105 protein-coding genes and 3 pseudogenes (1 of these 108 running past the window's edge) are annotated in these 115,343 nt (G+C 52.5%); 55 read left to right on the top strand and 53 right to left on the bottom strand.

Translation table 11 applies throughout. The features are described 5' to 3' along the window. Nucleotides 1-1,235 carry the 3' portion of an FAD-binding oxidoreductase gene (locus VI01_RS13760; RefSeq protein WP_045815620.1) on the top strand. 85 nt of this gene lie to the left of the window's left edge, so 1,235 of the gene's 1,320 nt are visible here — the last part of the coding sequence; its start codon lies beyond the left edge, outside the window; its stop codon occupies nt 1,233-1,235. A gap of 47 nt (nt 1,236-1,282) precedes the next feature. On the opposite strand, the gene VI01_RS13755 is transcribed toward VI01_RS13760, so the two are convergent. Beyond that, nucleotides 1,283-2,134, bottom strand: a complete 852-nt coding sequence (locus tag VI01_RS13755) for a Vmh family MBL fold metallo-hydrolase (RefSeq protein WP_045815619.1) — start codon at nt 2,132-2,134, stop codon at nt 1,283-1,285. Between the two features lie 120 nt (nt 2,135-2,254). On the opposite strand from VI01_RS13755, the gene VI01_RS13750 reads away from it, so the two are divergent. The 3 genes from VI01_RS13750 (at nt 2,255) to VI01_RS13740 (ending at nt 5,102) form a co-directional block, all read left to right on the top strand. Beyond that, nucleotides 2,255-3,133, top strand: a complete 879-nt coding sequence (locus VI01_RS13750; protein ID WP_045815618.1) for a LysR family transcriptional regulator — start codon at nt 2,255-2,257, stop codon at nt 3,131-3,133. A gap of 68 nt (nt 3,134-3,201) precedes the next feature. Beyond that, nucleotides 3,202-3,885, top strand: coding sequence for an O-methyltransferase (locus VI01_RS13745; RefSeq protein WP_045815617.1), 684 nt, complete (start codon nt 3,202-3,204; stop codon nt 3,883-3,885). Nucleotides 3,886-3,950: 65 nt separating this feature from the next. Beyond that, the gene (locus VI01_RS13740; RefSeq protein ID WP_045815616.1) at nt 3,951-5,102 is read left to right on the top strand and encodes a dienelactone hydrolase family protein; all 1,152 of its coding nucleotides are present in this window, start codon (nt 3,951-3,953) and stop codon (nt 5,100-5,102) included. A gap of 4 nt (nt 5,103-5,106) precedes the next feature. Here the strand turns inward: VI01_RS13740 and VI01_RS13735 are convergent, their stop codons facing one another. Continuing rightward, a complete protein-coding gene (locus tag VI01_RS13735) occupies nt 5,107-6,081 on the bottom strand; it encodes an AEC family transporter (RefSeq protein WP_045815615.1) in 975 nt (324 codons plus the stop codon). Nucleotides 6,082-6,172: 91 nt separating this feature from the next. Between VI01_RS13735 and VI01_RS13730 the strand changes: the two genes are divergently transcribed. Next, nucleotides 6,173-7,060 (top strand): LysR substrate-binding domain-containing protein, encoded by an 888-nt coding sequence (locus VI01_RS13730; RefSeq protein ID WP_045815614.1) that lies wholly within the window; start codon nt 6,173-6,175, stop codon nt 7,058-7,060. Nucleotides 7,061-7,376: 316 nt separating this feature from the next. Continuing rightward, nucleotides 7,377-8,714 carry a DUF4105 domain-containing protein gene (locus VI01_RS13725; RefSeq protein ID WP_045815613.1) on the top strand — a complete coding sequence of 446 codons (1,338 nt, stop codon included), beginning with the start codon at nt 7,377-7,379 and terminating at the stop codon, nt 8,712-8,714. Nucleotides 8,715-8,731: 17 nt separating this feature from the next. Here VI01_RS13725 and VI01_RS13720 read toward each other — a convergent pair whose 3' ends face one another. Both VI01_RS13720 and VI01_RS13715 read right to left on the bottom strand, forming a co-directional pair. Beyond that, entirely contained in the window at nt 8,732-9,445 is a 714-nt protein-coding gene (locus VI01_RS13720; RefSeq protein ID WP_045815612.1) for a substrate-binding domain-containing protein, read from the bottom strand. Next, a complete protein-coding gene (locus VI01_RS13715) occupies nt 9,414-10,484 on the bottom strand; it encodes an ABC transporter substrate-binding protein (RefSeq protein WP_045815611.1) in 1,071 nt (356 codons plus the stop codon). The genes VI01_RS13720 and VI01_RS13715 overlap by 32 nt, the downstream gene beginning before the upstream one ends. Before the next feature lie 219 nt (nt 10,485-10,703). Between VI01_RS13715 and leuE the strand changes: the two genes are divergently transcribed. Then, nucleotides 10,704-11,342 (top strand): leucine efflux protein LeuE, encoded by a 639-nt coding sequence (gene leuE, locus VI01_RS13710; RefSeq protein WP_045815610.1) that lies wholly within the window; start codon nt 10,704-10,706, stop codon nt 11,340-11,342. 99 nt (nt 11,343-11,441) lie between these two features. Continuing rightward, on the top strand, nt 11,442-12,050 hold the full coding sequence (locus VI01_RS13705; RefSeq protein ID WP_052697009.1) for an SDR family NAD(P)-dependent oxidoreductase: 609 nt from the start codon (nt 11,442-11,444) through the stop codon (nt 12,048-12,050). Nucleotides 12,051-12,312: 262 nt separating this feature from the next. Here VI01_RS13705 and VI01_RS13700 read toward each other — a convergent pair whose 3' ends face one another. After that, nucleotides 12,313-13,149 (bottom strand): undecaprenyl-diphosphate phosphatase, encoded by an 837-nt coding sequence (locus VI01_RS13700; protein WP_045815609.1) that lies wholly within the window; start codon nt 13,147-13,149, stop codon nt 12,313-12,315. A 438-nt stretch (nt 13,150-13,587) separates the two neighbouring features. Here VI01_RS13700 and VI01_RS13695 point away from each other — a divergent pair, with 438 nt between their 5' ends. From VI01_RS13695 to VI01_RS13685, 3 genes are read left to right on the top strand one after another with little or no spacing between them, the layout of a single operon-like run. Further along, complete coding sequence (locus VI01_RS13695) at nt 13,588-15,036, top strand: amidase (protein ID WP_045815608.1); 1,449 nt, start codon at nt 13,588-13,590, stop codon at nt 15,034-15,036. Continuing rightward, nucleotides 15,029-16,339, top strand: coding sequence for a cytosine permease (locus VI01_RS13690; protein ID WP_045815607.1), 1,311 nt, complete (start codon nt 15,029-15,031; stop codon nt 16,337-16,339). Before VI01_RS13695 ends, VI01_RS13690 begins: the two co-directional genes overlap by 8 nt. After that, the gene (locus VI01_RS13685; protein WP_045815606.1) at nt 16,332-17,039 is read left to right on the top strand and encodes a cysteine hydrolase family protein; all 708 of its coding nucleotides are present in this window, start codon (nt 16,332-16,334) and stop codon (nt 17,037-17,039) included. The genes VI01_RS13690 and VI01_RS13685 overlap by 8 nt, the downstream gene beginning before the upstream one ends. Here the strand turns inward: VI01_RS13685 and VI01_RS13680 are convergent. Both VI01_RS13680 and VI01_RS13675 read right to left on the bottom strand, forming a co-directional pair. Beyond that, entirely contained in the window at nt 17,028-17,930 is a 903-nt protein-coding gene (locus VI01_RS13680) for an alpha/beta hydrolase (protein WP_045815605.1), read from the bottom strand. The two genes, VI01_RS13685 and VI01_RS13680, sit on opposite strands and share 12 nt — an antisense overlap. A 99-nt stretch (nt 17,931-18,029) precedes the next feature. Beyond that, nucleotides 18,030-19,361: an aspartate aminotransferase family protein gene (locus tag VI01_RS13675; protein WP_045815604.1), complete on the bottom strand. Its 1,332-nt coding sequence runs from the start codon at nt 19,359-19,361 to the stop codon at nt 18,030-18,032. A gap of 98 nt (nt 19,362-19,459) precedes the next feature. On the opposite strand from VI01_RS13675, the gene VI01_RS13670 reads away from it, so the two are divergent. Then, nucleotides 19,460-20,359 (top strand): LysR family transcriptional regulator, encoded by a 900-nt coding sequence (locus VI01_RS13670; RefSeq protein WP_045815603.1) that lies wholly within the window; start codon nt 19,460-19,462, stop codon nt 20,357-20,359. Between the two features lie 225 nt (nt 20,360-20,584). Then, a complete protein-coding gene (locus VI01_RS13665; RefSeq protein WP_231638531.1) occupies nt 20,585-21,169 on the top strand; it encodes a TetR/AcrR family transcriptional regulator in 585 nt (194 codons plus the stop codon). Between the two features lie 66 nt (nt 21,170-21,235). Here VI01_RS13665 and betA read toward each other — a convergent pair whose 3' ends face one another. The 3 genes from betA to betI are packed head-to-tail and all read right to left on the bottom strand — an operon-like array spanning nt 21,236 to nt 25,024. Next, entirely contained in the window at nt 21,236-22,915 is a 1,680-nt protein-coding gene (betA, locus tag VI01_RS13660; RefSeq protein ID WP_045815602.1) for a choline dehydrogenase, read from the bottom strand. A 26-nt stretch (nt 22,916-22,941) separates the two neighbouring features. After that, nucleotides 22,942-24,414: a betaine-aldehyde dehydrogenase gene (gene betB, locus VI01_RS13655; protein WP_045815601.1), complete on the bottom strand. Its 1,473-nt coding sequence runs from the start codon at nt 24,412-24,414 to the stop codon at nt 22,942-22,944. 13 nt (nt 24,415-24,427) lie between these two features. Next, nucleotides 24,428-25,024, bottom strand: coding sequence for a transcriptional regulator BetI (gene betI, locus VI01_RS13650; protein ID WP_034824050.1), 597 nt, complete (start codon nt 25,022-25,024; stop codon nt 24,428-24,430). Between the two features lie 253 nt (nt 25,025-25,277). On the opposite strand from betI, the gene VI01_RS13645 reads away from it, so the two are divergent. Together VI01_RS13645 and uvsE are read left to right on the top strand one after the other, a co-directional pair. Then, complete coding sequence (locus VI01_RS13645; RefSeq protein WP_045815600.1) at nt 25,278-27,308, top strand: choline transporter; 2,031 nt, start codon at nt 25,278-25,280, stop codon at nt 27,306-27,308. An 87-nt stretch (nt 27,309-27,395) separates the two neighbouring features. Beyond that, nucleotides 27,396-28,370, top strand: coding sequence for a UV DNA damage repair endonuclease UvsE (uvsE, locus tag VI01_RS13640; RefSeq protein ID WP_045815599.1), 975 nt, complete (start codon nt 27,396-27,398; stop codon nt 28,368-28,370). Here uvsE and VI01_RS13635 read toward each other — a convergent pair. The 5 genes from VI01_RS13635 to ascF form a co-directional block, all read right to left on the bottom strand. After that, nucleotides 28,357-28,830 (bottom strand): OmpA family protein, encoded by a 474-nt coding sequence (locus VI01_RS13635; RefSeq protein WP_045815598.1) that lies wholly within the window; start codon nt 28,828-28,830, stop codon nt 28,357-28,359. The two genes, uvsE and VI01_RS13635, sit on opposite strands and share 14 nt — an antisense overlap. Beyond that, entirely contained in the window at nt 28,827-30,041 is a 1,215-nt protein-coding gene (locus VI01_RS13630; RefSeq protein WP_045815597.1) for a diguanylate cyclase domain-containing protein, read from the bottom strand. Before VI01_RS13630 ends, VI01_RS13635 begins: the two co-directional genes overlap by 4 nt. 1 nt (nt 30,042) lies before the next feature. Next, entirely contained in the window at nt 30,043-30,627 is a 585-nt protein-coding gene (locus tag VI01_RS13625) for a YfiR family protein (protein ID WP_082082060.1), read from the bottom strand. Between the two features lie 195 nt (nt 30,628-30,822). Beyond that, complete coding sequence (locus VI01_RS13620) at nt 30,823-32,256, bottom strand: 6-phospho-beta-glucosidase (protein ID WP_045815596.1); 1,434 nt, start codon at nt 32,254-32,256, stop codon at nt 30,823-30,825. A 16-nt stretch (nt 32,257-32,272) separates the two neighbouring features. Next, nucleotides 32,273-33,712 carry a PTS cellobiose/arbutin/salicin transporter subunit IIBC gene (ascF, locus tag VI01_RS13615; protein ID WP_045815595.1) on the bottom strand — a complete coding sequence of 480 codons (1,440 nt, stop codon included), beginning with the start codon at nt 33,710-33,712 and terminating at the stop codon, nt 32,273-32,275. Nucleotides 33,713-33,966: 254 nt separating this feature from the next. Between ascF and VI01_RS13610 the strand changes: the two genes are divergently transcribed. Together VI01_RS13610 and VI01_RS13605 are read left to right on the top strand one after the other, a co-directional pair. After that, a complete protein-coding gene (locus tag VI01_RS13610) occupies nt 33,967-34,995 on the top strand; it encodes a LacI family DNA-binding transcriptional regulator (protein ID WP_045815594.1) in 1,029 nt (342 codons plus the stop codon). Between the two features lie 467 nt (nt 34,996-35,462). Next, the gene (locus VI01_RS13605; RefSeq protein WP_045815593.1) at nt 35,463-36,521 is read left to right on the top strand and encodes an acyltransferase; all 1,059 of its coding nucleotides are present in this window, start codon (nt 35,463-35,465) and stop codon (nt 36,519-36,521) included. Between the two features lie 40 nt (nt 36,522-36,561). Here the strand turns inward: VI01_RS13605 and VI01_RS13600 are convergent, their stop codons facing one another. Together VI01_RS13600 and VI01_RS13595 are read right to left on the bottom strand one after the other, a co-directional pair. Then, on the bottom strand, nt 36,562-36,885 hold the full coding sequence (locus tag VI01_RS13600; RefSeq protein WP_045815592.1) for an AzlD domain-containing protein: 324 nt from the start codon (nt 36,883-36,885) through the stop codon (nt 36,562-36,564). Between the two features lies 1 nt (nt 36,886). Continuing rightward, on the bottom strand, nt 36,887-37,627 hold the full coding sequence (locus tag VI01_RS13595) for an AzlC family ABC transporter permease (protein ID WP_045815591.1): 741 nt from the start codon (nt 37,625-37,627) through the stop codon (nt 36,887-36,889). Nucleotides 37,628-37,731: 104 nt separating this feature from the next. Between VI01_RS13595 and VI01_RS13590 the strand changes: the two genes are divergently transcribed. The 11 genes from VI01_RS13590 (at nt 37,732) to VI01_RS13545 (ending at nt 46,647) form a co-directional block, all read left to right on the top strand. Continuing rightward, nucleotides 37,732-38,565, top strand: coding sequence for an AraC family transcriptional regulator (locus VI01_RS13590; protein ID WP_045815590.1), 834 nt, complete (start codon nt 37,732-37,734; stop codon nt 38,563-38,565). 18 nt (nt 38,566-38,583) lie between these two features. Continuing rightward, nucleotides 38,584-38,769, top strand: coding sequence for a hypothetical protein (locus VI01_RS24960; protein WP_075564106.1), 186 nt, complete (start codon nt 38,584-38,586; stop codon nt 38,767-38,769). Between the two features lie 10 nt (nt 38,770-38,779). Then, nucleotides 38,780-39,850, top strand: a complete 1,071-nt coding sequence (locus VI01_RS13585) for a nitronate monooxygenase family protein (protein WP_045815589.1) — start codon at nt 38,780-38,782, stop codon at nt 39,848-39,850. A gap of 143 nt (nt 39,851-39,993) precedes the next feature. After that, entirely contained in the window at nt 39,994-40,428 is a 435-nt protein-coding gene (locus VI01_RS13580; protein ID WP_045815588.1) for a RidA family protein, read from the top strand. 2 nt (nt 40,429-40,430) lie between these two features. Then, nucleotides 40,431-41,105: a DUF1028 domain-containing protein gene (locus VI01_RS13575; protein ID WP_045815587.1), complete on the top strand. Its 675-nt coding sequence runs from the start codon at nt 40,431-40,433 to the stop codon at nt 41,103-41,105. A 14-nt stretch (nt 41,106-41,119) separates the two neighbouring features. Further along, nucleotides 41,120-42,271, top strand: coding sequence for an acetylornithine deacetylase (argE, locus tag VI01_RS13570; protein ID WP_156149363.1), 1,152 nt, complete (start codon nt 41,120-41,122; stop codon nt 42,269-42,271). A 229-nt stretch (nt 42,272-42,500) separates the two neighbouring features. Then, the gene (locus VI01_RS13565) at nt 42,501-43,649 is read left to right on the top strand and encodes an ABC transporter ATP-binding protein (RefSeq protein WP_045815585.1); all 1,149 of its coding nucleotides are present in this window, start codon (nt 42,501-42,503) and stop codon (nt 43,647-43,649) included. A 3-nt stretch (nt 43,650-43,652) separates the two neighbouring features. Further along, nucleotides 43,653-44,648 carry an NAD(P)H-quinone oxidoreductase gene (locus VI01_RS13560; RefSeq protein WP_045815584.1) on the top strand — a complete coding sequence of 332 codons (996 nt, stop codon included), beginning with the start codon at nt 43,653-43,655 and terminating at the stop codon, nt 44,646-44,648. After that, the gene (locus VI01_RS13555) at nt 44,645-45,259 is read left to right on the top strand and encodes a glutathione S-transferase N-terminal domain-containing protein (protein WP_045815583.1); all 615 of its coding nucleotides are present in this window, start codon (nt 44,645-44,647) and stop codon (nt 45,257-45,259) included. Before VI01_RS13560 ends, VI01_RS13555 begins: the two co-directional genes overlap by 4 nt. A 12-nt stretch (nt 45,260-45,271) precedes the next feature. Next, nucleotides 45,272-45,721, top strand: a complete 450-nt coding sequence (locus VI01_RS13550; protein ID WP_045815582.1) for a type II 3-dehydroquinate dehydratase — start codon at nt 45,272-45,274, stop codon at nt 45,719-45,721. Next, nucleotides 45,718-46,647: a glyoxylate/hydroxypyruvate reductase A gene (locus VI01_RS13545; protein WP_045815581.1), complete on the top strand. Its 930-nt coding sequence runs from the start codon at nt 45,718-45,720 to the stop codon at nt 46,645-46,647. Before VI01_RS13550 ends, VI01_RS13545 begins: the two co-directional genes overlap by 4 nt. 6 nt (nt 46,648-46,653) lie before the next feature. Here the strand turns inward: VI01_RS13545 and VI01_RS13540 are convergent, their stop codons facing one another. After that, complete coding sequence (locus tag VI01_RS13540) at nt 46,654-47,616, bottom strand: LysR family transcriptional regulator (RefSeq protein ID WP_045815580.1); 963 nt, start codon at nt 47,614-47,616, stop codon at nt 46,654-46,656. A gap of 344 nt (nt 47,617-47,960) precedes the next feature. Between VI01_RS13540 and VI01_RS13535 the strand changes: the two genes are divergently transcribed. From VI01_RS13535 to VI01_RS13515, 5 genes are all read left to right on the top strand, one after another. Continuing rightward, entirely contained in the window at nt 47,961-48,992 is a 1,032-nt protein-coding gene (locus tag VI01_RS13535; protein WP_045815579.1) for a polyamine ABC transporter substrate-binding protein, read from the top strand. A 64-nt stretch (nt 48,993-49,056) separates the two neighbouring features. Then, nucleotides 49,057-49,911: an ABC transporter permease gene (locus VI01_RS13530; RefSeq protein WP_045815578.1), complete on the top strand. Its 855-nt coding sequence runs from the start codon at nt 49,057-49,059 to the stop codon at nt 49,909-49,911. A gap of 1 nt (nt 49,912) precedes the next feature. Further along, complete coding sequence (locus VI01_RS13525; protein ID WP_045815577.1) at nt 49,913-50,731, top strand: ABC transporter permease; 819 nt, start codon at nt 49,913-49,915, stop codon at nt 50,729-50,731. Between the two features lie 123 nt (nt 50,732-50,854). Continuing rightward, nucleotides 50,855-52,105, top strand: coding sequence for an NAD(P)/FAD-dependent oxidoreductase (locus VI01_RS13520; protein WP_045815576.1), 1,251 nt, complete (start codon nt 50,855-50,857; stop codon nt 52,103-52,105). A 78-nt stretch (nt 52,106-52,183) separates the two neighbouring features. Next, nucleotides 52,184-53,323, top strand: coding sequence for an alpha-hydroxy acid oxidase (locus VI01_RS13515; protein WP_045815680.1), 1,140 nt, complete (start codon nt 52,184-52,186; stop codon nt 53,321-53,323). 45 nt (nt 53,324-53,368) lie between these two features. Here VI01_RS13515 and VI01_RS13510 read toward each other — a convergent pair whose 3' ends face one another. From VI01_RS13510 to VI01_RS13495, 4 genes are all read right to left on the bottom strand, one after another. Beyond that, nucleotides 53,369-54,088 carry a dienelactone hydrolase family protein gene (locus VI01_RS13510; protein ID WP_045815575.1) on the bottom strand — a complete coding sequence of 240 codons (720 nt, stop codon included), beginning with the start codon at nt 54,086-54,088 and terminating at the stop codon, nt 53,369-53,371. A 128-nt stretch (nt 54,089-54,216) separates the two neighbouring features. Next, the gene (locus VI01_RS13505; protein ID WP_045815574.1) at nt 54,217-55,431 is read right to left on the bottom strand and encodes a multidrug effflux MFS transporter; all 1,215 of its coding nucleotides are present in this window, start codon (nt 55,429-55,431) and stop codon (nt 54,217-54,219) included. Between the two features lie 202 nt (nt 55,432-55,633). After that, nucleotides 55,634-56,323 (bottom strand): type 1 glutamine amidotransferase domain-containing protein, encoded by a 690-nt coding sequence (locus VI01_RS13500; protein WP_045815573.1) that lies wholly within the window; start codon nt 56,321-56,323, stop codon nt 55,634-55,636. Between the two features lie 13 nt (nt 56,324-56,336). Continuing rightward, nucleotides 56,337-57,755, bottom strand: coding sequence for a coniferyl aldehyde dehydrogenase (locus VI01_RS13495; RefSeq protein WP_045815572.1), 1,419 nt, complete (start codon nt 57,753-57,755; stop codon nt 56,337-56,339). A 103-nt stretch (nt 57,756-57,858) separates the two neighbouring features. Here VI01_RS13495 and VI01_RS13490 point away from each other — a divergent pair, with 103 nt between their 5' ends. Further along, a complete protein-coding gene (locus VI01_RS13490) occupies nt 57,859-58,749 on the top strand; it encodes a LysR family transcriptional regulator (protein WP_045815571.1) in 891 nt (296 codons plus the stop codon). Here VI01_RS13490 and VI01_RS13485 read toward each other — a convergent pair. From VI01_RS13485 to VI01_RS13465, 6 genes are all read right to left on the bottom strand, one after another. Beyond that, entirely contained in the window at nt 58,746-59,324 is a 579-nt protein-coding gene (locus tag VI01_RS13485) for a Fic family protein (protein WP_369801878.1), read from the bottom strand. The two genes, VI01_RS13490 and VI01_RS13485, sit on opposite strands and share 4 nt — an antisense overlap. An 11-nt stretch (nt 59,325-59,335) precedes the next feature. Further along, entirely contained in the window at nt 59,336-59,491 is a 156-nt protein-coding gene (locus VI01_RS25950; RefSeq protein ID WP_369801877.1) for a hypothetical protein, read from the bottom strand. Beyond that, nucleotides 59,488-59,751 carry a hypothetical protein gene (locus tag VI01_RS13480; protein WP_045815570.1) on the bottom strand — a complete coding sequence of 88 codons (264 nt, stop codon included), beginning with the start codon at nt 59,749-59,751 and terminating at the stop codon, nt 59,488-59,490. The genes VI01_RS25950 and VI01_RS13480 overlap by 4 nt, the downstream gene beginning before the upstream one ends. 130 nt (nt 59,752-59,881) lie before the next feature. Beyond that, nucleotides 59,882-61,528, bottom strand: coding sequence for a malate dehydrogenase (quinone) (gene mqo / locus VI01_RS13475; RefSeq protein ID WP_045815569.1), 1,647 nt, complete (start codon nt 61,526-61,528; stop codon nt 59,882-59,884). 303 nt (nt 61,529-61,831) lie between these two features. After that, entirely contained in the window at nt 61,832-63,223 is a 1,392-nt protein-coding gene (locus VI01_RS13470) for an APC family permease (RefSeq protein WP_045815568.1), read from the bottom strand. A gap of 149 nt (nt 63,224-63,372) precedes the next feature. Then, nucleotides 63,373-64,203: a helix-turn-helix domain-containing protein gene (locus tag VI01_RS13465; protein ID WP_045815567.1), complete on the bottom strand. Its 831-nt coding sequence runs from the start codon at nt 64,201-64,203 to the stop codon at nt 63,373-63,375. Nucleotides 64,204-64,433: 230 nt separating this feature from the next. On the opposite strand from VI01_RS13465, the gene VI01_RS13460 reads away from it, so the two are divergent. The 7 genes from VI01_RS13460 (at nt 64,434) to VI01_RS13430 (ending at nt 71,428) form a co-directional block, all read left to right on the top strand. Continuing rightward, on the top strand, nt 64,434-65,573 hold the full coding sequence (locus VI01_RS13460) for a tyramine oxidase subunit B (protein WP_045815566.1): 1,140 nt from the start codon (nt 64,434-64,436) through the stop codon (nt 65,571-65,573). A 24-nt stretch (nt 65,574-65,597) separates the two neighbouring features. Continuing rightward, complete coding sequence (locus tag VI01_RS13455; protein ID WP_045815565.1) at nt 65,598-66,020, top strand: RidA family protein; 423 nt, start codon at nt 65,598-65,600, stop codon at nt 66,018-66,020. Between the two features lie 16 nt (nt 66,021-66,036). Beyond that, complete coding sequence (locus VI01_RS13450; protein WP_045815564.1) at nt 66,037-67,341, top strand: FAD-binding oxidoreductase; 1,305 nt, start codon at nt 66,037-66,039, stop codon at nt 67,339-67,341. A gap of 137 nt (nt 67,342-67,478) precedes the next feature. After that, nucleotides 67,479-68,900: a 3-isopropylmalate dehydratase large subunit gene (gene leuC, locus VI01_RS13445; RefSeq protein WP_045815563.1), complete on the top strand. Its 1,422-nt coding sequence runs from the start codon at nt 67,479-67,481 to the stop codon at nt 68,898-68,900. A gap of 1 nt (nt 68,901) precedes the next feature. Beyond that, entirely contained in the window at nt 68,902-69,531 is a 630-nt protein-coding gene (gene leuD, locus VI01_RS13440; RefSeq protein WP_045815562.1) for a 3-isopropylmalate dehydratase small subunit, read from the top strand. After that, entirely contained in the window at nt 69,524-70,438 is a 915-nt protein-coding gene (locus VI01_RS13435; protein ID WP_045815561.1) for an alpha/beta fold hydrolase, read from the top strand. Before leuD ends, VI01_RS13435 begins: the two co-directional genes overlap by 8 nt. Nucleotides 70,439-70,468: 30 nt before the next feature. Beyond that, nucleotides 70,469-71,428 (top strand): LysR family transcriptional regulator, encoded by a 960-nt coding sequence (locus tag VI01_RS13430; RefSeq protein WP_045815560.1) that lies wholly within the window; start codon nt 70,469-70,471, stop codon nt 71,426-71,428. 26 nt (nt 71,429-71,454) lie between these two features. Here VI01_RS13430 and VI01_RS13425 read toward each other — a convergent pair whose 3' ends face one another. Both VI01_RS13425 and kup read right to left on the bottom strand, forming a co-directional pair. Continuing rightward, nucleotides 71,455-71,760 carry a DUF1471 domain-containing protein gene (locus VI01_RS13425; RefSeq protein WP_045815559.1) on the bottom strand — a complete coding sequence of 102 codons (306 nt, stop codon included), beginning with the start codon at nt 71,758-71,760 and terminating at the stop codon, nt 71,455-71,457. Between the two features lie 279 nt (nt 71,761-72,039). Further along, a complete protein-coding gene (gene kup / locus VI01_RS13420) occupies nt 72,040-73,908 on the bottom strand; it encodes a low affinity potassium transporter Kup (RefSeq protein WP_045815558.1) in 1,869 nt (622 codons plus the stop codon). A 351-nt stretch (nt 73,909-74,259) separates the two neighbouring features. Here kup and VI01_RS13415 point away from each other — a divergent pair, with 351 nt between their 5' ends. After that, on the top strand, nt 74,260-75,369 hold the full coding sequence (locus tag VI01_RS13415) for an SDR family oxidoreductase (RefSeq protein ID WP_045815557.1): 1,110 nt from the start codon (nt 74,260-74,262) through the stop codon (nt 75,367-75,369). Between the two features lie 115 nt (nt 75,370-75,484). On the opposite strand, the gene VI01_RS13410 is transcribed toward VI01_RS13415, so the two are convergent. Further along, complete coding sequence (locus tag VI01_RS13410) at nt 75,485-76,285, bottom strand: MetQ/NlpA family ABC transporter substrate-binding protein (RefSeq protein WP_045815556.1); 801 nt, start codon at nt 76,283-76,285, stop codon at nt 75,485-75,487. A 403-nt stretch (nt 76,286-76,688) separates the two neighbouring features. On the opposite strand from VI01_RS13410, the gene VI01_RS13405 reads away from it, so the two are divergent. Continuing rightward, nucleotides 76,689-76,895, top strand: coding sequence for a hypothetical protein (locus tag VI01_RS13405; RefSeq protein ID WP_156149360.1), 207 nt, complete (start codon nt 76,689-76,691; stop codon nt 76,893-76,895). An 18-nt stretch (nt 76,896-76,913) separates the two neighbouring features. Here VI01_RS13405 and VI01_RS13400 read toward each other — a convergent pair whose 3' ends face one another. Then, the gene (locus VI01_RS13400) at nt 76,914-77,486 is read right to left on the bottom strand and encodes a TetR/AcrR family transcriptional regulator (protein WP_045815554.1); all 573 of its coding nucleotides are present in this window, start codon (nt 77,484-77,486) and stop codon (nt 76,914-76,916) included. Between the two features lie 89 nt (nt 77,487-77,575). On the opposite strand from VI01_RS13400, the gene VI01_RS13395 reads away from it, so the two are divergent. Then, a complete protein-coding gene (locus tag VI01_RS13395; protein WP_045815553.1) occupies nt 77,576-78,472 on the top strand; it encodes an ABC transporter six-transmembrane domain-containing protein in 897 nt (298 codons plus the stop codon). 3 nt (nt 78,473-78,475) lie between these two features. Here VI01_RS13395 and VI01_RS13390 read toward each other — a convergent pair whose 3' ends face one another. Continuing rightward, nucleotides 78,476-79,264 carry an MBL fold metallo-hydrolase gene (locus VI01_RS13390; protein WP_045815552.1) on the bottom strand — a complete coding sequence of 263 codons (789 nt, stop codon included), beginning with the start codon at nt 79,262-79,264 and terminating at the stop codon, nt 78,476-78,478. A 73-nt stretch (nt 79,265-79,337) separates the two neighbouring features. Here VI01_RS13390 and VI01_RS13385 point away from each other — a divergent pair. Together VI01_RS13385 and VI01_RS13380 are read left to right on the top strand one after the other, a co-directional pair. Continuing rightward, nucleotides 79,338-79,532 (top strand): annotated as a pseudogene (locus tag VI01_RS13385) (DUF2157 domain-containing protein); the annotation flags it as partial. A 62-nt stretch (nt 79,533-79,594) separates the two neighbouring features. Then, a complete protein-coding gene (locus tag VI01_RS13380; RefSeq protein ID WP_231638529.1) occupies nt 79,595-80,506 on the top strand; it encodes an LLM class flavin-dependent oxidoreductase in 912 nt (303 codons plus the stop codon). Between the two features lie 141 nt (nt 80,507-80,647). Here the strand turns inward: VI01_RS13380 and VI01_RS13375 are convergent, their stop codons facing one another. Then, nucleotides 80,648-80,980 carry a gamma-glutamylcyclotransferase family protein gene (locus VI01_RS13375; protein WP_045815550.1) on the bottom strand — a complete coding sequence of 111 codons (333 nt, stop codon included), beginning with the start codon at nt 80,978-80,980 and terminating at the stop codon, nt 80,648-80,650. Nucleotides 80,981-81,137: 157 nt separating this feature from the next. Here VI01_RS13375 and VI01_RS13370 point away from each other — a divergent pair, with 157 nt between their 5' ends. Then, nucleotides 81,138-82,157, top strand: coding sequence for an MBL fold metallo-hydrolase (locus VI01_RS13370; protein ID WP_045815549.1), 1,020 nt, complete (start codon nt 81,138-81,140; stop codon nt 82,155-82,157). 70 nt (nt 82,158-82,227) lie between these two features. On the opposite strand, the gene VI01_RS13365 is transcribed toward VI01_RS13370, so the two are convergent. The 10 genes from VI01_RS13365 to VI01_RS13320 form a co-directional block, all read right to left on the bottom strand. Continuing rightward, nucleotides 82,228-82,776: an RNA polymerase sigma factor gene (locus VI01_RS13365; protein WP_045815548.1), complete on the bottom strand. Its 549-nt coding sequence runs from the start codon at nt 82,774-82,776 to the stop codon at nt 82,228-82,230. Nucleotides 82,777-82,781: 5 nt separating this feature from the next. Then, a complete protein-coding gene (locus VI01_RS13360) occupies nt 82,782-83,216 on the bottom strand; it encodes a hypothetical protein (RefSeq protein ID WP_045815547.1) in 435 nt (144 codons plus the stop codon). A gap of 219 nt (nt 83,217-83,435) precedes the next feature. Next, a complete protein-coding gene (locus VI01_RS13355) occupies nt 83,436-84,722 on the bottom strand; it encodes an MmgE/PrpD family protein (protein WP_045815546.1) in 1,287 nt (428 codons plus the stop codon). A gap of 78 nt (nt 84,723-84,800) precedes the next feature. Beyond that, a complete protein-coding gene (locus tag VI01_RS13350) occupies nt 84,801-85,565 on the bottom strand; it encodes an ABC transporter ATP-binding protein (protein WP_045815545.1) in 765 nt (254 codons plus the stop codon). Further along, entirely contained in the window at nt 85,562-86,425 is an 864-nt protein-coding gene (locus tag VI01_RS13345; protein WP_045815544.1) for an ABC transporter ATP-binding protein, read from the bottom strand. The genes VI01_RS13350 and VI01_RS13345 overlap by 4 nt, the downstream gene beginning before the upstream one ends. Beyond that, nucleotides 86,418-87,353, bottom strand: coding sequence for an ABC transporter permease (locus tag VI01_RS13340; RefSeq protein ID WP_045815543.1), 936 nt, complete (start codon nt 87,351-87,353; stop codon nt 86,418-86,420). Before VI01_RS13340 ends, VI01_RS13345 begins: the two co-directional genes overlap by 8 nt. Beyond that, complete coding sequence (locus VI01_RS13335; RefSeq protein WP_045815542.1) at nt 87,350-88,420, bottom strand: ABC transporter permease; 1,071 nt, start codon at nt 88,418-88,420, stop codon at nt 87,350-87,352. The genes VI01_RS13340 and VI01_RS13335 overlap by 4 nt, the downstream gene beginning before the upstream one ends. A 12-nt stretch (nt 88,421-88,432) precedes the next feature. After that, nucleotides 88,433-90,025 carry an ABC transporter substrate-binding protein gene (locus tag VI01_RS13330; protein ID WP_045815541.1) on the bottom strand — a complete coding sequence of 531 codons (1,593 nt, stop codon included), beginning with the start codon at nt 90,023-90,025 and terminating at the stop codon, nt 88,433-88,435. Nucleotides 90,026-90,042: 17 nt separating this feature from the next. Continuing rightward, nucleotides 90,043-91,470 carry a M20 family metallopeptidase gene (locus tag VI01_RS13325; RefSeq protein WP_045815540.1) on the bottom strand — a complete coding sequence of 476 codons (1,428 nt, stop codon included), beginning with the start codon at nt 91,468-91,470 and terminating at the stop codon, nt 90,043-90,045. Between the two features lie 121 nt (nt 91,471-91,591). Then, nucleotides 91,592-92,506, bottom strand: a complete 915-nt coding sequence (locus VI01_RS13320; protein ID WP_045815679.1) for a LysR family transcriptional regulator — start codon at nt 92,504-92,506, stop codon at nt 91,592-91,594. 259 nt (nt 92,507-92,765) lie between these two features. Between VI01_RS13320 and VI01_RS13315 the strand changes: the two genes are divergently transcribed. Then, nucleotides 92,766-93,338, top strand: a complete 573-nt coding sequence (locus tag VI01_RS13315) for a flavin reductase family protein (protein ID WP_045815539.1) — start codon at nt 92,766-92,768, stop codon at nt 93,336-93,338. Between the two features lie 14 nt (nt 93,339-93,352). Here the strand turns inward: VI01_RS13315 and VI01_RS13310 are convergent, their stop codons facing one another. Beyond that, a complete protein-coding gene (locus VI01_RS13310) occupies nt 93,353-93,796 on the bottom strand; it encodes a DUF4174 domain-containing protein (RefSeq protein ID WP_052697008.1) in 444 nt (147 codons plus the stop codon). Between the two features lie 307 nt (nt 93,797-94,103). Between VI01_RS13310 and vapB the strand changes: the two genes are divergently transcribed. Continuing rightward, nucleotides 94,104-94,334 (top strand): type II toxin-antitoxin system VapB family antitoxin, encoded by a 231-nt coding sequence (gene vapB / locus VI01_RS13305; RefSeq protein ID WP_045815538.1) that lies wholly within the window; start codon nt 94,104-94,106, stop codon nt 94,332-94,334. Beyond that, nucleotides 94,331-94,747 carry a type II toxin-antitoxin system VapC family toxin gene (locus VI01_RS13300; RefSeq protein ID WP_045815537.1) on the top strand — a complete coding sequence of 139 codons (417 nt, stop codon included), beginning with the start codon at nt 94,331-94,333 and terminating at the stop codon, nt 94,745-94,747. Before vapB ends, VI01_RS13300 begins: the two co-directional genes overlap by 4 nt. A gap of 54 nt (nt 94,748-94,801) precedes the next feature. On the opposite strand, the pseudogene VI01_RS13295 reads toward VI01_RS13300, so the two are convergent. Further along, nucleotides 94,802-95,060, bottom strand: a pseudogene (locus VI01_RS13295) (helix-turn-helix domain-containing protein); the annotation flags it as partial. 361 nt (nt 95,061-95,421) lie between these two features. On the opposite strand from VI01_RS13295, the gene VI01_RS13290 reads away from it, so the two are divergent. After that, nucleotides 95,422-96,906, top strand: a complete 1,485-nt coding sequence (locus VI01_RS13290) for a sensor domain-containing diguanylate cyclase (protein ID WP_045815535.1) — start codon at nt 95,422-95,424, stop codon at nt 96,904-96,906. A gap of 17 nt (nt 96,907-96,923) precedes the next feature. Here VI01_RS13290 and VI01_RS13285 read toward each other — a convergent pair whose 3' ends face one another. Beyond that, nucleotides 96,924-98,318, bottom strand: a complete 1,395-nt coding sequence (locus tag VI01_RS13285) for a Xaa-Pro peptidase family protein (protein ID WP_045815534.1) — start codon at nt 98,316-98,318, stop codon at nt 96,924-96,926. Between the two features lie 293 nt (nt 98,319-98,611). Here VI01_RS13285 and VI01_RS13280 point away from each other — a divergent pair, with 293 nt between their 5' ends. From VI01_RS13280 to VI01_RS25945, 3 genes and pseudogenes are all read left to right on the top strand, one after another. Continuing rightward, nucleotides 98,612-99,604, top strand: a complete 993-nt coding sequence (locus VI01_RS13280) for a sugar phosphate isomerase/epimerase (RefSeq protein ID WP_045815533.1) — start codon at nt 98,612-98,614, stop codon at nt 99,602-99,604. A gap of 625 nt (nt 99,605-100,229) precedes the next feature. Further along, complete coding sequence (locus tag VI01_RS13275) at nt 100,230-101,153, top strand: substrate-binding domain-containing protein (protein WP_045815532.1); 924 nt, start codon at nt 100,230-100,232, stop codon at nt 101,151-101,153. A gap of 287 nt (nt 101,154-101,440) precedes the next feature. Beyond that, nucleotides 101,441-101,632: pseudogene (locus VI01_RS25945) on the top strand (creatininase family protein); the annotation flags it as partial. 96 nt (nt 101,633-101,728) lie between these two features. On the opposite strand, the gene VI01_RS13265 reads toward VI01_RS25945, so the two are convergent. From VI01_RS13265 to VI01_RS13235, 6 genes are all read right to left on the bottom strand, one after another. Then, a complete protein-coding gene (locus VI01_RS13265) occupies nt 101,729-102,967 on the bottom strand; it encodes an aromatic amino acid transporter (RefSeq protein WP_045815530.1) in 1,239 nt (412 codons plus the stop codon). 533 nt (nt 102,968-103,500) lie between these two features. Beyond that, nucleotides 103,501-103,695 (bottom strand): hypothetical protein, encoded by a 195-nt coding sequence (locus VI01_RS13255; RefSeq protein ID WP_045815529.1) that lies wholly within the window; start codon nt 103,693-103,695, stop codon nt 103,501-103,503. Nucleotides 103,696-103,987: 292 nt separating this feature from the next. Beyond that, nucleotides 103,988-104,998 (bottom strand): Gfo/Idh/MocA family protein, encoded by a 1,011-nt coding sequence (locus VI01_RS13250; RefSeq protein ID WP_045815528.1) that lies wholly within the window; start codon nt 104,996-104,998, stop codon nt 103,988-103,990. A 33-nt stretch (nt 104,999-105,031) separates the two neighbouring features. Continuing rightward, the gene (locus tag VI01_RS13245) at nt 105,032-105,853 is read right to left on the bottom strand and encodes a TIM barrel protein (protein WP_045815527.1); all 822 of its coding nucleotides are present in this window, start codon (nt 105,851-105,853) and stop codon (nt 105,032-105,034) included. A 145-nt stretch (nt 105,854-105,998) separates the two neighbouring features. Next, entirely contained in the window at nt 105,999-107,444 is a 1,446-nt protein-coding gene (locus tag VI01_RS13240) for a sugar porter family MFS transporter (protein WP_045815526.1), read from the bottom strand. A 321-nt stretch (nt 107,445-107,765) separates the two neighbouring features. Beyond that, nucleotides 107,766-113,315 (bottom strand): autotransporter outer membrane beta-barrel domain-containing protein, encoded by a 5,550-nt coding sequence (locus VI01_RS13235; protein WP_045815525.1) that lies wholly within the window; start codon nt 113,313-113,315, stop codon nt 107,766-107,768. 575 nt (nt 113,316-113,890) lie between these two features. Here VI01_RS13235 and VI01_RS13230 point away from each other — a divergent pair. After that, nucleotides 113,891-115,234, top strand: coding sequence for an MFS transporter (locus VI01_RS13230; protein ID WP_045815524.1), 1,344 nt, complete (start codon nt 113,891-113,893; stop codon nt 115,232-115,234). The last annotated feature ends 109 nt before the right edge of the window (nt 115,235-115,343 follow it).

The raw sequence follows: 115,343 nt of genomic DNA, 5'->3' as shown, positions 1-115,343 counted from the left end.
ATATTGGTCAGAAAAAAGTGCGCTTCGCCATTGTGGGTGCAGGCTTAACTGGCCTGGCGGCAGCGCGACAATTGGCGCTGAATTTTCCCCACGATGAAGTGGTGCTGATTGAGGCACAGGAGGTGGGATATGGATCGGCAGGGCGAAATGCCGGTTTTGCCATTGATGTACCGCATGATATCGGCGCGAAGGATTATATCGGTGACGTCACCATTGCGAATAAAGTCCTGAAGCTGAACACATTAGGGCAAAACTATCTGCGTCAGATTGTGCAGGGACACGGCATCGAATGTCAGATGACCGAATCCGGTAAATACCAGGCTTCAGTCGGTGAACAGGGCACAGCGATTCTTGAAGCTTATCGCAGCGGATTGGCAAAGATTGGGCGTGAATCCGAAATGATTGCGGGGAAAGATCTGCCCGAACATATTGGCACTTCTTACTACAAGCAGGCGCTGTTTATTCCCGGCACGATCTTGTTGCAACCCTCAGCATTGGTTAAAGGTCTGGCGGATAATCTGCCCGCGAACGTCACGTTGTACGAGTACACACCGATCACATCGATCGATTACGGGGACAAAGTGACACTGGTGCATGACAAAGGCAGCATCACCGCGGAAACATTGATTCTCGCGAATAACGGTTTTGCGTCGCATTTTGGCTTCCTGCAACGCCGTCTGCTGCCAACGTTCCTCTACGGCAGCCTGTCGCGTCAGTTGACGGAAGAGGAGCAGGCTCGATTGGGGGGTAAAGCGGTGTGGGGAGTGATTCCGGCGCATCCGTTTGGCAGCACCATTCGTCGTACGGTGGATAATCGTATTCTGGTGCGCAACAGTTTCAGTTTTCATCCGGACGGACGACCGCGCGAGAAATACCTCAAGCAGTATCTGGAAAACCATCGCAAATCCTTTGAACGCCGTTTCCCGATGCTGCCGCAGGTGGATTTTGAATACACCTGGAGCGGGGCGATTTGCCTGTCAGAAAACCACGAAGGCTTCTTTGGCAAACTGGCACCGAATGTTTATGGTGCGCTGTGTTGCAACGGATTGGGCATTACGCGCGGCACGGCAACCGGCAAATTAATTGCGGATATGATCGCAGGCGAGAAAAACGAACTGATCGATTTCCTCACCCAATCGCCGGGTCCAAACCGCACGCCAGCGGAGCCTTTCCTGTCGATTGGTGTTAATTCGGTGCTGAAGTGGGGTCAATACCGCGCAGGCATGGAAGTATAAGAAGACAATAGCCGCCAGTCATCATGGCGGCTTTCACCTTTGACCGTTTACCACTTCATCTCGCCGGTATTCACTTTGCCACTGAGTTCCAGCGAGCTTTCATCCGGCAAATTCGGATAGGCTTTTTTCATCGCCTCAATCACTTCTGCCGAACCTTTGTGTTGCTGAAGTGCCTGTTCAAAAGTTTGCAGATAGTTAAGGGTAAATGTCACCGCACTATCACCCGCCGGACGTGCGCCGATGTAATGCCCTGGAATGACCACCTTCGGCTTGAGTTGCTGTATTTCTTTGAGCACGCTGCGCCATTGCTCACGGCTGGCGGGTGTTTGCGTATCCGCTGTCCAGACGTGGATGCCTGCCGCCACGGCGGTGCCACCCAGTACGGCTTTGTTGCCGGGGATCCACAGATAGGCTGATTTATCACCCGCATGGCGCAACTCTACACGCTCTCCATCCACGCTGAACGACGTCTGATGGGTAATCTGCGGGACATATAGCTGGTTTGGCGCGCCGCCCGGCATTTTCGGGCCCCAATAGGCTAATTTCGCCGTTTTGGTGGCCTCGATGTGTTCAACCACTGTTGGTGACGCAACAATTTTTACCTGTGGGAAGGCCTTCACAATCGGCTCGAGGCCAAAGTAGAAGTCAGGGTCGCCTGAGGTAATCACGATCTGCGTGAGTTTTTTACCGCTCGCTTTGATCATCTCCACCAGTTTTTCGCCATCTTTCGGGCTGAATTGTGCATCGACCAGCAGCGCTTCGTGTGGCCCGGTAATCAGTGTTGACGATACCGGAAACACCCCTTGTTCCTGTGGGTTGTAAACCGCCAGCTGCAGCGGGGTAGCAAATGCTGGGCTGGCTGCCAGTGTCAGCACCAACGTCAGTGACTTCATCTTCATCTCATTTTCCTTTCAGTGCCAACATGGCCGGTAAGCGCACCATTGTAAGGATTTTGCTGTCTGCTAGAATTCCCGCAAATAGAGATGGTCAGTTTCGTAAAACGATCAGATGGAGAGCAGATGGACAGAGTGACAGCGGCATCGGTATTTAATCGCATCTGCGAACTTGGCAGCCTAAGTGCTGCGGCGCGAGCGCTGGCAATCTCGCGGCCGATGGTGAGTCGTTATCTGGATGAAATGGAAAAATGGGCGGGTGCACGTTTGCTGCACCGTTCATCACGTCGCCTGACCATCACCCCAGCCGGGGAAAAAGTGCTGGAGAAAACTCGCATGCTGGCACGCCTGGCTGATGAGATCACCGGACAGGGTGAGCCGGGGGAACCACAAGGGACATTGCGCGTAGCCTGTGCGCATTCCACCGCGACCCATATTCTGGGGCCGATGATCCCGGCATTTTTGGCTCGCTATCCACTGTTGCGCATTGAGTTAGAAATCAACAACCAGCCGGTCAGCCTGGTGGGTGAGCGCATTGATGTGGCGGTCAGGATTACCGACAATCCAGAACCGGGCGCGATTGCCCGCCGTCTTGGCGAGTGCGTTTCCGTGGTGTGCGCGGCACCCGATTATTTGCGCAAGCATGGCATCCCAGAAACGCCGCAGGATTTGGGTCAGCATAACTGCCTGCACTACAGTCGCTTTGCCGGGCAGAGCTGGCAGTTCAACGATGCCAATGGCGATGCGCTGACGACCGCTGTGAGCGGCAACTTCAGTGCCGGTATCTCATCAGTATTGTGTGATGCTGCCATCGCCGGATGCGGCCTGGCCATGGTGCCAGAAATGGAAGCGCGTATCGGAATAGCCAACGGTCAGTTGCAGTGCGTGCTGCCAGACTATACGCCGAAAACCCTGGGTATTTATGGGTTGTATATGTCGCGCGAGCGCCAACCCGCTGCACTGCGACTGTTTCTTGATGCGGTGCAGCAACAGCTGGTTTCATAAATACATCACGCATAACGTCATAGAGTTGTGTTATGTCTTGGGTATCTGACAAGCAAGGAGGACTCAAGATGCGCATTCCCGATTACCCTTCGCAACATAACGAACAGTGGGCACAAGTCGATAGTTACTTTGCGGACGCATTGGCAGCCGAGGATGTGGTGCTGAAAGCGGCATTAGCGCATAACACTGCTCAGGGCTTACCGGTGCACGATGTTTCGGCGTTACAGGGCAAATGGCTGGCATTGATGGTGTCGATAACAGGTGCAAAGCGCGTACTGGAAATCGGCACGTTGGGGGGATACAGCACCATCTGGATGGCCAGGGCGCTGCCGGAAAACGGCCAAATCATCACCCTCGAATTCAATCCACATCATGCCGAAGTCGCCCGTCACAATCTCGCTCTGGCGCGTGTACACGACCGTGCAGAAGTGATTGTGGGTGCTGCGCTGGATACCTTGCCAATGTTGACTGCGCCGTTTGACCTTATCTTCATTGATGCCGATAAGGTCAATAATCCTCATTACCTTAGCTGGGCAATGAAACTCGCCCGTGTTGGGACGGTGATCATCGCGGATAACGTGGTACGCGGAGGGGCGGTAGTCGCTACTGATAGTGAGGATCCTCATGCCTGCGGCCTGCGTGAGTTCGTCGATATGATCAACCAGGATCATCGATTGGAAGCCACTGCACTGCAAACGGTTGGCGAAAAAGGCTGGGATGGACTGATCATGGCGGTGGTGAAAAGCTTATAAGCACTTAATTGGTGATAGTATCCGTTTGCGAATATCACTAATCGTTAATAAGGGAGTATTAACTGATGCGCCACTGGGCTACTTACTTTGTTCTCATCTCTGGTTTGATGGGGGGCAGCCACTTCAGCGCAGCCACACAGACAATCGTCGCTACGCAACTCGCGGGATTGATACGTGCGCCCCTCGCCTTAACGATAACCTTGCCTGACGGGCAACGTGCTGTGTTGGACGCGTATGTCACAAGACCCGATACACCCGGTGTGTTTCCCATCGCGCTCATCACCCACGGCACCGATGGCACCGAGCAAAGCGATCGCCAACAGCTCACGCCAAACCGATTCTCAGCAGCCGCCATCACCTTTGCCCGACACGGTTATGCCGCGGTGGTGGTGATGCGTCAGGGCTATGGTCAATCGACCGGCCACAACGATTATCAAGGCAACAGCTGCGCCCAGCCGCAACATGCGTTAGCAGGGAAAATGGCGCGAGAGGATCTCCTTGGGGCATTGGTGGCGATTCGTGAACAGCCATGGGCAGCACAACATCAAGCGGTGCTTGTCGGTCAGTCATCCGGTGGATTTAGCGTGCTCGCCGCCAGTGCCCTGAATCCGCCCGGCGTACAGGCTATTATCAGCTTTTCAGGGGGGCGCGGTGCCATGGGAGAAGGTCAGATTTGTGATAAAACCTCACTGCTGGCGGCGCTGAAAACGTATGGTCAAACCGCACGCATCCCAACGCTCTGGCTTTACTCCGCCAATGATCAGTCGTTTTCACCCCAGCTTGGCAAGGAGATGATTAAGGCTTACCGTCACGCAGACGCTAAGGGGAAGCTGGTCACTCTGCCGGCCTTCGGTGACGATGGACACGATTTACTGATATCTGCACCAGAGGAATTCTGGTGGCGCAGCGTCTCGTCGTTTCTGAGCCAGCAACGTTTGCCGAACCATGAAGTGGTGTCGATTTCTGAAGTCGTGCTTGCTGCACCTGCAGGATTGACCACTTCAGGTCAACAGGCGTTCAAACACTACCTGTCAGATCGCGGCTATGAAAAAGCGTTCGCCAGCAATGGTGAAGGTGTATGGGGAAGCGCCCACTGGGCTCGCACCCAGCAGGATGCGAACCATGAAGCGCTGGCGTATTGCGAGCAGTACCGTGAGAAAGGAGAGGCGGCTTGCACAGTCTACGCCGCTGGAGATCAGCGCTCAGCGGCGAAATGAAACACTATGCGATCGGCGTCACCTGCATAAAGTGCATGATCGCCACCAAGGTGACAATCGACAGCACCGTGGAGATCAGGATTGCGCCTGAAGTGATTTGTGCATCGCGCCGGTAATATTCTGCCAGCATAAAGGGTCCGGTGCCGGTGGGCAGTGCTGCCAGCAGTATCGCCATGTTGGTCAGATCCTGCGGCAGATGGAACAGCCAAACGGCTAAAATCCATGTCAGCAGTGGCTGCATCACTAACTTGGCAACGACCACCAGGCCCACCGTGGTGAGGCTCATTTTGGCCGCAGTGGGCAATTCGCTCACCCTGGCTTTTTGTCGGCTGGCAAGAAACACCCCTAAACACACTAGCGCGCAAGGACTGGCCGCGCCGCCGAGCAATTTCAGGAAAGTTTCAACGCTGCCTGGCATGGTCAAATTCAAGCTGGAACAAGCTGCGCCCAACAGCGGCGAGATGATCAGGGGATTTTTCAGAATGGCGCGGAGTACTTTGATCGCCAGGCGATGAAATTCACGTTCACTCTGCAAACCAATCTCGATCATCGCGATGGCAATTGCGAACAGGATACACGCCACCACAATGGTGGCCGTGGTGGTCGGGATCAGGCTGCTTTTACCAAAAATCAGTAACAACAACGGGAAACCCAGATAGCCGGTGTTGGGATAGGCGGCGGCAACGCCATCGACGCTGGCATCGGCAGTGGATTTGCCTTTGAATTTTTGGCAGGCAAACACGATAACAAATGACGCGGCGCAGGAAAGGGCAAACGCCCAGAAGAATCCCGGTTGATAAATGGTATGCCATGGCGTGTGTGCCATGATGTCAAACAGCAGCGCGGGCAGCGCCAGCCAGACCACAAATTTATTCAGTTCCGTCGCCGAGGTCGGCCCTAATACACCCAGCATGCGGCAAGCATATCCCGCCACAATCAAGCCGAAAACCGGCAAAAGAATCAGAAACGTAGCTATCATTGTGTCCTCCCAGTAAGCTGAAGGACTCTAGTGCCTTTAGTGATGCAGATCCAATAGCAAATTTGGCCGGGATTGATACGGAAAATGAATCATGCTTGATATGAAGCCGCTGCGGTATTTTATCGCGCTGGCAGAAGTGAAAAATTTCCACCGTGCCGCGGAACGTCTGCATCTGTCACAGCCGTCCTTAAGTCGCCATATCGCTGCACTGGAAAAAGCGGTGGGTACACAGCTGGTGGAACGCAATACGCGCCAGCTCATGCTGACGCCCGCCGGTGAGAGCTTCTACCAGGATGCACGTAAGATCCTCGAATCACTCCAGCAGGCGCAACAACTGGCGCGTGACACCGCAGCGGGCAAATCGGGTTTATTGCGCGTGGGTTTCACTATGTACTCTGCACACAGCGTGATCCCGGAATATGTGCGATTGATCCGCCATCACTTCCCCAATATTGCTCTGGAGTTGGAAGAGGCCGTCACTGAAGACCTGCCGGATAAAGTGCTGGCTGGTGAAGTCGATTTAGCGGTATTGGTGGAAGGAAGTGCACGCGTGGGCATGCAGACATTAACCGTGTTGACCGAGCCTTTATGTGTGGCCATGTCGCGCACACATCCTAAAGCGAGAAGTCGGAAGTTGCAGATCGAAGATCTGCGCGAGGATCCTTTTGTGATGACTTCCGCCAGCGCGGGGAGCCGGTTAACCGCAGTGATCATGGATTATTGCCGGGCTCATGGTTTTGAACCTATGGTCAGTCTGCAGGTTCGTCTGCAACACACCATGCTTAGCCTGGTCAATGACGCCAGTTATGTGGCATTGGTGCCTTCGTCTGTCCAGCAACTCAAAATGGATGGCATCGTCTTCAAACCGTTGGCGGATGCGCCACAGGTCAATCTCGCCGTTGCCTGGAGCAGTGATAACCGCAATCCCTGCCTCAACAGTTTTATAAAACTGCTCATTCAGCGACATGCAACGTTGTGAAATCGACGCCAGCCGCATGATGTTCTGCGTTACAGCCACTATCAACAATTAAATCAGATAATTAGAAATTTAAACTTCCAGCAACCAGTGGCGGTTTCAGCCTGAAATCGCCACAAATATGGCATCACACTGTGCAAAAAATGAGCCGATATTTACTTTATCATTAAGCCAATTTTAATCTTCACCACGTAGAGTGCCCTCACAGTCACAACCATCAGTAAACGAAGTCAGAATTGCCGAGGCCCGACAGAACTCCTGTTATTTGCCCGCGTCTACAGAGCGTACTGAGCTGTGTGTTATCCGCTGGAGAGTAGCTTTGCTGCGACTATTATTTCTGCTGATGGGTGGACCGGCACTAAGAGCGGGTTGGCCTTATCTCGCCGGGCTTGGCCTGCTGTGCACGAGTGCCAGCGCCGGGATCGCCATGGATTTGTTGCAACATGGAAGTTTATCGTTACCTTTGCATATTTTAGGGGTATTGCTGGCGGTAGAAGGGTTAGCCGAAGCGATGGGGGCAATCTATTCACCCGCCGGTATTGCCTGGCCACTCCTGATGAAATCTGCTGGGTTGATGTTGTTTGGTGTCCTGGTATTCATTGCACCGCATGACAGCAGCATCTGTTTCTCGCTGGGCTATGCGTTGATTTTTCTTCTGGATGGCGGTTTTCGTGTTATCTCATGCAGCCTGATGCGCTGCCGACGCTGGACGCGAAAGTTCGGACTGGGATGCGCGGAAATCCTGTTCAGTGTCCTGATTGCCACACATTGGCCGCTGGCACCGCATGTGATTGTGCCACTGTGTTTTGCACTTTTGCTGGCAGGATGGGGCATCAATCTATTGTTTATGGGAGCGCAAATTCATGCGCTGCCAGAGAACACCAGTGTCACCGCACTGCCTCTCTTTACCCGCAAAGGGCTGCGTGCGCCGCATGGATTGAATTATGAACATCCGCCGCTGCAGGCTGCGCATGCCAGTGTGCCGCTCAATGTCTACATCTGGACGCCGCTGGGTTCGGGCGATGTCGCCGGACGCCGTCCATGGTTTGACCGTTGGGTAGCGGCGATTGACCATCGCGGTGAAGTGTCAACCGGTCATACGTTTTTAGAGATGGGTGAAGAACTCTATATCAGTCTTTATCCGGTTGATGACGTCTCGCGCAGCTTGCGCGGTTTCCTGCAAACGTTATGCGCAAAAGAGGAGTTTGACGTTGAGGGCTGCTTGCTGCCATCACTGGAAAGTGAGATCAAAAGGTGGTGTCGTCCGGATAAACGTCTGGTTCTCACGCACTACAATCAGGCAGCATTGCGCCATTACTGGCGAGCGAATGCAACGGATACCCGCTATAACCTCACATCACGCAACTGTTCGACCAGCGTAATACAGGCACTGGACGTTGCCACTGAAGGCTTGTTAGGTGAACAGGGTTTAAAAGGTCTTTGGGTTCTCCTCAATCCCGATTTTTGGTTGTTGAGTCTGGTACGCAGCCGGGCTGAGGGTATGACCTGGACGCCGGGACTGGTGATGGACTACTGCATTTTGCTGCGCCGGGTGCTGGCAGCCAATGAGCAAACCAGCCGATATCGCAAAATCCTTAACCGTTTGAGAGTCGAACTGCTGGGCGCACGGATGGTCGTGCGCAGTTTGTTACGCTAACTGTTTGAACGCAGTACTCAGGTAAATCCATGTTGTTGCAGAATGGTTTTGGCCGCTGCGGTACTGAGAAAGGTGGCGAGGGGGACGGCTGAGCGTGTGAGCATTGCCCAGGCATATTCCGCCTGAATGTTGAACGGTTTAGGGATGAGAAATACCTGCAAATGTGAATGATGAATTAGGCGTGGGGCATAGCTGGCGTAGCCAATGAAGAGATCTGCGTGCTGTTGGTCGATTAACCATTGTGCTGCCAGTTCGCCCGTAGGGATAGCCAGACTATCGATGCCACCCACCAGCTGACGCGCGCGCTGCTTCAAACGTTCCCCCCAGCCCGGATAAGCCTGTTCGATATTGCCAAATAACTGCCAGGTGTAATCACCGGAAGGGTCGCTTAACGGCGTAGATGTCCCCAGCCGCAGATCGTCACGTTGTAAAAGTGACAGCCAGGTGTCGTTTTTAGTGACAACGTCACGCCTGGCGGTCAAACATAAGCTGTTTGCGGTAAACTTATCGGTGTCGGTTGCCAGGCCGCGCTGTAAAAGCGTGGCCGGATGGTGAAGATTGGCGGAGGCAAACAGATCGCAGCGTTCACCTTGCTCAATCCTCTGCCGAAGCAGGCCAGCCGGTCCAAATTGGGTGTCGGTCGTCAAGCCGGTCTGTTGATGAAAGGCTGCCATCAGATCGGGCCAGACACCCCGCAAACTACCTGCTGCCAGAATGTGCAGTGTTGTCATGATAGGCGGTCCGATAGAAATGCTGATACCAGCGATCAGCCTGCTGTTGCATATCAATATCGCGGAATTTTTCCGGGTAGAGTTTCTTCGCCATCCAAAGTTCGCCTAAGCCGATGGCTTCTGGCATCGGATAGCCCCAGGCTTTGGCATATTCTGGCATCAACCAGACCCGATGATGCTTCACCGCGTCAATGGTGCGCCAGCGTGGGTCCTGTTGAATTTCATCCACCACCTGCGGATACCGATCCTGGACAAAAATCACCTGAGGGTTCCACGCCACAACTTGTTCCATACTCACTTGTTTGAAACCTTGCACGGTCGATGCCGCAACGTTGTAGGCGCCCGCGTGCGACATCATCAATCCGGTATATTTGCCAGAACCATAAGTGGTGAGATCCGGATTGGCCATGTAAGCGCGAACACGCTGTTGCTCAGTTAACCCTTGCAGACGATCGCTCACCTGTTTGCGTCCAGCAAACGCCGCCGCAATCAGCTCTTTGGCCTGTTGCTGCTTATTCACCACCTCGCCAATCAAGGTAATGCCTTCTGTGATACCCAGATCGTAGGCTTGATCCTCATTCTGCATGCTGGGGTTAATCTTGCCTTGTTGTCCCGCATCGTCATGGCGTAAAGAAATCGCCAATACCGGAATGCCCAGCGCCGAAATCTGGTCAATCATCTCTTTTGGCGCGTAGTTGGTGACAAACACCACCTGCGGATGCAGCGCCACCAATTTTTCTAAATCGACGTGGGTCAGATCGCCCAGCATGGCTTTCTGCGTCAGCTCTGGCACCAGTTGCGCGTAGCCATCACCTAACTGTTGCTTCCAGTTCGCGAGGATGCCGACGATCTTATCGGTCGCATTGAGTTGCACCAGCAGATTCAGTGTTTGGTGCTGAAGTACCACCACGCGATCAACCTGATCAGGGATCGTCACCTGACGGCCAATCTGATCGGTCACCACCCGGCTGGCGAAGGTGTTCAAAGAGGTAAACGTGAGTAAGCCCGCCAGAATCAGGCGGTTAAGCGTTGTGTTCATGAGTTATCCCTGCAGCGTAATACAGAGGATTATATAGCGCTAGAATGCAGACGCCTATGACTGATTATGCGGCACGCAGTCGTCGGAGGACATGGCACAGCGTCATCTGCTACTATATCGGCCCAATTGCAGCGTGATCCGCTGTCAATTTTCACCTCTCAAATCAAAACAAAAGTCATCGGGCGAATCAACCTGCATGGCGGTGGAGTAGTGGTTGTTATGTTGCACGATGTAGGAATTATTAATGTCTGGACGTTTCTGGCGGGTGCGCTGGTGATTATTCTGCTGCCCGGCCCGAACAGTTTATACGTGCTGCGTACCGGGATGAGCCGCGGTGCTAAAGCGGCGTTTAAGGCGATAGCAGGGGTGATGATGGGTGATCTGATTCTGATCTTCCTTGCCTGGGCCGGTGTCGCCACGCTGATTCGCACCAGTCCGCACATTTTTATGGTGGTGAAGTATTTAGGCGCAATGTTCCTGCTCTATCTGGGTGTAAAGATTATTCTGGGTGCATTGCGCAAACGTGAAGGTCATCAGCCCGCTGATGCCGTCAAAGTCGAGAACTATTTCCTGCGTGCGCTGTTGCTGGGCGTGACAAATCCGAAAGCCATACTGTTCTATGTCTCTTTTTTCATTCAGTTTATTGATCCGGCTGTCACGCATACTGCGCCCGCCTTTGCGGTGCTGGGTTCAATGATTCAAGTGATCAGCCTGAGCTATTACCTGATTTTACTGATGGCAGGCAGTGTGATGGTTCGCTTCCTGAAGAATCGCACGCGTCTGGTCAAGCTGGGCAATATGCTGACGGGCATGCTGTTCTTTGGTTTTGCTGTGCGCTTGATGAGTGCACAAGGTTAATTTTATTCCCACCGCTCCTCTTCAGGAAACAGCAGGAAAACCTGCTGTTTCCCTTTTCGTGTAGCATTTAAATCATTCCTGGCTTTTCTACAAGCGGCGGTGGGGCCGTTACGCGACGCTGGCGTTGAGGCCCATGGCCTGATTCTGGATGTCACGCAGGCTGCGAGCATTCAACAGGCGGTTGCCGCTGCGGGGCGAGTGGACATTCTGATCAACAATGCCGGCACCGAACAGATTCGGCCCTCGCTCGAAGTGGATGAAGCGTTGTGGGATACCATTATCGGGACTAACCTCAAGGGCGCATTTTTTTGTGCTCAGGCAGTGGCGAAAAACATGGTTTCCGCTGCATCCGGCGGCGCGATCATTAATGTGTGCTCGCTGACCACCTGTGTGGGCGTACCCGGCGCCGCAGCGTATGCCAGTTCAAAGTCAGGCCTGGCGGGGATGACGCGCACGTTGAGCGCAGAATGGGCTGCGCATAACATTCGCGTGAATGGCATCGGTCCCGGCTATTTCGCAACGGAAATGACGCAGGTTTTCTATCAGGATGACGCATGGCGCGATGCAATGCAGAAAAAAATCCCACTGGGTCGTTTTGGCGAACTCGACGATCTGGCCGGCAGTGTGGTTTTTCTCAGCTCAGAGGCTGCCCGATATATTACCGGGCAGATTCTGTATATCGATGGGGGATATCTGGCGTCTATTTAGCCTGCAACACCTCTGGCTGCAGGTCGGAAAGGGTATCGCAGTCACCAGGCCAGTGTGCGGTCAATTTCCCCCTCTGCGCCACCATCAATACAGTCGAAAGCAAAACTGAGCAATATGCGTTTGGCTTCTACGCGCAGTTGTTCAGGATTGAGCTTCATCTTTATCTCTGTCTGTCATTCGAGATTGTGTGCCTGTATAGATAACTTGCAGGCAGCATGCCAATGATTTCACTGCTAAAGTTCAGAGAAGCTCAATCCGCGAGTCAGCCTAACCAACCAATCAGTGCCGCAGCGCACAGACAATAACCGCCAAACAGATGCCAGCGATCATGCTCCAGCCAGCGGGAAAGCCAGCGTAGCGCCAGAAGTCCGGCGACAAAACTGAGTAGCATGCCCACCAGGCTGGGCAAAAGCACGCCGCTGCTCACGGCGACCGTGCCAGCAGATCCTGAACTGAAAGCACGAAGACCCTCTTTGACGATCACAGCCGGTGTCAGCACCACGGCTAACGCAAAGCTAAATTCTTCCGCACGTTGCCGGGCCACGCCCAGGGAAAGACCGGTAGAAATGGTGGCGCCAGAACGAGAAAAACCACGAAAGGGCAGACACAACCCCTGAACGAAACCAATGCCTGCGGCGCTTAAAGGTGAAAGTTCGCCGCGATCTTTTTCTTTCAGGCGTGAAGAGAGGATAATTAATAAGCCTGCGGCAGCGAGACCACTGGCGATTATTTTGCTGTTACTGAACAACGATTCTATTTCAAACGTATCGGCATTCGCGGCGAAGAAATATTTAATCAGCTTCATTAGCGTCAAACCCACTACGCCGGTCACTGCGGTGGCGAGAATAATCAAAAATACATTCTTCTTAAATGCACGGCCTGAACTGAAATAGGTCTCCTGCCAGTTATTCCAGAAGTAAACAATCACCGCGAACATCGTGCCGGTATGCAGCATCACCAGCAGCAGTGTCATATCGGGGGCCGCAGGGTCCAGCCCCAGGAGTTTCTCCGTCATAATGACGTGTGCAGAGCTGGAAACCGGCAGTAATTCTGCCAGCCCCTGAATTACGGCCAGAATGGATACATCGAAATAATTCACCCGTTCGCCCTCAGATAAAATAGTGGAAATTGAGTCGTGACTTAACCTCGCACACCCTGACACATTTCTCATTTTCGCCGTGATAAGTATTATCCTATTCGCGTTGTCGTTTATGAAATGTTTACTGAATTAAAAATCGAATAATACGCAGGTGACAACTGTATGACGTGGCGCTGCATTTTTCGATGATGTTTTACCCAGCCGGGCACGTTAAACGACGCTGAAAATAGCCAGCATCGGTGCTGACCAAAATGGCGCATCGCTGCGCTATTTTTGTGCTTCCTGTCAAACCGAATGCATGACAGCGAAACATAAGTATTCGATCTTGTATCCAAGTCCGTATCCCATCAGGCGTTATCTCCTCGTCGCCAATTGTTGGCATCTTCTGGCACGCAAACTGCATTAATCCCGTTAAGTGACCAAATCGGGAGATGAATCATGTTTGAGGCTTTACTGGATGAGGATGCTACTGCACTGGCAGCGCTGATCCGCAATGGCGAGGTGTCTGCCCGTGAATTGACGCAAGCTGCGTTGGATCGCATGGAAAAACGCGAGCCATTGATTCAGGCTTTTTGTACGGCGTCACCCGAGTTGGCGTTACAGCAGGCATCAGCGGTGGATGCGAAGCGTGCACGCGGTGAAGCGCTGGGTGCTTTTGCGGGTGTCCCATTGGCGGTTAAGGATCTCATTTGCACGGCGGGTGTGAAAACAACCTCCGGTTCAGCAGCCTATGCCGATTTCATTCCTGAAGATGACGACATCACCGTCGAGCGCCTATTGGCTGCTGATGCGGTGCTGTTGGGGAAAACCACTGCGCCCGAGTTTGGTTATAGCGGCGTTGGGCACAATCCGCTGTTTCCTTCACCGCGCAATCCCTGGGATTTGAGCAAAACGCCCGGCGGTTCCAGTGCCGGATCCGGCGCGGCGCTCGCCGCTCGCCTTTGCCCGATTGCATTGGGCAGTGACGGCGGCGGATCGGTGCGTATTCCAGCGGCGCACTGCGGCGTTTATGGATTCAAGGCCTCGATGGGGCGGGTGCCGTTATGGCCCGGTTGCCGGGATGAACGCTTTCCCGGCGTCTCGAGTTGGGAATCACTGGAGCATATTGGACCGATGACGCGCACTGTGCGTGACAGCGCACTCATGATGTCAGTGATGGCAGGGCCGGATATGCGCGATCGTCACTCCATTCCCTGTAGTGACGTTGACTGGATGCTCACCCTGAATAAACCCTTAAACGGACTGCGCATTGCCTTCAGTGCCGATTTTGGCTATATCGCCGTCGATAAGGAAGTTCGTGAAGTTGTCACTAAGGCGGCGCGCCATTTTGCGAGTGAACTGGGGGCTGAATTAGAAGAGGTGGATCCCGGCATTGCCGATGAGGGTGCCACTTTTGCTGCGCTGGTGGCCTTTGAAAGCGATCTTACCGGCATGCGAAAGATGCAAAACGATTTGGGCTCACGCATGTCGCCTCATCTGAGCGCCATGCTGCAACGCGAATGGCGCGCTGAACACTTTACCGACGCCAATACCGCACGTAAGAAGATCTGCAATCAGCTGTGGCGATTTATGCAGCGTTACGACTTGCTATTGACGCCAACGCTGGCAGTACCGCCGTTCCCGCTCAACATGCAGGGACCAGAAATCATCGATGGGCGCATGGTGCGCAGCGATCACTGGTTGTCGTTCTGTTATCCCTTCAATTTCACTGGCCAACCGGCGGCCTCAATCCCTGCGGGCTTCACCGCCAGTGGCTTGCCGATTGGTCTGCAAATCGTGGGTCGTCATCTGGACGATGGCCTGGTGCTGGCGGCAAGTGCCGCTTTCGAGCGCATCCAACCGTGGAATCACCTTTATCCTGACTTAATCGGAGTTGCCCATGAGTAACAAATCCTCCCCTGCGCTGGAGCAGGAATTTGAACACGAGCCGGTTCCTTTAAGTCACCGCCACTCGACGCGGTCGGTATCAGCTGTCTGGTTCGGTTTCCCGATGATCCTCACTAACGCGTTGTTTGGCGGCATTATCACCTGGCATTTGGGTTTCTGGCCCGCGCTGATTGCCATACTGCTCGGCAATCTGGTGCTGTTCGCTTATGTTGGAGCACTGAGCTGGTTTGCAGGTAACACCGGGATGAACTTCGCCCTGCAGGCAAAGCGTACCTTTGGCACCAAAGGCTATATCCTCGTTTCCGGTTTTCTCTCAACTGTCGTGATTGGCTGGTATGCGTTTCAAACGGGATTAACCGGTACAGTGATTAACCAAACCTTTGGCTGGAACGCACTCGCGGTGACCGCTATCGCCATGGTGTTGTATACCGGCGTCACCTTCCTCGGCGTACGGGCGTTGTCGATCCTGGGAATGATTGCTGCACCGCTGTTTGTGGTGCTCGGTTTGGTCGCACTGTGGTTGATTGGACAGGATCACGATTTCAGCACCATCACTCAGTTCAAAGGCAGTACTGGCGCAGTCGGCGCCATGAGCATGGGAACGGCGGTGACGATGGTGGTGGCGGGATTCGCCGATTCGGGCACCATGACCGCGGATTTCACCCGCTGGTCGAAGGACGGCAAATCAGCGGTGATCGCGGCGTTTTCCGCCTTTCCTATGGCTAATGTGATCTCTTATCTGTTCGGTGTAGTGATTGTTGCGGTGGGCGCGGCGGTTGATCCGGTCAATAATGGCGGTAATTTCCTGCCAATGCTGATGAACCACGGCACGTTACTCTCCATCATCGCTTTCTTGTTTGTTTTCATTAACCTCGGCTCTGTTTGCACGCATTGTTTGTACAACGGTGCCGTTGGTTTTAGCCATCTGTTCAGCAGCAAGATGCGAGTCTGGACGTTGATCCTCGGCGCCATCGGCGGGGCGCTGGCGCTGGCGGGCGTGTGGTCCTACTTCCTCGAATGGCTGAGTTTGCTGGGCATTGTGGTGCCACCCTTCGGCGCGGTAATGATCGTCGATTTAATCTTCATGGCCAAAATCAGTGAGCAGCGCAAAACGCGTCGCCTGCGCGGCAGCGCTTTCGCGGCCTGGGCGATTGGTAGCTTGTGTGCGGTGCTTGCCCACATTGCCTTCCCGCAGTTTGGTGAAGCGGTGATTGGTCTGGTGACGGCAGCAGCCAGTTACACCCTGATAGTCAAACTGAAGCGCGAAAACACCGCCAGCCTGATGGAGCAGAAAAATGCCTGAGTTCACTATTGATTCAACACCTTATCCCTGGCCTTTTGATGGGCGGTGTACGCCTGCGGATACCGCACTGATCGTCATCGATATGCAGACCGATTTCTGTGGCAAGGGCGGTTATGTCGATAGCATGGGGTATGACATCGAACTGACCCGCGCTCCGATAGCGCCTTTGCAGCGCGTACTGGCACGCATGCGGGAGTTGGGCTTCCCGATCATCCATACGCGTGAAGGCCATCGTCCCGACTTGAGTGATTTGCCGGCCAATAAACGCTGGCGTTCAAAGCGGATGCAGGCGGAAATCGGTGCCCCCGGTCCCTGTGGCCGTATTCTGGTGCGCGGTGAGCCGGGTTGGGAAATTATCCCGGAGCTGGCGCCACTGGCGGGTGAAACCATCATTGATAAGCCAGGCAAAGGCTCTTTTTATGCCACCGACCTTGAATTGATCCTACGTAGTCGGGGCATACGCAATCTGCTTATCTCGGGCATCACTACTGATGTTTGTGTGCATACCACGCTGCGCGAAGCCAATGATCGTGGCTTCGAATGCCTGGTGCTGTCCGATTGCTGCGCCGCGACTGAGCTTAAACATCACGAAGCGGCACTAAGTATGATTCATATGCAGGGCGGCATTTTTGGCGCGGTGGCCAGTTCGGAGACCTTGCTGACGGGCCTGGCACAATCTTCCGTCGCGTTAAGCGTTTAACCATTGCAGATAATGTCCCGGCCACTCAGTCGTTTGTGTGCCGGGCTTACCCAATCCAAAACCATGACCCCCGCTGGGATAGCGATGCATCTCAACCGGCACGTGCTGTTGCTTACACGCGGCAGCCATGATCAAAGTATTGTGCGGATCGGAAACAGGATCGTCTTCGGCCTGAACCAGGAAAAACGGCGGTGATTGCGGATTAACGTAGGATTGCACCGACCAGGCGGTATCCGCGCTGAGTGATGCGTCTTTCCCCACCAACACTTTATGCGTGGAGGTGTGCGTGTAAGGTGGCTCTAACGTGATAATCGGATAGATCAGCGCGGCACGATCGGCCGTCGCGGGGAGATTGTCCAACGCATCACTGGCCTGATAAGCATGAAAATCCGCGCGGTTCGCCGCCATTCCCAGCAGATGCCCGCCAGCCGAAAAACCTAATACGCTGACATTATTCTCACGGTGACGCACGATACGCAGTGCGCGCTGTGCATCCTGAAGTGACACCAACGCGCCATCTTTCCAGCCTTCCTGCGGCAGGCGATAACTCAGCACATACGCTGTGTAGCCTTGATCCGCCAGCCACGCTGCAGCGGGCCAGGCTTCTTTGCCCATTTCGATACGCGTATAGCCGCCGCCAGCCGCAATCAGTACGGCGCGTCCCTTTGGCTGAACCGGCTTGAAGACGGTGAGCGTCGGCATGGCAATATTGCGCTGTGCGCCTTTGGCACTAAACGTCATCGCCCCTAAAGGTCCACCGCCACCCGGCGGTTGTTTTGGCCACAAGGGCAAGACCTGCGCGGGTTTTGGCGCAGAAGCGGCCAGGCTAAAGCCGCTGTGCGCAGCAAACGGGGAGAGCAGTAAACCGGTAAGAAAGTGGCGACGAAGCATGGCCGATCCAGACTGAATACAAAAAAGGTATTGAATCAGAAGAATCGGCAGAGAGTATGAAGAAGATGTTGTTAAGTATGACCAATCACCTCATTTTCCTTATGCGATCTGCTGCAACGTCTCACCCACAGCGTCAAACAAACGATCTAATTCGGCAGGCTGTGTATTGAACATCGGGCCAAACTGCAGCGTATCGGCACCGAAGCGCACATAAAAACCGGCTTTCCACAGCGCCATACCCGCTTCAAACGGCCGAAGTGTGGCATCGCCGTCGCGTGGCGCAAGCTGGATGGCACCCACCAGACCGCAGTTGCGGATATCGAAGACGTTTGGGCAATCACGCAGCGCATGTAGGCCGTGAGCAAAGTGTGGTGCCAGCTCGGCGGATTGCGTAATTAGCGCGTCATTATCCAATAACGCCAGCGTCGCCAGGCCCGCTGCGCAAGCCACCGGATGGGCAGAATAGGTGTAGCCGTGGGCGAATTCCACCGCGTGTTCTGGCAACTTTTGCGCCATAAAGGTGCTGTAAATTTCGCTGCTGGCGACCACACCACCCAGCGGAACCGCACCATTAGTGATTTGTTTGGCGAAATTGAGGATATCAGGCGTGACGCCAAAATATTCAGCACCGCTCCAGCGGCCCATACGGCCAAAACCCGTGATCACCTCGTCAAAAATCAGCAAGATATCGTGCTGCGTACAGATTTCGCGCAGGCGTTGTAGATAGCCTAGCGGCGGAATAATGGCGCCCGCAGAGCCAGAGAGAGGTTCAACAATCAAGGCGGCGATGTTGGACGCATCATGCAGCTCAATCAGTTTCAACATCTCATTGGCCAATGCCACGCCGCCGGTTTCGGCCTGACCAGCAGTGAAGGGCAGATCGGTTTGTAGCGTGTGCGGAATATGGTCAACGTCCATGAACTGACCGAACATCTTGCGGTTGCCGCCAATGCCGCCCAGGCTGGTTCCGGCGATATTCACGCCGTGGTAACCTCGCGCGCGTCCGATAAATTTGGTTTTCGCCGGCTGGCCTTTGATGCGCCAGTAAGCGCGTGCCATCTTCACCGCTGTGTCTGCTGATTCCGACCCCGATCCGGTAAAGAACACATGGTTCAGTTCTCCCGGCATATGTTGGGCAATCTTGTCTGCCAGCTGAAATGACAGCGGATGGCCGTACTGGAAGCCGGGTGAATAATCGAGTGTGCCCAGTTGTTTCGCCACCGCCTGCTGGATTTCACTGCGGCAGTGGCCCGCGCCACAGGTCCATAAACCGGAAAGGCTATCAAAAATCTGCCGTCCTTTATCATCAGTCAGCCAGCGGTCCTGTGCGCCGACGATGATACGAGGATCGCGCTGGAAATTACGGTTGGCAGTAAACGGCATCCAGTGCGCTTGCAGATTGAGATCGGTAGTGTTGACAGCATCAGACATGATGTTTCTCCAGACAGGTGTATGAAGAGTTTGCATTTAACGGTTAGTTAAGTTAAATCCCTATTAATTCATCTTCAGTTATTGATTTACTCACCTATATGAAAAGCAAATCGCTCGCGCAGGTCACCGACTTTGATCTCAAATTATTGCGCCTGTTCAAAACCGTGAATGAGAGCGGCAGCTTCTCTGCAGCAGAAAGTTTGTTGGGCATGACGCGATCGGCCATTAGCTTGCATATGGCCGATCTGGAAAAGCGGCTTGGCATGAGATTGTGTCAGCGCGGGCGCGCGGGTTTTGCCTTGACCGAAGAAGGGCGTGAGATCCTGCGTCATAGCGACAGCATGATGGCGGCTATCGAGCAGTTTCGCTTACAGGTCAACCAGATGCACAAGCAGCTGCGCGGGGATTTGAATATCGGGATTATTAATAATCTGGTGACCCAGCCGCGCATGAAAATCACTCATGCGCTGGAAAAACTGCATGAGATAGGTCCTGACATCAGACTGAATATCAGCATGATGACGGCTGCAGAGATTGAAAGAGGGTTGATGGATGGCCGATTGCACGTCGGTGCACTGCCGGTGACTTCGCCGATATCTGGCCTGGATTACATGCCGTTGTATGATGAGCGATCGCAGCTTTACTGTAGCGACACCCATGCTTTGTTTTCCCACGAACCTGACGATGCGCAACTAAAAGGGTGCGATGCGATTGCGCCTGCTTTTCGCATGACGGCGGAAGCCATTGCCATGCATCAGAAACTCAATTGCAATGCCACGGCAACCGACCGCGAAGGCATAGCCTTTTTAATTCTTACCGGGCGCTTTATCGGTTTTCTGCCCGACCACTATGCCGCACAGTGGGTGGAGAAAAAGATTATGCGCGCCATCGCACCGGAACGTTTCCACTTCACCAGTAAGATCGCTGTGGTGACGCGCAAAGGGCGCAGCCAGAATGCCATTCTTGAACGATTTTTGCAGGCGATTGAGTGGGAATGAGTTTACCACAAAGCGTAAAACGAACACGTTACTAGTTACAACATACTTTTGTCCTCTGATTCGAATACCAAAATGCTGGCTTGCGTGCGTTATCGTTTTCGCCAGTCGGCATCCCCTGGCTGCGCTGTGCAAGACGAATTTCTCTGTTGCGTATAATTTCAGGTAACATCACGGTTTTCCTCGATATGTGAGTGAATACTCGTATTATCGGGCGGAGGGTCCTTAATGAATACTCGTGTTACTGACGCATCACGTTCGATGCGCAAAGCGCCACGCCAACGGCGTTCGCAGGTGATGGTGGATGTGATATTGCAGGCGGCGGCTCGCGTCCTGGCGAAGAGTGGTTGGGCAAAATTCAATACTAATGAAGTGGCGCGCATTGCAGGCGTGAGTATCGGTTCGTTGTATCAGTATTTTCCCAACAAACTGGCGTTGGCTGAGGCGATTCGCCAGCAGCACCTAACCGCGATTCTGCAAGTCCTTGCCGGGGCGGTGTCAGAAGAAGATTTATTCGCGTTACGTGTTGAGCGCCTGATTGAGGGCATCATTGCGGCGCACTTAATCAATCCCAGCTTACATCGTGTGCTGCTGGATGAAGTGCCGCTCTCTGAACGCAGCGCTCATGAAGAGTTTGAGCAGCAGTACGCGGAGTTTTATCGACAGTTCGTCGTCAAAACAATGAATACGGATTCAGATCGTGTATCGGTGGTCGCTATTGTTTTGGCTTCTGCGGTTGAGGGGTGGTGCATTATGCCGCCAGGCGTGATCAACTGGGCGCAGATGACATCAAGGTCGAATTACAGCGGCTGATTATGGCCTATCTGCAAAGCTAGCGAGAAAAGAGCAGGGTGACGCGATCGTCACCCTGAGAGGCGCTTAGGCCCGTTTCGGTTCACCACGCACCGGTAAATCTCCGGCGACGAAGTAATCTGCTTCGCTACGCGGCAACGGCTGACGACCACGAATGTTATCCGCGATCTTTTCACCGATCATAATGGTGGTGGCATTCAGATTGCCGGTGATGATCAGCGGCATAATTGACGCATCTACCACGCGTAAGGCCTGCAATCCATGCACACGGCCTTCGCCATCAACCACCGCCATGTCATCACTGCCCATTTTACAGGTGCCGCAAGGGTGATAGGCGGTTTCCGCATGGTTACGCACAAATTCATCCAGCTGTTCATCGGTCTGGCAATCGAGGCCCGGGCTGATTTCTGCGCCGCGATACTTATCCAGCGCGGGCTGATTGATGATCTGGCGCGTAATACGAATCGCATCACGAAATTCCTGCCAGTCCTGCTCATGTGCCATGTAGTTGAACAAAATAGCCGGATCACGACGCGGGTCGCGCGATTTAATCTGTACATGCCCACGACTCGGTGAACGCATTGACCCCACGTGACATTGGAAACCGTGTGCTTCAACGGCGTTGGAACCGTTGTAATTAATCGCCACCGGCAGGAAGTGATACTGAATGTTTGGCCAGGTAAACTCCTCGCGGCTGCGGATAAAACCACCGCCTTCGAAATGGTTGCTGGCACCGACGCCAGTGCCGTTGAACAGCCACTCTGCACCGATTTTCGGCTGGTTCCACCATTTCAGTGCGGGGTAAAGTGAAACGGGTTCTTTACACTCATACTGCAGATACATTTCAAGGTGATCCTGCAGGTTTTCGCCGACGCCGGGTAAATCATGTACCACTGGAATATCGAATTTATTCAGCAGCGCCGCAGCGCCTACACCGGAACGCTGCAGAATCTGCGGCGAGGCAATGGCACCGGCGCACAGTAACACTTCACGGCGCGCCTGCACCTGATGTGAAGTATTGCTTGAGCCTTGCAGGTATTGCACGCCCACCGCGCGCTTGCCTTCAAACAAGATGCGATCGGTGGTGGCATGGGTGATGATCTTCAGGTTCGGACGCACTTTGGCGGTATCGAGATAGCCACGCGCGGTGCTGGATCGACGACCTTTTGGCGTGACGAAGCGATCCATCGGACCAAAGCCTTCCTGCTGATAGCCGTTCAAATCTTCCGTGCGCGGATAGCCAGCCTCAACTCCGGCTTCAATCATCGCGGCAAACAGCGGATTATTACCGGGCTTACAGGTGGTGATGCTCACCGGACCTTCGCCGCCGTGATAATCGTTGGCACCGATATCGCGGGTTTCTGATTTGCGATAGTAGGGCAGACAGTTCAGATAGCTCCAGCTTTCCAGGCCAGGCTGCTGCGCCCAGTTATCGAGGTCCATGGCGTTACCACGGATATAGCACATGCCATTAATCAGTGATGATCCGCCCAGTCCTTTACCGCGCCCGCACTCCATGCGGCGATTATTCATATGCGGTTCTGGCTCGGTTTCATACGCCCAGTTATAGCGTTTGCCCTGCAACGGATAAGCCAGCGCGGCTGGCATCTGTGTACGGAAATCGAAGCGGTAGTCAGGGCCACCGGCTTCTAAAAGCAGCACATTCACACTGCTGTCTTCGGTCAGTCTTGTTGCCAAAACGTTCCCTGCGGATCCGGCTCCGATAATGATGTAATCAAATTCCATTAGTCGCTCCTCAGGTTAAAGCTGAATTAAAATACGGACTGAAAACGGGATAGCTCGACCTGCACCGACTTCACCTGGGTGTAATTTTGCAAGGTCATCAGGCCATTCTCACGCCCAATACCGGAGTGCTTGTAGCCACCCACCGGCATTTCGGCGGCAGATTCACCCCAGGTATTGATCCAGCAGATACCCGCTTCGATCTGATGGATCACACGGTGCGCGCGGTTCAGGTCTTGCGTGACCACGCCCGCAGCCAGACCGAAATCGGTGGCATTGGCGCGGCGCACCACTTCGTATTCGCTCTCGTAGGTGAGAATCGACATTACCGGCCCGAAGATCTCTTCACGCACGATGGTCATCTCATCGCGGCAATCGGTGAACACCGTGGGTTCAACCCAGGCTCCATTGTCGAAATCGGCGCCGCTCAGGCGTTTGCCGCCACACAGCAGACGCGCACCTTCGTTGATACCGGTTTCGATAAAGCGCATCACGTTATCGCGGTGGGGGAAGCTCACCAGCGGGCCAAAGTTGGTAGCAGGATCGTTCAGATCGCCTGCCTTGATACGCGCCACACGTTCAGCAATCTTCGCTTCAAAGGTGGTCTGGAATTTAGCCGGGATAAACACGCGCGTGCCGTTGGTGCATACCTGACCCGAGCTGTAGAAGTTGGCCATCATGGCGATGTCAGCGGCCAGATCGAGATCCGCATCATCAAAAATGATCAGCGGTGACTTGCCGCCCAATTCCATGGTGACTTCTTTCAGGGTGGAGCCTGCGGCATTCGCCATCACTTTTTTGCCGCTGGCCACGCCGCCGGTAAAGGAGACTTTATCGATGCCCGGATGGTCAGTCAGCAGTTGGCCAGTGACCGCGCCACGGCCGTTCAGCACATTGAATACGCCGGCAGGCACGCCCGCTTCGGTGTAAATTTCTGCCAGCTTCAGGGCAGTCAGTGGAGTCACTTCACTCGGTTTAAAGATCATCGCGTTACCCGCTGCCAGCGCAGGGGCTGATTTCCACAAAGCGATCTGAATCGGGTAGTTCCACGCACCAATACCAGCGACAACGCCGAGCGGTTCACGACGGGTATAAACAAACGCCGTGTCGCGCAGCGGGATCTGTTGGCCTTCCAGCGTCGGGATCAGACCGGCGTAATACTCCAGCACGTCAGCACCGGTCACGATGTCAACATATTGGGTTTCGCTCAGCGGTTTACCTGTGTCGAGGGTTTCCAGCGCGGCTAACTCGTCGTTGCGCTCACGCAGAATATCGACGGCACGGCGCAGAATGCGTGAGCGCTCCATGGCGGTCATCGCAGCCCAGACTTTCTGGCCTTTTTGGGCGGCAGCAACAGCACGATCAACATCGGCCTGTTCCGCCTCATGTACCTCGGCCAGTACTTCGCCATTGGCCGGGTTGATGGTCTGGAATGTATTACCTGCGCTCGCCGCAACGAACTGACCATCGATATATAGCTGCTGTTCGGTGAATCGGGACATGATTTCTCCTTCCTCAGTGATTCAGTGCGCCAGCAAGTTGCTGACGGATAAATTGGGTGGTGAGCGTTTTCGCGACATCGATATTGAAGGGCAGGCCGCTTAACGCAGCTCGCAGCCAAAGGCCATCGATCAGCGATGCCAATCCGTGAGCCGCCAGTCGCGCCTGTTCACGCGGCAATTCACGGTGAAACTCGGCGGCGAGGGTCGAAAACAGGCGACGGCTGCTGACCCGTTCCAGACGACCCAACTGTGGCTGATGCATGCTGCTGGCCCAGAAATCCAGCCAGGCTTTCATCGCCGCGCTGTGCACCTGCGTGTCATCGAAGTTACCTTCGACAATCGCCAGTAAGCGTGCTTCCGTCTTCGCGCCCGCCAACGGTTTCAGACGGGCAGCCACGGCATCACGTAACTGACGTGTGATATCGCGCATGGTGGCTTCCAGCAAACCGTTCTTGTCTTTGAAGTAGTGGCTGATGATGCCGGTCGAAACCCCTGCACGGCGCGCAATCTGCGCAATGGTTGCGTCGTTAATTCCTACCTCGTTAATCGTATCGAGGGTTGCATCAATCAGTTGCCGACGACGAATCGGCTGCATTCCCACCTTTGGCATGACTCCAGCTCCACCACAATGTCAGAGGACTATTTAAACTTTTTTTGATTGCACGTTCAATATAAAAAAGAATTTTGTTAGGATACTGTGCTTCGATTGTTACAAAAGCGCAGCGGTGAACCGGGCTATGCGGCTCATCGTCAGAAGAAAGCACTGCATGGAGGGATAACAGGGGTACTGATAACAACAAGGCCTGGCAGACAGGTCACGCTAATCCATTGAGTCATTACAGGAAATTAACCAGAGGTCATCGATGATTAATCCACCTGCCAGTGAAAAAGACAGAATCAATCCTGTGGTGTTTTACACCTCAGCCGGACTGATTCTGACATTTTCACTTGTCACCATTTTTTACAGCGAGCTGGCTGCGAGTTTGATTCAGACAGCAGTTAACTGGGTTACCGCTACGTTTGGCTGGTACTACATGCTGGCCGCGACGCTGTATATCGTGTTCGTTATCTACATGGCCTGCTCACGTTACGGCGCCATCAAGCTCGGGCCAGAGCAATCCAAACCAGAATTCAGCTTATTAAGCTGGTCAGCGATGCTTTTTGCTGCCGGCATCGGTATTGATCTGATGTTCTTCTCGGTGGCTGAACCGGTCACGCAGTACATGCAACCGCCTGAGGGTGCCGGACAAACCATGGAAGCCGCCCGGCAAGCCATGGTGTGGACGTTGTTCCACTACGGCGTAACTGGCTGGTCAATGTATGCGCTGATGGGGATCGCGCTGGGTTACTTTAGCTACCGCTACAATTTGCCGCTCACCATCCGTTCTGCGCTGTATCCAATCTTTGGCAAACGTATTAATGGGCCGATAGGCCATACCGTGGATATTGCGGCGGTGGTAGGAACCATCTTCGGCATTGCGACCACCTTAGGGATTGGCGTGGTACAGCTCAATTATGGCCTGAACGTGCTGTTCGATATCCCGGAAGGCTTTACCGCGCAGGCGGCGTTGATTGTGCTGTCGGTGATTATCGCCACCATTTCCGTGACCTCCGGCGTGGATAAAGGCATCCGCATTCTGTCGGAACTCAACGTTGCGCTGGCATTGGGGCTGATTCTGTTTGTGCTGTTTATGGGCAAAACCGACTTCCTGCTAAATGCGCTGGTGCTCAATGTCGGTGATTACATCAACCGCTTTATGGGCATGACGCTGAACACCTTTGCGTTTGATCAGCCAAGAGAGTGGATGAACAGCTGGACGCTCTTCTTCTGGGCATGGTGGGTCGCCTGGTCACCGTTTGTCGGCTTGTTCCTGGCGCGTATTTCTCGTGGTCGCACCATCCGTGAGTTCGTGCTCGGCACGTTGATTATCCCCTTTACCTTCACGCTGTTGTGGCTATCGGTATTTGGTAACGCAGCGCTGTATGAAATCATCCACGGTGATGCTGGCTTTGCACAGGAAGTGATGGCGCATGCGGAGCGCGGTTTCTACAGCCTGTTGGCGCAGTATCCGGCCTTTAAATTCAGCGCTTCGGTTGCCACCATCACTGGCATGCTGTTCTACGTCACCTCAGCGGATTCCGGTTCACTGGTGCTAGGTAACTTTACGTCGAAGCTGAAAGACATCAACAGTGATGCACCCAACTGGCTGCGTATCTTCTGGTCAGTGGCGATTGGTGTTCTGACCATGGGTATGCTGATGACTAACGGCATCTCTGCGTTGCAGAACGCTACGGTGATTATGGGACTGCCGTTCAGCTTTGTGATCTTCTTTGTGATGGCCGGTTTGTATAAGTCTCTCAAAGTGGAAGACCATCGTCGCGCCAGCGCCAGTCGTGAAACGGCACCGTACATTCCAGCCAGCAACGATCGCCTGAGCTGGAAGAAACGTCTGTCGCGTCTGATGAACTATCCGGGCACACGCTACACCCAGCAGATGATGGAGAACGTCTTGTTCCCGGCAATGCAGGATGTGGCGAAAGAACTGGAGTTGCGCGGCGGTCGGGTTTCACTGGACCGCGTCGAGCCGGAAGAGGGCCATCCGTTAGGTTATCTGGATTTGCGCGTGCTGCTGGGTGAAGAGCAGGACTTCGTGTATCAGATCTGGCCGCAGCAGTATTCGGTTCCAGGCTTTACCTATCGGGCGCGCAGCGGTAAATCGACCTATTACCGTCTGGAGACATTCCTGCTGGAAGGTAGCCAGGGCAACGATCTGATGGATTACAACAAAGAGCAGGTGATTATCGATATTCTCGATCAGTACGAACGCCACCTGAACTTTATCCATCTGCATCGTGAAGCACCCGGCAGCAACATCACTTTCCCGAGTGTCTAAACCCACGGACAGCGGCAGCCGTGCCGCTGTCCGTGCACTTTCCTCATGGCAGGCTACACTTTCAGGCTGCTCTAAAAGGGGAATGAGATGAAATTGGGTTTCGCGTGTAAATACTTTGATGCACAGGCTAAGCAGCCGTTTCCGTTTAAAATCACCACGCGTACGCGTTTCCTGAGTCTTGATCGCGCCGAACAAGCGCGTTTACTGGCGCAATTGGCAACCAACAACCTTGAAAACCAAATTCTTACGTTGCAGCAGTTGGCAAAACTGCCGGATGCGATGCGTATGATGCGAATTGGCAGTGATTTGTTGCCGTTGTACACCGTGCCTGAAGCCACCGCTATCTACACCGAATTAATGCCCGACTTACAACCGCTGTTCGTGAAGTGTGGTGAGATGGCGCGTGCGCACAACATTCGTCTCTCATTCCATCCCGGACAATATTCCGTACTCGCTTCGGATAATGAAGGGGTAGTGGATCGGGCGATTGAGGATGTGGAGTATCATGCGCTGTGTGCGCTATTCATGGGCTATGGGCGCCAGTTTCAGGATTTCAAAATCAATATCCATATGAACGGCAAAAAAGGTATTGAGGGATTCCGTGCTGCTTTTCAGCGTCTTTCACCCGAAGCGCGCAATATGCTGACGGTTGAAAATGATGAAATTTCCTGTTCGCTGGATGATGTATTACAAGCGCGCGATCTTTGTCCGGTTGTATTAGATATTCACCATCATTGGGTGAAAGAGAATCAATTTATTAAGGCGGATGATGCGCGTATTCCGCTGATTATCGAATCCTGGCGCGGTGTGCGGCCGGTATTACATTATTCGATTGCGCAGGAGGGATTAATCGCAGAACAGGGCTTTCCGGATCAACGCGATTTAACGGTGGCGAAAACCAAACTGCGTGCCCACTCTGACTACTACTTTAATCAGGATTTAAATGACTGGGCGCTGTCATTTAAGGATTTCGACATTATGTGTGAAGTCAAAATGAAAAATCTGGCGGTCGAGCGCTTATACCGTTATGCGCTCGACCAGGGGGCGATTAAGGCGAGGTAATCACAATCGCCACGCGGCGATTCTGGGCGCGGCCTTGTGCACTGTTATTGCTGGCAATGGGGGCGCTCATGCCCAGACCTCGGGTAGTGATGTTGGTTCGCGGTACTTCAGCCCCCAACGCCCATTGTGTAGCCACAGCATCAGCACGTTTCAGTGACAACTGCTGATTATAATCCGCTTTGCCGTAATTATCCGTATGACCGTCAATGCGGACATGTTGAATTCCGGTGGCTGAGAGATTCTTCGCCATAGTGGCGATGTTGGTTTTACTGGCAGCAGTCAGCTCGGACTCGTTCACGCCAAACAGGATTTTGTCCGATAAACCCAATCCCCAGCCTTCCATGTTTTCGGTAAATCCCGCACTTTGCATGGCGGCAATCTGCGCGGCGGTGAAACGACCTTTTGACTGACATCCCGCGCAAACCAAAATACACATCAGCAGAAAAAGTTTAATTCTCATACGCGTACCTTACTTATCCCTTTGTTTTTGTACATGTGCATATCCGCACGTTCCAGAATCGATTGCACCGTATCGCCATGCTGCGACCAGGCATAGCCAATGGTGACCGAGGTGGTAATCGGCGTGCCTTCCGCGATCATAATCTTCTGTGCAATGGCTTCCCTGATCTCCTCTGTCAGCTGCAGCAGCTGTTTCTCAGTCGCGCGGCTGGTGATTAACATCGCAAACTCATCACCGCCGAGTCGCGCAACCATATCCTGCTTGTAGGCCAGCGCCACAAGGCGTGAGCCAATGGCTTTCAGCACCTCATCGCCTGCCGCATGTCCCCAGTTATCGTTGATGCTCTTAAAGCGATCGCCATCCAGAAACAGCAGAACAAAGCGCTCTTGCGCAAATTGGCCGTCGAGTAATCGGGTGAGTTGGGTCACAAAGGCGGCGCGGTTAGCCAGTCCAGTCAGTGGATCTTCCAACGCTTTCGCCGCTAACGAACGGTTATCCCGCAGCAGCGAAGCCTGTAATGACTGCATCTCTGCGAGCAATGAGTTGAGATCGTCCGAAAACAACTGAAACTCTTTGGTCGGGCTTTCAGGAATGCGCAGCGAAAAGTCACCCGAGCTGATGACGTAATGAATCGAGCTGGTGATATTGCGCAGCGTTTGCAAAATGCCCCGATGCAGAAAAGCGCTCAGCATAAAGGCAACAATCAGTACGCAGAGCATGCCGCTGGATAAAATCATCACTGAGTAGCGAATAAAATCCGCCGCTCCTTTGACCGTGCCCGCCAGCGTCAACGTCCCGACGACATTCTCCGCGTGATTGATATTCACACTCAGCGGTCGGGCATAGATCCATTCGCGCAGGAAGTTCTCATACCAGCCATCCTGCTGCTGTTGGTCTTGCCAGTTAACCAACACGGTTTGATCGTCCGTTACCAGTTTCGCCGAGGCAAACATGCCTTCATTGCCTAACATGGCAATTTTTTTATGCGCGTCATAGCTGTCTTCAAATACCGTGGCGGCGGTCAGGCTATTACTCAACGTCGCGGCAATCAGTTCAAGATTTCGTTTTTCATAACGTTTGATGAACAGTAACGAAGTGGATGTCAGCAGTAGCCAGCACAGCAACAAAATAACCGCAGAGTTAATGATGCTAATCTTGCGCAGCCTGATGCGGATAGATGATTTTTCATTTTTAATTTTTTCAAATTTCATCTTATTGGCTTCCTTTGCGCGACAGCAATAACACATCCGGGCTCACGCGCACGCCACTGCGCGCCAGTGAATCTAGGTTTACGGCAAACATCGGATGATCGGTATTAAAAATAAGACAGAAAGCGGCTCCGATGGCGCAATCGGTATTATTTTCAGCCAAAGAGAGAACAGCGTGGCCTTTCTCCAGGCTGAGCAGTTCGGTCTGCTGCTGCGGTGACTGATCACCGAAATAGAGGGCATCACAGCGATTGCTGGCTAACTCGCTGTCACTGTTGAGATAAACCACACTGAATGGCAGCGACGTCGCCGTGGTGCTGGCAGGGAAATTGACGTGGCGCGCTGAACTGAACACACATAACTGTGGAGCATCGTGCAGCGCGGGCCAGCGGGTGAAGCTGATAATGCCGCTGACAATACGATTGGCTTTGTCATCTTTGATCGCGGGGTTTTGTGCCGCCGCTGCGGGAAATGAGAGCGGCAATATCAACAGTGTCAGTGTGATAATGCAGGTCAGTGCGGCTTTAAGCTGAGCCAAAAGCAGAAATAAGAGTTCACGAGGGTGAAGACGAGGTTCAATACGTAACATGCCGCCATTCCGCTGGGTTCAACGCGCAAATAGTACCATCGGCATTTATAAAAGAGTACAGGTGTTCAATGGCGGAAAACGCGGACTTTTAACGCTGGCAGGATAATCAGATCCAATAATTAATAGAAAATTCAGTGCGGTATTTTAATAAACATGCCGGGCGAACTGACATCGCCCGGCAGAGAATCGCAAAGATTATTCGCTTAAATCGCGGCCATTGCTGGCAATCACTTTTTTATACCACCAGAAGGATTTTTTGCGGGTGCGCGCCAGTGAGCCTTTACCCTGATCATCACGATCAACGTAAACAAAGCCGTAGCGTTTACTCATCTCGCCTGTTGAGGCCGCGACCAGATCAATGCATCCCCAGGTGGTGTAGCCAATGACCGGAATGCCATCAGCAATCGTTTCGCCCATTGCCTGGATATGCTGCTTCAGATAGCTAATGCGGTAATCGTCATGAATCTCGCCGTTGGCATCGATTTCGTCGCGCGCACCCAGGCCGTTTTCCACCAAAAATAGGGGCTTTTGGTAGCGGTCGTACATCATGTTCATGGTGATGCGCAGGCCTAAGGGATCGATACCCCAGCCCCAGGCACTCCGGGAGATATGCGGGTTAGTTAGCGATTTCACCACATTGGCCGCACTGCTGTTTTTCTCGTTCATATCGGCCGAGGCACAGCGTGAGGCGTAATAGCTGAAGGAAACAAAATCCACCGTATGTCGCAGGATCTCTGCATCACCATCCTGCCACTGGATCTCAATGCCTTTCTCACGAAATACGCGAGCGGCGTAAGAGGGATAAGCACCGCGTGCCTGCACATCGATAAAGAACAGATTCTCGCGATCTTTCTCCAACGCCGCCCAGACATCTTCAGGATTGCATGACCATGGATAGAAATTGCCGCCTGCCAGCATGCAGCCCACCTGGTTTTCAGGGTTAATCTCGTGGGCAATTTTCGTGACCAGCGCACTGGCGACCAGCTCATGATGCGCCGCCTGGTATTTCACCTGCTCTGGATTATCCTCTGGTCCGAATACCAAACCCGCGCCAGAGAATGGGCTGTGCAGCAGAATGTTGATCTCGTTAAACGTCAGCCAGTATTTCACCAGTCCGTTGAAAGCGTCAAAGCAGGTACGGGCATAGCGGGCGAAGAATTCAATCATCTTACGATTGCGCCATGAACCGTACTCGGTGACCAAATGCATCGGCACGTCAAAGTGGCATAACGTCACCAGCGGGGTGATACCGTACTTCTGGCACTCTTCGAACAGGCTACGGTAAAAAGCGATACCCTCAGGATTTGGCGTTAACTCATCGCCTTTCGGGTAGATGCGGCTCCAGGCAATCGACGTACGAAACACGGTAAAGCCCATTTCCGCCATTAACGCGATATCTTCTTTGTAGCGACGATAAAAATCGATGGCATCGTGGCTAGGATAGTATTCATCGTCACGCAGGGTAAAACGCGGTTCCAGCCCCAGTTTGACTGGCATGCGGTGTTCGCCATGAGGAATCATGTCCACCGTGGTTAACCCTTTACCGCCCGCCAGATAGCTCCCCTCTGACTGATTGGCGGCTAACGCGCCGCCCCATAAAAATCCCTCAGGAAATGTCACTTCAGACATAAAAAACCTCAGTTAATCAATTCACATTGATGGCTTTAGCAGGATCCGCAACCGGTTTAGGCTGCGCTGTTTCACTCACCGGAATATCTTCAAAGCCAAGAATCAGCGTCAAAACAAATGAAAGCACTACCGACAACACCATGACGCCACCCACCCACACAATGCTCATCGGGTTGGCCGGATCAAAAAACTGTACGCTGGTAAACAAGCCGGGTGAGGCCATGGAGTGACTGGCCAGCCCGCCGATACCGGCTACCGCGCCACAGATAAATCCGCTGATCAGGCTGGCAATCAGCGGTCGCTTAAGCCGCACCGCCACACCATACAAAGCAGGTTCCGAAATTCCGGCCACAATCGCCGAGGCAGCGGCAGCAAAAGCGGTCTGACGCAGTTCCGGGTTTTTAGTTTTAAAGGCTACCGCCAGCGATGAGCCGCCAAGTGACAGATTGGCGCCGATTTCAGAGGGCATCACCATGCCTTCTTTGCCGGTTTCCGCAATGGTCTGAATGATGGTGGGGGTGAAGACGCGGTGCATGCCCGTCATCACCAGCAGCGGCCACAGCGCACCCATGATCGCCACAGACAACCAGCCCAGATAGCCATGAATGGTGTAAACCAGGGCTGAAATGCCGCTACCAATCCAGATGCCGAGTGGACCAATCAGCACAATGGCAATCGGTGCGGCAATCAACACAATCAGCATCGGTTTGAGGAAGTTTTTGGTGACCGCAGGGGTAAAGCGTTCGACCCAATATTCGATATGCGACAGGATCCACGTCATCACCAACGCCGGGATGACGGTGTAGGTGTATTTCACCGCCGTCACCGGGATGTAGGCAAACTCAACGGCCTGGCCTTGCGCCGCTTTGGCCATTAAATCAATGAAGTTGGGATGAACCAGCACGCCCGCAATCGCAATGGCCAATGACATATTGGTTTTAAATTTCAGGGCTGCCGAGGCCGCCACCATTACCGGCAGGAAGAAAAAGGCGCCGTCACCGATGACATTCAGGATCACCAGCGTAGACGAACCTTTCTCCAGTACACCGCTCATCTCCAGCACCATTGCCAGCAGTTTCACCATCGATCCCCCGATGATCGCGGGGATCAGTGGCGACATGGTGCCCACCAGCGCATCGAGAATGCCTGCGCCAATCGTGCGCAGGGTGATTTTTCGTTTTATCGGGGCGCTGTTGTCGCTATTGGGTGTGCCGAGTTTAAGCACTTCCTGATACGCGAGATTAACGTTATTGCCAATGATCACCTGGCATTGGGTGTCGGTATGCACCACGCCCATCACGCCCGGAATCGTTTTCAGCGTAGCGTTATCGATCAGGGCAGTGTCCCGCAAAATGAAGCGCAGGCGCGTCATGCAGTGCGTGACAGCTTCAATATTGGTTAAGCCGCCGAGCGAAGCCACGATGGCGCGTGAAACGTCAGCATAATTTTTAGCCATGAGTTGTAGGTCTCTGATTTTTTTGAGTAGGGGTACGATCGCCCGCTTATCATTAGCGAGTCATGAGAAACCGGTTTCACAAAATCATGAATATGAAATCAATGGCAGGCAAGAATTTTAAATTTAGATATTTGAAAGTGTGATGTTGATCGATTATGTGGTGAGAGACATGCGCTCGATACTGTGAAAAAAATCTCCGCATAATTCGCGACTTAGTTACACTTCAGCGATACAAGCGTAAATCAGAGTGAAAAATGGCAACCATAGTTGAGGTGGCAAAGGTCGCAGGTGTTTCAAAAGCCACGGTGTCACGTGTGCTCTCTGGCAAGGGTTATGTCAGTGAAGAGAAGCGCGAGAAGGTGTTTCAGGCCATCGCGGAAACCGGCTTTCGCCCCAATTTACTGGCGCGAAACCTGGCAACGAAGTCGAGCCAGACTATTGGCCTGGTGATCACTAACACCCTCTATTCCGGCAGCTATTTTACCGAGCTGATGCAGCATTCCGCCCGATTGATGGAGCAGCAAGGGCGGCAGTTGCTGTTGGTGGATGGCAAACACAGCGCGGAAGAAGAACGCGCCGCCATCCAATTTCTGCTCGATTTGCGCTGTGATGGCGTCATCATCTATCCGCGCTTTCTCACTCCCGATGAAATGGACGCCATCATTGATCAGCACCCGCATCCGATTTTGGTGATCAATCGCCGTCTGCGGCAACACGACAGTTACTGCATTTACGCCGACCAACAGCGCAGCAGTGCCGACGCTGTGGAAGCGTTAATCAAACGGGGTCATCGTGACATTGCCTTTATCACCGGTTCGCTCGATTCACCCACCGGACGGGAGCGCCTGGCGGGTTACCACTCGGCGCTGGCAAAACATCAGATTCCCGTGCAGCAAGCGTTAATTATTGAAGGGAAGTGGCAGGCGCAAAACGGCGTGGCGGCGGTGGACACGTTGTTGAAACAGGGCAGTCGCTTTAGCGCGTTGGTGGCCAGTAATGACGATATGGCCGTCGGGGCGTTAAAAGCACTGGCCTCACACAACATTGCGGTTCCGGCACAGGTATCCGTGCTGGGATTTGATGATATTCCACTGGCCCCGTTTACCGTTCCGTCGCTCTCCAGCGTGAAAATGCCGGTAACGGATATGATTCAGGAAACGCTCTCACGACTGGTCTCCATGCTCGACGGGGGCGAAATGCGCAATCGCCAGCGCTTTTCTGGTGAAGTGGTGATGCGAGAATCCATCGGCCCCGGGCCTTATGCCAGTGAAAACATTGTTTGAATGACCCAGGTTGGTGTCGCAGGTGTTGACGCGGACTGACGGCGTTTTGGCTGCGTCAATGTTGATGCAGGCTGCCGGGGCAGGTGTTCACGCCGTCTGGGGCCGCAGCCTGCTCCTTATCAAGGTGCGTGCTGCTGGGAAAACCGCGCGATACTCTGGAAGTCCTTATCAAGCATTCATTAACGGCACTACTTGAAATCCGTTATCAAGCCACAATGCCTTTGCTAATCGTTGGTATATTAACATCCAAAATCAGAGGCGTTAAAAAGGGGAGGGATTGTATTTAGTGCATTTAATAGCATTCGATTTTGAATTGGAAAGTCCAATTTAAAGTGAGGTTTAATTATATATTCTATTAGTTAAATGCGTTCAGCGTATGACTTTAATCAGACTAAGTCTTATTATGAGTAAAGAACTGTCAGTGCTAAGTTGAGTTTACACATCCGGACATCTTTCCTGAGGGAATTATGCACGCACGCATCAAGCATCTTGACGGAATGCGTGGTTTAGCCATCTTAATGGTCATTGGTTACCACGCCTATGCACGCTGGCCAGAACTCTTGCCCTATACCAACCTTACACAACATATTCCTGTATTTTCATTCGGCTGGCTTGGTGTAGAGTTATTTTTCATGATGTCTGGCTTTGTCATTTTTATGACGCTGGATAAGTCAGACGGCTATATCAGTTTCCTAAAAAAACGCTGGCTACGACTGTTTCCTGCCATGTTGATTGCCAGTTTATTACTTTATGCTGTGGGCGGACTTTTCCCTGAGTGGTCTGTGATGACGCCTTATGTCAGGAATCTGCTGCCTGGGCTGATCTTCACCAATCCTGAAACGCTGACACAAATAACCGGTATTGAATTTAAATCGATGGCTGGCTCATTTTGGTCGCTGTACGTGGAAGCCGTATTCTATCTGATCATTGGCGCCATCTATTTTACTCTGGGACGGAAATATTGCTTGCCGGGCTTGCTGGTGCCCATGCTGCTGTTATCGGCTTCGTCGGTATTAAAATCGTTAGGCCATCCCATTTTTATCGATGTTATCGCTAAATTTGGTTTTATCCACTACGCGTGGTTTATGATCGGTTGTCTGGTGTATGAAAGAATGCATGGCCGTGACAAAGGCTTTCATTATGCGGTTGTGGTTGTCGCGATGCTCATTAACTTCAGCTACTACGTTAAAAATGCGGGTGCCTTAACGGTCATTCCCTTACTGCTGGTCATGCTTTTCTTTATTGCCAGTTTTTATTCAAAACAACTGGAACGTTTGTTATCCGTTCGATTTTTCACTGCAATAGGTTTTGCCAGTTACGCTTACTATCTGATACATGAAAACCTCATGATTGCCATACTGATTAAAATGAATGTGCATATCAGAAGTGAAACAGTCATGCTGCTGATGCCGATTGTGGTCGCCGCAGGACTCTATTATTTGGCCTGGTTTATCACCAAATATCTCGAACCGGCGTTGAGAAATATGTTGAAGGGTAAACGGGCACCTGCACCAGAGGTGGGTTGATATCACGGTGCGGAATGCATTCCGCACCCATTGTTTCACGTTATAAACCAAAACCATAACGCAGTGCAGTATACGCCACCATGCCTGCCAGGACGGTGGCAAACAAACCGCGCGTGACAATGCCGGTGATCGCCGCAATCAGCGCCGCCAGTAATGATAAACTCAAGCCAGAAGTCGTTAATGCCGGTTTTTCGATTAATTCGGCCGTGACAATGGCCGCCATGATGCCCGCCGGAATAAAACTCAGCCACTGTTGCGCCAGCGGAGCGAGTCGGAAGCGGGAAAGCAGCAGAATCGGGGCGACACGCATCACGGCCGTAATCAACGCGGCGACCACAATGGTCATCAGGACATTCCGTTCCATATCAGTTTCCTTCCTTGTGCTGCATACGTAACAGCAGCGTGGCTAAACTTGCGGCAATCGAGGCGGCGATGATGACGACCACGCTGAGATCGAGATGTCCCGCAGAGAAAAAGGTCACCAGCACGGCGACCACAATCGCCAGCGTCTCCAGCCATTTACGGCGACTGGCGAACCACGTCATTAAAATTAGTCCAATGAACATCGAAACCAGACTGAAACTTAACCCAGCCATCAGTGATTCGGGGACGGCAGAAGCGGCATAAGCGCCAATCACACAGGCAATAATCCAGTTCAGCCAGGCGGGCAGGTTGAGACCGAACATCCAGGCGAAGGCGATTTTGCCGTGTTGACTGCCGTGCTGTACTGCGACACCGAAGGTTTCATCGGTGAGCAGCAGGCCGCTGACGACTTTTTGCCAACCGCTTTGGCCCCGGAAAAACACGCTAATCGCCGAACTCATCAACAAATAACGCAGGTTAACCAGCATGACGCTCAACACCACCGAGGTCATTTCTGCCCCCGCTGCCCACAGCGAATAAAATAAGAACTGCGCCGATCCGGTGTAAAGTAGCGTGGCCAGCAGCGCAGTTTGTAATACGGTAAAACCGGCCAGCGTACCAATGGCACCCGCAGCAAAACCGATACTCAGATAACCTGGCACGGTAGGTAAACAGGCGATAAAACCCGCGCGAAAACTCAGCGGATCGCTGTGTTTCGGCAGGGTCTGACTATTCGACGACATAACAATTTTCCAAAACCTTCTCAACAGATGCACCCATTTTAAGCCACTCTCTTCAAGGCTATAGTAAAATCCTGCTCCCGGAGTACATCAGCGAAGGATTTGTGATGCAGGAAAAACGTGATGACATCAAATTGTGGCGTGACCGTGCGATGCACGGCGGTATGGAAATCCTGCGTGCGCGTTGTTACGAGCACAGTTATCCGCCACATTTTCATAATGAATTTGTGATTGCGGCATTTGCCCGAGGGGCACAACGTACCCGCATTTGCCGTCAACAGGGCATTGCCGCCGCTGGCACGGTGATGGTGATTCTGCCTGGAGAAGTGCACACCGGAGAAGCGGTGCAGCGTGAGGAAGGCTGGGATTACTGCGCATTCTATCCTTCAGCCGCTATGGTCAATGAGATTGCGGAGTCACAGATCGCGGGCAAAGGCGAACTCAATTTTGGTGCGGAAGGGATGCGTTATGATCCGCTGCTGGCGCAGCAGATGCTGCAAGCTTCCTCCGTGATGCAAGAAAGTCCGGACGCTGTGGAAAAAGAGTGTGCGTTGTTTCAGGTGCTGAGCTCGCTGATCCGTCAACACGGCGAACGCACGCTCAAGGGCGGCGAGCGGCACGCGTTACGTGCCGACATTCGGCAGGCGATCGATTTCCTGCACAGTGATTACCATCAGCCGCTGGCGGTCAGTGAAATCGCTACCGTTGCCGGGTTAAGCGAATACCATTTTATGCGCACCTTCCAGAAGCTGACCGGCTTATCGGTGCATCAATACCTCACGCAGATTCGCCTGATGCGGGCAAAACGACTGTTGTCACAAGGCTTCGATGCCGCGCACACTGCCAGTGAAGTGGGCTTCTTTGACCAAAGCCACTTCATCAAGAAGTTCCGCGCCCATTTTGGCATCACGCCAGGTGCATTTGCAGCGGCATCGCAGTAATGGATTAAGGACATTGCCATGATTTCCCGCCATAAACCCAATGAACAGGCGACGCCGCTGTCGGTCGGTTTCGTCTTGCTGAACCGCTTTACGCTCCTGCCGTTCGCGGCTTTTGTTGATTGCCTGCGTATGACTGCGCAATCAGATAAATCATGTTTAGCAAATGCTCCGTCGTCCTGGTGCTGCTTAAGGCTGAATCATTAAAGGAGTAACGATGAATAACAATACGATTAACGCTCTGTGTCAGGCGCTTCAGTTGCAATACCCGCTTATTCAGGCGCCGATGGCGGGCGTCTCCACACCTGAAATGGCTGCTGCCGTCACCAATGCCGGTGCGCTCGGTTCAATCGGCGTGGGGGCATCCACTCCCGAACAGGCGGCAGTGATGATCGCGCAAACCCAGGCGCTCACCCATGGCCCTATCAACGTTAATCTGTTTTGCCATGCACCCGCTGAAGGGAATGTTGCGCGTGAGCAGGCGTGGATCGATCGCTTTGCGCCGTTGTTTGCGCGTTATGACGCCGCGATACCTGAGGCGCTCACCGAGATCTATCAAACCTTCCTGAATAATGACGCGATGCTCAGCGTCATTGAGCAGTCGGCACCGGCAGCGGTGAGCTTTCATTTTGGTCTCCCTTCAGCGGCAACCATTCAGCGACTCAAGGCGCGAGGGATCGTCTTACTGGCCACGGCGACCAGTGTGGCGGAAGCCTTGACTATCGCGCGCAGCGGCATTGATTTCATCGTGGCACAGGGGATTGAGGCAGGCGGGCATCGCGGGCATTTTGATCCTGAGGCTTTCGACCATCAAATGTCGACGTTCACGCTGGTGCAGGCAATCCGCCAGCACACTGCGCATCCACTCATCGCAGCGGGGGGCATCATGGATAGCACGGGTATCGCTGCCATGTTGCAACTGGGCGCAACCGGTGTGCAGTTGGGCACCGCCTTCGTGTTATGCCCGGAATCAGCAGCGAACGCGGCTTATCGCGCGGCAATGAAGCAGGCCAGTGCAACCGGCACCGAACTTACCGCTGCGATTTCTGGTCGTCAGGCGCGCTGTTTACGCAATGATTTCTGCGATTTCAGCCGTGATTTCGCAGCCAGTGATGTGCCGGATTATCCGTTGACCTATTCGCTAGGCAAAGCGCTGGCTGCTGCCGCTGCGGCGAAACAGCACCACGGCTATGGCGCGCAGTGGGCTGGGCAGGGAGCGGCGCTGGCGCGAGAAATGCCTGCAGGGGAACTGGTGTCATGGTTGATGAATGCGTGCCAGGGCGAATAAAAGTCTATCTGCCTTTCGTGGCAGATAGCATCTGATTCACCGGATTAGGATTTTCAAAACCAACACCTCGGTTAATGCTGTTTTGTCTGCCGCGCGCCGCGCGGTATACCTTGCGGGACATCCACACATCTTCGCAGGCAGACATGAGCACACATACACGCATCCGCAAATTCAACACCAAAGAAACGTATCCTAATCAAAACCTCGACAACGATCTTTGCCAGGCTGTGCGTGCCGGCAATACCGTTTACGTACGCGGTCAAATCGGTACTGACTTCGAGGGCAATCTGATTGGGCTTGGCGATCCGGCGGCACAGGCCGATCAGGCGATGAAAAACGTGAAGCAACTGCTGGAAGAGGCGGGCAGCGATCTGTCACACATCGTCAAAACCACCACCTATATTATTGACCCACGTTACCGCGAGCCGGTTTATCAGGTCGTGGGTAAATGGCTGAAGGGCGTGTATCCGATCTCAACCGGGCTGGTGATTTCAGGACTGGGTCAGCCGCAGTGGCTAATGGAAATTGATGTGATCGCCGTGATCCCGGACGACTGGCAGCCACAAGCAGGAGCCTGATCATGACGTTATCGATTGTAGGACGCTGTACCCAGACCGGCCAGATGGGTATCGCCATTAGTTCATCCAGTATTGCCGTCGGCGCGCGCTGCCCTTGGCTGCGCACGCAAGTTGGCGCCGTTTCCACGCAAAACATCACCTTGCCGGCGCTGGGCCCACGCATTCTGGATCAGCTGCAGCAGGGGCAGTCTCCTCAGGCTGCATTAGCCGCCGGGTTAGCGTCGGATGATTATCATCAATACCGCCAGATCACCGTGCTGGCGGCTGATGGGCAAAGTGCCTGCTTTAGCGGAGATAAAACCTTAGGCATAAACCATATGCTGAGTGGCGTGGATTGCGTGGCGGCAGGGAATTTACTGGCCAATCCCGAGGTGATCGTTGAGATGGTTAACGCCTTTGAGCGCAGCGAGGGGCACCTTGCCGATCGCCTTCTGTGTGCCATGCAGGCCGGTATGACGGCGGGAGGCGAAGCCGGGCCGGTGCACTCGGCAGCACTGTCGATTGTGGCTGAACCTGTCTGGCCGATCGTTGACCTGCGCATTGACTGGACGGAGGCCGATCCCATCGATGAACTCAGCACACTGTGGCAGGCCTATCAGCCACAAATGCAGGATTACGTGATCCGCGCGTTGGATCCGACAAAAGCCCCCAGCTATGGCGTGCCGGGCGACGAGTGATGCAAGGAACTTCTATGGTGACCAGCCGTACGTTACTGGCTCAGCTGGTGGCATTTGATACCACCAGCCGGGAGTCCAATCTGGCGCTGATCGATTTTGTCTGGCGCTATCTGACCGATCTGGGTGTGAACTGCGAACTGATTCATAACGCTGAGCGCAGTAAAGCCAATCTTTATGCCAGGCTTGGTCCTGCTGGCAAGGGCGGTGTGATGCTCTCAGGGCACAGCGATGTGGTACCCGTGGATGGGCAAACATGGAGCGTTCCGCCTTTTGCGCTGACCGAGCGTGACGGCAAGCTCTACGGGCGCGGCACCGCGGATATGAAGGGCTTTATCGCCTGCATGCTGGCGGCCGTGCCGCATTTTCTGGCACAACCTCTTACTCAGCCGCTGCATTTGGCGATCTCTTATGACGAAGAAGTGGGTTGTCTCGGCGTCCGAACCTTACTGGAGGCTTTAGCGCAGCGCCCGGAAAAGCCGGATATTTGCCTGATCGGCGAACCCACCGAGCTGCAACCGGTTTTAGGCCACAAAGGCAAGCTGGGCATGCGATGTGAAGTGCAGGGTGCGGCGTGCCACTCCGCATATGCACCGCAAGGCGTGAATGCTATCGAGTACGCGGCAAAATTGATTCATCGTCTAACCGAGATCGGTGAGCGGCTGGCCGCCCCGGAAAATCAGGATGCGCGATTTGATCCGCCTTACACCACGGTGCAAACCGGCGTGATTCAGGGGGGGCGGGCGCTGAACATTGTGCCGGCAGAGTGTTGTTTTGATTTTGAAGTCCGCACCTTACCCAAAGATGATGCGCAGCAGGTGGCAGATGAACTGGAACATTACGCGCAGCACGACCTGTTGCCTCGCATGCAGGCAGTGAATCGCGACACTTCAGTTCGTTTCACTCCTATAAGTGGTTATCCCGGTTTATATACTGACGTGCACAGTCCCGCCGCGCGTTTGGTTGCGCACCTGACCGGCTCCGATCGCTTTAGCACGGTGGCTTTTGGCACAGAGGGCGGCTTATTCCATCAGGCTGGTATCCCGAGTGTGATCTGCGGTCCTGGCAGTATGGCGCAAGGGCATAAACCCGATGAATTTATCAGCCTTGAACAGCTGAGCGCTTGCGATGCCATGTTGCGGCGGTTAGCGGAATGGATGTGTCTTTAGAGTGACGTTGTCACTCATTGTAATTCCCTTTTAAGTCGCCCCTTCAGTCAATTCGTCCAGATTCTTGTTATTCGCACACCTGACTGAAGGGCGCGGCGCCAGAGCCGCGCGCGCATACTTTCCCTGCTTTAACTTTTCCAAACACCAGCTTCAGGAAGCACTAACCGCATGATGCGCGCATTCACCGTATGCTGGTGACAAGCAAAGTTAGCCCGTTTCTGGAGAGTCCATGGTCAGTGCAGAAGTCACCTCGTTCCCGCAGCCCGACGTGCTGCATCCTGTCGCGAATAAAGCCAACGTTGCCGTGCAACTGGATGGCGTACTCAAACGCTTTGGCGATGCCATTGCGCTACACAAAATTTCATTAACCATCGAAGAAGGTGAATTTATCACGCTGCTCGGCCCATCAGGCTGCGGTAAAACCACGCTGCTGAACCTGATGGCAGGCTTCGCCGAAGCAGATGGCGGTGAAATTTTTATTGATGGCGATCTGGTCACCGAGATCCCACCTTATCAGCGTGAAATCGGTATTGTTTTCCAGAACTACGCACTGTTCCCGCACATGACCGTCGAGAAGAATGTCGGTTATGGTTTGCGCATGCGCGGTGTGCCCAAAGCGGAAATCGCTGAACGCGTAGAACAGGCATTAGCGCTGGTTAAACTGGCGGGCTACGGTCAGCGCAAGCCGCGTGAACTTTCTGGTGGGCAGCAACAGCGTGTCGCGCTGGCGCGTGCGCTGGTGATTCGCCCGAAAGTGCTGCTGCTGGATGAGCCGTTCTCCGCGCTGGATAAAAATCTGCGTCTATCGATGCAGGTCGAGTTAAAAGCGATTCAGCGCAAACTCGGCGTCACCACGGTATTTGTCACCCACGATCAGGGCGAAGCGCTGAGCATGAGTGACCGAGTCGTCGTGATGTCTGCTGGACACGTTCGCCAGATTGGTACCCCGGATGACATCTATCGCCGTCCGCAGGATCCTTTTGTCGCGGGATTTGTCGGCGATGTGAATATCCTGCCAGGCCACTACGCTGGCCGCGATAGCACCGCCGTTATAGAGCTGGGCGGCAATAAATTGCGTCTTCCGGCTGAGCGTGTGAATGCCCATGTGGGGGAACGCCTTGATGTCTACATGCGCCCAGAAAACCTGCAACTGGCCCCGCTAAGCCCGCACTCCCTGTTCAGTGCCACGGTGATTACCCATGTCTTCCAGGGCGACCATGTGGATGTGCATCTTGATGCGCCGGCATTGGGCAGCGCGGCGTTATTTGCGCGCCAATCGGGACTCGATTCCCTGACACGCTGGCCGGTGGGCAGTGTGGTGGGCGTGAGCGTTGATGATGAAGGTGTTTGTGCGTTTAGCGCGGCGAAGCAAGGATAATCGATGTTACCTGAAATGATGAACGCTGTGATAGCACGCCAGCCCGGCGGCCCTGACGTGTTGGCCTGTGTCAGCCGTCCTGTGCCGCAACCGGCTGCTGGAGAAGTATTAATTCGCGTCACCTGCGCCGGCGTTAATCGCCCGGATATTATGCAACGTAACGGTATGCCGCTTCCGCCAGGCACCACTGACATTCTCGGGCTGGAAGTCTCAGGCACCGTGGCCGCCCTCGGCGCGGGTGTCGAATACCCGGCTATCGGGAGCGCTGTTATGGCGTTACTGAGTGGCGGCGGCTATGCAGACTATTGTGTCGCGCGTGCCGAACTCTGCCTGAACGTCCCACATACCCTGCCGCTGGGTCAGGCAGCAGGCGTGCCGGAAGCCGCATTTACCGTCTGGCATAACCTGTTTGAGCTGGGCCGTCTGCAACCGGGTGAAACGGTATTGATCCATGGCGCAGCCAGCGGAGTGGGCACCTTTGCGATCCAATGCGCCCAGGCATGCGGTGCTCAGGTGTTCGCGACTGCAGGCGGTGCCGACAAAATCGCAGCACTGCAACAGCTTGGCGTTTGCCGTGCCATTGACCGACATGGCGAAGATTTTGTTTCCGTCATTGAGGATGAAACCCAGGGCCGCGGTGTGGATGTGGTGCTGGATAACGTGGGCGGCGATTACGTGGCGCGTAACCTCAGCGTCCTGGCCCCCGGCGGACGCCACGTGAGCTTGTCGTTTATGCAAGGGGCGAAAGTTGAGATCGACTTGCAAATGGTCATGCGCAAAGGGTTAAGCCTGACGTCATCCACCTTGCGTCCTAAAAGTGCCGCTGAAAAAGCGCGGCTGGCGCAACGTATCAGCAAGCATCTGCTGCCTTTGCTGGCGAGCGAAAAAATTGTGCCGATCATTCATACGACGCTCCCGCTGGCGCAGGCCGCCGACGCCCATCGCATTCTTGAAGCTAACGCCAACATTGGCAAAGTTCTGCTGCAGGTGGCGTCATGATGCAACTCTTTTACGCCAGCACCTCGGCGTATGTGCGTAAAGTTATGGTCTGTGCGCAGGTATTGGGTCTGGCCGACGCGATCGCGTGGCTGGATTCGGCGGCACATCCTGTCGAACGGGATGAACGGATCGCCGCGTTTAATCCTCTGGCGAAAGTACCGGCCTTGCGAACCCATCATGGGCTGTGTCTGTATGACAGCCGCGTCATTTGTGAATATCTGAACGCGCTGTCACAAGGCACGCTGTTCCCCGCTACCGGGGATGCACGCTGGCAATGTCTGACAAGACAGTCATTGGGCGATGGCTTAATCGATGCCGCCTTATTGGCCCGCTATGAATTTAGCGCGCGCCCGGAAGAGAAACAGTGGCAGAACTGGGCCGACGCGCAGTTGAAAAAAGTCTCCGCTGCACTGGGCGAAATCGAACGACAAGTTTCGCAATTCAGCCAGCAGCCTGATGATATTGGTCTGATCGCGATTGGCTGTGCATTGGGCTATCTCGATTTCCGTTTCGCGACGCTTAACTGGCGTGATAGCTATCCGCTGACTGCCGCCTGGTTCGCGCATTTTGATGCTCATCCGGCGATGCTCGCAACGCGTCCGCACGTTTAATCAGGAGTTTTCATGTCACAGCAAATCTATTTTCTGAATGGACCCAACGCCAATTTGTACGGCCTGGACAAGAATGGCACTTATGGAAGCGAGAGTTTTGTCAGCATCGGTGAACGCTGCCAGCGCCGCGCGGCGTCACATGGCGTGGTATTGCACTTTCGTCAGAGCAACCATGAGGGTGTGCTGGTCGACTGGATTCAGGAAGCGCGACAAAATGCCGCAGGGCTGATCATCAATGCAGCCGGTTTGACCTACAGCTCCGTGCCGATTCTGGATGCGCTGCTGATGTTCGATGGCCCGATCATCGAGGCACACATGAGTAACATCTGGAAGCGCGAGCCGTTCCGCCATCACTCCATGGTGTCGAAAGCGGCAACCGGTGTGATCGCGGGGCTCGGTGTGCTGGGCTATGAACTGGCGATTGATGCGGTCGTCACGCTCATCAAGGCGGATGTGGCATGACAACATTGGTGTTTTACAGCGAATTTGACAGTTTTTCCGAGTGGTCAGCATTACTGGCGCCGCATCTGCCCGGTGTGACAATTTGTCGTGCCGAGGAGGTTCAGGACGTCAATGACGTGCACTTCGCGCTGGCGTGGAAACCGCCACACGGTTTCTTTGCCCCGTACGGTAATCTTAAGCTGTTGGTGAATCTTGGTGCCGGTGTCGATTCGCTGGTGGGGCGCGATGATCTACCGTATATTCCGATTATCCGCCTGTCCGATCCTGATATGGCCAGGATGATGGCCGGCTATGTGCTGTTTGCGGTGTTGCGCTATGCACGCGATATTCCGGTATTTGAACGGGCGCAGCGTGAGCAGCGCTGGCACTATCTCCACCCTCGGGTGCCCTCAAGAGTGCGGGTTGGCGTGATGGGTTTGGGAGAGTTAGGAGCCTTTGCGGCGCAGGAATTAGCACGACAGGGGTTTACTGTACGCGGCTGGTCACGCTCGCAAAAAAACATTGACGGCATTCAATGCAGCAGCGGGTTGGCCTCACTGAATGACTTCCTCAGCCAAAGCGACATTCTGGTCGTGATGCTGCCCCTCACGCCAGAGACTTCCGGTTTACTGAGTCAACAACGGCTGGCGCAGCTGCCAAAGGGGGCGGCCTTTATTAATGTGTCACGCGGCGCGATTGTTGATCAGGCTGCGCTGACCTGTGCGCTGCAATCGGGAGATATCGCTGAAGCCACGCTGGATGTGTTTGACCGCGAACCGTTGCCGCCGGAAGATCCGCTGTGGCGTATGGAGAATGTGTTAATTACCCCTCATCTGGCCTCGGTCGCCATTCCCGCCAGCGCAGCGTTACAGGTTGCTGAAAATATCCAGCGGGCCGCGCGCGGGGAAGCGGTCTCCAATCAGGTGTTCCCGGATCGCGGATACTAAGCGTCTTCAGGCGACGCGCACCACTTGTGGGTCGAAATAGCTCGGTGCTGCCATGCCTGGTATGTACTGATCGGAAATGAACATCTGGCAGCGTTCGGCAAAGGCGTTCACCACCATCGATTGCTGGGTGTTGGCCATCGTGGCATAGCCGAGCTGCATCGGCTTGTTCACTCCCGCAAGGCGCACCCGGATCAGCCGTTTACCATCCTGTGAGAGGTGCGCCTTCGGGCGCACGTTGGCAATGCCAAATCCCACGCCGTTGGCCACCATGGCGCGCACCACTTCCATGTTGCTCGAACGCATGACCACATTCGGCGCCACGCCCGCTTCACTGAACAGGCCGAGAAAATATTCGCGGCTCCAGGGCATATCCAGCAGCACCATCGGCATCGTCGCCAGATCCTGAATGGTCACCGCCGATTGTGTCGCCAATGGATGATGTTCGCCCACCATCACATACGGCGGCAACTGCGCCAGGGATTTAAACGCCACGTCATTAGCGGGCACTAAATCATAAGTGAGGGCGATGTCGATATCTGCCGAGCGTAATTGCTTCAGCAATTGCTCGTGGTTGCCTTCGACCAGGGTGATACGTACGCCAGGAAAGGCGCGACCAAAGCCAAACACCAGTTCCGGCGTCAGCATCGGTGCCAGCGTATCCAGACAGCCCACGCGCAGCGGGCCGCGTACGTTGTTGAGTGACTCAGAGGCGATGGTATAGAGGTTGTTCATCTGATCCAGAATCAGCTTGGCTTCTTTTAACACCTGATGACCAATAGCGGTTAGGGAGACGCCCTGCGCATGGTGACGCACAAACAGCTGCACCCCCAGTTCAGATTCGATGTGTGTAATTGCTGCGGAAATCGACGGTGATGAAACGTGAATACGTTCCGAGGCACCAATAATGCTTCCGGCCTCACCGGATGCGACAAAGTATTCCAGCTGGCGCTGGGTGATGCGACTGAGCATGCAGATTCTCCTGGGATCGCCGACGCGATCGTGTCGCGCCAGTCATTCTAATAGTGCCGATTACCCTGCATTAATCATGCCAGAGGCCGGTTAACAGCATGATCGCCTGACCGTACCATCACGCCCATTCGCTTCTGCCTCATCACTGGTTAAGAAAATCCGTTGTAAAGCAGCGTCCTTTTTAGCCTCAGAAATCCTGATGCAAGGGCGAGGAAAAGGCTGTTTTACCGAATCCCATCGCAACGGCATTATCCCAGCAACACCAGAAGAGTCCGATAGCACTGTTTTGGTGCATCGCGTTTCACCTTGCTGTTACAGCCATTTCATTCATTGGGGACGAGAATATGTTGCGTAAGATTTGTGCCTTAACATTGCTGACGACGAGTGTATTAACTGCAGGTAATGCAATGGCCGCCGACAAGCTGATTGTCAGCACCTGGGGCGGCAGCTTTAAAGACCTGATTGATGAAACCATCGCCAAAGAATTCACCAAAGAAACCGGCGTTGAGGTGCAGTTTGTGACCGGCGGTACGATTGACCGTCTCAACAAAGCCAAACTGGCGGGTGGCATACCGGAGACAGATGTGACCTTCACCACTGCGCACGTCGGCTACCTGTATGCCAATAGCGGCCTGTTTGAAAAGCTCGATATGAGCAAAATTCCTAACGCGGTCAATCTGGTTGAGCAGGCGAAGGTCAGCCCGTATCACCTCGGGGTGTGGGGCTACGTGTATACCATTGGCTATCGCCCGGATCTGGTACCAAAAGGTGAAACTTTTACCAGCTGGAATGACCTGTGGAAACCCGAACTGAAAGGCACGCTGGCCCTGCCAGATTGGGATCCAAGCCATATCATTGCCGTTTCCGCCAAGCTCTCAGGTGCTGATGCCGCACATTGGCAGCAGGGCGAAGCGAAGATGAAAGCACTGATCCCGAACATCAAATCCTTCTATACCGATGACGCCAACAGCCAGCAGTTGATCTCCACCGGCGAAACGCCTGTGCAGGTCATGCTGTCCATGAACGCCTACAGCATGATGGCCGAAGGGGTGAACATCAAACTGGCGATCCCGAAAGAGGGTGCCATTTTGGGTGTGGATACCGTCGGCATCAACAAAGGGACCAAACACGCCGATCTGGCTTACAAGTTTATGAATATTGCCTTGAAACCGGAAATTCAGGAGCAGGTAGCGAAGATCTATCGCGGCAGCCCAACGGTGACCAACGCGCATATCGATCCGGAACTGGCGAAACTGCCTGGCATGTTGACCACACCTGCGCAGTGGAATGCCACCATCAACACCGATCCACAACTGCGTGCCGAGAAAACGGCCGAATGGCGCCAGTGGTTCTCTAAAAACATCATGTCTCATTGATTCATTCATCACGGGCGGCCTCCGGGTCGCCCACAAGCAACACTTTATTCAGGCAGAAACGTCTATGACGAGAAAACCGACATTTTTACCCTGGTTCATTATCCCCGCCACACTGACAGCACTCGGACTGGTTATCGCCATGTTCGCGGTGATGCAGTTTAGCGTGCGGGCTTATATTCCCGGTTCGCTCGACGTGGGCGGATTTACCCTGGCAAACTTTAACGGACTGCTGAAAAGCATTTACGCCGATGCTTTTATTAACACGGTGATGTTAAGTGCCAAAACTGCCATCTTTGGCTTGTTGATGAGTTATCCGCTGGCCTATGCGCTGGTGCGCACGCGCACCACTTGGATCAAATCGACGATTTTGATCATAGCGATTACGCCGTTGTTCCTTGGTGAAGTGGTGCGGACCTATTCGTGGATTATCGTGTTGGGAAACAGTGGCTTCCTGAATAGTCTGCTGCTGGCCACTGGCGTCATTTCAAAACCGATTCAGTTTATGTTTACCCAGAGCGGCGTGGTGGTGGCGCTGGTGCACGTCACCATGCCGATTATGGTTCTGATGCTGGCCACGGCACTGTCACATATCAATCCTGACTATGAAAAAGCCGCGACCAGTCTTGGTGCCGGCCCCGTCCGTACTTTGTTGACGGTGACGATTCCCTTATCGATCCCGGGCATCGTGGCCAGCCTGACCACGGCATTTGCCTGGACCTTCAGCGCCTTCGCCACGCCTCAGCTGATTGGTGGCGGACGAGTCAGCACCGTGGCAACCATGGTTTATCAGCTTGGTTTCTCGTCAATGAACTTCCCGTTTGCCGCTGCACTCAGTATTGCCGGTTTGATTCTGACCATCCTGTTACTGATGGCATTGAAACGGTTGACCCGCTTCCTGCACGTCATGGGAGAACATTAATATGACCCGTTCGATGAACGATAAACTGGTGACGCTGGCCGGACGTTTGCTGGTTGCCGCCATCCTGATTTTTGTCATGCTGCCCACCATCGTGGTGTTTATCTCCTCATTCAGCAGCACTGCGGTATTGTTCTTCCCACCGAAAGGCTGGTCGCTGCGCTGGTTTGAGCGTGCGGTGAATTACGATGATTTTCGTCACGGTTTCTATTCCGGGCTGATTGTCACTGCCTGGGCATCCTCGCTGGCTGTGATCATTGGTGCGACGCTAGCGATTGCCATTGAGCGTTACGCCTTCCCGTGTAAGCGAGTGCTGGAAGGTATTCTGTTATCGCCACTGTTTATCCCGCATTTCACCATTGGTTTAGGGCTGCTGATGTTGGTGTCACAGCTGGGGATTGGGCGTGGATACCCACTGGTCATTTTCTGCCACATCGTGCTGGTGTTGCCGTTTGTATTACGCAGCGTCTACGTTTCGCTGAAAAACCTCGAACAGCGTATTGAGATGGCAGCAGCCAGTCTCGGCGCCTCACCGCTGCGGGTCGTGTGGACCATTACGGTGCCGTTAATTTTACCCGGCCTATTTGGTGGCTGGATGTTTGCTGCAATTCTCTCCTTTAATGAATTTACTGCATCGCTATTTATTACCACCCAGGCCACACAAACTTTGCCGGTCGCCATGTACAACTATGTGCGTGAATTTGCCGACCCAACGCTCGCCGCGTTGTCAGTGATTTATATTGCGGTAACGGCTGCCATGCTGATCATCGCGAATAAGTTCCTGGGGCTCGGAAAGATATTAAACGTTGAAGCCCGTCATTAACTATTCACCAGACGCTTAGGTTTTACCGAAGCGCTGAATTAAAAAAGCTTGCTTAGTATTAACACGAACAATGATTACGATGATAAATAACCCATCGCGTTCAAATCTATTTAGGGATTTCACATGTCAGTAGAAAAAATTAATACCGTAATCGTCGGTGCTGGTCAGGCGGGCATTGCTATGAGTGAACATCTTTCATTGATGGGTGTCCCGCATATTGTATTTGAACGTCATCGTATTGCAGAGCGCTGGCGTTCAGAGCGCTGGGACTCACTGGTTGCTAATGGTCCCGCCTGGCACGATCGCTTTCCTTCAATGAAATTCGATAATATTTCTCAGGAAGCATTTCCGCCTAAAGAACGCATGGCTCAATATTTCGAAGATTATGCCAAAATGCTGAATGCGCCGGTTCACACGGGCGTTGAAGTGCATCAGGTTGAACGTCTGACGGGACGCAGCGGTTTTAAAGTGCTGACCTCGATGGGGGAATTTGAAGCGGATAATGTGGTGGCGGCAACCGGGCCCTTCCAGAAGCCTTCCTTCCCGCAGATCGTACCGGAAAGTACCCATCTGCATCAGATTCACTCCTCATCTTATAAGAACCCGCAACAGCTGCCAGAAGGCGGGGTGCTGGTGGTGGGTGCCGGCGCATCAGGCTCACAAATTGCTGAAGAGCTGGGTAAAACAGGCCGTAAAGTCTATCTGTCGGTCGGCGAGCACTACCGGCCACCGCGCTCTTATCGTGACCGCGATTATTGCTGGTGGCTGGGCGCATTGGGCTTGTGGGATGAAGTGAAAATCAAGCCGAAAAAAGAGCATGTTGCCTTTGCCGTGAGCGGCTATGAAGGCGGTAAAACCGTTGATTTCCGTCGTCTTGCGCATATGGGCATTACCCTGGTCGGGATTACGCAGCAATGGAATAACGGGGTATTGAGCTTTGCGGATGGTCTGGCAGAGAATATTGCTGAAGGTGATAAAGCGTATTTCGACGTGCTGCGTGATGCCGATGCTTATATTGAGCGTAACGGTCTGGATTTACCGCTGGAGCCTCAAGCCTGGGAGTTATTGTCCGACCCAGACTGCCTGATAAATCCTTTAACGCAATTAAACCTGGCTGAGGCCGGCATCACCTCTATTATCTGGGCGACAGGGTTTAAATTTGATTTTAGCTGGTTGCAGGCCGACGCATTTGATGAGAAAGGTGTGCCTTTCCATAAGCGTGGTATTTCTGCAGAGCGTGGCATTTACTTCCTTGGCTTGCCAAATCTGGTGAATCGCGCCTCATCCTTTATTTACGGTGTGTGGCATGATGCAAAATATATTGCCGATCATATCGTGCTACAGAATGCCTATACCGACTACGAGAAGTCGTAAGTTATCTGTGTGTGTATTTGCGTGATCGCAGGCGGCTAAATGTTATTTTATTTGGCCGCTTTTTTTATCAGGTGGAAAATGACGATTACCTGTATTGAAGAATTACGGCAGCTGGCGAAAAAACGTGTGCCGAAGATGTTTTATGACTATGTCGATGCAGGTTCCTGGACGGAATACAGCTATCGTGCCAACGAATCTGATTTACGTCGCATCGAATTTCGTCAACGTGTCGCGGTGGATATTGCTGAACGCAGTACTATGGGCCGAATGATCGGGCAAGAGGTCGCTATGCCGGTGGCGATCGCCCCCACCGGGCTGACCGGCATGATCCATCCCGATGGCGAAATTCATGCGGCACGCGCAGCGAAAAAATTCGGGATTCCTTTTACGCTCTCTTCCATGAGTATCTGTTCGCTGGAAGCCGTGTCACAGGCCACAGAGGGACACCCATTTTGGTTCCAGCTATATGTATTGCGTGACCGACAGTTCGTGGCAAACCTGATCGATCGCGCTAAAGCGGCCAACTGCAACGCGTTGGTCGTCACCATGGATTTACAGGTCTTTGGCCAGCGCCATAAAGACATCAAGAATGGCCTCTCCACGCCGCCGAAAATGACGCTGCGCAATGTGCTGAATATTGCCAGTAAACCGCGCTGGTGCTGGCAGATGCTGAATACGAAGCATCGTAATTTTGGCAATATCATCGGGCATGTGAGCGGTGTGGACAATATTGACTCGATGGTTGAGTGGACGGCACAACAGTATGACCCACGGCTCTCCTGGCAAGATATCGAATGGATAAAGCGGCATTGGGGCGGCAAGCTGATTGTGAAGGGCATCATGGATGTGGCCGATGCGCAACGGGCCGTTGAAGCGGGGGCCGATGCGTTGATTGTTTCCAACCATGGCGGGCGTCAACTGGACGGCGTGTCTTCGTCAATTACATTGCTGCCGGAAATTGTGGCGGCGGTCGGCGATCGGATTGAAGTGCATTTTGATGGCGGCATTCGCTCCGGCCAGGATGTATTAAAGGCAGTAGCGTTGGGTGCCAGGGGCACCTATATCGGACGCAGTATGCTGTACGGTTTGGGGGCGATGGGTGAAGAAGGGGTGACCACAGCGCTCAGCATCATCCGTAACGAGTTTGATCTGTCGATGGCGTTTTGCGGCAAAACCGGTGTAGCGGGCATTGATAGCGGGATTTTGCGCGTGCGCTGAAAGACAGGGAAATAGCGGGAGGCTAGTCAGCCTCCCGTCGCATTATTAAAACACTTCATCCAGCAATTGATACAGGCGTTTGAAGGCACGCTGCGTCACTTCCGGGTGATACTGCGACACGCCAGCATTGTCGGCATTCGGATCGGTAAATGAATGCACCGCACCCGCAAAGCTCACCAGCTGCCAGTCAACGCCCTTGCTATTCATCTCATTCGCGAAGGCAGCTAATTGCTCACGCGGCACCAGGGGATCGGCCGCGCCGTCCAGTACCAGCAGTGAAGCCTGAATAATATGACTGTCATAAGCGCCTTGGGTATCCAGTGTGCCATGGAAAGAGGCGGCCGCTTTGATATCCGCGCCGCTGCGTGCCAGCTCCAGCGCACAGTGGCCGCCGAAGCAGAAACCGATAGCCGCCACCTTATCCGCGTTCACGGGAGCCGTCGTTTGCGTGCGCAATGCGCTGAGAGCGGCCTGCATGCGCGCCACTTCGGCGGGAGTGTCTTTCACTGCCATCATCATCGCACCCGCTTCTTCGCCGTTAGTGGGGCGTTGACCCTGACCGTACAGGTCAGCCACCAGCACCACATAGCCGTGGGCAGCAATGGTTTTAGCTTGTTCAGCAGCATCCGCGGTGGCACCCATCCAGTTGGGCGCAATCACAATGCCTGGTTGAGCGAGGTTATTATCAGCCTGGTAAACTAAGTAACCTTCAAATGTATCGTTGTCCACGGTGTAAGAAAGGAATGAAGACTGGATGTTGCTCATTAATTAAGCTCGCTTATTTTTATTAGCAGATGAAGCCCCGACGTTACCGACTATTTTAGATTAAGCAATTGCATGCTGGACTCACCGCACCAAATGTTTAATGTTATATTTAACATTTCACTTCAGCGTTAAATTTCTGCCATTTTAGGCTGGGCTTTTCCTCCGCCAAGCGTGCTAAGAAAACTGAGCAGGGTGAATACCGTCATAATGCTCACCATAATCCAGGGCGTGCCATTGTTAAGCCCTGCCAGCAGCAGTGAGGAAACAATGCCACTGCCGTATTGCAGAGAACCTATCAGCGCCGATGCTGAACCGGTGGCATTCGGCACGGCATCCAGCGCGGCAGCAGTGGCTGAGGCTGCAATAATTCCGTTCATCGAGAAGAAGATAAAAATACAGATAACCAATCCCGCCAATGCTGCTGGATGCGTTTCCAGTACAAAACACATCACGAATGTCATCAGTGCGGCGATAAAAGAGGCAGATTTCAGCAGCGTCTCCAGCCTGGCCTTTTGTACTAAACGTTTATTGAGGGTGCTGACCGTCACCAGACCCAGGATATTAATGGCGAACAGCCAGCCATAATGTTGCGGATCGATACCGAAATAGCTGATATACACCGCAGGCGATCCGACAATAAAGGCGTAAGCGGCAACGTAATAAAAAGTGACACACAGGGTAAAGCGCATAAAGGTTTTATTCTGCAGCAGCGTGCGATAATTACGCACTATTTGCCGAGGTGACGCCTTTACCCGTTTTTCCGCGGGCAGTGTTTCAGGAAGCCAGAGCAGTGAAATGAACATCAATGCGCCGACCACCGCCAGAAACCAGAAAATCACCGGCCATTGCGAGTATCGAATGATTTGCCCACCCATTAAGGGGCCCGCGATTGGGGCGATAGCCATGACAATGATCAACGTCGATAGCATCTGCGCGGCACGTGTGCGGGTAAACAGATCGCGAATCATTGCACGTGCCAGCATGGGGCCGGTGCAGGCGCCAGCCGCCTGAATGACGCGCCAGAAGACGATTTGAGACATATCGGTGGAGAGTGCGCATCCCGCTGAACCGATAGCAAAGATAATCATGCCGATGTACAGCGGTGTTTTGCGTCCGAGTTGATCGCTAATCGGGCCCCAGATTAACTGCGCGATAGCAAAGCCAATCAGAAATCCAGTGACCGTCAGTTCCGAATCACCGTGTAACGCGGCTGACATCGCAGGCATGGCCGGAAGATAGATATCGGTAGAGAGTGAAGTAAATGCCATCAGCGCACTGAGAATAATAATAAAGGCGATACCGGTTTTCATATCCGGAGGATGCGTTGCAGTTTTGATATCCATAATGTCTTTTATGAGAGAAAGGAAGGTGCAGTGCCAGGGCTTGAACACAGTATTGGAAACGGGTTGGAGCCTAGCTTAACAAAGGCGAGCGGGATTGATTAGGTGCGTCAGTCTACTAACACCTATGAGAAAGTTTCATTAATGGAATGGTTAACAAGACAAAAGCACATCACCGCCCGAGCAGTGATGTGCTTCAATGCGATTAAGGCTGCTGCGATGCCAGTTGCAGCAGTAGCGCTTTCGCCACATCTTCTGAGCTGGCCGGATTTTGCCCGGTGATCAGATGACCGTCTTCTACGACAAACGGTGCCCAGTCAGCGCCCTTTTGATAATGCGCACCCAGTTTGATGAACTCATCCTCAATCAGGAAAGGCACCACATCGGTGAGTTCAACGGCCGCTTCTTCACTATTCGTAAAGCCGGTGACCTGCTTACCCTGAATGAGCGGGGCACCGCTGGCGGCTTTCACATGACGCAACGCGCCAGGCGCATGGCAGACAAAACCTATCGGCTTATTCGCACGATCAAAAGATTCAATCAACTGGATGGAGTCTGCTGACTCCGCGAGATCCCACAGTGGACCGTGGCCGCCAGGATAAAAGACGGTATCGAAATCCTGCTGATCGATGCCTGCCAGCTTCACGGTATTGGCGAGTGCCTGTTGTGCCGCGACATCAGATTTGAAACGTGCGGTCATTGCGGTCTGAAATTCAGGTAAATCACTTTTTGGATCCAGCGGCGGTTGTCCACCCGCCGGGGAAGCCAACACCACTTCGGCGCCCGCATCTTTAAACACGAAGTAGGGCGCGGCGAACTCTTCCAGCCAGAAGCCGGTCTTTTTGCCGGTGTTGCCCAGTTCGTCATGGGATGTCAAAACCATCAAAATTTTCATATTCTGTCCTCGATTAATGTTGGTTATTCAGTAATGCAGTCAATGCTGCGCTGTTGTCCTGATAGGGGGCGCGCAGCCGTAAACTCGTGGTGCCGGCCTCATCCTGGATCACAATCGGCTTAGCATGGCTAAAGCGACGGAATCCATGAATCCCGTGATACGCGCCAATCCCGGATGCGCCCACGCCGCCAAATGGCAGGCTGTCGAGAGAAGCATGGGTCATGACATCATTTATCACCAGTGCGCCAGATGTCGTGTGCTGCGCCATTAACTGTTGGCGCTGTTCGTTGTGGCCAAAGTAGTAGGCGGCCAGTGGTCGCGGATGTGCATTGATATAGCGAATCGCTTCCTTCACCTCTCCGCTGTAGCTTTTAATGGGCAGCAACGGGCCAAAAATCTCTTCCTGCATGACCGCCATCTCCTCGGTGACATCGAGGATCAAATGCGGCGCGATTTTGCGGCTTTGCGCATCAAAGTCGGGCTCGCCGACAGGGGCCAGGCTGACAATGCGCGCCCCTTTGCTATGTGCATCTTCGATTAGATCGACCAGCCGTTGGTAATGACGATCGCTGATAATCGCGGTGTAATCTTCGTTGTTTTGCAACGCTGGGAAAGCCTGCTGCATGAACTGCCGCGACGCGGTGATGAATGCTGCTTCAGCCCCATGCGGAAGCAACAGGTAATCCGGTGAGATACAAATTTGTCCGGCGTTAAAGGTTTTAATGGTCAGGGTTCTGGCGGCGGCTATCGCCACATCCGCATCCGCATCGATCACCACCGGCGATTTTCCACCCAGCTCCAGCGTGACGGGCACCAGATTTTCCGCCGCTGCACGCATCACATGCTTGCCGACCGCGGTGCTGCCGGTGAACACCAGATGGTCGAATGGCAGGGCGCTAAAGGCTTGTCCCACGCTGGCGTCACCCAGAACCACGCTGAGCTCATCAGCGGCGAAATAACGCGGTACTAATTCCGCTAATAATGCGGAGGTGTGAGGTGTCAGCTCCGAGGGTTTCAACATCGCCGTGTTGCCTGCGGCAAACACACCGGCCAGTGGGCCAAATGCCAGGTTAATGGGAAAATTCCACGGGCTGATAATGCCGACTACGCCTAAGGGTTGCGGTTCGATGCGCGCCTGCATACCCGCAACCGGGACTTCGGCGACCTCCGGCTGCATCCACTGCGCCAGATGCTCAGCGGAGTGCTGCAGCATATTGATGGTGGTCATCAGGTCGGCTGCCTGGGTTTGATAGGCACTGCGATGACCGAAATCGGCGCTGATAGCCGCAGTGAGTGCGGCATGATTGTCGCGAATTAACGCCACGCTGCGCATTAAGCGGTCGCGGCGAAGTGCGGCGTTTGCCGGTACTGTTTGCAGGTGAGCCTGTTTCATGGTTTGCAGTACATGCAGTAATTCTTGTTGAAGTGACATGATTTTTCCCGTGCGTTTCAAGATGCAGGCAGCTTACTCGCGCTGGTGTTTGACGGCTAACAAGGCTATTTTGGTAGGGGTATAAAATATTTTATGGGTCACTATGTCACTGGTTCGCTTACGAACGTTTATGGAAGTGTATCGACAGCGGTCGATTTCCGGCGCGGCGCGCGCATTGAATCTGACGCAGCCAGCGGTTTCGCAACACATTAGTGGACTGGAAGTCGCAGTGGGTCGGCCGCTGTTTGAACGTCAGGCCCATGGTGTGATGCCAACGGCTGCTGCCGACGATTTGGCGGCTGATATTGGCAATTCACTGGATACCGCAGAGTCCGCTCTGTCATCGGCACGAGCCCGATCGATGGATGTGAGTGGGACCTTGCAGATCATTGGACATGCAGATTTTATGGCGGAGAAATTATCGGCTGAATTGCTGCCTCTGCTTAAAAGCGGTATTCGCGTGCATATGCACAGCGGTGATGGTCCGTTAGTCGCACAGATGGTGATTGAGGGGCATTGTGATCTCGGCATTACGGCGCATCCGGTGACCGATCCACGTTTAAAGGGCGAAGTGATTTTTCAGGACCGCGTAGTCGCAGTGGCTGCACCTGCCGTGGCGGCTCGCTTAAATAACAGCGCAGATTTTTCCTCGGATTTAATTAAAGAACCGCTGCTGGCTTATGATTTAAAACTGTCACTGATTGATCACTGGTTGGATAAGAACCGCATTAAATACCAGACGCTGTTACCTGCGGTGGTTGGGCAGGATTTACGTGGCTTGCGAAGTTTACTCTGCGGGGGATTTGGCTGGTCGGTGATGCCGGCATTTTTATGTCAGACGCAAATTGCGCAAGGAGACTTAGTGGTGCTGGATGCGCCAGTAGGAGACACGGAGATTCGCTATCACCTTATCTGGCTCCCCAGCGCGCTGCGTCAACCGCGGATTGCCCATGCAAGGCAGGCACTGGTTTGGGGGATGAATAACAGCCATTAAGTTTTATTATCTAAATGTTGTGATTGATAGCTTTTATAGTGTTTGGTAACTAGCGGATCGTTAATGTCGCTATAATTCATTTGTCCTTTATCCAGCCCATCCAAACCTTTGATACTACCGATGGTTAATGGCCATTCTTCTCTGCTATGAATCTCAATAATGAACGGTTGAAGATAACGGTCCAGATGTCCTTTTCCAGGTTCACGAATCTCTCTGCTCAATGTGCGAAGGTAATCATCTTTATTTGTTTTAGACCAGTCGACAGAAAAACCTGCACGGAAGCTTAATTCCATGAAAATAAGCAAAATAGTGCGACCGTTACCATCCAGGAAAGGGTGAGCAAAAGCCAACTGTCCCATCACTTCTCCTGGCTTTTTACGAAATTTATCCCTGTCGCTGGCAAGCTTTAACGCATACTCCACAGCAAGCTGAATAAGATGTGGATATTCAAACACGGTAAAGTGTTCGTCTTCACGCGCGCCTTTGAATATCGATAGGTGAGGGACTAACTCGTTTCGGTCTTTTCCCGCCCAGTGGTAGAAATCGCCGAACAGAATTTCGTGAACTTTAAGCACGGAAAAATAATTTAAGTGTTTTGTGCTGAGAGAAAAATTAGCGCGTCTTCCAGACTGAGTTCGAATGAGAAATGCTCAGAGGCTTTAACCTCATCGGGATCTTTTAAACGCAAGGCATTCTGTAAATAACCCGCTGTTTCAAAATCACCAAAAGGATCAAAAATCATGCAGAAAAATTCTGTTTGATTTGTCTTTTCTCACGCAGATAGTCGCCTTGCATCTCAAGCGTTTCTGCCTTGGTTAAAATGCCTTTTTTCTTGAGATTAACCAGAAGTTGTTCGATGGCATCCAGTTCTACGATGTCGTCGGCGAGGCGAGTAATGGCAACAGCCATGCGACTCATACCGTCACGGTCAGCCGTTACGTGGTGAACTTTAGCCAGTTCACGTACCTGATGAGCAACACTTAATGATGCAGATTTAGTCATGTCTTTGCCTCATTCAATGATAACCAATTTTAGCACGCGGAAGGTTGAGTGTCTGCTCTGCTATTTGACCTTCTACGAGGCATAAAAAAGCCGGACATTGTCCGGCTTTCTTCATTAGTGCGAGGGAAAATTACAGCGCCATATCCTGCTTAGCGGATTCTGCGCGCGGCTTAGCCTGCGTAGGGGCAACTGACTGGTCACCCATGTTGATGACCGGTGGTTTGGTCAACTGCAACGTGGCTGCGGTGTTGTCCCAGACCTGCTGAGTCAGTGCGGTATTGCCGTTCAGTTTCTGACCGAAGCTTGGAATGATACCGCGGATCTTCTCTTGCCATTCAGGAGAAGCGAACTGCTCCGGGAACAATTTCTTCATCACGTCCAGGGTGATTGGCGCAGCAGTTGAGGCACCTGGTGATGCACCCAACAGGGCAGCAACGGTTTTCTGCTGATCGGTCACGATTTCGGTACCCAGCTTCAGCACGCCGCCTTTATCCGCATCCTTCTTGATGATCTGTACGCGTTGACCCGCCTGGATCAGTTTCCAGTCTTCTTTGCGTGCGTTCGGATAGTACTCTTTCAGCGCGGCAAAACGATCGTCGTCGTTCAGCATTACCTGACCAATCAGGTATTTCACCAGGTCAAAGTTATCAATACCAACGTGAGTCATCGGCATGATATTGCTGGTGGTCGTGGCACTTAACAGATCGAACAATGAGCCGTTTTTCAGATACTTGGTAGAGAAGGTCGCGAACGGTCCGAACAGCACCACGCGTTTACCGTCCAGGTTCCGGGCATCGATGTGTGGAACAGACATCGGTGGCGCACCGACTGAAGCCTGGCCGTACACTTTTTCCAGGTGACGGCTGGTCACTTCTGGATTCTCGGTCATCAGGAACGAACCCCCTACCGGGAAGCCGCCGTAGTTATCCGCTTCAGGAATACCGGTTTTCTGCAGCAGTTTGATGGCTGCGCCGCCTGCACCGATAAACACGTATTTCGCGTCAACCGAACGGTTCTCGCCGCTCTTCACATCTTTGATAGTGACGTGCCATGAGTTATCGCTGTTGCGTTTGAAATCGGTGACTTCTGAAGAGGTTTCTAATTTGAAATTCTGATCTTTCTTCAGGCTGCCAATCAACTGGCGGGTGATTTCACCGTAGTTAACGTCAGTACCCACTGGCGTCCAGGTGGCCGCCACTTTCTGATTAGGATCGCGACCTTCCATCACCAGCGGAGCCCACTGCTCAATTTGCTTGTGATCGGTTGAGAACTTCATGCCCTGGAACAGGGTGGTTTTTTGCAGTGCATCGTAACGTTTGGTCAGATACTCAACGTTTTGATCGCCCCAAACAAAGCTCATATGCGGCGTAGAGTTGATAAATGAACGCGGATCATGCATCACACCACGCTGAACCTGAGAGGTCCAGAACTGGCGGGAAATCATGAAGGCTTCGTTGATTTCCAGCGCCTTGCTCACGTCAATTGAACCGTCTGCACGCTCTGGCGTGTAGTTCAGCTCCATGTTCGCCGAGTGGCCCGTGCCTGCGTTGTTCCAGCCGTTAGAGGATTCCAGCGCTACGCCATCCAGACGCTCAACCATCAGCTGCTTCCAGCCTGGTTGCAGTTCCTGTAGCCAGGTCCCCAGTGAGGCGCTCATGACGCCGCCGCCAATCAACAGGACATCGGTTTTTTCTGGTGCGTTTTCAGCGTGGACCACTGAAGAAACAAGCAGCGCTGCCAGTGAAAGGGCAGACACGATTTTTTTAGAGTGAGTCATTCTGATCCTGATCTTTGTACTTTGCAGGTGAACGTTAAATTTTCGGTTTGCAAATTAAAAGATTGTTACGAAAAGATTAACTTGTTTTTAGTTAATAAAGTATTGGTGTTAATTACTTAACTTACATAAAACCATTGAGGTGGGAATTTAAGCAATCAATGCGAAAGGTAGGGCGATATATCCGTTGCTACTGCGCGGTTATTCTTTATAACGAGCATCGCGACTTAGGTCAAATAAAACACGATGACAGTGGGTTAAATAATGACTTCCAAAGTAGGTGCGCATTTCTGCGCACCACGCCAACTACTGCGCGCGAACTTTAACACGGCGTTTTAGCGACATCCCGTATCCCAGCACTGCGCAGCCAGCTATGAACCACGGAATCATCTTCACCACGCTGGAATCACTACCGCTTAAGGATTGCAGATTGTTGACGACCAAAATAATCGTCACGCTCATGCACACCATTGATAGCAACGGTGCCCAGAACACAGTGAATTGATTTTCATCATGGTCTATCCGACGAAAGAACAGCACCACGGCAGCGGAGACGCCGAGTTGTAAAATGAGAATACACAGTGTGGCGACGGCAGAACCAATGGCAAAGATGTGCACCATCGGGTCCAGACCCGCGCTGCCCATACCTGCCAGTAGCATCAGCATGATCACGCTGTGAACGTGGCTGGCGTTGTGCGGCGTGCCGTTGGTGGGATGGGTTTTACATAACTCTTTCCAGATCAAACCATCGCGGCTAATACTGAACAAATAACGTGAAATATTGTTATGAAACGCTAGCGCTGCCGCAAATAAGCTGGTGATAAGCAGTACCGACATGGTTTCTACGGCCCACTCTCCAACATATTGCCGTGTAATGTTAAACACGAAATTACCCGGATCTTTGCTGGCAATTGCGACAATTTGATCAAAACCGTATGCCTGCACCAGAGACCAACTGGTAAAACAGAAAAATGCCGTGATCAGTAACAAGGCACATACCGTGGCACGTGGCACGGTTTTATGTGGGTCACGGCACTCTTCCGCATAAATGGCGGTGGATTCAAAACCGATAAAGGCCGCGATGGTGAAAATAAACGCGATACCCAGGTTGCCTTGCATAAATAATGAGGGTTCAAAAGATTGGAAATTATATGGCCCCACTTTTTTGATCAGCAGCATTACGTCGGTGAGCAACACAATGGCCACTTCCGCCAGCATTAATAGTCCAAGTAACTTTCCACCCACTTCGACACGTTTAATGCTCAATACCCAACACACCAGCACAAATAGCATGCTCAATGCCCACCAGGGAATATGGGCTGAAAAGTGTTCTTCAATAAACAATTGCGTAAAGAATCCCAGCATCGCCACGATGGCAATCTGGATGGAGATATAAGCCATCAACGCTAATACTGATGCGGAAGCGCCCGTGTTTTCGCCCATCCCTTTAGAGATATAGGTATAAAAGGCCCCCGCATTATTCACATGACGGCTCATGGCAATAAAGCCCACGGCAAATAACATCAAAATAATACACGAGAGAATATAAAACACCGGAATGCCACCGCCGTTGCCGGAAATAATCGCCACCGGCAAGCCGCCCACCACACCTGTCAGCGGCGAGGCTGCCGCGACGACAAAAAAGACCAAAGAAAACAAACCCAACGTATTTTTGCGTAAGCCGGAATCCGTATTCATCGCCAAAGCCCTCAACCACTAAGATAAAGTTCTCAGGCAGTCTGTGCCGCCTGAGGCAGGTAACATAGCGGCATCATTTCTCAGCTGAGCTTGTGGCGGATAGAAAAAATCGGACAGCCTCACAGTGCAACGCTGCACCCTTTTAGTGCTCAGTGGAAACGCAAACGATGGAAATAAGCATCATGCAAAATACGCCGCTGATAATCACAGGGCGTAGTGCTGACAAACTTTTTAAATTCGCGCAGGAAGTGCGACTGATCGCTAAATCCAAGATCAAAGGCCAGATCGCTAAAGGACACTTCCTGCTGCAAGTGAATGCTGCCCAGCGCCGACTGGCAACGCAAAATGCGACTGAAAGCCTTGGGAGACATCCCTGTATCCTGGCGAAACTGACGCTGAATAGTGCGGCAGGTGTAACCGGTCAATGCTTCCAGTTGGTCAATGCGGATATTGCCTTTCTGCTGACGCATCGTCTGGATAATCAATGATGTTACGGCTGATGCTTTGCGCACCAACCGTGGTGTGAAAAAGGCGTTGAATAAAGCAATCTGCCGCGAAAAATCGCGTGTCTGAACGATCTGCTCAAAGGCCAGCCGTGCATCCGGTACCACATCAAGGAAATTGAACTCGCGATCGGGAATCTCTTCTGCCATCACATCCAGGAAATCAGGAATGATGCCTGGCGCGAAGCGCACACCAAAATAGTGATGATTATGTTGCATATCTGCACCGCGCGCTTCCAGCGTGGTGCCACAGACACGAGCAGCAGGACGCTGTGCATCGCAATCAAATACGATATCCACGCAACCATCCGGTATCGCCAGCGTCATGCTGGCACTCTGCGCCACATCAAAACTGTAGAAATGGGAAATAGCCGGATTGTCTGAAGCAATCAGCGAATAATGCTGCGCGGCGTTCAGCACAAACCACGGCTGCTCGGGTTGGAATCCACTGTGGCGATAGAAAGGCAATTGTGTCATGGCGAGCTCCGCTGCGGGCTAAATACCCTCTGAGTGATGCAAGGGCTGTGCCACGCACGAATGCCGCCATGTCGCAAATATTCAATACAGCTCGACAACTGACGCGCTATTTCTATTTCACGCAGCGAAGACCATCGACACCTAAGACGGTTTAGCCCGTGAAATCGCTAATGATGGCAATGCTCGCCACGGCGGGAAATAGACCAAAAGACTGATTGAAGAGGCGACTTATGAGTGATTCAACCCGGATTGATTTTATATACCTGTCGGAGCAAGACATGATTCGTGCCGGTGTGACCGATATGGCCGCCTGTGTCGATACCATGGAAGAGATGTTTGGCCTGTTATATCACGGTGATTATCGTATGGCCGGTTCCAACAATGACTCACACGGCGCAATGGTGACATTCCCGGAAAACTCACCGTTTCCAGCGATGCCGAAACCCACAGCCGACCGCCGCATGATGGCGATGCCCGCTTATCTTGGCGGCAATTTCGGCACGGCTGGCGTGAAGTGGTATGGATCTAACATCGCCAACCGCGAGAAAGGCCTGCCACGCTCAATTCTGATGTTTACCCTCAATGATGCCGATACCGGCGCGCCGCTGGCGCATATGTCAGCCAATTTGCTGTCGGCATACCGTACAGGCGCGGTGCCAGGCGTCGGTGCACGTCACCTGGCACGTAAGGATTCCCGAGTAATCGGTTTGCTAGGACCGGGCGTGATGGGAAAAACCGCGGTAGCGGCATTTATTGCTGTTTGCCCACACATCGACACCATCAAAGTGAAAGGGCGCGGCCAGCGCAGCCTCGATAACTTCATCACCTGGGTGCAGGAGACCTATCCACAAATTAAGCAGGTAGAGATTGTCGATTCGCTGGAAGCAGTAGTTCGCGGAAGTGACATTGTCACTTATTGCAGCTCAGGTGAAGTTGGTGATCCCTCCACTTATCCGCTGGTGAAACGTGAATGGGTGAAAGCTGGCGCATTCCTCGCCATGCCTGCGCTGTGCAATATCGATGAAGGCATGGAGCAGCCGGATGTGCGCAAAGTGCTGGATAACACCGGACTCTATCATGCATGGTTTGATGAAGTTCCCAAGCCTGCGCATCGCTGCGTGCCGATTATCGGTGTGCGCTTTATGGATATGGTCGCTGAAGGACAACTGCAGGCGGAGCAACTGGAGGATATTGGCAAAATTGTCGCCGGCGAGGCGCCTGGCCGCCAAAACGATAGCGAGATCATCATCATGTCTGTTGGTGGCATGCCGGTAGAAGATGTGGCCTGGGGCACGGTGCTGTATCGCAATGCACTGGAAAAAGGCATTGGCGTCAAACTCAACCTGTGGGAATCACCGGTTTTAAGCTAATCCACTGAATAACGGGGAAACATCATGACCAACATTATTAAAGTCACAACCGGTTCGAAATTTGAAGAGCAGGCGAGCTATTCGCGCATCGTGGCCGTGGATAACTGGATTTATGTTTCCAATACCGCCGGTCGTAACCCGCAGACCAAACAAATTCCTGAAGACCTGCGCGAGCAAACATTGCAGGTATTTGCCAATATCGAAGCGGCCTTAGCGGCAATTGATGCTTCACTGCAAGATGTGGTGTGTTCGCGCGTCTTTATTCAGAACCCGGATGATGTTCCAACCGTGATGGCGATCATTGGCGAAAAGTTCCGCGGTATTAACCCGGCGTCAACCGTGACCTGTCCTCCGCTGGGCTCGACCGTCTACAAAGTCGAACTGGAAGTCACAGCATACCGCGGCGCAGGTAAAGCCGAGGTTCAGGATATTACCGTGGCCCTGTAAGGGCGGGAGATACGCTATGGCACCTGTTATTACGCCCGTGGTCACCTCACCAATAATGCCGGACACCAGCACTGTGGTGATCATTGGCGGTGGCATTGTAGGGTTAACGGCCGCGCTGACGCTCGCGGAGCGCAACATTCCGGTGGTGGTGCTGGAAAAAGGGCGTATCGCGGGTGAGCAGTCATCACGCAATCTGGGCTGGATCCGTAAAACCAGCCGTGCGCTGGAGGATATCCCTCTGGCCCAGGCCGCTGACCGTTTATGGGCGCAGATGGCTACGCGTGTGGGAAGCGATGTGGGCTACCGTCAGGCCGGCATCATGTTTATTGCGCGCAATGAAAAGCAGATGGCAATGCATGAAAACTGGCTAAAGGGCGTGAACGCCGCTGGACTGGACACCCGACTGCTCAGCAATAGCGAGATTGCGATGCGCGTGCCCGGTGGCGCGGAAAAATGGGCGGGCGGTATTTTTACCGCCTCTGATGGACGTGCAGAACCCACGCTCGCAGCCAGCGCCATTGCTAAAGCAGCCATGGCAAAGGGCGCGATTATCATTGAGCACTGTGCTGTGCGTGGTTTAGCCACCAGCAACGGCAAGGTCAGTGGCGTGGTAACGGAGCGCGGTGAGATTCGTTGCGATCAGGTGTTACTCGCTGCCGGTGCCTGGTCACGTCGCTTCCTCGGCAATCTCGGCATTAATTTGCCAGCCTTGCCACTGATTTGCTCGGTCATGCGTACCAAACCGCTGCAAGGACCCGCCAACATCGCGGTGGGTGCGCCAGATTTTTCATTCCGTCAGCATCAGGATGGCGGTTTCATCATCACGCAACGCGGTGCGCTGGATGCCCCCTTGACGCTTGACCATTTATTAATTGGGACGCGCTATATGCCTCAATTACGCCATGCCCGCGACAACTTGCGAATTTCACTGGGCAAATATTTCCTCAAGGATCTGGCGATGGCACGTCGCTGGCGCAACGATCGACGCACACCTTTTGAGAAAGTCCGTACACTGGATCCGCTAGCTAATCCGGCATTGAACGGGGAAGCGATGCGAAATCTCATTGCCGCCTGGCCGGTGTTTAAACAAGCCGTCATGGCTGAGTCATGGGCGGGCGTCATTGATGTGACGCCAGATTCGAACCCGGTAATTGGTCCTGTGGCGTCAATGCCAGGATTGACGCTGGCCACTGGTTTTTCAGGCCACGGTTTTGGGACATCACCGGCTGCAGGGCAGTTAGCGGCCGATTTGGTGACTGGGCATCCACCACTCATCGATCCCATGCCTTATCGTTTTGAACGTCTGATTTCTTCCCATTAACTCAGGGGCGGCTGGTTAGTCGCCCGTAAGTTACATTTCATAGATCATTGCATCACGTATCGTGTTCATTAACTCGCCCGCATCTGTATTACCCTAATGTCTCTAATGACTTGTTAATACTTTATGTGGGCAATCGCATGGCTAACAAAACACTGTATGAAAAACTGATCGATCAGCATGTCGTACGTAAGTTAGACGATGAAGGGCATGTGTTGCTCTATATTGATCGGTCTATCCTGAATGAATACACCAGCCCGCAGGCATTCAGTGGCCTGCGTGAACATCAACGCCCTGTTCGCCATCCCGCCACCATCTTGCTCAACGTGGATCATGTGAATCCGACCAGACCGGAACGTGATGAAGCCATGACTGATGCCGGTGGACAGTTGCAAGTCGACTATTTCCGTCAGAACGCCGCCCATTTTGGTATCGAACTGTTTGATGTGATGGACCCACGCCAGGGAATTGAACATGTGGTCGCACATGAACAAGGATTGGTGATGCCCGGCATGGTGATTGCTGCCGGTGACAGCCACACCACCACCTACGGTGCATTTGGCGCACTGGGTTTCGGTATCGGTACGTCCGAAATTGAACACTTGCTGGCGACACAAACCCTGATTTATCGCCGATTAAAAACCATGCAAGTGAAGGTCGAAGGCGAGCTGCCTTATGGTTGTTCCGCCAAGGACATCATTCTGGCGCTGATTGAACGTATTGGTGCCTCAGGTGCGACCGGGTATGCCATCGAATTCTGCGGAGCAACCATTGATGCACTGAGCATGGAAGGTCGCATGACCCTGTGTAATATGGCCGTTGAAGCAGGCGCACGTGGAGCGATTATCGCGCCGGATGAAAAGGTGTTTGCCTATATTGAGGGCAAACCACAAATGCCAACTGGCGATCTGTGGCAGCAAGCAAAAAGTGAGTGGCTTACGCTGCGAAGCGATGAAGAGGCGAAATTTGACCGCGCGTTGACACTGGATTGCAGCAATCTCGAACCGAAAGTCACTTGGGGCATTAGCCCGGACCAAACCAGTGCAATCAGCGGGCGAGTACCGGATCCCGCACTGGAAAAAGATTTAATCAAACAGCAGGCGCTGAAAACTGCGCTGAAATATATGGGTCTGGAGCCCGGCACGCCGCTGGAAAGTATCGCCATTACCCATGCGTTTATCGGTTCCTGCACCAATGGCCGAATTGAAGACCTCCGTGCTGCCGCTGCGGTGATTGGTGAACGTAAAATTGCCCGCCACGTGCGCGGAATCATTGTGCCGGGTTCGACTCAAGTCCGTCAGCAAGCGGAAGCTGAAGGGTTAGCCCGCATCTTCATCGATGCCGGATTTGAGTGGCGGCAGTCAGGGTGCTCAATGTGCCTTGCAATGAATGAAGATGTCCTGACACCCGGCGACCGCTGTGCCTCTGGCACCAATCGCAACTTTCCCGGCCGACAAGGGGCGGGTGCTCGCACGCATTTGATGAGCCCAGCGATGGTGGCCGCAGCTGCATTAGCCGGCCATCTGGTCGATGTTCGCAGTTTGATGACAGTAGAGGGTTAAAATGGAAGCATTTCACAGTATCACCGGCAAAATCGCACCTTTACCCGCCGCCAATATCGACACAGATGTCATCATGCCCAAGCAATTCCTCAAGGGCATTGATCGCCAGGGGCTTGATCGGGGGGTATTCTTCGACCTGCGCTTCCTGGCTGACGGCTCACCAAATCCTGATTTCATCCTGAATCAACCCGGTTGGGAGCAGGCTGCATTTCTTCTGGTAGGTGCCAACTTTGGCTGTGGCTCCAGCCGTGAACACGCCGTGTGGGGACTGAATCAACTGGGGATTCGTGCCCTTATTGGCACGAGCTTTGCGGGTATCTTCGACGACAACTGCCAACGTAATGGTGTGCTGACACTGACACTCAGCGAAGAAGCGTATCAACAACTGAGCGAAGCAACTCTCGATGCCGCACATAATGAAATCACGATATCGCTGGAACATCAGACTCTCTGCTTCAATAATCAAACACTGCACTTTGAGGTCAGCGCGTTAAAACGCGAGATGTTGTTGGGTGGAGGCAGTGCAGTTGACTGGACATTGCAGTACGAGCCTGACATTGCGCAGTTCGAAAAACAGCATTTTGCCCAACGTCCGTGGCTGCAGCGGGTAAAAGGACAACAAGATGAGTGAAATCACGGATCGAGGCGCATCACCGTTTATCGAAGGTTTTGCTTTAAAGGATGTAAAACTCGCTAATGGTGTGACACTGCGTGTTGCCACAGGCGGCGAAGGCTCGCCGTTACTGATGTTGCATGGGCATCCACAAAACCATTTGGCATGGCGTAAAGTGGCACCGCAGTTGGCGAAAAAATACCAGGTCATACTGCCGGATTTACGCGGATACGGCGACAGTGACAAGCCGGCCAGCGATGAACAACATCTTACCTACGCGAAACGCAGCATGGCGGATGACATCAGCCTGCTGATCGATGCGTTGGGATTGGATCATGTGGCTTTCGTTGGGCACGATCGCGGCGCTCGGGTTGGACACCGCCTGGCGCTCGACCATCCTGAAAAGGTCACGTGTTGTACTTTTGTCGATATTGCACCCACAGCGACAATGTATGCGAAGACGGATAAAGCCTTTGCCACACGCTATTTCTGGTGGTTCTTTTTGATCCAACCGTATCCGCTGCCGGAGACCATGATCGGCCAGGATCCGGCATTTTTCCTGAGAAAACATATCGACGGACAGTTGAAAACACCGGGTGCCACATCAGAAGCGGTGTTTAACGATTATCTGCGCTGTTATCAGCAACCTGAGATGATTCATGCGGTGTGTGAAGACTATCGCGCTGCTGCGACCATCGATTTAGAACATGATGCGCAGGACAGCAAGAAACGTATTGCTTGCCCACTGCAGTTGCTTTGGGGCGAGAAGGGCACAGTGGGTCAATTATACGATGTCGTTTCGACCTGGCAGGATAAAGCCGTTGACGTGGAGGGTGCCGCACTGCCTTGTGGGCACTCCCCGCAGGAAGAGATCCCAGAGGTGTTTCTGGCGCAGCTACAAGGCTTCCTCGATTCTGTGCTATAACCCTCCGATGCCCGTTAACAGTGTGATGCCATGAAGCAAGAGCTTGCCGGAAAAAACGTCCAGAAACCCTTGCAGGGCTGGCCTGCTATCGAAGATCTCTATGTTTTCATCAGTGTGGCGCGCCACGACGGTTTTGGGCGCGCCGCAGTGGAACTTGGCCAGTCTCCTTCCTATATCAGTAAACGCATTGCGATTTTGGAGAAGCAGCTGGATACCCGACTGTTTTTCAGAACCAACCGGGTGATGCGACTGACACCTGAAGGTGAGAAGGCGTTGGAGGGGGCACAGAAGGTGCTTCAGGAAATGGATGCCTTTCTCAGCAATTTTCGGCAGTGGCGTGGGGAACTGACCGGCGATATGACAGTAGGCTGCTCGATGGGTTTTGGGCAGGATTATCTCTCTGACGCCATCTCCGCCTTTATCTCTCAGCACCCGTCATTAAATATCAAGCTGATCCTCAGCGACCGGGAAGTTGATTTAATGCAGTCGGGGACCGACGTGGATATTCAGGTTGGTGACGACCTCAATCACGCCTATATTGCACGCAAACTGGCCGCCAATCGGCGAATTCTCTGCGCATCTCCTGACTATTTATCCCAATCAGTGCCACTCAATTCATTGGATGATTTAATTCATCACAGCTGTCTTATCATTAATGAAAAGCACAGTACCTTTGGCAATTGGCCGCTGACTGACGGGGAACAAAAGATATTGTGTCGTCTGAATAGTCATTATTCATCGAACAGTGGCAAGGTTATTCTTAATTGGGCCTTAAAGTCGCACGGTATTGCTCTGCGCTCGGCATGGGATGTCGAACCCTATCTGGCGCGGGGGGAATTAGTGCATGTATTACCGCAGTGGTACCAGGAAGCGAATATCTGGGCGGTGTATACGCAACGGACGTCAGAATCGCCGCGCATAAAAGTCTTTATTGATTTTTTGGTGCAATACTTTGCAGAAAAAAGCCTGTCACGGGAGTGGCAGGCTTAATTTAGGTTTGGATACGTAGGTTAACATCAGCCGTATGCCACTTTGCTGTTAATGTGGTACAGCGTGGCAGTCGCTGCCATCACATGCTGACCATCATGGCCTGGTTCATGGGATTCAACATCCGTAATGTGATAACCAACAGCGCCAGCGGCTAGCGTCTTTTTCACTATCGCGTCCGTCAACTCTTCCATCGACGTGGCCCAGCTCACTGAAGTGAAGCCGACTGGGTGAATGGATGAGAGTTCGCGATGAGTGAGGTCAGCACGGACTAATACTGGTTTAACATTTTGCGGTGTGAAAATAGAAATCACGTCGTTAATAAGTTCTTTCATGGTCTTACTCCTCAAAATAACAACTGAGCCGATTTCGAAGCGACACGTTTTATTGTTGATGATTGATTTATTAAACCCGGCAGTTGCGCACGGCAGGTCATCGGCGCCGGTAGGCTTAATAAACACCTTTTGAGGTTATGCGTTTTAGCTTTAATTGCTAATTAGTTGTTAAGAAAAGTTCGGCCACAACTCTGATAAACTTTAGGGAATATTTTTTCATCTGCTTACATTTAGGGCGGACTATTTAATCAGTTGGGGCGCACTATGCGCCCCATTTTGTTAAAACTCGCGTTGTCCACCTAACTCGATCACTCGATTCGGTGGAATGTTGAATTGTTCATGTGCTCGTAACGCATTACGTTGGCAGAAGTGGAAGATACCACCTTTAACTCGCGCCAACCCTTTGCGCTTTTTCATCACCAGTGTGTCGTGTGAGGTAAAGAACGAGGCTTCATTGACGGTACAACCAAAGCCTTCTAACCCACATAAATGCAGCACTTCAGCCATTGAAGGAACCTCACGCCACCCATACGCCGCCGTAACTTGCCAGAATGACGGTGACAACTGCGTAATGGTAATACGTTGTTGGTTGTGCACGCGCGGGGTATCGGTGGTACGAATATTCAGCAACACCACGCGTTTGTGCAGCACGCGGTTATGTTTGAGGTTATGCAGCAGGGCTTGTGGAATCTCAAACTCTTTACGAGCGAGGAAAATCGCCGTTCCCGGCACGCGACTCGGCGGATTAGTTTCCAGTGATTTCACTAATGCCTGAAGGCTTTCAGGGTCGTTATTCAACTTCTTAATTAATCGATTACGCTCGGTGCTCCAGATCAGCATTAATCCCATCATGGTCAGCGCCATGACCACCGGTACCCATCCACCGGATAACAACTTCATCAAGTTGGCGGCGAACAGGGGGATATCAATGGTCAGCATACAGATGAGAAACACCAATGCCAGCGGTAGCGGCCATTTCCAGTTACGCAGCGCCACCACGCCAGCCAGACAAGCGGTGATCACCATGGTGCCGGTCACCACAATACCGTACGCCGAGGAGAGGGCTGAGGATTGGCGGAACGCCAGCACGATCACGGTGACTGCGACAAAAAGCAGCCAGTTAACCACCGGAATATAGATCTGCCCGGATTCGGTATGTGAGGTAAACACAATACGCATCGGGGGGAGGAAACCCTGGCGAATCGCCTGATGCGTCAAGGTATAAACACCAGAAATCACAGACTGTGCCGCGATAACGGTGGCGAGCGTTGAGAGTACGATGAGCGGGATCTGCCCCCAGCCAGGTGCAAGGTTAAAGAAAGGGTTATTGATGGCTTTAGCGTCGGCGATAACCAACGCGCCCTGTCCAAAATAGTTGAGCACTAACGCGGGCATCGCAATCACCAGCCAGGCCATACGAATTGGCGCTTTACCAAGGTGCCCCATGTCAGCATACAGTGCTTCGGCACCCGTCACTGCCAGCACCACCATACCGAGCGCGGCAAAGGAAAGCGCCTTATGCGTCAATAAAAACGTCAGTGCGTAGGAAGGGCTGAGTGCATGGAGCACAGTGGGATTGAGTGCGATCCCGCGAATCCCTAATAAGCCAATCGAAACAAACCAGATAAACATGACGGGGCCAAACACTTTACTGACTTTCTCCGTGCCATGTTTTTGGATCATAAAAAGCAGCGTCAGAATCACGACCGCCAGGGGAACGACAAACTTGTCCAGGTGCGGTGAAACGACTTCCATCCCTTCAATCGCGGATAACACGGATATCGCTGGTGTAATAATCCCGTCACCGTAAAAGAATGCCCCACCGGTGAGCCCCGCTAACACAATAATATGGCCGATTTTAGGGCTGACATTGCGGCGAGCCAATGACATCAGCGTCAAAATGCCGCCTTCGCCGTCGTGGTCGGCCCGCATGACAAAACAGACGTATTTCAATGTCACGATGAGTGTGAGCGCCCAAAAAATCAGCGATAAGAAGCCCATGACGGCGACGGTGGATAGAGAGCCATCGGGCAAGATTGAAAGACACTCTTTCAAGGTATACAGCGGGCTGGTACCGATATCACCAAACACGATCCCTGCGGCGGCCAGCATGCCAGCAGGCAGAGATTGTTTCTCGGTCTGACTCATAGATTTCCTGTTTCTTTTCAGCGTGGAGCAGCGATGGCTGTGTATGACGGCGAACATACCTTTTTCCCTGCCAGGTGAATAGCAGGTGGCGATTTTATGCACTGCATTTTTACGCCCGGCAGTGAAATTTTTACGACATTTTTATATCTCGGTTTACTTTTTGATCTCAGAATAGTCGATAAACCAGAAGCAAACTGACGACTGGCGATCATAAATTCACCACAGTTAAACGGTTACTAACCGGAACGTATTTTTCCCACCACCACCCAAACGCATTTATCCGCCATTTATCTTGCCTGATCTACATTCGACGCAATCCTTTTGATCAAAACTGACCTGTAGATCAACACTATGAATACGATTCTTGTTACTGGCGCGACTGGCTTCCTGGGCGGCGCGGTTACCGTGAATTTATTAAAGAAAAGAGAAAATAACCGTTTGCTTCTGTTAGTGCGCGGTGATTCACCGTCCGAAGGATTGACCCGGCTTCAAGGTAATTTGGCCAAGTTCGGTGTGGATGCCAGTTTGCTGAATACGTTAACTACAGAAAATATTTTAATCGGGGATTTGGCTGAGCCGGAACGATTCACGGACGATCCGCGACTGGATGCGGTGACACATGTGATGAACTGCGCCGCCGTCGCCTCATTTGGTACCAACCCTTATATTTGGAAAGTGAACGTCGAAGGGACGTTCCAGTTTGCCCGCCGTATGAGCCAGGTGAGTGGTTTGAAGCGATTCATTCACGTAGGAACCGCCATGTCCTGCGCCCCAGAAGCCAATACCCTGGTGACCGAAAGCGAATTGAATACGCTGCGCGATCAGCACATTGTGGAATACACCTGGAGTAAAGCCACGGTGGAAAAAATGATGACCGAATCGCTGCCGAATCTGCCACTGGTCATTGCTCGGCCTTCTATCGTGGTTGGCCATTCCGATCATGGCTGCACCCCATCGCCGAGTATTTTCTGGGTGTTCCGCATGGCCCTCACGCTGGGTAAGTTCATGTGTGAACTTGAGGACCGCATTGATGTGGTGCCAGTGGATTACTGCGCAGATGCATTGGAATTACTGCTGACCGCCGAGAACGTCGATAAAAGTATTATTCATATTTCTGCTGGCCTCAACAGCAGTGTGACCTTCGCCGAAATTGATAAAGCGATGGCAAAGGCCTCAGGTCAAATTCCGGTCGCAGAGACGTATCAAAAGGTCAACTACCGTGAGTTAGCTGAAAGTAAGAAAAGCTTCTCGTCTCTGTTTGGCCCCTGCAACGAGCGTATTGTGTTGAGAGCGATGAATCTCTATGGCCACTTCTCAAAGCTCAATGTGGTTTTCAGCAATGATAAATTGCTGGAGTTGGGCATGCCGCCATCGTCAAAATTCACTGATTATCTACATCGCTGCGTCACTTCGACGAAAGATGCAACCATTGCGGAATTAATGGAAGTGGATTTTAAATAACCTCAACGCGAAATGCTGATATGACATGATGATTGTCAGTTGAGCTATCTGTTGCTAAACCTTTCAAGCCGAGCCTTTATAGGGGTGTCCTGTAGGACGCCCCTATAATAGGCTATTACCAGCCTTTAATAATATCGCCTTTATAAATCTCGTTAGCTTTATCCAGCACTTGCTGTGACTGGAAGGCTTCTTTCAATTTCTGCACGTTGGCGCTGTCTTTGTTGTCTTCACGCGCCACAATGGCATTCACGTATGGCGAGGCTTTGCCTTCCATAAACATGCCGTCACGCGAGGCAGAAAGATTCACCAGCGCAGCAAAGTTGTTATTGATGATCGAGATATAAACCTGCGGATCGTCAAGCGTACGTGCCAACTGCGGGGTATCGACTTCTACGATTTTCAGCTTCTTAGGATTGTCTGTGATATCCAGTGTCGTCGGCAGCAGACCCGCTTCCGGCTTCACTTTGATCAGACCTTGTGCTTGTAGCAATAGCAGACTGCGGCCCAGCGTGGTCGCTTCGTTAGAAATAGTGACAGTGGCGCCTTCAGGCAACTCGGCCAGAGTTTTAATCTTGCGCGAGTATCCTGCAATCGGGAACACGAAGGTGTTGGTAACGACAGCAAATTTATAGCCGCGCTCTTTTGACTGCATTTCCAGGTAAGGCAGGCTCTGGAAGGCGTTGACATCAACATCTTTATTGCGCAGCGCCTCGTTTGGCTGCACGTAATCGTTAAATGCAACGACATCGACATCCAGATGATACTTATCATGCGCTACCTGCTTCACGGTCTGCCAGATCGCCTTATCAGGTCCGGTATTAATCGCAACTTTGATGGCATTATCTTTTTGGTTATCGCATGCGCTGAGCAGGGAAACGGCGGCAGCGAGCAGGGTGGAAAGCACAATTTTTTTCATGACACAGGTCCCTTAGAAACGTAGGGGAAGGACTATAATATACGTCTGGACGTCTGTACATCCGCTGGGAGCGCGTTCGCTTGAATTTCATGCAGCTCAAAAAATCGCTCAATCATACTTTTTAGTCATTAATCCCCGTGACTGACATTGTGCTTTGCTGATATATCCAACAGGAAATAATTTAGAAAAACAGAAGATTTCAGGCTCGGAGTTGCGAACTGAGGCTTGTTATCTACTTGAGATCGATCTCATTTATCAGAATTTTTGCGGCTTGGCGGGGTGGAAAATGTCGAATGTCATTAGAATTTTCGCAGAACGTAATATTAATATAACTGCATTGTGCGTCCTGATACTTACAAGATAATCTGTTGAAGCAGATTATCTTGTTATAGATCGGGAGAAGATGATGGAGTCTGTTAAAGCGTTGAATATGGAGCAGTTGAACAAGTTTCTCAGTAGCGGTAAGCACTCTTCAGTTATTATTGGCTTCAATCTCACCAGCGATGCGTTTTTCAACATGGCAGCCTATTGGCGCGATCGCGGTGTCACGATTGAAAAACGCGATGCCTATTTTGTCGCCACCACTGATAATTCATTAACCACTTCCTGAAACAGATTTTTCGACAAATCAAAGCGCGAGTTTAATAAAGGCACGTAAATCGTTTATCGCCTGTTCCCGCGCTTCAGTTTGTTGCACCACAATCAGTAAATCCGCATAGCCATTTAACATCGCGCTGAGTTGACGTGCCACCTGCTGGGCGTTTGCTTCACGAAATGCACCTGCACGGATGCCATCCTCTATGATTCCCGCCATCAATGCTTGCCAATGTTGTGTCAATTGCGTGGCCAATTGCGCATACGCCGGTTCAGTTGTCGCTTTACGCCAAAGAGAACTATACAGCTGCCACACCGCATCCGGTTCCTGCGGTAAATAGCTACTGATAAACGCTTCCAGGCGTTCAGTGAAGGGCAGTTGTTCAATATCCCGGGTAAATACCTGCAAATCACGCTGCGCAAATCGGCCACAGGCTTCCAGGCACAATGTCGCCCAGTCGGGATAATAGTGATAGATGTGGCTGCGTGACAGGCCGAGTTGCGTCGTTAACTCGCGCGTTTTCACATTCTCCAATCCCTTTTCAATAAACAGTGCGACCGCTGTGTCCAGGATCTTTTCACGCAACTCTGCTGTTGTCTCTTTCATCACCACCACCGTTGACTTTGAGCGATCGCTCAAATACAATTTTACCACTTTTGAGCAATCGCTCAAAAGCTCAATTTGAACCTAATCTTATGCAAATCATACCTGAAAACCTCGAAAACGTGGCGTCACACAGCGCCCTCAATACCCTGAAAGTGTTGGCAAAACGAAACAAGAAAAAACTACTTCTGACGCTCATGCTGGTCATCGCTGAAAATGTGGTTTATCTGCTTTATCCACTGCTGGCGGGGTTCGCGATTAACGCCATCATGCACGGCCACGCACTACATGGTCTTTTCTATGCCGGTTTGGTATTGGTGATGTGGATGATTGGTGCCGCACGTCGCACCATGGATACGCGCACTTTTGCGCGGATCTACGCAAGTCTTGCAGTGCCTGTGATCCTTGCGCAGCGCGAAGAGGCGCATAGCCATTCTGCCATTGCTGCCAGGGTGACACTGTCACGACAATTCGTTGATTTTTTCGAAACACACCTGCCTATGCTGATCACCTCTACCGCATCCATGTGTGGTGCAGTGGTGATGTTGTTGACCATCGAACCCTGGGCGGGCTTAGTTTGCCTGACAATCTTGGTGTTGTTCGCTAGCTTTCTGCCACATTACACGCGCACCAATGAAGCGTTAATTGCGCGTATGAACGACCGGCTTGAACGGGAAGTGGGCTTTGTTAGCAGTGCTGGAGAACAGAAACTGCATCGGCATTATCATTTCCTGGCACGGGTGCGCATCCGTCTGTCCGATCGTGAAGCGATGAGTTACTTATCGATTGGTGTTGCCTCAGCACTGCTGTTTGGCATCACGATTACGGTGATGGCGTTAAAAGGCGGAATGAGCGCAGGGCACATTTATTCCGTGATGACCTATTTATGGATGTTTGCCATGAGTCTTGATGATGGCCCGGCATTGCTTGAAAAGTATTCACAGCTCAAAGAGATTGGTAAACGCGTCAATACCGGATTAGCGAAATAAACTTCATCGCAGGCAGTCGAGATAACGCGCCGCTGCCTGCCTGACAATCTGCTGAGCATCCTGGGTAATTTCTCGTCCGGCAAAAGCACCATAGATTTGCGAGAAACTCACCTTATCGAGTCTGTGAACCAGTGTGCTCAGGGTAGAGGCTGAGAGCGGTAACATATTGGGATAACTCCACATAAAGGAAACCGTATTGGCGCCTGGTGCCACCTGCACAATATCGCCACTCAGCAATATGCCACCACGCTCTGCCCAGTGAAGTACCGACCCGCCTGCGAAATGCCCACCCAGCCGCAACAGTTTAACCTCCGGTATGATATCCAGTTCGTCGCCTTGCCAGCACTGAATAGACGGGCTTTGACGCATAATCCATTGCCGATCATCCGCATGCAAATATACCGGCGCATCAAACGTCGCTGCCCAATCCTGCATCGTACTGTAATAGTGAGGATGTGAAATCGCGATAGCATCAATACCGCCTAAAGCCTGAATCAAGGTTTCTGTTGCTGAGTCTAAATTGGCAATACAATCCCACAGAATATTGCCATGCGCGGTTTGTAATAAAAATGCACGCTGATTGATGGCAAAAGCAGGTACGGTTTGTAAGCTGAATAATCCTGGCTGATGTTGCTGCCATTTATTTTGGTGGGTAGCGCACAAATCAGAGAGTGCCAGCCAATGCTGCCCACTCACCGGCACAAATTGGCGCTCGTCTTCGCAAATCTTACAATGCCTGATGCTCGCATCATCTTCGTAGGAAGTGCTACAAGCGGTGCAAAGTTTAATCATCTCAACGCTCCATCATGCGGTTTGTATTAATTTTAGCCTGGCGTGATACGTGCTAATGTGTGAAACCACCACAAAAACCGATGACAGCAGGCTGCGTCGCTTTGGCATCACATTTCTGGCGATCAATTTGTATACCCGTTATTTCGAATATTTCTGGGATGGTTTACACAAGGTTGTTTTCTTCCTGGTGCTTGCAGCCTCACTCGCACTGATAGGCCGTTATGCAGAGAAAATCTGGCATCTCGGAGAGCGTGAGATGAGTGAATAATCAGATAACCAATGCTGAATAGGTTATTTCTTCCTTAAAAGGGTCACCGCCATAATTTGTGGATGCTGATCGATAAAGGAAGAATAGTCATGCCGTCCGTTAACATCTCACACCTTTCATTTCTTACACCAGGCAACTATGCGGATGATGCGCCACAGCAGGGGCTGGAAGAGACCTTACAATTAATCGTTTTGGGTGAACAACTCGGCTATAACGGCGCTTGGGTGCGTCAACGTCACCTGGAACATGGCGTCTCTTCCGCCAGCGTATTTTTAGCTGCCGCCACGCAGCGGACGCGAACGATTGAGTTAGGCAGTGCCGTGATCCAAATGGGCTATGAAAGCCCACTTCGTCTGGCGGAAGACCTTATGACCGTGGAGGTATTATCCGCTGGCAGACTGAATGTCGGGCTGAGTGCAGGTACCCCCAATCACGTTGAGCTGATTGGCGATGAGGTGTTTCACGGTGACTGGCAGCAGCAGGACTTCAGCTATGAACGCCTTAAACGATTACAACTTAACATCCGTGGACGTTACTTTGGCGATGATGAGACGGTTATCCTTTCACCCGGTAATCGCCAGCGGCCCAGAGTGCAGCCCGCCGCACCCCAACTCGCGCAACGCCTGTGGTATGGCGGCAACTCACATCGTTCTATTCAATGGGCCGCTGAAAACCAGTTCAATTTGCTGATCGGAAATCTCACATCAGCAGAAGTCAGCCTCGATTATCATGAGGCTCAACTGGCCTTAATTCGTACCTTTAGACAATATTGGGCAGCGGACGCATCCATCGACCGCGCATTGCAGCTGGCCGCGTTATCATCCCTAACGAGAGTGCCAGCCCATCCACCATCAAGCGCTATCAGGATTTTGCTGCCAGCCGCTATCAGCGCACACTGGAGCCACAGGGGCCGAAGCGCACTCTTTTCTCGCAGGATATTGTGGGCAGCAGTGAGGAAATTGTCGCGCAGTTAATTAACAATCCGATTCTGCGCGAAGTGGACGAGTTCCGCGTGGAGTTGCCCTATGCGTTCAGCCACGCCGAATATCAACAGATTATCAGTGACTTTATCGTGGGCGTGGCACCCGCATTAGGCTGGAAAAGAGCAGGGCAAATCAGGCCTGTTTCGGCTGTAACTGATAAATCCACGCGATGATTTTTGCTCCTTCAGGGGTGGTGACTTCAACATCCACACGATCATAGCCATCTTCAAACTCATCCAGCATTGGCCAATGCGCAGTCAGATACTCTGAGAAGAAGAGTGAGCCCTTAACATGACCCGCATTGTTGTCCAGCACAATGCCGGGAAAATCCGCTGCCGCACCCCAGCCGCGTTCATAGAAGATGCCGTTGACCGTCCCGGGCTGCCACTCTCCACCGATATTTTCCAGAATATGCGCATTTGAATGACCCGGTTGTAAGGTGCCGTATACAAATAAAGGTTTCATTTTCCCTCATAAAATCAAACAAAAGAGTGACTCTAGCGATCATGAAATGAAAAGTCATCTGAAGGTTGAATTTCTTGACCAGACCGCCCGTTATGCCATATAGGGTTCACCAAAAAACGGTATTGTGGGGCATCGCATCCGGCCAGGTAAAAGATCAATGTTGAATTGTTCAAGCATCTCCCGCAGCGCCATCAAGGGCTATCCGCAATCCGCGCAGTTTGATGGCAAGCGTTTCACCAATGTTGCGCCACGTCAGCCCTTGAAGTTCGGTGAATATTTAAAGATGTTCTGGGATTTGGCGTTCAATAAACCGAAAGAAACCGTACCGCAGCAGCCATTACCTGTGCAGCCGATCACGGCCGAGACACTTACTGCGTCAGCTGACAACAGTGTGTTTCGTCTGGGGCACTCATCATTACTGCTCAAATTGAAAGGCAAATATTGGCTTACTGACCCGGTATTTAACTCGCGGGCGTCTCCCTTTCAGTGGCTCGGACCAAAGCGTTTTCAGGCTGCACCCATCGAGCTGAGCGATTTACCGCCTATTGAGGGCATTATTTTATCCCATGATCATTATGACCATCTGGATTACCAGACCATCATGCAGTTGAAAGATCGTGTGCGCTATTTCCTCGCACCGCTAGGCGTCGGCGATTTACTGGCCAAGTGGGGCGTTGCTGAAGACAAGATTACGCAATTGGATTGGTGGCAATCTACCGATGTGGGTGAAATTCATTTTGTCGCCACGCCGTCGCAGCACTTCTCTGGTCGTGGTTTGTTTGACGGCAATAAACGTTTGTGGTGTTCATGGAGCATCATCACCGATGAGTTTCGTTTATTTTTTGGTGGTGACTCCGGCTATTTTCCGGGCTTTAAAGAAATCGGCAATAAATACGGTCCATTTGATGTTGCCTGCCTTGAAAATGGGGCTTATGACAGCCGGTGGGCGGATATTCATATGTTGCCAACGGATACCATCCGGGCGTTTCAGGATTTAAAGGGCAAATGGTTAATGCCCATTCATAACGCAGCTTTCGATCTGGCTTTCCATCACTGGGATGATCCCTTCAGGCAAATAGCCGCACTGGCGCGTGATCAAAAAATTAAATTGTCACTGCCAGTGATTGGGCAAGCGGTGAATATCCTGGCGCCGCAGGAAGAGGCCGTTTGGTGGTAATCTGAGCAGGCTGGCTGCTATCTGCTGGAAAATAGCAGCCATGCTCGTTCAGCATCCGAAATAAACATGATTACTCAGCGGTGAGTTCATCATAAAGATTGCGCAATCGTGTACGCAGGGAAAGCACCGCTTTGTGTTTGCGTGATAACAGTGCCTGGACACTGATGCCGCTCTCTTCAGACAGCTCGTTGTAGCTGTAACCCAGCAACTCCGTTTTTTCGAACACCTCGCGCTGAGCAGGGGGCAGTTCCGCTAAGGCTTCCTCCAGCTCTTCCCATAACAGCGCTTTGAGATACTCATCTTCCGGCGTTTCCGGCACGCCAAATAGCGTTTCAGCTAGCTCATCTTCGGGAACATCCGCCTCCTCATCGCCGTTCAACAGATCGGCTAGCGGCAGTTCACGCTTCTTTCGCGCCCGGTCGGTCATTTCATTGCGTGCCGCACGGAATAACCAGGCCGCGACATTTTCCACCGGTTGCTCGACCTGCATGAGCTTGTAGGTCACTTCCTGCAGGATATCGTCAGCATCTTCACGTACCGAAGTGCGGCCGCGGATAAATGCGCTCAATTTTGCCCGACAGGCGTTCAACGCGGACATCAGCAGAGAATCCTGCGCCATGGCGTTTACTCTGCATCTGGCGATTTAGCGGGAGCCTCGTCGGAGGGTGAGCGCGCATCATCGTGGCGGCCATGCCAGTCACAGCGATCGCGACGTCCACGGTGCGAACGTTCACGGCGATGTTGCATAAACTCTTCGCGCTGCTCTGGGGTCATCTGCATCCAGCGTTCGTGCATACGACGACGCGCCATACCGAACATGCCGGGGCGGAAACCTAAGCCACCAAACAGAATGCGGCACAATACCAGCAGCCCAATCGCCTGCCAGAACCCAATCGCCTTCACGCCGATGATGGCAGGCAGCACGGCATTCCACAGCGACATCACCAGCAGCCCAAGTGCCGCGATAATCACCACGCCGAGCAACAGCGGTTTCATCATGCGATGACCACCAAAAGAGTGACCACGGTGATGTTGTCTGCGCATATCAAAATCTCTCATTGTTGTTATTCCTCATTACAGTAGCCGATATTGGCCCGTACTGAGGTAGACGAATGAGCGATGTGAATATTGCAAAAAAAGTGAAAATATTTTCCGAGCTTATAAATTTAGCGGTGATTCGGTGCCGCTCAACAGATCCGATTCACCGCCGCACTAAATCGTTTTCTCCTGCGATGAAACGGAGCCATCCAACGATGGCTGCTGCCCATAGTGTCAGGGTTAAACCATCAACTGACGTATAAACGTTAAATCAGCTTGCTGCGCTAATTCCTTTAGGCGCTGATAAAGCGATTCTGCCTGGGGTAGCGCTGCACAACAATCTAAGAATTTTGTCTGCCGATCGTCGGTGCTGAAAGGTTCGTCTAGCGCACCTCGCGCCCGCAATCTGGCGTGGACAATTTCCTGACCATCCCTGAAACGCAAGGTGAGGATATGCGGCAGGTTTCTGTCTTCAGCCTCCTGATCCGCTGTCCATGGCGCGAGGGTAATCATCGCCAACTGTTGTGCATCCGCCTGGTGTTTTACGCTGGCGGCGGTAAAGTCCTGCACGCTCAACGTGCCATTCCTGAGCATCATGGCAACGCAATATTGCATCGAGAAGCGCGCTTGCATTTCATCCTGCGGCTGGTGGTAGGCAAGATTGCGCCAGTTCGCGATCCCCACCTGGCAGTGCACGCTTTCGATGTCGTCAATCTTCAACACACGCTTTTGCTGGATATCGGCAATCGCATCGAGAATGCGGTGGGTTGAGCCGCAGCACGGATATTTTTTCGGCATCACACCGATTTGCTCAATGACATGCGGCTCAGCGCCGGGCAGAGAAGGTTGGCTTAACTGACCGGCATAGAGTTCCGCAAAGCCCTGAGCGCACTCAATGATGTCGAGACGACCTTGCATGCCGGTTTGCGCCAGCGTAGCGGCTTCAACGGCATTGCGCGCCGCCATCCCGGCATGAAAAGGTTTCACTGGCGTACCAAACTGGCCTTTTACGCCACTGGCCAGACTCACTGCGATACTCAGCGTACGGGCAATCCCTGCTGCATCCAGGCCGAGCAGGGCAGCAACGCCGGCCGCGCTGCCAATGCAGCCAACGGTGGAAGTGCCATGCCAGCCGGCAGTGTAATGCTGGTAGCAGATAGCTTCGCCAATAAAGGCTTGTGCCTGCAGACCAATTAAATAAGCGCGTATCAAAGATGTGCCGTCGCTGTTTTGCGCCACGGCCAGCAGTGCCGGCACCAGTACGGCCGAGGCGTGACTCATGCCCGGTGCAAAGTTGTCGTCAAAGTCGATAGCGTGAGCGGCCGTGGCGTTGAACAGTGCATCAAGCGCCTGGCTGCGGGGCAACTGTGGCCATGCCTGCTGCACCGCCTGGGTAGAAAAGTCGCTACGGCCAGCCACCATGCAACCCAACGTATCGGTGATGGCGTCAATCGCCAGTTCACGAGCACGAAGAGAAAAGGGCGGTGGAGTGGCACACCACTGTGCCAGAGATTCGATAAGCGTCATGATGATGTCTCCCTGTCCAATACGGTAAATAGCGTGCGTAACATGGCAAAGCCTCATGGTTTTAAGTTGAGCACAGGTTCACGCCTCACTCGCCGCCAGAAACTCGCGGGTATAGATTTCCCGTGCTCCCCCCTGACGCACGCTGTCCGCACTGAGCTCTTCCAGCAACTTGCCATGATGCATGATGCCGATGCGGCGGCACAGGTGTGTTACGACCGCCAAATCATGCGTCACCATTAAATAAGTGAGGCTGCGCTGCCGTTGCATGCTGCTGAGTAAATTGAGGATTTCCGCCTGAACTGAGACGTCCAGCGCTGAGGTTGGCTCATCCAGTAACAGCACGGAAGGTTCCAGGATGAGGGCCCGCGCGATGGCCACACGCTGACGTTGACCACCAGAAAGTTGATGGGGATAACGATAACGGAAGGCATCGGACAGTCCGACCGCGTGCAGCACATCGCTGATGCGTGCTTCATGGTGATCCATGGCATGCAGCTTCAGCGGTTCACGCAGACTGGCCCACACCATTTTTCGCGGATGGAGCGAGGCGTAAGGGTCCTGAAACACCATTTGCACCTGGCGATAAAAGGCTTTATCTCGCTGCGGTTGCTGTTCACGATTATTGAACAGGATATGGCCCTGATAATCGTGATTCAGACCAGCCAGCGCGCGCAAAATAGTGGATTTTCCACACCCCGATTCACCAATCAGACCATAACACTCTCCTTGTGCCAGCGTCAGGCTTACGTTATCAACCACCTGCCGCCGATGCGCTCCCTGACCGAATGCAATACTGACATCCACCATTTCGATGCTGCGTTGTGCGGTTGGAATGGGATTCATAATGCGACTCCATCACGAAAATAGGGGCCGGTGAGCCAACTGGCATCTCGGGTCGGCACACGCAGCGTATCAAGGGGATGATGCAGACGTGGCTGACTGGCAAGTAATGCCTGCGTGTAAGGATGCTGTGCCTGTTCCAGACGATCGGCACGAATCTCTTCGACGATGCGCCCGGCGTACATCACCAGTACGCGATCGCAGAAACGAGAGACCAGATTAAGGTCGTGACTGATAAACAGCAGGCCGGTCTGACGGCGTGCCAACTGTTCATTCAGGATGCTCAGTACCTGCTGGCGCACCGTCACGTCCAGTGCAGAGGTAGGTTCGTCGGCGATGATCAAATCCGGCTCGGGGATCAGCATCATAGCGATCATCACGCGCTGGCCCATACCCCCAGAAATCTCATGCGGATAGAGTCGTGCGACTTTCGCCACTTCGCGAATATGCACCGATTCCAGCATCGCTAATGCGCGCGCATTGGCTTCATTTTTGTTGACCCGGCGATGCAGTCTGAAGGCTTCCGCCACCTGATCGCCAATGCGCATCAGCGGATTAAGCGAGAAGCGGGGATCCTGCAGGATCATCGAAATACGATTTCCGCGAATCTGGCGCATTTGCTTTTCACTGCTGTTGAGCAGATCGATATCACCGAACTGCATCTGATCGGCGGTGACGTGACCGATTTTGGGCGTCAGCTGCAGTAACGCACGGCAGGTCTGTGATTTTCCCGAACCGGATTCACCGACAATCGCGACTTTCTCACGTCCGACATGGAAAGAGACGTCACGTACCGCGCGGTGCTCCCCGTGCGCGCTGCGAAACACGATATTAAGGTTTTTCACCTGTAGCAGATTATTCATGGCGGATATCCATTACGTCGCGCAGGCCATCACCCAGCAGGTTAAAGGCGAGACTGGTGAACAATATTGCTAATCCAGGAATGGCAGCGATCCAGCCATTGTTCAGCATGAACTCGCGGCCGGAAGCCAGCATTGCACCCCATTCCGGACTGGGAGCTTGCGCGCCAAGACCCAGGAAACCCAGTCCAGCGGCGGTAAGGATAATCGCCGCCATGTTAAGGGTGACGCGCACGACGACAGAAGGCAGGCACATGGGGATGATATGTCGCACGATGATGTGCCAGGCGGATGCCCCTTGTAAGCGCACCGCTGCGATGTAATCCATCTTACGGATTGCCAGAGTTTCGGCGCGTGCAAGGCGGGCAATCGGCGGCCAGGCGGAGAGAGAAATCGCGATGATCGCATTCTCGATGCCTGGCCCCAATGCCGCGACAAACGCCAGCGCCAGAATCAAACTGGGGAAGGCCAGGAAGATGTCTACCAGACGCATGAGCACCGTATCGACCCAACCGCCGAGATAACCCGCGCTGGTCCCGACCAGTAAGCCAATGGGTGTGATAATCAACGCGGTTAAGCCCGCGATATACAGCGTGATTCGCGCGCCATACAGCAGACGGCTGTAAATATCTCGACCCAATTCGTCGGTGCCCAGCCAGTGCTCAGCAGAAAACGGTTGCAGGCGGAAGGCAAGGTTTTGGGCATAGATATCGTGAGTGGCTAACCAGGGCGCGAACACCGCCGCGCCAGCAATCATCAACAGTACCAGCAGACCAAAGAGTGCCGAGTGGTTAGCGCAGAAGCGTCGCCACTGAATCCATAACAGCTGCATGTGTGCCTGAAACGGTGACTGTGGCGCAGGATCGCGCAGCCAGGCGCGTAAGTTACGCGAAGGTTTAACGCGCATCGATTTGTTGACGGAATCGGTCATGCTTCCTCCTGACGCGTACGCGGATCGAAAAGACGATAAAGCAGATCGCATAGCAGATTGATTGCGACAAAAATGGCGCCGATCAGCAATGTGCAACCGACGACCGCATTCATATCGCCCGCCAGCAGTGCGTTGGTCAGGTAGCGGCCAAAGCCAGGCCAGGCAAATACGGTTTCGGTGAGTACTGCGCCTTCCAGCAGCCAGGCCCAGGAAAGGGCCACTACCGTCAGCGTGGGCACAGCGATATTACGGAATGCATGCACCCAAACACATCGCGCCCACGACAAACCTTTCACGCGAGCGGTAATGATGTACTCCTGCGACAGTTGTTCCAGCATGAAGCTACGCGTCATACGGCTGATGTAAGCCAGTGCGCTTAAGCCAAGAATCGATGCGGGCAAAATGATGTGACCAAACACGTTGCGGAACATTTCCCAGTTTCCGCTCAGTGCGCTGTCGATCAGCCAGAATCCCGTCACCGGATGTAAATCGAACTCGTAGATAAAATCGATGCGTCCTGGTCCGCCAATCCAGCCGAGCGTGGCGTAAAACAGCAGCAATCCCATCAGCCCAAGCCAGAAGTGCGGGGTGGAATAGCTGAGTAGCCCCACGAAGCGGATCAGATGATCGAACCAGGTGTTGCGGTACATTGCCGCCAGCACGCCAGCGGGAATACCGAAACCAACGCCAATAATGGCCGCCACGGTTGCCAGTTCCAGCGTAGCGGGGAAGACGCGCGCGATATCCTGCGCCACCGGATGGCTGGTGGTCAAAGCGATACCAAAATCGAGGTGCAGCAGTTGCCAGACGTAGTCGGCAAATTGGTGCCACAACGGTTGATCCAGCCCCAACTGATGAAACATCTTGTCGTAGGCTTCCTGACTGGCGTTATCCCCGATGATCGCGACCACTGGGTCGATAGGCAGTAAGCGACCAATAAAGAAGGTCAGGGCCACCAACCCCAGTAGCGTGCAAACAATCGAAATGAGCCCACGAGCAAGGCGTCTTATCAGACGCCAGCCAGCGGAAGGGGTGTTGTGTGCAACGGGCATCATGACCTGTGACATCTGCCACCTCCGTTATTTACTTGCGGCACCGTACCAAACGCGAAAACCGTTCCAGGTCCAGTTTTTCACCGTTGGGTTTATTCCTGCGGTGTTGTACATCTGGAACATGATCGCCATAGGCCCTTTTTGCATCTGCTCTTTCTGCAGATCGCCATACAGTGCAGCGCGTTTGGTGTCATCCGGTTCTAACAGCGCGGTTTCCACTTTCTGATTCATCTGCGGATCGTAATAAGCGGCACGCCAGCTTGGATATTGCGTGGCACGCGCTTCTTTACGATTGTCAGGGTTATAAACCAGACGCGAGGCATTACCGTAGGCATCGGGCACAGAGGTTTGCCACGCCATCATGGCACTCTGGAATTCACGGCCGCGTACCCGACTGAACAACTGAGCGTTAGCCATGCGTTCCAGATTGAGTTTCACGCCGATTTTGGCGGCATTCTGCTGTACGCTTTGCGCGATTGGCGCCGAATGCGGCAGGGTGCCAAACAACACCGCCGTGCTAAAACCATTGGGATAACCGGCTTCCGTCAGCAACTGTTTGGCTTTATCCAGGTCGAGGTGGAAAGGCTGACCTTGTTTGGCATCCAGCGCACCAAACGCCCCTTGTTGAACGAAACTGGCGCGCGGCACGCCGAGATAAGGCATCACGCTCTTCGCTAACCCGTCGTAATCGATCAGATATCGCATGGCGAGACGTACTTTTTCGTTCTTGAAAATGGGGTCTTCATTATTGAAGGTCCAGAAAAACAGCTGTGGCTTCAGGACTTTTTCCACTTTCACTTTGCCGCCCTGATCGAGCGTTTTCAGATCGTCAGCTGAGAGATCGCGAGCGATATCCACATCGCCCTGCGTCACCAGCAGACGCTGAGTGCCGGTTTCAGCCACATGACGAATCAGAATGCGCTTCAGCACCGGCGCTTTTCCCCAGTAGTTCGGGGTGGCCTGTAGCACCACACCTTCACCGGCATTCCAGCGCACCAGTTGATAAGGCCCAACACAGGCGGTATGAGTAGAAAGGTATTTGTGTCCCAGATCGCCATCCACTGCCTGTTTTTCAACTTCTTTGCGGTTAAGCAGGGAAGAGACATTGTTGGCGGCAATCGCCTGGAGCACCAGATTGGTGGGGTAAGCTTTATCGAAACGCATCACCAGCGTTTTGTCATCGGGCGCGCTAATGCGTGAGTCGACATTATCTTTATCAAAGCCATACTCCTTGATAGCAGCCGCATTGCCGTAGCCCAGTTTCACTACGCGCTGCATCGACCACGCCAGGTCGCTGGCCGTTGCGGCTGAGCCATCGGCAAATTTCAGGTTGTCCTGAAGATGAAAGGTGATGGTCTTGCGATCGGCAGAGACATCCCAACTTTTGGCCAATGCAGGATCGAGTTGCGTTTCATCACTGACACGAAAATCAACCAGCGTGTCACAGGTGTTTGAATAGATTTCACTGGTGACCACTTCACCAATCTGCGCCGGATCCCAGGTGCTGATGGCATCAATGTTCCACGCCATCACTAAAGAATCGGCGGGCGTTGCGGCCTGTGCTGAAGCGCAGCAGGTCGCTGCCAGCGTCAATGCGGCAGTTAACATCTTGTTTTTCATCTATCTCTCCTGAGGCGTTACAGAGTTTCCGGGCGAGGCTGAATCGGTGGTTTCACCTCAGCTGGAATAGGGCAGTGATAGGGTTTTTCACTGACCTGCTCGAAATGGGCTTTCTTCATTTGCGCCATCAGTATTTTGTCGGTCAGCACGTCGACCGCCGTCGCGGCCATGACTTTAGCGACATGCCCCAACGCTTTGTGTGCGGCTGGCATTTTGCCTTGCGCGGTCAGTTGCCATGAGTGACCAGGGGTTCCAATGGCCATGGTGGGTACGTGCGCCTGCACGGTCGGGATCACCCAACTGACATCACCGACATCGGTGGAGCCAATCATGACCTCTCCGTGGGTATCGAGCGGAATGATGTAATCGCTAAGGGGTTTAGGATCGGCGGGTTTCACACCGGTTTTGCGGTAGCAGTTATCAATTTCTTCCGCTGTTAGCGTGGCCTGAATTTCAGCTGCAAAGGCGAGGTCGGCTTGATCAAATGGCACCGGACCCAGCGCTTCCAGATTTCGCTGCATCGCTTCTTCTAACGGACGATTGCCAAGCAGGTTGGATACCGCGCTCATGATGCTGATATCCACTTCGGTATCGGTCATGATGGCGGCACCCTGTGCCACGCGCTTGACCCGCTCATTCAGTTCAAACATCGCATGGACATCGCGCGAGCGAATGGCGTAGCGCACCGTAGATTTTGCCTGTACCACATTGGGAGCCACACCACCGGCATCGAGGAAGGCGTAATGGATGCGAGAATCTTGCGGCACGTGTTCGCGCAGGAACTGTACGCCAACGTTCATCAATTCGGCGGCATCCAGCGCACTGCGCCCAAGATGTGGAGAAGCCGCAGCGTGGGATGAGCGGCCACGGAAAGCGAAATCCATACGGGTATTAGCAAGAGAAAGAGGTTTTGCCACTTCATGATGCGCGCTTGGATGCCAGGTGATGGCGACATCGACGCCATCGAATGCGCCAGCACGCGCCATAAAGGATTTGGCTGCACCGCCTTCTTCTGCCGGACAGCCATAATAGCGAACGCGGCCCGGTGTGCCGGTCTCTTCAAGCCAGGATTTCAACGCAGTAGCCGCCAGCATGGCAGCCGATCCCAGCAAGTTATGCCCGCAGCCGTGACCATGACCGTTACCCGGCAGCGGAGAATAACGTGCCACGCCCGCTTCCTGACTCAATCCTGGTAAGGCATCATATTCTCCGAGGAAAGTGATGATGGGACCGCCTTCACCGGCTTCTCCCATCACCGCAGTGGGGATGTCGGCCACGTTTTCTGTGACGCGGAATCCTTGCTGTTTTAGCATCGCGGTGTGTTCAGCCACCGAACGATACTCGGTATAGCAAATTTCCGGCATGCCCCAGACGCGATCGCTCAGTTCACAAAATACCCCTTGATATTCTTCTACCCACTTCCAGACTAACGCTTTGTTTTCCATGATAGTCCCCAGCTTGGTTGGTCAGGTTTTCGTCTCTCTGAAGCCCCAGCATGGAGTAAATCATCAGCGTAAGGCCAATGAGCAATTCACACTCCCCATTCCAAAACGGCATAGTTTTGTGTCAGGCCGCATTAGCTGTCTCGCTGGCACACGCACGCAGCCACAGTTTTTCAGCCTGAGGATTTTGCAGAACCGGTTGACGATAGAGCCGAATCGCCAGCGACATATCCCAGCTGCTGTCATCGGCGCGCACTAAACTGCCGGTGGCCAGCTCTTCATGCACCAGACTGAGAGGCAACCACGCCACGCCGCCACCGGCCAGGACCATGGCTTTGAGATTCACCGACATACCATTTTCATATACCGCTTCAAGAGGAAGCGGGCGTTTGCTGAGCATTTGCGCCAGCGCATGAGCAAAGAAGGTATGTTGTCCATAACTCAACCACGGAATCGGACCGCTATCCGCGCGCACCGGATAGAGTGGTTTGCCGCTGCTATCCGGGCGACATACGGCAATGGCACGCTCACGGCCCAGTTGCACCATGGGATACGCCGCCAGCTGATGTATCAGCGACACCGCATCATGCGCGTAAGTCAGTAGAAAATCGGTTTCACCGCTGTGTAAGGTGGAGATGTGCTCAGCGAAAGTCGGTTTTTGATTGCACAGGCGGATAAAGCTGAGATTGGGCTGCAGATTTAATCGCTGGATCCAGTCAGGAAAGAACGTCAGTGAAAGGGTATTTAGCATCGCAAAACGTAATACCGCAGTGCGCGAACTGTAGCGCTGGTGCAGATCATTGCGCAGATGCGACATGGAAAATACCGTTTCGCTGGCGGTCGCGAGGAAGGTTTGTCCCTCAGGCGTGAGCGTAACCGGATAGGTTTTACGATCAAATAACGGCACACCCAGCCACTCTTCGAGCTGGCGGATGCGCCGACTGAGCGCCGATTGCGTGATATGTCGTTCGTCGGCGGCGCGGGTAAAGCTATAACAGCGTGCAACACTGAGAAAATCTTCAAACCATTTCAATTCCATAGCAAAAACCTCTTTGGATGAATGGGAAAGCAACGTCAGCGGTGGGAAACCTTTTGTTACACGCAAGAAACGCGCCAGGCTTAATGACTGCGGTACAGGCGCTGGCACAGCCATGACGCCGTTATAAACGCTTAAGATGGAGCAATGACTGCACTCGTGGGGTGCAGAGGATTTGCACAAGTGATGGCTGGAGATTGGCAAAGTCGAATTGACCAGGCGACAATAAAGGCCTTTGAAATTTAAGCGATGAAATGAATCTATGAATGCCCATATTGAATCTGTTGAGCTGGAAAAAGCCTATCGCCTGATCAACCATGGCCCAACCACACTGGTTTCCTCCCGCCATGACGGGATTGACAATGTGATGTCCGCATCCTGGGTATGTGGATTAGAGTTCAAACCGGCAAAATTGACGGTTGTGCTGGATAAATCCACCTTCACGCGTAAATTGATTGAGCAAAGCCTGAAATTCGTTATACATGTCCCAACCGTCAGCCAGGCGCAGATGGTTCATTATCTCGGTACGCATTCCCGCGCTGAGCAGTCAGATAAGCTGGCCACAGCTGGCGTCGAGTTCTTCCAGTTACCTGAAAGTCATCTCCCTTTAGTGGCTGGCTGTGCGGCCTGGTTGTACTGCGAGTTGATACCTATCGAACAAAATCAGAACGACCACGATTTGTTCATCGGTGAAATCAAGGGTGCCTGGGCGGATAGCCGGGTGTTTAAAGAAGGGCGCTGGTTATTCGAGGACGCACCAGACGAGATGCGCAGTTTGCATTACATCGCCGGTAAACGTTTTTATAAAACGGGCTCACTGCTGGATGTCGAGTAAACCCGTCTCATTCATTAATTGAGTTTGGCCTGACGCATGGGCATTTTATCAATGGTTGAGAGCAACACCTCAGTATTCAGAGGTGTTGTTTCGCGTAGTTTCATTCCACCGTCTTTTCCAACCAGCACCACTTCAAATCCTTTCGGATTGAGCTGTTTACGCAGAGTGCCATTGGCTTTTGGTGAGGTATCACTGAACACAATGATATCGCGATCGGCCAATTCCGCTTTCTGCTTCTCCAGCATCGCCATCTGCGTGACATAAGCAGGATCGGTTTTTGATGGGGCAAAGATCACCAGAGGGCGATTGTGCCAGCGATATTGAGTGAGGTCTGAGACCTTCGGCGATAGAGGCTGAAACAGGGGCTCTTCAGCCGCACGAACGGTGTTAAGACTCATTATTGAACAAATGGTCAACAGCAGCAGTGGCGTTTTTAGCAGTAAATTCGTCTTCGACATGATGGTTTCCCCGGCAGGTTAAAGATCGTGTTCTACCAAGGTTAGCGGAACCCAGTGCCTGCGTAGGTTACTTCACGTTTCTTTACCCACCGAAGGAAAAATGAAAACAAGAAATGTCTTTCATGTCGCTAATGTCACCCCGAACTTACGGCTTCGAATGTCACATTCTGGTGTTTTTCTGATGAAGAGAACAGGGCATATACATATGTCAAAGCTGGGCATATACTAGACATATGCTGAGTGATGAAGCTCAAAACATAATGCCGGTGACGACACCGTGTCGGAAGTCCGTTCAGGAGGATTAATCATGCGAACTGTTTCTGTATTTAAAAATGGCAATAACCGCGCCATTCGTTTGCCACGCGATATGGATTTTGAAGGGGTAAGTGAGTTGGAGATTGTCCGGGAAGGTGACAGCATCATACTGCGTCCCGTACGGCCGACCTGGGGCTCATTTATGCAGCTTGAGAAAGCGGACCCGGATTTTATGATGGATCGCGGGGATGTTGTCAGTGATGAGGGAAGATTTGATCTGTGAACAAAACCTACATGCTGGATACTTGTATCTGTTCGTTTATTATGCGCGAGCAACCGGAGGATGTGATCAGACGGCTTGAACAAGCGGTGCTGCGCAACCATCGCATCGTAGTTTCGGCTATTACTTACGCAGAAATGCGTTTTGGCGCGATTGGAAAGAAAGCCTCGCCGGGTCATGGTCAACTGGTTGACGAATTCTGCGCCCGACTTGATGCAATTGTGCCCTGGGATCGGGCGGCGGTAGACGCCACCGCTGAAATTAAGGCCACCCTAAGCGCAGCCGGAACACCGATAGGCCCAAATGACACGGCTATTGCCGGTCATGCCATTGCGGCCGGCGTTATACTGGTAACAAATAATACCAGGGAATTTGCGCGGGTACCGGGTTTGGTGCTGGAAGACTGGGTGAAGTAAGCCGCTTATCAATCTCGGAACGTACCTGAAGCATTTCTACGGTAATTTGTGGACAAAACCCACGTAATTTTCACGTAGCAGCGTCAGTATGCGGTGGCATGCGGTGGCGCAGAGCCTCTTCGATGCGATGCGTGCCGGGCTTTCCACGCCGTGCGTCGGTAAGACCGGCTGCACCAGACTCGCGGTAGCGGTTCATCAGCCACTGAACCTGACGTTCGGTGAGATCCAGCTGAGAGGCTGCGTCGCGGCGACGCAGACGTTTTTCAATAACAGCCTGAATGACGGAAAGACGGTGAAGTTCTTTGTTCGACATGGTCACCAGCATTAGCAGAAACCTCCCAGAAAAGGTGGCAAACGCGCCGCATCTCCTTATCTAATTGGACCCTCAATCAAAGTGCGCATAATCATGATTATGTTAAATACGATAAATTAATGCGCACTCCATACCATGCTGGGGTTTTAGATACTCACTTCTACGGCGCCAATTCTCGCTCATCAGATTTATTCCACAAATGCATAAAATTTTCTTTACTTAGCTTATGACAGTTACATGAATCCTGTAATATCCCTATTCACTCTGCCCACCTTTTCAGCATTCACAAAGAGTATCAATGCGTAAAAGTGTCCTCTCAGATAGCACCCCTAGTCTGCTAAAGACTTCTCTTGGAAGAAGTATGGCCGTATTTCTGCTTTCCATCAGTTTACTGGTGGTGGCTATTAATGCCTGGTCTCTTTGGCACTCCTGGCAGCAGCACCTGACAGAGAAAGAAGAGGATGCACGCAATCTCTCACTCTCATTAGCGAAACAAGCTGAAGATGCCTTTTTACAAGTCGATATCACCCTCGCGGATGCGGTACGTCAGTTACGTCAAAACGGCAACAGCTTTGCGGCAACGCCGCAGTTCCTGCATCAAATCAAAGACCAGCAAAGTAAGCTCCCTCAACTTCATGGACTGTTTGTTTACGATACCGAGGGACATTGGGTGGCTTCATCTGGCAACTTCACCCCGACCAATGCCAGTAACGCGGACCGCGATTATTTCGTCTGGCACCGGACACATCCCAGTCTGGATATCCATATCAGCCATGTCATTCGCAGTCGCTCTACCGGTGATCTGGTGATTCCTGTTTCGGTACGCCTCAATGATAATGCGGGGAATTTTGCTGGCGTTGCCCTTGCGACGGTCAAAGTAGATTATTTCCGGCAGTACTACAGCTACTACACGCTTGGCGATAAAGATGCGTTAGGATTGATCCTGGCGGATGCTACGGCTCTGTATATCCGCCCTTTCCCTGATTCTTATATTGGCCGAACCCTATCCGCCAGCCCGCTGTTTAAAACCGAATTGAAATCCGCTTCAAGCGGCAGTGCAACCTGGCGGTCTACTCTCGACGGTGTCGAACGCGTGTTCGGCTACGCTCGACTGGAGCGATATCCACTGATCGTGACGGCTGGCTATGACCGCGACCGGCTTCGTATGGAGTGGATGGCGGCCAACCTGACGAATGTTTTGCTCAACATTGTGCTGCTCTTAACCATCACCGGCATGGGCGTCTTTGTATTGCGACAGGTGGGCACCAACGTGCGCAATCAGATTGAGCTCACCCATGTTCGAGATGAACTGACCACCATTAACCATACGCTGCAATCCTTAGCGCTGGTCGATGGTTTGACCGGTCTGGCGAATCGCCGTCAGTTCGATGCTCTGCTGGAGCAGGCCCTGCTTCGTTCAGAAAAGCATGCTGAACCGCTCTCGCTGGTGATGATCGATATCGATTATTTCAAACGCTATAACGATACCTACGGGCACGTTGCGGGTGATGAGTGTTTGCAGGATGTCGGTCTCGCGTTAAAGGATAGCGTGCATTATCAGGGCGATATCGTCGCACGTTATGGTGGTGAAGAGTTTGCGATTATCCTGCCTAATACCTCAGCGTTTGATGCAAAAAAAGTGGCGGAGCGCGCGGTCAGATGTGTTGCAGAAACGGGTATTGCGCATGAAAGTTCAGAGATCCCCGCTGGCGTGGTGACCATCAGCGCCGGCTACAGCACGCTGACGTCAACAGGTATAACGGGGGAAGCGGATCAGCTGAAACAGGACGCCGACAAGGCACTTTATCTGGCAAAACGCAGCGGGCGTAATCAAATTAAGCCCTGATGCGCTAACAGTGCGCTCTATTTCTTCACACTGAGAGACAGGTGTTTAGCGAGCAAAAACGGCCTTAAATAACCAACCGCATTGGATAGCGGCAATACATCGGCACTGAGTTTAATGCCGATTTCATCGCGCAGGTAATCACGTCGACGCGTAATTCGCTGCCAAAGTTGCGGATACGCTTCTGCGATCCTGGCCTGAAGTGATGAATCGGCCAACGCAACACACTCTTCTGCGCTGACACCGTTATAGCCCGGTACCGACGGAATGATATCGATCTGCAATATCATGCCACTTTTCAACAGTTCGCCGGAATTTGGGTACACCGGCGATGACATCCACTCTTCATCAGCAACCAGATGGCCGGGATTGAGATGCCAGCCATATCGGGCTTTGGGCAGTACATCTTCGATCACGTCATAAAGCTCACCGCCAGATATCCCCACGCGGATATTTTCTAGCCAGGCTACCTGTGCAGAGAAGTAGGGTTTAGCGATTCTGTCTAGCCAATCTTTCTGAGCGTCAGGCAATTCTGCAGGACCGGCGATAACGAAAGCAGCTCTGCTGGACAATCCACCTTTAAATCCTGTGGTCAGCGACAAAGGATCGCCCTGCTGCAGCTTTTTGTATGTTGGATAAAGGTTAGCATGATCGAAACGGACGCCGGTGGCAGCGATGGAGACCACCGTATTGTATTGGCCTTCCGCAGCCAGAAGCGCGCCCAAATCACTTTCCCGCACACCCACTTCCACCGCGTCCATCGCATTAAGAATACAGTTAGATGCCAGATTGGCCCCATACTCATAATGCGCGATTTCATTGGCGTTGTTGGTCACTCTTGCACCGCCAGCGCCGCTAATAAATAAGTGCGCTGCATTTAACAGCTCAGCCTCTTTTTTCAGCGTGCGTTGCACCGCATCAACAATAAACCACGGCAAATCAAAATAGGCGGAGCCATTGCCTGCGGCTGGGGTAAACATCTTCCATCCCACCAGGCCTACTTTACTTTTGTCACTCAAGCCGGCAGTTGCCAGAAGGTTTTCAAGCGGTATTTCATGATCCATTGGCTGGTTAGGCAGCGAAAACAACGGGCAGTGAAGCAACGTGACAGGTACGCGTGAAAAGCGAGCCAGTTTGAGATTCTCATTCCCGAGGATAACGGTACATTCTCCACTGGCATCAACGATTAACAGCCCCTCTTCGAAACGCGGGATGAACCCTGTTAAGTATTCGAAATTCCCGCCATGTTCCTTATCAGCATAAATCACCAGGGCATCAAAACCGCCGTTGGCCATCCCCTGCAAAACCTTGTTTTTTCGTTCCAGCATGGTTTCGTCTGAAAGGAAAACGGGTTCAACCTGGGTAAATTTTGTCGGTGCTTTCGTTGGGCCAAGCTGAATTGACGGAGACATCATGATGAATGACCTCAGGTTAACGTATTGAATGTTGAAATTATGGGAAGCGGGTTGCCACCTGTTTAAGCAAGGTAGCACCTGCTGGTTTTAATTGTGCGCTGATAATGTCATGCCGGGTTGGCTGCTCACTTGCAGGCAAACAAATTTTGTGTGAAGCCACCCTCAATTTCTTCACTCAATGCTGGTTAAGCAAGAAGCACAAGGCGCAGAATGGAATATATAACCATATGTGAATATATATTCAACATAACATCAGAACGCTTTGGATTACCCTAATCAAAGGAGAATGTCTTATGAGTGGTTACACCTACCCGAAATTTGGTGCCGGTTTATGGCATTTTGCTAACTACATTGATCGTTATGCCGTCGACGGATATGGTCCGGCGCTGAGTACCTTAGACCAGATCAAACTGGCTGGCAGTGTAGAAGACTTATCGTATGTAGATGTGCCCTATCCCTTTACGGAAGGTGTTACCGTTGCGCAGGTAAAAGAAGCACTAGACCAGGCCGGACTTAAAGCGATTGGCGTGACGCCTGAAATCTATCTGCGCCGCTTTTCACGCGGTGCCTTTACCAACCCCGATCCCGCACTGCGCCAGCAGGCCTTCGATCTGATGCATGAAGCCGCCACAGTAGTCCGTGAGTTAGGGGCTAATTATGTGAAAATCTGGCCGGGACAAGATGGATGGGATTACCCCTTCCAGGTTGATCATAAAAATCTTTGGAAACTGGCGGTTGATGGCATGCGCGAACTGGCCAGTGCCAATCCTGATGTCAAATTCGCCATCGAATACAAACCGCGTGAACCGCGTGTAAAAATGACCTGGGATTCTGCTTCTCGCACCTTGCTGGGCATTGAAGATATTGGACTCGCTAACGTCGGGGTACTGCTGGACTTTGGTCATGCGCTATTTGCCGGCGAATCACCAGCGGACTCAGCCCAGCTGATTATCGATCGTGGCAGACTGTTTGGGATGGACGTCAACGATAACTTACGTGGCTGGGATGACGATCTCGTCGTCGGCACAGTACACATGACGGAAATTTTTGAGTTCTTCTATGTACTCAAAATCAATAATTGGGATGGCGTGTGGCAGCTGGATCAGTTCCCCTTCCGTGAGGACCATGTCGAAGCCGCCAATCTGTCGATTCGTTTCCTTAAGCATATTTATCGTGCTCTGGATAAGTTGGATATTGCCGCATTGCAAGCGGCGCAAAGTGAACAAAATCCACTCAAAGCCCAGAGAATCATTCAAAATGCGCTGTTAAGCAGTATTGAAGGCTAACTTACCGTGCCCGGCAATAATGTGCCGGGCAACTTCTTAGCTTTTGCGCTTCACCATCAAAATCAATAAACACTACTTATCCGTAAACCTGCGAAAAACTTGAAGCGTTGCGACTGGAACAACGTAAAGTGGTTGAGTTGGGTACCCTCTTAGTGAGACACCAAGCCGTAAGCGATAACCTGGTGTTTATGTTTTATCTCAAGATCATGATTTACAACATCTTTGTCGAGAATTGACCACCCTTTGGTGTTTCGTCCGGCGTTACATTCTTCATATTGCGCTCAGTGAACCGCTGGTCAGCGATAAACGACTCCGTGGCTTACTGACGCGCTTTTATTAAAACCGTACTGTATGTTGTAACTTAAAAAGGGAATAAGCAAAGCGGTCAATGGCAGAGAAGTTTGCACCCGGTAGCATTTCTGATATCTTATCGAGGACCTTTGCCCTCATTTTGTGATCCGGATGAAGGAATCCATTTTTACCGCATTGACTAATTTCTCACCTCATCTGAAAGTTATGATAAGCACTCAGGGACATAGCGAACAAATGCCCAGCACGATGTGTTGATTTGCATTAATTTGCACCCGGGTGCATAAAGTCCCATCCACCCTACAGAGATATAAATATGAATATAATCAAAGCAATAATAATCGCCTGTGGTTTACTGAGTGTGTTTGCTGTGCAAGCTAAAACGTATATGGTGGGCGTTGCTCTGGCTAATCTGGACCTTAATTTTGTTTCAATCCTTCGCAGTCAAATGGAAACACAGTTGAAAGAAAAAGGACTAAATAGCCAGTTTGCCGATGCGAAAGGAGATGTTTCACTACAAATCCAGCAGGTTGATGATTTTATTAATCAGGGTGCCGACGCGATAATCGTTAACCCGGTGGACACGCAGGGTGTTATGCCTGTGATTGCAGCAGCGAAGAAAGCCAACATCCCGCTGATATTCGTCAACCGTAAACCTGAAGTGGCCCTGAGCGGTAAGATGGCTTACGTGGGCTCCGACTCTGCGTTAAGCGGGAAAATGGAGATTGAAGCGCTGGCAAAACGCATGAACAATCAAGGTAATATCGCCATCCTGATGGGGGCTCTCTCCACAGAAGAAGCGCGCCAGCGCACTAAAGCCGTTGAGGACTATGTCAGTGCTCATCCGGGGCTTAAAGTTATTCAGAAGCAGACTGCCAACTGGCAGCGCAATGAAGCCGTCGATAAAACCCTCTCCTGGTTGCAGGATGGCAACACCATCAACGCCATTGTTGCTAATAATGACGAGATGGCAATTGGTGCGATTATGGCACTGGATCAGTTGAAGAAGAGCGATGTGTTAGTGGCTGGCATTGATGGCACACCGGACGGTTTGCAGTTCATCAAGAATGGCAAAATGGCGGTGACCATCTTCCAGGATGCAAAGGGTCAGGCTATTGGAGCAGTCAATGTGGCAAGCGATATGCTGGCCGGCAAGAAAACCGAAGCCTATAACTGGGTGCCCTATCAGACCGTAACGCGTGAAAATTACCAGGCGTTCACTGACAAGAATCAAAAATGATGTCTTAGGCGGCCCACCGGGCCGCCGCAGATAACGGATATTGAAGGTACCATTTCAGAAAAAGTCAGCTCTGTCTTAAAGCTTGAACAGGACTTGCCTAAAGAGAATACGTTCTATTTAAGGCGACGGCCGTTAATTTTCATAAAGCAAGATCCTGTGATGCATTCAGTCAGGTCTTGCAGAGCACCTTCAACCAGCAATGCTTAAAAGGCAACGCTCAGTACGAATTTTGTTGCTTCCATTGCAGTCGCATCTCGCTCTGTTGAGCTAAAAAAATGGAGGTTAACATGGTAAAACCGTCTTCGCCCTGGTGGTGGGATCTCTCCACTCGGGAATTTAGTGAACTCGATATGGCAAACATGGTGGCTGTCTTACCGATTGGGGCCGTTGAGCAGCATGGTCCGCATCTGCCGGTACGCGTGGATGCCGCCATTAATGCGGGCATTATTCAACGCGCCGTTGAACTCATGCCCGACAACCTGGCGCGTTCACAACGTGCAGCCCAATCACTGGCCGCACGAACCGGCATGATATGCCACGAGGCTGGCGTTCAATGGCATTTTAATGGTGTTAAATCAGGCGTTGCCGAAAGTGGGCAGCCAACCTAACCAACTGAGTAACCAGGCACCGATATTCAGTACACCGAAAATCATGACCAGCACGATTGAGAGCGTGGATCGCGGCATCCCGGCAAAACGCTGTTGTGCCTTCCAGGCCAGCATCGCCGGGATAATGACTGCCCAAAGGGTAGCAAACAATCCCGCGAAGCCAATTGCGGCGACAAAACCATGCGGCCAGAGCAGTGATGCAATCAACGGGGGCAGAAAGGTCAGACCGGCTGTTTTCAGACGTGCCAGCGGTGCGTTGCCCCAGCCTAGACGATCGGCAATGAAGTCAAACAGCCCCGCCGTCACGCCAAGAAAAGAGGCGATAACGGCAAAATGCGAAAAGACGGACATCATCAATGCCAGTGCACTGCCATTGAGGTGGTCGCTCAACGCCGCCATCAGCGCGGCGATATCACCGCCCTGCTGTACGATTCCGGGGAATGCAGCCCTCGGCAGATTACCCATGGTGCTGGTCAACCAGAACAGGTAGAGAGCGAGCGACATTAAGGTACCAAGCACCAGCGCTTGCGTGATTGACCGTTTGTTACCATCGTAATAACTCACCAGCCCGGTGATATTGCCGTGATAACCAAAAGACGCCAGGCAAAACGGTAATACGCCCAGTGCATAAGGCCAATAATGCTCTCCCGCTGGCGCGACGCTGAGTAACGAAGGCACGCTGACCTGCGTCAGCAAACCACCAAAGAGCAGGATCAGCAGCAGGATTTTCGCCATTACGCAGAATGTCATTAAGCGACTCACACCTGTCGTACCCAGCCACACTACGGCGGCCACGGCGAGCGTGAGTGCGATTTTTGCGCCGGCGGTGGAGAGCGGCAGCCCTGCCAGGTTGAGCGAGTGCTGATAAACCGGACCGCTGGCGGAGATATAGGCATAAGTCAGAATGCCCAGCACAAAGAGAATACTGAGACCGTTAAGCGTTGCCCAACCGCGACCCAGCAGATCCTTCGTTAAGGTGTCATAACCCGAACCCTGTGGATAGTGCAGGCTGGTGCGCATAAACAGCAAACCTGATAGCAACATCGCGCCCCACGTCACCAGCAACAGCAGCAGCGCCCAGCTAAACCACGCACCGGCCATCACAATCGGTAAGGTGAACATGCCCGCGCCCACCACCGTACCGCAAATAATCATCGCTCCCCACCAAACGGAAGGTTGGCGCTGGCTCAAGGTTGAGTCCGTCATTATCAGAATCCCTGAAAGATCAAAGGCGGCGATACTACACGGAAAGTGTCAAGAGGGAGAGGCAACGGGATCAGATCGTGACGCGCTGAGTGTCAGCGTAGGGTGACAGCGTCACTCGTGAGTGGGGTGTTAAGACCTTTTATTGATGAATTCATCAAAACATTGGTAGGTGCTGGTATCAAACAATGAGAGGGTCTCAACCTCATCCATCGGTATTACAGAGAGAAGGAAAAAGAGTGGATAGGAGAGTGCCGTATTGTTCGTTAACCACGAATAGTAGTCTTTGATGCCATAGGTGGACACAAACAGAGGGGAATTGAAAAGATGAGGCTGACAACGACCAGGAACAGGTAAATAAATAGAATCAGGCAAAATCCCTGAATGACAAACTAGCAGCCATGCATGGCAACATAAAAATACGATGTCCAGCCATCGGTTCTGGCATGGCGTATGCGGGATTGATAATGATTTTCTGTAAACCAAAAGCCACAGACCAATACCACCATAATCACCAGCGGACCCATCGTTAATCCTTAACGTTTTGCGGCCAATTCCTTCATACGGGCCTGCATGGAATCGCGGACCTGCGGATTATTCATGTTTAACAACGCATTACCATTAGCATCAGTGATAATTTTACTGTCATTAGACTGCTCAATATCCTGCTGGTTGATTGATTGCATCAATCGTCCTGGCATGCTGAGAAAAAGCTCCAGAATCTTTGGCATATGATCTCCTGACTTCGCGAAGTTTAAACCGTCAACGGGCATCAACCGCTTAAACATGATGCCTCTTTAACGTAGAAACTCAACCTTTCCTGAAATTTTGACATTTAAAAGTGGGCAACATTCAATCTACCTCTGAAAGAGGAACCCTCTCTGGATGCAAAACATACCCACCCGCTTTCAATGAACTGAGTATTTATACAGCACTTAGCGGTGAATCGCCAACGATAAATCAAGCTCACGTGATGGCGTAAACACTCAGTCACGGGCGCACCAGGGTGCGCCCGTGTTTCCGTCATTGATAAAACGCAGGGCGTGGTGGCATGGTAATCGGCACAATCTCACCGTTGTTTTGCGCGGCAACACAGGCATCGGCGGCAACCGCCGCAGCATAACCATCCCAGGCAGACGGGCCCGTCATGTTGTCAGACAACACGCTGTTAATGAAATCCTGCAATTCCACATCGTAGGCATCGATGAAGCGTTTTTTCCAGTCGGTCAGAATGCCTGTGGAGAGTTTAGCCGCACTTCGTGTCTGAACGGACATCGGCTCAGGCAAGCTCGCAATCCCGGTCTCACCCACCACTTCACACTGGATATCATAGCCATAGGCACAGTTGACGAAAATTTCGACGTCAATGCGTACGCCCTTCGCCGTTTCCAGCAACACTATCTGCGGGTCTTTCAGATGCGATGAGGCTTTACGCGTTTTACGCGGATAAATCACCTGTGCACTGACGTAATCGTCTTTCAACAACCAACGCAGAACATCCAGTTCATGGATCAGGGTGTCAGTGATCGCCATGTCCGTGGTGTAGTTATCACCCACTTCCGGGTTACGGTGTGCGCAGTGCAACATTAAGGGTTCGCCAATGTCTCCGCTATCAATAACGCTTTTCAATGCACGATAGCCGCTATCGTACGGGCGCATGAAGCCAACCTGCACGCGCTTTTTACCACTCGCGATCTCCGCCTCCACAATGTTCATACAACCCTGCGCCGTTACCGCCAGCGGCTTTTCACAAAATACCGCTTTCCCGGCTTTAATCGCTGCCAGCACAAATTCTTCATGCGTTGGGCCCCATGATGTCACCAGAATCGCCTGTACATCGGGAGCATTAATCAGGTCATGTGCATTGTCATAGATCTCGGCTTTGAGTGCGAGATCGGTCAGGATCTGCTCGCAGTTAGCACGGTTGATGTCATTCAGTGCAACCACGCGAGCGTTTTGCAGCACCTGGCTGCAACGACGAATGTGTTCGCGCCCGATTGCGCCAGTGCCAATTACACCAATATTCAGCGTCATGGTTTGTTCCTTCGTTCTTCTATACGAGTAAAGTTAATGGTTCAGAAAATCAATGCTGGTACGAATCTCACGCGCGATATCCGCTTCACTCCACGCTTCCATCACTGACGAGAAGGGTTCAAACGCGTAAGTACCGGTGTAACCTCTCTCTTCCAGGCGCTGGACTTGTCGTTTCGATTGCAACAGGTCCTCAGCGCTGAGCATGATGCGTTCTTCATCAGTCAATTCTGCAGTTGGACGTGTATCCGTCACGCCAGACAGGTGAACCAATCCGATGCGGTTAATGTCAACGCCACCGGCGAAGTCCTGTTCTGCGCCTTCATACAAATGATGATGGAAGGTATCGAGCACGATCTTGAATGGCACATCTGCCTGTTTGATCAACTGTTGTGCCAGTGCCGCTGAACGCAGCGAACTCTGCGGGAAGCCCAACGGTTCCACCAGCCCTTCAATGCCGTATTCGGCGAACAGCGGCGCGAGCGTTTTTAAAGCGGCAACCGTTTGTTCACTGGAGACCACCGTTCCGTCATTGAGTGGGCACAACACCAGCGCTTTCGCCCCGGTTTCACGTGCGTCCTTTAATAAACCCCGTGTTTTTTCCAATATCTCAGCGGATAACTGGTTAAACGGATACACCGCATTGATTGTTTCGATGGTCAGCGCATGTTGATTTGCCAATTCACGAATTTTCGTGCCCCCTAAACCATCCGTCACACTGCCACTCTTCATATCATTACGAATCTCGACCTTATTTATCCCCAAATCTTTCACCAAGGTGAAAAACTGATTAACAGTCAAGTTCGGCGCAATTTTTCGATTAATACAAAAACGGTCATGGCTTATTTTCTGCGTCATGTTATTTCCTGAAATGATTATCAGCGTATTGTGTTTTGGTTATTCTGTTTTGCTACGGTGTTTAGCGTGTTTTGATAGTAATTTATCTTCTGGATTTGTACTGCGTCATCCTTGAGTGATTTACATCAAGCTCGCGCATCCACCTCTAAGGCTTGCCGTCATACAGCGCGAAGAAGTAATGTTCGACCTGTTCCAGACTGCGCCCTCGCGTTTCCGGAATGGTGCGCAGCACAAACATCGATCCACCAATACCGATAATCGCGAAGGTGAGGAAAGCGCCTGCAAGACCAAAGGCAGCCAGCAATATCGGAAATGCCATTGAGATAGCAAAGTTGGCCATCCACAGTGCGAATACCGCGCCGCCCATGCAGATACCTCGCATGCGCGCGGGGAAGATCTCCGAAAGCAGCAGCCAGGTCACCGGTGAGAGCGCGCCTTGCTGGAAACACAGGAACATCAGCATGCCAGTCAATACCAGATAGGCGCGCAACAGATTGACCTCTCCGCCTGCAAGATACTCCGGCATAAAGAAGCACACGGCGGCAATAAAGAACAGGCAAGCGGTGCAGCCCATCTGCCCGACCAGCACCAGCGGACGGCGGCCGATTTTACCTATCATCCAGATCCCGACCAGGGTCATCACCACAGAAATGACACCGTTCGCTATGGTGGCAAACAGCGCAGCATCATTACTCAGCCCTGTCGCAGTCAGCATGGTCGGCGCGTAGTACATAATGGTGTTAACGCCGGTCAGCTGCTGGATGGCAGCGATACCAATACCTAACAGAAACACCTTACGTAGCCAGGGCGTGCGCAGATCGCGCAGCCGACCTTTACCTTTCTGCCGGTTTTCTTCAATGGTCTCTTCAATCTCTTCTAACTCCCACTCAACATCCTCTGCTGCACGGGTCTTCTCCAACACCTGCCTGGCTTCGCGGACATTGCCTCGCATCACAAGCCAGCGCGGGCTTTCTGGCATGAAAATCATACCCAACCACAACAGCACGGCGGGAACAGTCGAGAGTGCCAGCATCCAGCGCCAGGTATGCTCACCACCCCAGATTTCATTGAAGGTCGCATTCGAGACATACGCCAGCAGTTGACCCGATACAATCATCAACTCCTGTAAGGTCACCAGTTGGCCGCGTTTATTGGCTGGCGCGATTTCAGCGATATACACCGGCACGGTCGCCGCAGCACCGCCCACGGCAATGCCGAGGAAAAGTCGTGACATAATCATCGACACCACATCCGGCGCAAATGCTGAACCGACTGCGCCAAGGGCAAAAATAAACGCCAGAGTGATGATGATTTTGCGCCGGCCCATAGCATCGGCGAAATGCCCGGCCAGCAAAGCGCCGAATGCGGCTCCAAACAGTAACGAGCTGGTCACCAGACCCGTGGTGAATGGCGTTAATTGCAGGTCGCTGCGCATAAATAACAGCGCACCCGATACCACCCCAGTATCGTAGCCAAATAATAATCCGCCGAGGGTTGCCACCAGCGCAATAATCTTCACAAAAGGCTCAGTTCGCGTCACGCTATTAGGGCCTGACGCGGTATTTGTCGAGATATACAGTTCTTTTTCCATAACCTCTCCTGGTAAAAAACGCATTTGGAAATACAGCAGAACAAAACAGAAATGACGCTATCGGTATTTTTGTTTCATGTTAATTTTTATTTGAAATTGATTTTCCGAAATGTGATATCAAGCATTCTGGATATTTTATTTTGATGGTTAAACATCAAAAGCGCGGCTTAATTTAAAATGCGAGGAAAAGAAGGTTTCAAATAACCCTGAATTGAGGAGGGAGAGTAATATTGAATAATAGTGGCGCTAATGCCTTAAAGGTCAGAGCGGTGAAATAAGAAAAACCTTACGCCAGGGAATATTGGCGTAAGGTAAACGCAATCAGAATTGCCAGCGTACACCAGCGTTATAGCGCCAGCCTTGAGTACCGTTACCGTCAAGCTCCTGACGATAGTCTGCCTCAGCATACAATGAGAGATTCCCTTTAAGCGTGGCTGTGCCACCCATGCCGACGTCCCACATCTGACCGAACTTTCCGCTGTCGAAACTGACGTTATCCGCGCTGCCGTTTATACCCGCTCGCGTGGTGGCCGCCCCGCCCCAACCGCGTGTGTAGCTGGTCCGCAGATAAGGCGTGTATTGCTGCCCAGCGGTATCTTGCCAGGTGCGATCCAAACGCGCGCCCACGCGGCCAATGGTTTGATCGTAATTGCCCCAGCTGACGCGGGTGTTATCACGATCCACCAGATCATCCATGTTGAGCTGCAAGTAGACTAATTGCGCCTGCGGTTCCAGACGAATTCCATTGCCCAACTGCCACGGGTAGCCCGTTTCCAGTGACGCGCCCCAGCCGTTACCCTTCAGTTTGCCCACCTCTTTTTGCCGTGCAATATCAGTATCACCGCGGTGCCAGTCGAATGACAACGCCCCATCCACATAGAAGCCACTGTCACGCAGCCAGGTGCCGTAGAGCGACAGGGTATCGCTGTCGAAGCTGGTCGAGCTGTAACCATCCGCTGCATCGGGGCGAATCCGGGCATTACCTCGCGTGTAGGCCACGCCGGCTCGCAAACTGTCGCTGGCGCCCTGCAGATGAATCAAATTGCCGCCCAGTTGCACTGCACTGTAATCAAGGTCGAAGTCGTAGCCGTTCTGGCTCAGGCTGCGATCCGTCTTGTAGGTGAGATTTGAACCAAGATAACGGATAAACATCTCGCCACCGTTGCCCGTGCTGCTATCAGGATCCTGGCGCAATTCCCCCAACCGCTTATGCAGGTCGTCTATGACCGCCATGTTGTAGTAGGCCAGTCCGACAGGCGCAGAGATATAAGACGGCATTTGAGGCGTCAGTTGTGGACGTAGTGCATGGCCATCTGCATCACTGACAAAGTTGCTGGCGAGACGAAAATCCTGCCCGGTCCCGTTTGGGCTATTGTAAAGGCCATACTGATAAGGCCCCGCTGCCACATAACCCTTTGCCAGCGCGAAGCTGCTCGCACTGGCAATGCCTGTCACCTGCGCCAGTGCAATGCCGTTATCAGGCGTAATCACCGCCAGATGGTTCGCCATCGGGTTAACATCCAGCAAAGTGGTGCCGCTGGTGTTGCCATTTACGTGCACACTGTCACTTGTACCGCTGTCAATCTGAGTGTTCAGCTTCACATGACCGCCAGGCGAATTGAGGTCGCCATCAATGGTCAGCGTGTTGCCGGGCACGCCATTACCATTGGTCAGATCGAGCGTACCGGCATTATTCACCACCAGCGAACCATCGGTTGCGCCACTCAGCAGGGGATTGACGCCATTGCCCGCATACAACGTTGAACCTTCACCGATATTAATGGTGCTGTGCGCCAGCTTCAGGTTATCGGTCAACGTCCATTGGGTGTTATTGAAGTTGATGGTGCTCCAGCCTCCGCCAAGGTTGGTGCCTTTGCTCAAATCATCGGCGCTAAATGACCCGCCACGCGCATTGATGTCATTAAAATAGAGTGTGCTGCCAGCGCCATTCTGTGTCGTGATATGCCGGGTATTTGCCAGATCAACTTTCTCCACCAGCGCCTGGTTATTACCGCTCCCCATGGTCACGCTACCATCAAGCGTACCGCCGGACACTTGTACGATGTCATTACCCGCACCCGTATTCACATCCCCCACCACGCTACCCGACATCAGTGCAATGCGGTCATTCGTCGCGCCGCCTGCCACCACCTCAATATCCGGGAAAGTTGCGCTAATTTGCCCCTGGTTGATAAAGAGCGTTTGCCCGCCGCGCAGATCAATCACAGGCGAGACTTTACTGTTTGAGACGATATTGCCCCGGTTAATCACCTCGCTGGCGGTGTTAGTGACAATCGCCGAGCCACCACTCAAGTCATATACGCCGATGAAGCCTTCGTTGATCACTTTGCCGGTGGTGTTGGCTTGAACGCCGGTGGTATTGGCACCCGAAAGGAAAATGTAGTAATTGGGACCTAGGGTTAAATCGTTGTGGGTGACAGAACCATCTTCATTGGCAAACAGATAGCCGATGCCGGGCGCGTTGGTCTGGCTGTTACTGCTGACATTGAGATAAACATGGTCGTCATAACCGAACGAAGTTGCCGAGCGGATGCCATTACCGCCATTGACGTCCAGTCGCACATAGTTCAGGGCAATATTGCTGGTTTCTGCACGGTTATTAATCAGATTGCGGGCACCACTCAATACCACATGATCGGCACTAAACCCGGCTGCACCGTTGTCAATCAGTACCGTATCTGCGTTACCGCTGGACCAGATCGTGCTGCTGTAGTTGTTGTACTGATCGCCTTGCCCATCACCAATAATGTTAAGCGAACCGCCATTGCCAACACGAATGGCAGCGATCCCTTCGGAATAGAGTTGTCCGCTGCTTTGACGATATGTCGAAGCCCCTGACGAGGCGTCCAATGCCACCCCATTATATGCGGAAATCGAACCGCTGTTGATCAGCAGGCCGCCATCCGTCAGTGCAACCGCGCGGCTGTTGTTGCCATTGACGATGAGAGTGCCCTGGTTACTGATATAACCGCCGTCGCCTGCACTCAATAACGAGATATTCTCAGCATCCGTCGTCAGATTGGTGCTGTTACTGATGCTGCTAAAGCCTTCAAGCGCCTGATAACCGATCTGATTGGCAGCATGGAATGCAATTTGACTGCCCTCACCAATCACTACCGTGCCGCCATTGCCCGCCTGCGCGCCTACCGCATGTTCACCGTACAAATTGATGGTGCCATTTTGGTAGAAGTAAGCGGCGTCCCCAAAAGCCACGCCACCCACGGAAGGCTGTTCCGCGCTGGCATTGCCGGCGGAGACATTGATCGTGCCGTTATTAGTCGCCCGAGCGCCAACCGAATAGGTGTAACCCTCTGTGTAAAGCCCGCTACTGCCATTAGTGATCGACACCGTGCCATTGTTGGTGGCATTCCCGCCGAGCGAGCCAATCCCCACCGTGTTGCTGCCTTCCAGTGTGATATCACCGTTATTGATCAGCTGCCCGGAGCTACTGGCAATAAAACCAATCTGCCGATCCTGCGAGCCATAGATATTGGCATTGTTAGTCAGCAGCGTGTTGGTGAAAGGCAGCGTTGTGGAGTTGGTAATATTGCCGTTGAGGTCGGTACGATTGCCTTGTACCTGCGCCACGATGCTATGTATGCCATTCATATTGACGGTGGTTGCAGCGTCAATGGTGCCCTGCGCCGCGCCCTCAATACGCAAACCGATGCCATTTTCGCCGAGATTAAAGATGGCATTGCCGGTGCTAACCGTGGTGTTATCGCCACTGCCAAGGACGGCGGTGGAAAGGTTGCCATTTGAAGTTAACGTCATGCCACTGCCATCAAAGCTCGCGCCATCCTGCACACGAAAGATGGATGCGTTATCTCCCGTTACGCCGTAGTGGCCATTCTCGGGCAGTAAGATTTTTGCGTTCGGCCCCATAGCGAGAAAGGTGATTTGATCGGCACCGCTATTACCCGTGGGTAGAGCCTTCTGCGATACATTCACCGTGGCATTGCCTTCCGCGCGTATCCCAATCGCGCCAGCTCCGTTTAAGGTGATTGGTCCGCTGATCTCCGCCGACGCGACCCCGCTATCGATACCGTTCACCCATACTGCGGTGTTACGTGTTCCTTCCGTGACATTTGCATTGCCAGCAATATTGATTGGGCCATCAGACCAGGCGTGCGCAAAACCACCGTCATTCGCCGTCACCAACAGGCCAGTACCGTTATCGCCATTCAGGTTAATCACTCCGGCATTGCCCACCTGACCGCCGCTGCCAGAGTCCATCACCTTCAGCCCAGTGCCGCGACCATTGACATCAATGACGCCATTATTACGTGTGACGGCATCCGCGCCGCCAGTCACGCTCATCGCCGCGCCGCTTTGTACACCCGAACCCATGATGATGTAGCCGTTGTTAACTGCGCTGTTGCTACCCAACTGAAGGATACCGTTGGCGCTCTCCAGCATAATGTCAGACGTTGCGTCACCCGGATGGTTTTGCGGCGTACGACCAAGGTAGATGGTGCCATTGTTGGTGAAGGTGCTCGCAGCGCCGCTCAGTGTCACCGCAGTGGCACTGCCGTTGTCGCCGACAAGATTGATAGTGCCGTTATTCACTCCTTCGCTGTTATCTAACTGGATGGCTGATCCCGCGCTATTGATAATGCCGTTGTTAATAAAGCGACTACCGCTGGCGTTAACAGCTAACCCATTGACGCCAAGCGTGCTGTTATCAATGCCACTCCCCTCGGCGTTATTAAAGAAACCACTATTAATGACACCGTTGTTGATGCCGCTGCTGCCATGGGTTAATACCAGTGCATCATTATCGGTGATTCCGCTACCGGTACTGGCTAACTTGCCGTTAATGGTTGCGGTGGCACCCTTGTCCGCGCGCATCGCTCCGCCGTTGGCATTCGCCACCTCAAGGGTTTTTCCTGCCTCAATGGTGGCGTATGCATTAGCACCATCAGCACTGAGCACCACGCGTTCACCTATCGGCAGGAAGGCTTCATCTTCATCCGGGGTATTCACTCCCCACACCACTTGCCCGCTGCTGAGCGTGACCGCTTTATTAAATTCGTTATTGTAGTCAGAGGAACTGATCTGGCCATTTTGCAGTTGCTCAATCAGCCAGTCGTTGTAGTTTTGCAGGTCGCTCAATGACGTCACGTTGAAGTCGGTAGTGTCGCCATACAGGCTGGTCACACTGAATGCGCCGTTATATGCCACCAGATTGTCCACATTCAGGCCCCAGCGCGACACGGCAGGAATCTGCGTCGCGGTGAATGTGATACGGTTATCCGAATCCCAGTTCATGTTGCCTTTATTGCTGGCAGTGAATAAGCGGCTCTGTTTAGCCGCCATCTCCCAACCATTTGCCACCGTGCTGGCTCCATCCGTGCCTAATTGCACGTTGATAGTGCCATTACTCACTGAGGCAACACGCGAATCAATGTACTGCTGATTCTTTACCTCTTCGAAATCGGTGACCAGGATGCTGCTATCGACCGGGGCGAGATTGCTCAACGCGGCTGTGTTGTAAGTCTGAAAATTGCTGTAAGAGCGGTGATCCTCATTAGGCACTGAGATCGTGAAATCCTGCGCCCCCAGACTCAACCTCTCTTTACCTAATAAGTTGTTGTCTGTCACCAACCGGCCTTGATCCTGTAACTCGCCAATGGATACCTGCAATTCGCCACTTTTACCCGGCGTAAATTGCGGCAACCCCGTTAGCGATTGTGTGCTGCCGTTACACACGCAAAATACCCCCACTTTGTTGTCATTTTTCGCAGGGTCAAAAGGTTGAATAACGGCAGCATTCGTTTGCATCGCAGGAATCATAATGCCTTGTGCAGCCAGCAAACTGATAACCAGCGGTTTTAATTTAAATGACATCCTTTCCTCCAGAGAGAAAATAATATTTTCACGCGGCAAAATAGCGCCAGGCATGACGGTTGTTTAATAAGCGAGAGAGCAGGAATGGAAAACGCATTATGTAGAGTTATCTCAGCATTTCGTAAAGGAAACGTCTAGCTGGAGTTAAGGAGAACGGAGGGGATTAAGTGAAATTAAGAATTAACCCTTTAAAATCAGCAGATAGCATGGCTTTGATTAATGCTCGCCTCTTCTTTTATATCAGTGCATTAGATTTAAATTAAGATCCAACATTTACTGCTATTATTAAAAAAAATTCATTTAATTATTTACAATTTGAGATGTAGATAAAACGTCACCATCAATGAAGTAGATCCATTCTATTTTGAATTTTCATCTCATAAAGATTAATAAGCGCAGCGAGGCAATCAGAAAAAATTATATTGTTTAAGCCTGCCTGGTGGTTGTTTTCTGAAGAAGCGAATTGAAGTGAACCGGAGATTTCGCGCCATCGTAAATTTGTGATCGTTCGCGCAATAAACCAGCAGACATCCTTGTATGGTAGTCTAATATTATAAACCTGCAGGATTTTGGCTATGGCATCTTCCACTTTTACTCAGACCCAAACGGCACAGGGAAATCACACCTCACTCATTCGTCGTGTCGCCAGTGCTTCGGCGATTGGCACCGCCGCGGAATATTATGATTTCTTTGCCTATGGCACGGCTGCAGTACTGTTTTTTGGCCACCTGTTCTTCCCCAGCCACGATCCCTTAATTAGCACCCTCGCCGCATTTGCGACTTATGCCGTTGGCTTCCTCGCTCGGCCGATTGGCGGCATTGTGTTTGGCCATATTGGCGACAAAGTGGGACGTAAAAAAGCGCTGGTGGCCACCATCCTGATAGTCGGTCTCGGTACTTTTTGTATTGGCCTGCTGCCAACCTATGAAAAGATCGGCATCTGGGCACCGGTGTTATTGATAGCCATTCGCCTGTTGCAAGGTTTTGGCGTGGGCGGCGAACAAGCTGGCGCGGTCCTGATGACCGCAGAATATTCGCAAGCATCACGTCGTGGTTTTTTTGCCAGCTGGGTTCAAATAGGTGCTCCGGTTGGGTTCCTGCTGCCGCTGGCACTGTTCGCCATTCTTAATGCCTCCCTGAGCGCGGAACAAATGATGGATTGGGGCTGGCGCGTACCTTTCTTACTGAGTGCACTGCTGGTCATCGTGGGGTTGTTTATTCGTTTACGCATCGACGAATCGCCAGTGTTCGCCGCCATCCGCGAAACCAAGGCCGCCGAATCGCGTCCGTTAAAAGAAGTGATTCGCGGTAATCCGAAATTAATCATCAATGGTGTGGCGGCTAAATTAATCGAAGCCTGCGCCTTTGCCCTCTTCACGGTGATTATCCTGGCCTGGGGCAAAGCTAATAATCTCGACGCCGGCATACTGATGAACAGCATGATTGTGGCTGTGATTCTCGAGATATTTGCCATCCCGCTGATGGGGGCGTTATCCGATAAGATCGGACGCAAACCGGTATACATGATGGGTGCACTGCTCATTGTTATTTCCATTGTGCCCTTCTTTTATGCCCTGTCCCAAAACAGCTACTGGCTCACGCAAATTGCGATGATTGTCGCGCTGACACTGGGCCACAGTATGTGCTACGCCCCACAGGCGTCCTGGTTCCCGGAACTGTTCCCGACGCATATTCGCTGCAGCGGCATTGCAGTGATTTGGCAGGTGGGATCGTTAATTGGCAGTGGCGTGCTTGGCTTAGTTGCGGTGAAAATCCTGCAGGCCACCGATGGGCACTGGTATGGCCTGGCGCTGTATGTTGCGGTGCTGGGGGTGATTTCCGTTGTAGGCCTGCTGCGATTGCCTGAAACGGCTCCAGGCCGACGTGATGGCGAATATCACACCTGGGAACAACATTAATTAACGATGGGCGCGCGAAGTGAAGTGAACCCCTTAACCTGGACAGTTACAGCATCGCCTGTTGGTACTGAGTTCGGTATTGTACCGGACTCAGTCCACCTAACCCCGT

The organism is Pantoea sp. SM3 (genome assembly GCF_000963995.1).
Lineage (GTDB): Bacteria > Pseudomonadota > Gammaproteobacteria > Enterobacterales > Enterobacteriaceae > Pantoea > Pantoea rwandensis_B.
The sequence above is the reverse complement of the archived record's forward strand: the minus strand, read 5'-3'. Positions and strand labels throughout refer to the sequence as shown.

What these genes read in the sequence shown, in the direction of transcription:
- VI01_RS13755 (WP_045815619.1), bottom strand. Translation starts at nt 2,134, where the DNA reads ATGAAGATGAAGTCACTGACGTTGGTGCTGACACTGGCAGCCAGCCCA.
- VI01_RS13750 (WP_045815618.1), top strand. Translation starts at nt 2,255, where the DNA reads ATGGACAGAGTGACAGCGGCATCGGTATTTAATCGCATCTGCGAACTT.
- VI01_RS13745 (WP_045815617.1), top strand. Translation starts at nt 3,202, where the DNA reads ATGCGCATTCCCGATTACCCTTCGCAACATAACGAACAGTGGGCACAA.
- VI01_RS13740 (WP_045815616.1), top strand. Translation starts at nt 3,951, where the DNA reads ATGCGCCACTGGGCTACTTACTTTGTTCTCATCTCTGGTTTGATGGGG.
- VI01_RS13735 (WP_045815615.1), bottom strand. Translation starts at nt 6,081, where the DNA reads ATGATAGCTACGTTTCTGATTCTTTTGCCGGTTTTCGGCTTGATTGTG.
- VI01_RS13730 (WP_045815614.1), top strand. Translation starts at nt 6,173, where the DNA reads ATGCTTGATATGAAGCCGCTGCGGTATTTTATCGCGCTGGCAGAAGTG.
- VI01_RS13720 (WP_045815612.1), bottom strand. Translation starts at nt 9,445, where the DNA reads ATGACAACACTGCACATTCTGGCAGCAGGTAGTTTGCGGGGTGTCTGG.
- VI01_RS13715 (WP_045815611.1), bottom strand. Translation starts at nt 10,484, where the DNA reads ATGAACACAACGCTTAACCGCCTGATTCTGGCGGGCTTACTCACGTTT.
- leuE (WP_045815610.1), top strand. Translation starts at nt 10,704, where the DNA reads ATGTTGCACGATGTAGGAATTATTAATGTCTGGACGTTTCTGGCGGGT.
- VI01_RS13695 (WP_045815608.1), top strand. Translation starts at nt 13,588, where the DNA reads ATGTTTGAGGCTTTACTGGATGAGGATGCTACTGCACTGGCAGCGCTG.
- VI01_RS13690 (WP_045815607.1), top strand. Translation starts at nt 15,029, where the DNA reads ATGAGTAACAAATCCTCCCCTGCGCTGGAGCAGGAATTTGAACACGAG.
- VI01_RS13685 (WP_045815606.1), top strand. Translation starts at nt 16,332, where the DNA reads ATGCCTGAGTTCACTATTGATTCAACACCTTATCCCTGGCCTTTTGAT.
- VI01_RS13680 (WP_045815605.1), bottom strand. Translation starts at nt 17,930, where the DNA reads ATGCTTCGTCGCCACTTTCTTACCGGTTTACTGCTCTCCCCGTTTGCT.
- VI01_RS13675 (WP_045815604.1), bottom strand. Translation starts at nt 19,361, where the DNA reads ATGTCTGATGCTGTCAACACTACCGATCTCAATCTGCAAGCGCACTGG.
- VI01_RS13670 (WP_045815603.1), top strand. Translation starts at nt 19,460, where the DNA reads ATGAAAAGCAAATCGCTCGCGCAGGTCACCGACTTTGATCTCAAATTA.
- VI01_RS13665 (WP_231638531.1), top strand. Translation starts at nt 20,585, where the DNA reads ATGAATACTCGTGTTACTGACGCATCACGTTCGATGCGCAAAGCGCCA.
- betA (WP_045815602.1), bottom strand. Translation starts at nt 22,915, where the DNA reads ATGGAATTTGATTACATCATTATCGGAGCCGGATCCGCAGGGAACGTT.
- betB (WP_045815601.1), bottom strand. Translation starts at nt 24,414, where the DNA reads ATGTCCCGATTCACCGAACAGCAGCTATATATCGATGGTCAGTTCGTT.
- betI (WP_034824050.1), bottom strand. Translation starts at nt 25,024, where the DNA reads ATGCCAAAGGTGGGAATGCAGCCGATTCGTCGTCGGCAACTGATTGAT.
- VI01_RS13645 (WP_045815600.1), top strand. Translation starts at nt 25,278, where the DNA reads ATGATTAATCCACCTGCCAGTGAAAAAGACAGAATCAATCCTGTGGTG.
- uvsE (WP_045815599.1), top strand. Translation starts at nt 27,396, where the DNA reads ATGAAATTGGGTTTCGCGTGTAAATACTTTGATGCACAGGCTAAGCAG.
- VI01_RS13635 (WP_045815598.1), bottom strand. Translation starts at nt 28,830, where the DNA reads ATGAGAATTAAACTTTTTCTGCTGATGTGTATTTTGGTTTGCGCGGGA.
- VI01_RS13630 (WP_045815597.1), bottom strand. Translation starts at nt 30,041, where the DNA reads ATGAAATTTGAAAAAATTAAAAATGAAAAATCATCTATCCGCATCAGG.
- VI01_RS13625 (WP_082082060.1), bottom strand. Translation starts at nt 30,627, where the DNA reads ATGTTACGTATTGAACCTCGTCTTCACCCTCGTGAACTCTTATTTCTG.
- VI01_RS13620 (WP_045815596.1), bottom strand. Translation starts at nt 32,256, where the DNA reads ATGTCTGAAGTGACATTTCCTGAGGGATTTTTATGGGGCGGCGCGTTA.
- ascF (WP_045815595.1), bottom strand. Translation starts at nt 33,712, where the DNA reads ATGGCTAAAAATTATGCTGACGTTTCACGCGCCATCGTGGCTTCGCTC.
- VI01_RS13610 (WP_045815594.1), top strand. Translation starts at nt 33,967, where the DNA reads ATGGCAACCATAGTTGAGGTGGCAAAGGTCGCAGGTGTTTCAAAAGCC.
- VI01_RS13605 (WP_045815593.1), top strand. Translation starts at nt 35,463, where the DNA reads ATGCACGCACGCATCAAGCATCTTGACGGAATGCGTGGTTTAGCCATC.
- VI01_RS13600 (WP_045815592.1), bottom strand. Translation starts at nt 36,885, where the DNA reads ATGGAACGGAATGTCCTGATGACCATTGTGGTCGCCGCGTTGATTACG.
- VI01_RS13595 (WP_045815591.1), bottom strand. Translation starts at nt 37,627, where the DNA reads ATGTCGTCGAATAGTCAGACCCTGCCGAAACACAGCGATCCGCTGAGT.
- VI01_RS13590 (WP_045815590.1), top strand. Translation starts at nt 37,732, where the DNA reads ATGCAGGAAAAACGTGATGACATCAAATTGTGGCGTGACCGTGCGATG.
- VI01_RS24960 (WP_075564106.1), top strand. Translation starts at nt 38,584, where the DNA reads ATGATTTCCCGCCATAAACCCAATGAACAGGCGACGCCGCTGTCGGTC.
- VI01_RS13585 (WP_045815589.1), top strand. Translation starts at nt 38,780, where the DNA reads ATGAATAACAATACGATTAACGCTCTGTGTCAGGCGCTTCAGTTGCAA.
- VI01_RS13580 (WP_045815588.1), top strand. Translation starts at nt 39,994, where the DNA reads ATGAGCACACATACACGCATCCGCAAATTCAACACCAAAGAAACGTAT.
- VI01_RS13575 (WP_045815587.1), top strand. Translation starts at nt 40,431, where the DNA reads ATGACGTTATCGATTGTAGGACGCTGTACCCAGACCGGCCAGATGGGT.
- argE (WP_156149363.1), top strand. Translation starts at nt 41,120, where the DNA reads ATGGTGACCAGCCGTACGTTACTGGCTCAGCTGGTGGCATTTGATACC.
- VI01_RS13565 (WP_045815585.1), top strand. Translation starts at nt 42,501, where the DNA reads ATGGTCAGTGCAGAAGTCACCTCGTTCCCGCAGCCCGACGTGCTGCAT.
- VI01_RS13560 (WP_045815584.1), top strand. Translation starts at nt 43,653, where the DNA reads ATGTTACCTGAAATGATGAACGCTGTGATAGCACGCCAGCCCGGCGGC.
- VI01_RS13555 (WP_045815583.1), top strand. Translation starts at nt 44,645, where the DNA reads ATGATGCAACTCTTTTACGCCAGCACCTCGGCGTATGTGCGTAAAGTT.
- VI01_RS13550 (WP_045815582.1), top strand. Translation starts at nt 45,272, where the DNA reads ATGTCACAGCAAATCTATTTTCTGAATGGACCCAACGCCAATTTGTAC.
- VI01_RS13545 (WP_045815581.1), top strand. Translation starts at nt 45,718, where the DNA reads ATGACAACATTGGTGTTTTACAGCGAATTTGACAGTTTTTCCGAGTGG.
- VI01_RS13540 (WP_045815580.1), bottom strand. Translation starts at nt 47,616, where the DNA reads ATGCTCAGTCGCATCACCCAGCGCCAGCTGGAATACTTTGTCGCATCC.
- VI01_RS13535 (WP_045815579.1), top strand. Translation starts at nt 47,961, where the DNA reads ATGTTGCGTAAGATTTGTGCCTTAACATTGCTGACGACGAGTGTATTA.
- VI01_RS13530 (WP_045815578.1), top strand. Translation starts at nt 49,057, where the DNA reads ATGACGAGAAAACCGACATTTTTACCCTGGTTCATTATCCCCGCCACA.
- VI01_RS13525 (WP_045815577.1), top strand. Translation starts at nt 49,913, where the DNA reads ATGACCCGTTCGATGAACGATAAACTGGTGACGCTGGCCGGACGTTTG.
- VI01_RS13520 (WP_045815576.1), top strand. Translation starts at nt 50,855, where the DNA reads ATGTCAGTAGAAAAAATTAATACCGTAATCGTCGGTGCTGGTCAGGCG.
- VI01_RS13515 (WP_045815680.1), top strand. Translation starts at nt 52,184, where the DNA reads ATGACGATTACCTGTATTGAAGAATTACGGCAGCTGGCGAAAAAACGT.
- VI01_RS13510 (WP_045815575.1), bottom strand. Translation starts at nt 54,088, where the DNA reads ATGAGCAACATCCAGTCTTCATTCCTTTCTTACACCGTGGACAACGAT.
- VI01_RS13505 (WP_045815574.1), bottom strand. Translation starts at nt 55,431, where the DNA reads ATGGATATCAAAACTGCAACGCATCCTCCGGATATGAAAACCGGTATC.
- VI01_RS13500 (WP_045815573.1), bottom strand. Translation starts at nt 56,323, where the DNA reads ATGAAAATTTTGATGGTTTTGACATCCCATGACGAACTGGGCAACACC.
- VI01_RS13495 (WP_045815572.1), bottom strand. Translation starts at nt 57,755, where the DNA reads ATGTCACTTCAACAAGAATTACTGCATGTACTGCAAACCATGAAACAG.
- VI01_RS13490 (WP_045815571.1), top strand. Translation starts at nt 57,859, where the DNA reads ATGTCACTGGTTCGCTTACGAACGTTTATGGAAGTGTATCGACAGCGG.
- VI01_RS25950 (WP_369801877.1), bottom strand. Translation starts at nt 59,491, where the DNA reads ATGATTTTTGATCCTTTTGGTGATTTTGAAACAGCGGGTTATTTACAG.
- VI01_RS13480 (WP_045815570.1), bottom strand. Translation starts at nt 59,751, where the DNA reads ATGACTAAATCTGCATCATTAAGTGTTGCTCATCAGGTACGTGAACTG.
- mqo (WP_045815569.1), bottom strand. Translation starts at nt 61,528, where the DNA reads ATGACTCACTCTAAAAAAATCGTGTCTGCCCTTTCACTGGCAGCGCTG.
- VI01_RS13470 (WP_045815568.1), bottom strand. Translation starts at nt 63,223, where the DNA reads ATGAATACGGATTCCGGCTTACGCAAAAATACGTTGGGTTTGTTTTCT.
- VI01_RS13465 (WP_045815567.1), bottom strand. Translation starts at nt 64,203, where the DNA reads ATGACACAATTGCCTTTCTATCGCCACAGTGGATTCCAACCCGAGCAG.
- VI01_RS13460 (WP_045815566.1), top strand. Translation starts at nt 64,434, where the DNA reads ATGAGTGATTCAACCCGGATTGATTTTATATACCTGTCGGAGCAAGAC.
- VI01_RS13455 (WP_045815565.1), top strand. Translation starts at nt 65,598, where the DNA reads ATGACCAACATTATTAAAGTCACAACCGGTTCGAAATTTGAAGAGCAG.
- VI01_RS13450 (WP_045815564.1), top strand. Translation starts at nt 66,037, where the DNA reads ATGGCACCTGTTATTACGCCCGTGGTCACCTCACCAATAATGCCGGAC.
- leuC (WP_045815563.1), top strand. Translation starts at nt 67,479, where the DNA reads ATGGCTAACAAAACACTGTATGAAAAACTGATCGATCAGCATGTCGTA.
- leuD (WP_045815562.1), top strand. Translation starts at nt 68,902, where the DNA reads ATGGAAGCATTTCACAGTATCACCGGCAAAATCGCACCTTTACCCGCC.
- VI01_RS13435 (WP_045815561.1), top strand. Translation starts at nt 69,524, where the DNA reads ATGAGTGAAATCACGGATCGAGGCGCATCACCGTTTATCGAAGGTTTT.
- VI01_RS13430 (WP_045815560.1), top strand. Translation starts at nt 70,469, where the DNA reads ATGAAGCAAGAGCTTGCCGGAAAAAACGTCCAGAAACCCTTGCAGGGC.
- VI01_RS13425 (WP_045815559.1), bottom strand. Translation starts at nt 71,760, where the DNA reads ATGAAAGAACTTATTAACGACGTGATTTCTATTTTCACACCGCAAAAT.
- kup (WP_045815558.1), bottom strand. Translation starts at nt 73,908, where the DNA reads ATGAGTCAGACCGAGAAACAATCTCTGCCTGCTGGCATGCTGGCCGCC.
- VI01_RS13415 (WP_045815557.1), top strand. Translation starts at nt 74,260, where the DNA reads ATGAATACGATTCTTGTTACTGGCGCGACTGGCTTCCTGGGCGGCGCG.
- VI01_RS13410 (WP_045815556.1), bottom strand. Translation starts at nt 76,285, where the DNA reads ATGAAAAAAATTGTGCTTTCCACCCTGCTCGCTGCCGCCGTTTCCCTG.
- VI01_RS13405 (WP_156149360.1), top strand. Translation starts at nt 76,689, where the DNA reads ATGATGGAGTCTGTTAAAGCGTTGAATATGGAGCAGTTGAACAAGTTT.
- VI01_RS13400 (WP_045815554.1), bottom strand. Translation starts at nt 77,486, where the DNA reads ATGAAAGAGACAACAGCAGAGTTGCGTGAAAAGATCCTGGACACAGCG.
- VI01_RS13395 (WP_045815553.1), top strand. Translation starts at nt 77,576, where the DNA reads ATGCAAATCATACCTGAAAACCTCGAAAACGTGGCGTCACACAGCGCC.
- VI01_RS13390 (WP_045815552.1), bottom strand. Translation starts at nt 79,264, where the DNA reads ATGATTAAACTTTGCACCGCTTGTAGCACTTCCTACGAAGATGATGCG.
- VI01_RS13380 (WP_231638529.1), top strand. Translation starts at nt 79,595, where the DNA reads ATGCTGATCGATAAAGGAAGAATAGTCATGCCGTCCGTTAACATCTCA.
- VI01_RS13375 (WP_045815550.1), bottom strand. Translation starts at nt 80,980, where the DNA reads ATGAAACCTTTATTTGTATACGGCACCTTACAACCGGGTCATTCAAAT.
- VI01_RS13370 (WP_045815549.1), top strand. Translation starts at nt 81,138, where the DNA reads ATGTTGAATTGTTCAAGCATCTCCCGCAGCGCCATCAAGGGCTATCCG.
- VI01_RS13365 (WP_045815548.1), bottom strand. Translation starts at nt 82,776, where the DNA reads ATGGCGCAGGATTCTCTGCTGATGTCCGCGTTGAACGCCTGTCGGGCA.
- VI01_RS13360 (WP_045815547.1), bottom strand. Translation starts at nt 83,216, where the DNA reads ATGAGAGATTTTGATATGCGCAGACAACATCACCGTGGTCACTCTTTT.
- VI01_RS13355 (WP_045815546.1), bottom strand. Translation starts at nt 84,722, where the DNA reads ATGACGCTTATCGAATCTCTGGCACAGTGGTGTGCCACTCCACCGCCC.
- VI01_RS13350 (WP_045815545.1), bottom strand. Translation starts at nt 85,565, where the DNA reads ATGAATCCCATTCCAACCGCACAACGCAGCATCGAAATGGTGGATGTC.
- VI01_RS13345 (WP_045815544.1), bottom strand. Translation starts at nt 86,425, where the DNA reads ATGAATAATCTGCTACAGGTGAAAAACCTTAATATCGTGTTTCGCAGC.
- VI01_RS13340 (WP_045815543.1), bottom strand. Translation starts at nt 87,353, where the DNA reads ATGACCGATTCCGTCAACAAATCGATGCGCGTTAAACCTTCGCGTAAC.
- VI01_RS13335 (WP_045815542.1), bottom strand. Translation starts at nt 88,420, where the DNA reads ATGTCACAGGTCATGATGCCCGTTGCACACAACACCCCTTCCGCTGGC.
- VI01_RS13330 (WP_045815541.1), bottom strand. Translation starts at nt 90,025, where the DNA reads ATGAAAAACAAGATGTTAACTGCCGCATTGACGCTGGCAGCGACCTGC.
- VI01_RS13325 (WP_045815540.1), bottom strand. Translation starts at nt 91,470, where the DNA reads ATGGAAAACAAAGCGTTAGTCTGGAAGTGGGTAGAAGAATATCAAGGG.
- VI01_RS13320 (WP_045815679.1), bottom strand. Translation starts at nt 92,506, where the DNA reads ATGGAATTGAAATGGTTTGAAGATTTTCTCAGTGTTGCACGCTGTTAT.
- VI01_RS13315 (WP_045815539.1), top strand. Translation starts at nt 92,766, where the DNA reads ATGAATGCCCATATTGAATCTGTTGAGCTGGAAAAAGCCTATCGCCTG.
- VI01_RS13310 (WP_052697008.1), bottom strand. Translation starts at nt 93,796, where the DNA reads ATGTCGAAGACGAATTTACTGCTAAAAACGCCACTGCTGCTGTTGACC.
- vapB (WP_045815538.1), top strand. Translation starts at nt 94,104, where the DNA reads ATGCGAACTGTTTCTGTATTTAAAAATGGCAATAACCGCGCCATTCGT.
- VI01_RS13290 (WP_045815535.1), top strand. Translation starts at nt 95,422, where the DNA reads ATGGCCGTATTTCTGCTTTCCATCAGTTTACTGGTGGTGGCTATTAAT.
- VI01_RS13285 (WP_045815534.1), bottom strand. Translation starts at nt 98,318, where the DNA reads ATGATGTCTCCGTCAATTCAGCTTGGCCCAACGAAAGCACCGACAAAA.
- VI01_RS13280 (WP_045815533.1), top strand. Translation starts at nt 98,612, where the DNA reads ATGAGTGGTTACACCTACCCGAAATTTGGTGCCGGTTTATGGCATTTT.
- VI01_RS13275 (WP_045815532.1), top strand. Translation starts at nt 100,230, where the DNA reads ATGAATATAATCAAAGCAATAATAATCGCCTGTGGTTTACTGAGTGTG.
- VI01_RS13265 (WP_045815530.1), bottom strand. Translation starts at nt 102,967, where the DNA reads ATGACGGACTCAACCTTGAGCCAGCGCCAACCTTCCGTTTGGTGGGGA.
- VI01_RS13255 (WP_045815529.1), bottom strand. Translation starts at nt 103,695, where the DNA reads ATGCCAAAGATTCTGGAGCTTTTTCTCAGCATGCCAGGACGATTGATG.
- VI01_RS13250 (WP_045815528.1), bottom strand. Translation starts at nt 104,998, where the DNA reads ATGACGCTGAATATTGGTGTAATTGGCACTGGCGCAATCGGGCGCGAA.
- VI01_RS13245 (WP_045815527.1), bottom strand. Translation starts at nt 105,853, where the DNA reads ATGACGCAGAAAATAAGCCATGACCGTTTTTGTATTAATCGAAAAATT.
- VI01_RS13240 (WP_045815526.1), bottom strand. Translation starts at nt 107,444, where the DNA reads ATGGAAAAAGAACTGTATATCTCGACAAATACCGCGTCAGGCCCTAAT.
- VI01_RS13235 (WP_045815525.1), bottom strand. Translation starts at nt 113,315, where the DNA reads ATGTCATTTAAATTAAAACCGCTGGTTATCAGTTTGCTGGCTGCACAA.
- VI01_RS13230 (WP_045815524.1), top strand. Translation starts at nt 113,891, where the DNA reads ATGGCATCTTCCACTTTTACTCAGACCCAAACGGCACAGGGAAATCAC.